This window comes from Nitratidesulfovibrio sp. HK-II, assembly GCF_003402415.2.
Taxonomy (GTDB): domain Bacteria; phylum Desulfobacterota; class Desulfovibrionia; order Desulfovibrionales; family Desulfovibrionaceae; genus Cupidesulfovibrio.
Window position 1 is genome coordinate 2,790,268 of the sequence record NZ_AP036014.1, and the last position, 115,343, is coordinate 2,905,610.

The following is a 115,343-nucleotide window of genomic DNA, read 5'->3' on the forward strand; positions in this document are numbered from 1 at the left end:
AAACGGCTCGCGCCACGGCCGGGCCAGGCGAGGCTGAGCCCGCGAGGCCCACCGACACGGGGGCGGACGGAGCCGAGACGCCGAGGCCCGCCGTCACAGGGGCCAACGGAACCGAGCCCGCGAACTCCACCGACACGGGTGCGAACGGGGCCGAGGCGCCGAGGCCCGCCGTCGTCTGGCAGGACGTGGCCACCCACTCGCGCGACGACCTGGGCCGCTTCCTCGCCCCCTACGAACTGCCCGACGACGTGACCGAAGCCTGCCTTGCCCCGCGCCGCTACCCCGAGGTCAGCGTGTTTCCTGCGGGCATCATGGTGCATCTGCCCACCCGCCACGCCTGGGAGGCCCAGCACGGGCGCTACCTGACGGTGCTCTGCCTGCCCGGTCGCATGATCACCCTGCACGACGAGGAAATTCCCCTGCTTGACCGGCTGGTGCAGATGATCCGCTCCGGCAACGCCCCGCTCCAGGCCAGCGTGCAGGCCCTGCTCATCTTTTTGCTGGATGCCTGCATCGACGCCAACGTGCACTTCTACATGGAGGCGCGCTCGCGCGTGGAACAACTGGCCGAGATGCTGGACGACACGCCCGACGCCGTCACCCCCGACGACATCCTGCCGCTGAAGCGCGCCATCACCCGGCTGTCCATCCAGTTCGAGGACCAGTTCTACTGCCTGGCCACCCTGCAAACCCTGCAGGCCACCGCCCTGCCCCTGACCAGCCAGCGCGAGGGGCTGCGCGACATCATGGACAACCAGAACCACCTTGCCCGCAGCCAGGCCCGGCTGGAAATGCGCCTGCGCGACCTGTACCAGTTCTGCCTGTTGGTGCTGCAACGCCGCACCGACCACCGCATCCGGGTGCTCACGGTGCTCACGGCGGTATGCATGCCGCTCACGGTCATCGCGGGCATCTACGGCATGAACTTCCGCCACATGCCGGAACTGGACTGGGACTACGGCTACTACGCGGCGCTGGCGGCCATGCTGGCCGTGGCCGTGGGCATGATGTGGTTCTTCCAAAAACGCGGCTGGTTCCGCTAGGTACGGTGTTTCGACAGATTGTTCACCCGACGCATCGTCGCAATGAAAAGGCCCCCGGCATTGCCGGGGGCCTTTTCATTGCGACGGTGCGGATGCGCTACCCCTGGGTAATCTCGATGCGTCGTGGCTTGGCGGCCTCGGCCTTGGGCAGGAACAGGTTCAGCACCCCATCCTTGAGCACGGCTCGGATGCGCTCCCTGTCCACCATGTCCGACAGGGTGAAGGTGCGCACGAACTCCACGGCGTCGAACTCGGCGTGCATGCGCCGGTCTTTGCCTGCCGGGGCGTAGCTGCTGCGCCCGGTGACGGTGACCTCGTTCTCCTCAAGGTCGATGGTCAGCCCCTCGGGCGGCACGCCGGGCAGATCCATCAGGATGTGGAAGCCGTCGGCCTGCTCGATGATGTCCGTGGCCGGGGAAACCCGCTCGATGCGCGCGGTTTCTCCCTGACGCGCCGAGGGGGACCTCCCGGCGCCGGTGGTCTCGACGTTGGCGTTACGTTCGGCGATGTCTACCGTATCGGGCGTATCGGGCATGTCGGTCATCATTGCACACCTCCTGCCGACGCTTCGACGGCGATCTTGCGCGGCTTCACGGCTTCGGCCTTGGGCAGGGTGACCCGCAGGATGCCGTTTTCGCTGCGGGCGGAAACACGGTCTCGATCCACGGGCACGTTCAGGCTCAGGATGCGCTGGAACGAGCCGGAAAGGCGCTCCTGCCGGAAGTACCTGCCCTCGGTTGCCTTGCGTTCGCCCTTGATGATCAGATTGCGGTCGGTAAGGGTCAGCTCCACGTCTCCGGGAGCGATACCGGGGACGCTGACATCCACGGTGTAGCCGTCATCGTTCTCGTGCACATTCAACAGCGGGTATGCAGTGCGCCGCGAACTGAACGAGTGCAACCGCGACATTTCGTCGAACATCCTCTCGAAACTTCTCGGCATGTCATACAGTGTGCTGAAGTCTATCACCATGATGGCACCTCCTTGATCTGGTACGGTCATGATTTTCCACTGCCGCAGTGCGGTTTTTCCAAAATGTGTCGGAATGGAACCGCACCCTTTCCGAAAAATAGCTAAATCGGTCTGCGGCGGTGTCAACACCCCAGGTGCGCACTTCGTGCCGCGTCATCTTCCGGGCTGCCCGCGCCCGGGGAAGAACACTCGCGAGGTGCGGCCCGGTGTCGGCAGCCCGCACCAGGCCTTGAAAAACGGCTTCCGACCGGACGGTTGACCCGGCTTCGTGCATCCTCTACATGGTGGGGCGCGCCCCCGCATCCCGCGGGGGTGCGGCGACGCAAGGAGCACCCCATGCGCATTTCGGTGGATGTGGAAGCTAACCTGCCGGACTCCCTGCGCGGGCCCGAAGGCGGCACCGGAGCCCAGGCCGCGCGCGAGGAACTGGGCGTCATCGCCGGGGCGGCACGCGGCCTTTCCGACGTGGTGCGCATCGAGCGCATCGTGGTGCCCGCCGACTTCGACGCGACGCTGGCCGCTCTGGCCCCCAACCGCCATGCGAGCCGCGCGTCATCCCCGGCCGCCACGCGCAAGCCGTCTTCCGCCGTTTCCGCCCCTTCTGCGATGACGGCCGCCGTCCCCGCCGAACGGGGCTGGGTGCTGCTGTTCCACCCCGGCATCTACGGGCCGGAACACGACGCCCACATGCGCTACGCCCTGTACTGGCGCGAACTGACCCGGCTGGTGAACCGGGGGCGGCTGCCCGTGCCCCTGCGCGACGCGCCGGGTTCCACCCCGCAGGGGCGGTATGCCGTGCTGCTTACCGCCGTCTCCCGCCTGTTCGGCGAATACGACGCCGCCCGCAAGGCGTGGGACTTTCGCGAAGCGCTGCTGCGCAAGGTACTGCGGCAGGAACTTTCCGAACGCGCCCGCACCGCCCTGCTGCACGCCTTTGCCGCCGATCTCGGCCATGCGACCTCGGCAGACGCGCGCACCTGGCTGCGCATGCTTGCCGACGACCACGCCCGCAGCGGCGACACGCCCACCTACCTGCGCGCGGTGCGCCCCCTGGTGATGCGCCTTTCCCTCGCCCTCTCGCACGCCTGGGCCACCCTGGACCATTTCCCCGACATGGCCGCACCCGGCGCGGAACTGCTGCACCGGGCCGATCTGCCCGCCGCAGCGCGCGACCTGCACGCCTTCTTCCGCAACCGCCACGTGGCCGGTTCGCCCGACATGGCCCCCGGCGTGGAACTGCTGGCCGCGCTGTGGGAAGGCTTCGGCCTGCGCCTGGCCGACGGCCCGGACGGCCTCACCGCGCTCAAGCCCGGCGACTGAAACGCCAGGAATCCCGCCCCGCAAGGGATTCGTGACCGCCGGACGCGGTCCGGCGCAGCGACGGAACGGGGCGGTTCGCACGAGACTGCCCGCGCCAGATCGCACGAACGCGCCCCCTGCCCTCCATCCCCCGCCAGCGCCCGAACTCCCGTTCCGTGGCGCGCATGCCCTTCCCCTTCGCCGCGCTAATACTTATAGTCCCGGCATTGCCCGGCCGCCCCGCCCTCTTGAGGCGTCTGGCCCGATTGGCCCCGCGCCGCGCCCCAGGTCCTGGCCGACACGGACCGGAAAGCCCCGGCACGGAGTCGCCCGGACCACCGCCCCTTCCGCATTGCACGGATTGCACGAACTGCACGGACCGCCCAGACGTCACGGACACGGGAACCCCATGCGCAAGAAGATCATCATCGGCCTCGCCATCACCCTCGCCGTGGCCCTTGCGGCGGCCTTTTTCCTGTCACGGCGCGAAGACCGCACCGAAATCACCCAAACGGCCACCCTCGGCCGGGCCACCGTGCGCAAGGTGCTGGACGCCACCGGCATCATCAAGCCCGAGGTCGGCGCCATCGTGAAGACCGGCACCCGGTTCACCGGCATCATCCGCACCATGCACGTCAAGGTGGGCGACAAGGTGAAGGCCGGGCAGATCATCGCCGAAATCGACGACCGCGAGCAGCGCGCCCAGCAGGAACAGGCGCAGGCCACCCTGCGCAAGGCCGAGGCCGAACGCGCCAAGGTGGAATCCTCGTACCCGTTGCAGATTCGCGAGGCCGAAGCGCAGGTGGCCGCCGCGCAGGCCGACTACGACTACGCCGCCCTGAACCTGAAGCGCCGCCGCACCCTGGTGGACCAGGACCTGGACGCCCGCAACACCCTGGACGAGGCCACACAACAGGCGGGAACCACCGCCAACACCCTGGCCGCGCGCAAGGCCACCCTGGACCGCCTGCAACGCGAATCCTCCCTGGCCATCAGAAGCGCCCGCGAGGCGGTGAACGAGGCCACGTCCGCGCTGGAGGCCACCAACGTGCGCCTTTCCTACTCGGTGATCCGCGCCCCGCTGGACGGCGTGGTCAGCGAGGTCACGGCGCAGGGCGGCGAAACCGTTGTGGCGGGCTTTCAGGTGGCCAACCTGATCACCGTGCTGGACCCCACCCGGCTGGAAATGTGGATCTACGTGGACGAAACCGACGTGGGCCAGGTGACCCCCGGCATGGCCGTGGAGTTCCGCGTGGATTCGCTGCCGGGCCGCACCTTCAGCGGCACGGTGAACCAGATCTACCCGCAGCCGGAAATCCGCGAGAACATCGTGTACTACCGGGCGCTGGTGCGCCTTACCCCGCAGACCTCCACCGACCTGCGGCCGGAAATGACCACCCAGTGTCGCATCGTGGTGCAGCAGAAGGACAACGTGCTGGCCGTGCCCAACGAGGCGCTGAAATGGGTGAGCGGCGAGCAGGTGGTGTTCGTGCAGGACGGCGCAGGCATCCGCAAGGTGCGCCCGCGCATCGGCCTGGCCGGGGCCGAGGCCAGCGAGGTGCTGGAAGGACTGGCCGAAGGCGACATGGTGGGCACCCGGGTTGTGCTGCCGCCCTCGCGCAGTGGTTCGCGGCCCGAGCAACCGGCCGCCGGACCGCCTGCCGGACGCCCGGCGCGGTAGGCGGGACGGTGCGACCATGACCACCAACTCCCTCGCCACGCCCGGAACTTCCGGTGCATCCGGCACATCAGGCACATCCGGCGTATCAGGCGCATCCGGAACGCCCGGCACCCTCGTGGAGCTTTCCGGCATCACCCGCAGTTTCCGACAGGGCGACCTGACCGTGGACGTGCTGCGCGGCGTCAGCTTTTCCATCGCCCATGGCGAGTTCGTGGCCATCCAGGGCGCGTCCGGCTCCGGCAAGTCCACGCTGCTGCACATCCTGGGCCTGCTGGACAGCCCCACTGCGGGCCGCTACGTGCTGGACGGGCACGACGTCTCGCACCTGGACGACGACGCCCGGTCCGAGGCGCGCAACCAGCTGACCGGCTTCGTGTTTCAGAACTTCTACCTCATCCCCTACGCCACCGCGCTGGACAACGTGCTGCTGCCCGGCCTGTACAGCCACAAGAACCTGCGCGCCCAGCGCAAGCGGGCGGAGGAGTTGCTGCACCGCGTGGGCCTTGGCGACCGCATGGACTTCGTGCCCGCGCGCCTTTCAGGCGGCCAGCAGCAGCGCGTGGCCCTTGCCCGCGCCCTGCTGAACGACCCGGCCCTGATTCTGGCCGACGAACCCACCGGCCAGCTCGATTCCACCACCAGCGCCGACATCCTCGACCTGCTCGCGGACATCAACCGCACCGGCAAGACCGTGGTGGTGGTTACCCACGACGCGGAAACCGCCGCCCGCGCGCGGCGGCGCATCGTCATCCGCGACGGGGTCATCGAAAGCGACGGCCTGCACGGCGACGGGGCCGCGTCGGCCTCCGGCGCGGCATCCGCCAGCGCGTCTTCCGACGGACCATCCGCAGGGCCGTCTTCAGGCACGTCCGGCCCCGGAGCCCCCGCATGACCTCCCCGGCTGCCACGGCATCCGGCCCCGCTCCCGGCGGCTTCGCCAGACTGGGCGGACGGGGCGGACGGGGCGGACTTGCCCGCCTGTACGGGCTGCTGCGCGAAGCCTGGCGCGCCGCCGTGCTGGGCCTGTCCGCGCTGCTGGCCTACCGGCTGCGCAGCTTCTTCGTCATCGCCGCCGTGTCGCTGGGCATCGCCTCGCTGACGGTCATCGTGGCCGCCGTGGACGGCGCGTCCAAGAAGGCCGACGAGATCGCCGACATGTTCGGGCCGGACGCCGTGCTGGTGTTCGGCGGCAACATCGTCAACCGCGCCGTGGGCGCGCGCACCCTCACCCTGACCTGGGAAGACGCGGCACGCATCCGCCAGTCGCTGCCGGGCGCGTACATCGTGCTGCCCATGCGTTCCAAGGGCAACGTGCGCCTGAAGCACGAAGCCAACAACTACGACGTATCCCTGGTGGGCGGCACCACCGAAAACTATGCAAAGGCCTGGAACTGGCCGCTGGTGGAAGGCCGCGACCTGACTGCGGAAGACGTGCAGCGCGGCGCGCGCGTGGCCCTGATGGGCGACAGACCCGCCCGCGAGCTGTTCGGCGACGCGAACCCCGTGGGGCGCACCTTTCTCATGTCCGGCGTGCCATTCACCGTGGTGGGGCTGTTGCAGTACCGGGGCATGTCCGGCGGCGGCAGCAGCGTGGACGACCGCGTCATCATTCCCATCACCACGCTGACCCAGCGCTTCAACATGGACCGCCGCTACTTCCGCGCCCTGCGCGTGAAGTTCGAGGACACGGCGGGCATGGACGCCCACGTGGAGGACCTGCGCAGCCTGCTGCGCCACCTGCACCGCCTTGCCCCGGAAGACCCGGACGACTTCACCGTGCTCACCGCGCGCGAGGTGCTGAAATTCCTGGCCGTGATCAAGGGCGGCCTGGTGCTGTTCCTGGGGGTGACGGCGGCCGCCGCCATGGTGGTGGGGGGCTTCGTGCTGGCCAACCTGTTCCTGCTCTCGGTCACAGAGCGGCGGGTGGAAATCGGGCTCAAGAAGGCCCTTGGCGCGCCGGGGCGGGCCATCCTGTTGCAGTTCCTCATGGAATCGCTGGCCCTGACCCTGTGCGGGGCCGTGGGCGGCGTGGTGCTGGGCGCGCTGATGGGCCAGGCGCTGGAACGGCTGGGGCTCATCGAGATGGTGCTGTCGGCCAAGGTGTTTCTGCTGGCCCTGGCCGCCGCCACGGCGGTGGGGCTGGTGTTCGGGCTGCGCCCGGCGCGGCAGGCCGCCGCGCTGGACCCCATCCAGGCCCTGCGCGGGGGTGAGTGATGCAGCGCCTGCGCATCGCCCTGCGTTCGCTGACCGCGCACCGCATGCGCACGGCGCTGGCCATGCTGGGGGTCTTTCTGGGCGCGCTGGCGCTCACGGCCGTGCTGCACATCTCGAAAGCCATGGTCAAGAAGGCCGACATCGAGACGCAGCGCCTTGGCCCCAACCTGTTGCAGGCCCTTTCCGGGCAGGCCAGCTTCCGGCGCGAAGGCTCCACCCGCGTCACCGGCATGACCACCACCTTCAGCCTGGAGGACGCGCGCGAAATCCTGGACAGCGTGCCCCAGGTGCGCCTGGGCGTGCCCTACGCCAGCGGGTCCATGCCGGTGCGCTACGGCCGGGTGAAGACGGGCAGCCAACTCATGGCCTCTCCCCCTGCCTACGCGCAGGTGCGGCTGCTCGAAACCGAGCACGGCCGCTTCTACAACGAGGAAGAGGAAGCCACCCAGGCCAAGGTCTGCGTGCTGGGCTACGCCATCGCCCAACGCCTGTTCGGCGACCCGGCCGAGGCCGTGGGCAAGCAGGTGTTCTTCTTTCGGGCCAACGTGCTGGTGGTGGGCGTGCTGCCCGAAAAAGGCCAGGACGTGACCGGGACGAACCTGGACGAGATGGTGTTCACCCCGCTGTCCACGTACATGCGCCGCTTTTCCAACCAGGACTGGATCAGCGGCGTGTTCATGAACCTGCACGGCCAGGAGGACGAGGACGCGGCCAAGGCCGCCGTCACCGACATCCTGCGCCGCCGCCACCACATGGGGCCCGCCCGCAAGGACGACTTTTCGGTGATCTCGGCGCGCGATTCGGCCAAGCTGCGCAATCAGGCGCTGGACCTGGTGTGGACGCTGGGGGTGTTGTCGTCGTCCATCTCGTTCGCGGTGGGGGCGCTGGGCATTCTGTCCATCATGATCCTGCTGGTGCGCGCCCGCAGGCTGGAGATCGGCATTCGCCGGGCCGTGGGGGCCAGCCGCACCGTGATCATCCGCCAGTTTCTGGCCGAGGCCGGGGTAATGGCCGGTGTGGGCGGCGCGGCCGGGGTGCTGGCCGCCGTGGGCATCGTTACCGTGGTGTACGCCGTGGGCGACTTTCCGTACCTGTACGACCCGCTGCTGATTGTCGGGGCCTGCGTGGCGTCCGTGCTGCTGGGGCTGATGGCCGGGGCGTACCCGGCGTGGCAGGCATCGCGGGTGGAGGTGCTGGAGGTGCTCAGGAATCCTGAGTGAGGATAAAAGGAGGGCGGGTGCCTTGTTGCAACCGGTTTCTACGAAGTCCGTTGTGCCTTTTTGACCACGCTCGATTTCGTTATGTCTCCGACGGGCAAGGGGCCGCTGAGCGGCGGCCCCTTGCCCGTCGGAGGCATAACGAAATCGGGCATTATCAACAGGGCAGAACTGTCTTCATAGAAGCCGTGCGCAACAAGGCACTACCCCATCCCCAACCCGCGCAGCTCCCTCCTCCCCCTACTCCTTGCCGTTCTTCCTCTCCCACCACGCCCGGTCCGGGCCCAGAAACCACCAGTCCGTGTGGTCGGTCTCGGCAATGGTCTGGGCAAGCTCGCGGCCTTCCTCGGTGCGCAGCCTCTCCAGCGCGCTCTCCATCCACTTGCCCGCGTACTTGTTGCCCAGGTCCAGTTCGCGCTTCAGGTTCAGGATCAGGTCCAGCTGGTCCGCGTCGTGGGCCAGTTGCGCTTCGGGCGTTTGCGAGGCTTCCAGGTCGTCCCAGAATTCCAGCATGTCCACTTCAAGGCCGGTGCCCTCGGCGGCGTGCACCACGGCATCGCGCGGCTTCGAGGTGTTGTAGATGCGATTCACGTAGTTGAAGTCGCCGATGCGCGCCTCGTGAAAGTCGTGGAACAGGCACAGCATGGCGGTACGGGAGGGGTCGGCCCCGGCCATGCGGGCCAGCACGTAGCCGATGATGGCGGTGCGAAAGGAGTGTTCGGCCACGTTCTCGTTGCCGGTGCCGAGGAACTGGTAGCCGGTGCGCGGCGTGAGGCGCAGCATGCCCGCCTCGTTCAAAAAATCGACAATGCGCTTCAGGCGGCCGCGCCCCTGAAGGTTCAACTGCGGATTGCAGGCGGTCATGACGAAGCTCCGGAAAAAATGACGTCGGCCGCCAGCGCCCGGCGACAGAATCACCGGATGCGCCGCGCGGCGCGCCCGTCCGGCATACGGCATTTCCCTGGCGCTGTCCAAACGGCCCGTCGCTCCGGGCCGGTGCCCCGCGGCCCGACACGTCTGGCCGCATCCTGACACATCTGGCCGCATCCCGCCGCAGCGGCCTGCAACCGACGCCGCCAGCCCGCCCTACGCAGTGCCCGTGCTGCCCCAGCGCCTGCCGCACAGCCGGAACAGCGCCAGCGCAAAGACCGCCCCCAGGGTATCGGCCAGCATGTCCTTCTGGGCGTCCCACACGTCGCCCTGACTGCCCAGAAAGGCGTGCCCGGCATCGCCGCCCTCGGCCTCCGCCACCAGCCATTCCAGGATCTCCCACCCGCAGGCCACCGCCATGATGGCGAACAGCCCGAACAGCAGCGAAACCACCGGCCCGGCCAGGCGGCGGCGCGTGAGCAGTTCCGCGAAGGCATAGGCGTAGAAGCCCACGCTGAAATGCCCCACCCTGTCGAAGTGGTTGCGCGAAAAACCGAAGGCGTCGGTAATGAAGCCAAAGGGCACCCGCGAGAAGGTGTAGTGCCCGCCCACGGTATGCCAGAACAGCCACACCGCCATGAGCAGGTAGGCCGCGTCGCTGAACCGGAAACGCCGCGCCGTGCCCGCCAGCAGCAGGAAGATGGCGACCACGGGCGTGCATTCCATGAACCACACCGTGCGGTCGTACGGGGCGATGCCCAGCAGGACGAAGACCGCCACGAACACGGCGGCCAGCACTTCCGGCAGGCGCGATGGGGCAACGGGCGTCACGGCGGAATGCGCGGCGGGCGTGGTCATGCGGGGCTCCTCTGCACTGCGGTTTATGACGGGATGCGCGCACGATGCCGCAAGCCGGACCCCGCTGTAAACAACCGCCTGGCGATGGGCGCAAAAAAACCGGGCCGCTTGCGCGGCCCGGTCGAGCGTGTCTCCGAGAGACCCCTCCACCTTGCGGTGTATTGCCTTAGCCGCCCAGCAACTGCATGGCCATACGCGGCAGGGAGTTGGCCTGCGAGAGCATGGCGACGGCGGCCTGGGTGAGGATCTGCTGACGGGTGAATTCCGTCATTTCGCTCGAAACGTCCACGTCCGAAATCCGCGATTCGGCGGACTGCAGGTTTTCCGCCTGGATCTGCAGGTTGCTGATGGTGTTTTCCAGACGGTTCTGGAGCGCACCAAGATTCGCGCGAATCTTGTCCTTCGAGATGATGGCGTTCTGGATGCCCTCAAGGGCTGCCTGCGCGGCGGACTGCGTGGAGATCGACTTGCCGGCGCCGTCGGCGGCGGAAGCGCCCACACCCAGGGCAGACGCCGTGGCGGTGCCGATACGGATGTAGTAGTAGTCTTCCGAGCAGTCGTTGGCGGTACCGAAGTGGACCTTCAGCTTGCCGGTGGACGTCAGGCCGGAGCCGTCGTGCGTCGCGCCGGACAGGTTGCCGTTGAGCAGGTGGATGCCGTTGAAGTCCGTCGAGTTGGCGATTCGGGTGATTTCCGAGGCCATGGCCTGGTATTCCGAATCGATGATGAGACGCTGGTCCGAGGTGTAGGTACCGGTGGCCGCCTGTTCGGCCAGTTCCTTCATGCGGATCAGCTTTTCATCGATGACGCCGAGCGCGCCGTCGGCGGTCTGGATCAGCGAAATGGCGTCGTTGGCGTTACGCACGCCCTGGTTCAGGGCGGCGATGTCCGAACGCATCAGTTCGCGAATGGCCAGGCCGGCTGCGTCGTCGGCGGCGGCGCCGACACGAAGGCCCGAAGACAACCGGCGTACGGACGTGGACAGGCTGCCGTACGACTGGCTGAGGTTACGGGCGGCATTCATTGCCATCAAGTTGTGATTAATTACGAGAGACATAATATTCCTCCATGAATATTGCGCCGTTCCGGGCGGGGCACCACGCCGATCGCGTCCATGCGATCATCCGCCGTTCATGACCCTCTTTTCGGCCTGCCCATGTGAAACTATAGGGGGTGCGCTTCACTTTTCTTTACGTTCGTCCGGCCAAACCGGACTGGCCCGGATTTCCGCGCCCCGCGCGCCCGCGCCCGGCCCGTGAGCCCGCCTGTCCTGTCGGGGGCATGCCTGTTCCGCCGCGCTCCCCCCGCATGTTTGCCATGCCCCCACGGCGGATGTAGACTGTCCCTCCGGCGCAACCCGCGCCGGGCCTTCACCGGGCGTCCCGCGCCGCCCCCTTCTCCCTCCCGCGCGCCTGCCCGCATCGCACACCGCAAGGAGCTTTTCATGAGCGTCCATCCGTCACCGGAACGCCCCGCCAGCACGCCAGACACCGCCCGCCCCCGCCGCCCGGTGACCACGCACGACGTGCGCGCCGCCAAGGGCGGGCGGCGCATCGCCATGCTTACCGCCTACGACGCCCCCACCGCCGCCCTGGTGGACGCCTGCGACATCGACATCATCCTGGTGGGCGATTCGCTGGGCATGGTCATGCTGGGCCGTGGCGACACCCTGTCCGTCACCGTGGACGAAATGGCGCACCATTGCCGCGCGGTGACCGGCAGCGTCACCCGTGCGCTGGTGGTGGCGGACATGCCCTTCCTGTCCTACGAAACAGGCCCGGCCGACGCCCTGCGCAATGCCGGACGGCTGTTCCGCGAGGGGGGCGTGCGCGCCGTGAAGCTGGAAGGCGCGGGGCCGTACCTGCCGCAAATCCGCGCCCTGGTGGACGCGGGCATTCCGGTGATGGGCCACATCGGCCTTACCCCGCAGCGGGTCGCCGAGCTTGGCGGGTTCAAGGTGCAGGGCAAGACCGCCGATGCGGCCCGCCGCCTGCTGGACGACGCCCTGGCCCTGGAGCGGGCGGGCTGTTTCTCGGTGGTGCTGGAATGCGTGCCCGCGCCCGTGGCCGCGCGCGTCACCGCCGCGCTGTCCATCCCCACCATAGGCATTGGCGCGGGGCCGGACTGCGACGGGCAGGTGCTGGTGCTGCACGACATGCTGGGCCTGCAAGACCGCATCGCGCCCCGCTTCGTGAAGCGCTACGCCAATCTCGCCGGGCAGGTGACGGCAGCCGTGACCGCCTACAAGCAGGAAGTGGAGAGCGGCGCGTTTCCCGGCCCGGAGCACGTTTTTGCCATGCCCGAGGACGAACTGCGACGGATGGACGCGGACGGGGAAGACGACACAAGGGAATGATCGGCGGACGGGCCGCCGGAAGGCGGAGCTAACCGTTAACCTCGATCAGGTGCAGGCAGCGCGGCTCCACCAGCAGCAGTCGGTCGTCGGAAAGGTGCTCCGGCGCGGTGACGAAGCCGCCCCGCTCGATGGAGTGGACGGCGTTGGGTTCGCGGCTGGAGTCATGCAGGAACAGCGTATCGCCCAGCAGAAGTCCGGCCGCCGTCCAGTGCGAGATCACCGGATCGCCCCGAAAGGGCAGATAACGGTGAAAGCGCAGCACGGCCGTCCGCCCCGCACCGCCGGACAGCCACCCGGCCAGCGCCTCCCACACCGCGCGGGCCGTGGGCTGCGGGGTGGCGTCCGGGGCGGGGTTGCCGCGCCCGGAACGGCGCTGCCCGTCCGAACTGTCGGGCCCCATCCTGCCCGTCACGCGCAGGGCCGGGGCGTCGGCAAAGGGGCGCGTCATGCGCAGGTCGGCCACGTCCCGGCTGGCGCGGTCCAGCACCGCCCGCACCAACGCGACGTGGTCGGTGGCGTTGTACAGCACGGCGCGCAACCCGTCCGCGTCGCGGGCAAGGTCCAGCAGCGCCTCGTTGAACAGCCGACGCGCCTGCCCGATGCCCAGCGGGTGGACGGAGCGCAGGGCATTGACCACGGCGTACACGGCGCAGAGCACGTCAAGCTGCCCCTGATGGAACGGTGCTTGCGCGGCGGCGGGACGGTCCCCGGCCCTGGGCGGCGTTTCGGGCATGTCGTCGGCATTCGGCGCAACCATGCGGCCCCCGGCATACGGCATTGATGTACGTTATGATTATGATGGTACGGTCGGGCATGGGCCCGACCCTGCTCTTGCCCGCAGCCACCGGCCCCGTCAAGCGGACGGATGCGGACCAACCGGCCGGCCAACTGGCCGGACAGACCGGGCAGCGCCAGCCCCCCCAAGGCAGACGTCGCACGGTACGGGTCTTGCTGTTCCCCGCCACCCAGACAAACCTGCCGGGGCCAACGGGGCACCGGCAGCCACGCGGCCTGCCCCAACTTGGCCGTATCGGCCGCCGTTTCCGCTGGACATCATGACGGGCTCCGTGTATACCCGCCTACACAACAATATTCGGATAACTTGATATGCAGATACTCACCGATCCCCGCACGTTGCAACAGACCTGCCTGCGCTGGCGGGCCGACGGCCAGCACACCGTGCTGGTGCCCACCATGGGCTACTACCATTCGGGCCACGAAAGCCTGATGTCGCACGCCCGTTCCGTGGGCGACAAGGTGGTGGTCAGCCTGTTCGTGAACCCCACGCAGTTCGGCCCCGGCGAAGACCTGGCCGCCTACCCCCGCGACCTCGAACGCGATGCCGCCATCGCCGAGGCCAACGGCGCGGACGTGCTGTTCACCCCGCAGCCCGCGGACATGTTTCCGGCGGGCCACGCCACGTGGGTCGAAGTGCCCTCGCTGGCGGGCACGCTGTGCGGCGTCACCCGCCCCACCCACTTCCGGGGGGTGTGCACGGTGGTCATGAAGCTGTTCCAGCTGGCCATGCCCCGCACCGCCGTGTTCGGCCAGAAGGACTGGCAGCAACTGGCCATCATCCGCCGCATGGCGCGCGACCTGAACGTGCCCGTCGAGGTGGTGGGCCGCCCCATCGTGCGCGAGGCCGACGGCCTGGCCATGAGTTCGCGCAACATCTATCTTTCTGCCGAGCAGCGCGCCCAGGCCCCCAACATCCACCACGGCCTGGCCCTTGGCCGGGCGCTGGTGCAGGGGGGCGAGCGCGACGCCGCCGCCGTGGCAGAAGGCATGCGCCGCTACTGGCGCGAAAACCTGCCCCTGGCGCAGGAGGACTACGTGTCCATCGTGCACCCGGAAACGCTGGAGCCGCTTACGCGCATCGCCGACGCGGCCCTGTGCGCCGTGGCCTTCCGCCTCGGCAAGGCCCGGCTTATCGACAATATGCTGCTGGCTGGCGAATAGCCCGCCCGCGCCCGACAAAAGCAACCGACGCACAGAACCGCGCCCGCGCCCGCAGCGCCCGGCATCCATCGCCGGGCAAAGACGCCGGGACCACGCGCGCATCACCAGGAGGACCGCATGATTCCCGGAAAAGGCCGCTACTTCTTCACGTCCGAGTCCGTCACCGAAGGGCACCCCGACAAGGTCGCCGACCAGATTTCCGACGCCGTGCTCGACGTGCTGCTGGCGCAGGACCCCATGTCCCGCGTGGCCTGCGAAACGCTGGTGACCACCGGCATGGCCTTCATCGCCGGTGAAATCCGCACCAAGGGTTTCGCCGACCTGCCCGAGGTGGTGCGCTCGACCATCCAGAACATCGGCTACAACAGCTCGGACATGGGCTTTGACTGGAAGACCTGCGCGGTCATTTCCTCCATCGACAAGCAGTCGGGCGACATCGCCCAGGGCGTGGACCGGGGCAACCCCGAAGACCAGGGCGCGGGCGACCAGGGCATGATGTTCGGCTTCGCCTGCGATGAAACCCCCACCCTCATGCCCGCCCCCATCTACTGGGCGCACCAGCTGTCGCAGCGCCTGACCAAGGTGCGCAAGGACGGCATCCTCGACTTCCTGCGGCCCGACGGCAAGACCCAGGTCTCGTTCGAGTACGTGGATGGCAAGCCCATGCACATCAACAACGTGGTCGTCTCGTCGCAGCATGCCGACAACGTGTCCAACGCCACCATCCGCGAAGGCATTATCGAGGAAGTGATCAAGAAGACGCTGCCCGAGGGCCTGATGGCCGACGACTGCGAAATCTTCATCAACACCACTGGCCGGTTCGTGGTCGGCGGCCCCATGGGCGACTGCGGCCTCACCGGCCGCAAGATCATCCAGGACACCTACGGCGGCGCGGGCCACCACGGCGGCGGCGCGTTCTCGGGCAAGGACGCCTCCAAGGTGGACCGCTCCGGCGCGTACATGGGCCGCTACATCGCCAAGAACGTGGTCAAGGCGGGCCTTGCCCCCAAGTGCGAAGTGCAGATCGCCTACTGCATCGGCGTGGCCGAGCCGGTTTCCGTGCTGGTGTCCTCGCTGGGCAGCAGCGAACTGTCGGACGAGGTGCTCACCCGCGCCGTGCGCGAAGTGTTCGACCTGCGCCCCTACCACATCATCAAGCGCCTTGACCTGAACCGCCCCATCTACAGCAAGACCACCTGCTACGGCCACTTCGGCCGCGAACTGCCCGAGTTCACCTGGGAGCAGTGCGACGCCGTGGCCGACCTGCGCACCGCCGCCAAGATCTAACGCGCCGCGCACGCCACAGAAACGACAAGGGCGGGGAGCATGCTCCCCGCCCTTTTGCGTGCGTGAATGTGGCGGCCCGCCGCCCCGGCAGGCGTGCCTGCCCTGCCGCTCCGGACGCTACCCCGCAAGGTCCGCCAGGTCCGCCTGCAGGCCCGACACCGAGGCGTCCAGGTCCACGTCGAAGCTGGCCCCGAATTCCTCGCCGTTGATCCAGGCCACCGTGTAGGCCACGTCCACCAGGTAGGCCAGCCGAAAGTTCTCGCCCCGCAGCAGCACGCCGCGCGCGCCGTGCGCGGGCATGGGGCCACCATCGTCCAGCAGCAGGCGCGAGCCGCCGGGGCTGATGTCGATGATCCGGGCGACGCGGTCCGCGCCGTCCATGTGCACACGGCAGGATTGGTTCAACCCATAGGCCTTCAGAAAAATGCGCGAGTGGCGTCTGCGTTCCATCATCTCCCCCCTTTCGCGTCGGCCGCCGCGAGGTCATCGCCGCCTTGCCGCGCAATGCGCGCGGCCATGCAAGCCCGACGCGGCCCGAACGTGCTGCCTGAATGCGCGCACCCGGACATCCGGGCGCACCGCTTCACGGAACGGCAGTAACGGTAGCATGCCCGCGAAAATATGGGAATACCGTTAGCCTGTGCGCGCGGAGCATCGCGCCCCTGCCGGATGCCACGCACGCACAGAAGCTTTGCGCGTCACGCCGTGGTGGACGCCTGGCGCGAACGCTCGATCAGCCCGCGCACCCGTCCGGTAAGGCCGGGCAGGTCGGGCTTGGAAATCTGGTCGTCCGCGCCAACGGCCGCACCCTTGTGGCGCAGCGCGTCGGTGATCAGAGAAGAGAACAGCACCACCGGCAGCCGTTGCAGCACGGGGTCATCCTTGATGCGGCGGGTCAGGTTGTGGCCGTCCATCTCGGGCATCTCGATGTCCGACACCACCAGGTCCACGTAGTCGTAGATGTGTTTGCGTTCTTCTTCCGCGCGCTTGCGCCAGCCGCACAGCACGTCCCACGCCTCGCGCCCGCTGCTGGTGCGGGTGACGCGAAAGCCCGCCTTTTCCAACGTGCTGCCGATCATGTTGCGGATGGCCGAGGAATCGTCGGCGATGAGCACATGCCAGTCTTCGGACAGGGTCACCGTCGGTTCCGTAACCTCCAGCGCCGCGCCCATGTCCGCCCGGGGATTCATGGAGGCCACGATCTTCTCCATGTCCAGCAGGAACACGATGCGGTCCTCGAAACGCACCACCCCGATGACCGACTGGCCGCTGTAGGTCTGCATGTGCGAGTCGGGGGCCTCCACCTGGCTCCAGCTCAGGCGGTGGATGCGGGTAACCCCGGAAACCAGGAACGCCGTGACCATGCCGCTGAACTCGGACACGATGACCTTCAGCGAATCGCTGGGCACCACCTGCTTGCCCAGCCACCCGCCCAGGTCCACCAGGGGCAGCACGCGACCGCGCAGGTTGAAGGTGCCCAGCGCCGCCGGGTGGTGCTTGCTGGGCACTCCCGTGACCGTGGGCCGCCGGATGATTTCCAGCACCTTGGCCACGTTCATGCCGTAATATCCCCGATACACCTTGCCGTCCGCCAGGGCTTCCTCGATGTAGAATTCGATGATTTCGAGCTCGTTGGTGCCCGATTCCAGCAGGATGTTGGTCTGGCTCATGTGCCCCCCTGAAAGGTCGTGACGTACGCCCCAGTATGCCATACGGCGTGCCGGGGGCAATTGTTTTTCCGCGTTGGGCGCAACAATATGGCCCTCCCTGCCGTGACACGACAGAGAGGGCGCGGTGAAAGGCAGCCGGCACGGGCCGGAAAGGGGATGACGGCGGCGATCACGCGCCCCGCACGCCCACCTTGCGCAGCACCTCTGGCGAGGCGTCAAAGGGATTCCCGGCCCGGCCGCACTGCGGCAGCGGGTGTTCCGGCAGGGCGGGCAGCCCGGCCAGGTGCGCGTTGTAGGCGTGCACCGCCAGCGGCTCCAGGGTCAGCACGTCCTCTGCGTTGTAGGCCAGCAGGGTTTCCAGGGCGCGCGCGTCGCCGCTGTTCTGCCAATGGCGCCACAGCAGCACGGCGGTGTAGCCGTCCACCCCGGTCAGCGCACCGCGGTCCAGCCCGAAGGCCCGCTCCACCCGTTTCAGCCCGCCGGAGTAGCCCAGCGGCTTCAGCACCCAGCGCAGATCCAGGTGGGCCATGTCCAGCTTCTGGCGAAAGGTCTGTTCGATGAACGGCGCGTCGAACCCGCGCCCGTTGAAGGTGACCAGCAGCTTGTAGGCCCGGATGTCGTCGGCGAAGTCGTCCAGGTTTTCGCCGTGCACGTAGGTACGCAACTCGCTCCCGTCCCACAGGGCGATGGTGGTGATGTGCGATTCCGGCCAGCCGAGACCGGTGGTTTCAATGTCCACGTAGGCCGCCTGATGGCGGAAGGCGGCGAACAGCCGCCACTGGTCCGCCGCGCCCAGACGCTGGCCGAACCACGCGGCGTCGCCCGCCGCGAGGCGGGCGTGCGAATCCGCCACGCCCGAGGAAAAGGTGCCCGCCTCGTACCGGCGACAGGGAATGTCGCCGCGCGCCGCTGCATCCTGCCAGGTAAGGCAGCCCCCGCGCCACAGGCGTTCCTCGAAGGCCGCGCCCACGCCGGGCAGATGGCGGAAGGTGGAGGTGATCATGGCTTGCCGCCCGAGCGGGGCTTGCCGCCCTTGCGGGACTTGGCGGCGACCGTCCGGGCGGCCTTTCCCGCGCCTCGCGCGCCCGCTGCGCCCGGCTTGCCCCGTGTTTTCGCGGCCGCGCCATCCTTCTGCCCCACCCCGTGACGCGGGCAGACCTCGATCATCTCGCATTCGCCACAGCGAGGGGCGCGGGCGTCGCACACGTGGCGGCCGAACCACACCAGCATGTGGTTCACGTCGCCCCAGGCATCCTGCGGAAAAAGGGCCATCAGGTCGCGCTCGATCTGCACCGGGTCCACGGATTCGGTAAAGCCCAGCCGGAACGCGATGCGCTTGACGTGGGTGTCCACCGCGATGCCCTCGTTGATGCCGTAGGCCCCCCACAGCACCACGTTGGCGGTCTTGCGGGCCACGCCCGGCAGTTGCACCAGCTCGGCCATGGTGCGCGGCACCTCGCCGCCGTGCACTTCGGCCACGCGGCGGGCAGCGCCCAGCAGGTTTGTGGCCTTGTTGCGGTAGAACCCGGTGGAGTGGATGACCTCCTCCAGCTCTTCCTGCGTGGCTCGGGCAAGCTCTGCCGGGCCGGGCCAGCGGCCGAACAGGCCGGGGGTCACCTGGTTCACGCGCACGTCGGTGCACTGGGCGGCCAGCACCGTGGCCACCAGCAGTTCCCAGGCGTTGCGGGCCACCAGGTGCGTTTCGCGGGTGGGGTAGCGCAGGCGCAGGAGTTCGAGCACCCTGGCCGCGCGGTCGGCGGTCTGCATGAAAGGCTCCGTGAAGGGATGTGCGCGCGGCGGACGATCAGCGAAAAAGACGGGCGGGGGAACGGAGACAGGGGGACAAGCCATGCAACGGCCCCGCCATTCGCGCGGCGGCCAGTATATGCCATGCCGGGCCGCGCCCGGCAACCACGCCGCGAAGGCCGGATGCGCGGGGGATACGCCGGGGAATGCGCGGGCAGCGCCGCTCCGGACACGCCCTGCCGCCTGCCGCGCCCGGCTTTCCGCGACATTCCCGTGCCGAAACCGTGCGCATCGCGTTGCCGTGCGGTGGCTTCTTCGCTATGCACATGGGCGGCGCGCCGCGTACGCCATCCCGCCCCGCGGGCACACGAACGCGGCGGGCACAACGCACCCCAGCGCAGGAGGTTTCCATGGCGGTCCTCGTGTACATGACGGCCCCGAACCCGGAAGAAGCCGAACGCATCGGCCGCGCCCTGGTGGAGCAACGGCTTGCCGCGTGCGTCAACGTGCTGGGGTCCATCCGCTCCATCTACCACTGGGCGGGCGACATCCAGACCGAAACCGAAACCGCCTTCATCGCCAAGACCACCGATGCCCTGGTGCCCGCCCTGACCGAGGCGGTGCTGCAACTGCACCCCTACGAGGTGCCCTGCGTGGTGGCCCTGCCCATCACCGGCGGCAGCGCGGCCTTTCTTGGCTGGATCGACGACGTAACCCGCAAGGAGCCCTAGCATGCCCATCTACGTTTCCGGGTCCATCGCCTACGACCGCATCATGAATTTTCCCGGCAAGTTCGCGGACCACATCCTGCCGGAAAAGATACACATCCTGAACGTGTGCTTTCTCATAGACCGGCTGGAGGAAAAGCGCGGCGGCACGGCGGGCAACATCGCCTACAGCCTGGCCCTGCTTGGCGAGAAGCCGCACATCCTGTGCTGCGTGGGCAAGGACTTCGACCGCTACGCCGAAGAACTGGACAAGCTGGACCTGCCGCAGGACGGCATCCGCAGGCTGGACGACCAGTTCACCGCCGGGGCCTACATCACCACCGACCAGAGCGACAACCAGATCACCGGCTTCAACCCTGCGGCCATGCGCTTTCCGTGCGAATACCCCTTCCCCGCGCTGAACGCGAAGGCCGACATCGCCATCGTCTCGCCCGGCAACGTGGACGACATGGTGGGCCTGCCGCGCATGTTCCGCGAGCGCGGGGTGCGCTACATCTTCGACCCCGGCCAGCAGATTCCCGCCCTGTCCGGCGACCAGTTGTACGAGGCCATCTGCGGCGCGCACATGCTGGTCACCAACGACTACGAACTGGAAATGATCATGAAGGCCACGGGCCGCACCAAGGCGGAACTGCTGGAACGCACCGGGTGGATCATCACCACCATGTCCGAGCACGGGTCGCGAATCGACAACGGCAGCCCGGTGCTGGTGCCCGCCGTGAAGGCCGACCGGGTACTGGACCCCACCGGCGCGGGCGACGCCTACCGGGCGGGGCTCATCAAGGGCCTGGTGGACGGCAAGGACGTGGCCGAGGCGGCCCGCATGGGCGCAACCTGCGCCAGCTTCTGCGTGGAGCACTACGGCACCCAGGAACACGCCTTCACGCCGGAGCAGTTCGCGGCGCGGCACGCGGCCGCGTTCGGCGGGTAGGGCCTGCACCACTATGGGTCTTTTGCCCTCTGCCGTCGTCAGCGCGTTTTTTTATTCCGGTCGAGTACCAGAAAAGTACGCGCTGCGGTCCTCATCCGTAAGGTTCGCTTTGCTCACCTAACGGCTGAGGCACTCCCTCCATAAAAAAGTGCGCTTCCTCGGCAGAGAACAAAATCCCTCATAGTGGCAACAGGCCCTAGCGTATTCCTACACGCTCGGCCCAACCGACAAAGCAAAGCGCCGCCGGATTCCCGAAGAAATCCGGCGGCGCTCCATTTGCGCAAAAGATGGGGCAAGGCCCGACAAGGTGGCGATGGCGCTACCCGAAAAGCTTCTCCGGCGGCCGTCTCTCCGGCACGACGTCATGGGGAATCTCGTCTTCGTTCCAGGCCTGCGAGACATACAACCCACAGAAGCAGGCTCCGAATTCCTTCACGTCGTCCTCGCGGTACACGCAGGGACAGACGATGTCGCGGTCCTTCTCGAATTCGCCAAGGGCCAGGCGGCAGGGGCAGGCCATGTAGCCGTAGCGCTGCCTGTTCACCAGCAGGCTTTCCAGCAGAGGCATGGTCATGTCCATGTCCTTGTTGAAGAAGTAGCCCTTGGGTTCCTGAATCTTGCGCAGCATGTCGTACAACGACTGGGCGGTGGCGGGTCCGCTCATAGATCCAGGGCCTCCTTGATGTCTTCCTTGTGAAAGCCCACGATGACGCGGCCATTGCCGCAAACCAGCGTGGGGAACGACAGCTTGGGGTTGTGGGCGCGGATTTCCTCCAGCACCGCCTTGCGCTCGTCGCCTTCCAACTGGTCCACGAACACGCACTTGTAGTCCACGCCATGTTCTTCGAGGTACTGCTTGGTGTTCTTGCAGTGTACGCAGGTGGACAGGGCGAACAGTTTCACTTCACCGGAATCGTCGGCCATGATGCATACCTCGCTCGGTCGTGTAGGACGTGTGATGTCGCGTGCCGTCGTCGCACCCTAGCAGCAGCGCCCCAGCCTGACAATCCGGCGGGCGTCCTTGACGTGCAGGAAGGGGCACGCGGGAAAGGGCGCGGGGCCACGCCGCGCCAGGCCCCGCCGGATACGCCAGCCGGTGCCTACCCGGCTGCCGCGCCGGGCCGCCCCGCCACCGCGTCGGCGATGAGCGAGGCCAGACGGCGCACCGTTCCGGCAAGGTCGGCATGTTCCTCGAGGGCTCCGTCCACGCGGATGCCGTAGCGCTCGTCCCGCAGGGGGCGTCGCCCCCCCTCGCGGCCCGCATGGTCCGCGTCGGGCCCTTCGCCCAGCAGCACGGTGAGCGCGTTGTGGGTGACCACGATGGTGCGCTCCCCGGCCTGCACGGTCAGGGTGTCGCCGTCGTCCTGCACGTCAAAGCGCTGGTCCTCCGGCAGTTCCTCGCGCATTTCGGCCAGGGCGGCCGCCACCGGGCGCAGCCGTTCGCGGGCCACGTCGCGCAACCGCTCGGCCATGCCCGTGGCGCTTTCGCCCACGGCCCGCCGCCGCGAAAGTTCCTCGCGCAGCACTTCGCGCGGGCTTTCCGGGCGGGTTCGCCACACGTAGCGCAACAGCAGGTAGAGCAGCAGGACGAACAGGCCGCCCAGAATCAAACCGCGTATCATGCTTCACTCCATGCCGCGAAAGGCGTGCCTTGCGCAAGTGCGCCCAAGCGGCGGACCGGGCCGCGACAGCCGGGCCTGTCCCGCACGTATCCGCCGATGCGGCGTGCCCTCCGGTACCCCGCCAGGCCACCGCCCATCCGCCCCCCGATGAAGGGGCACCCCCGCAAACCGTTGCGGGGCGCGGAACGCCAGGGCGACGGCCAGTTTGGCCTTGACATCTTTCTTAACGTCTTCCTATGACTTACGTAACTGGAAAGCCATCGGCAAGGCCCGGCGGCGCATCCGGCACAGTCACGATTCCCGCGCGGGACGGTTACGGACCGGTAACGCGCCTTCGCAAACCTCAACCCGCATCGCGCCGCCCTGAAACCGGACGATACGCCACACGACACGGGGGAATACGCCCTACAGCGCACAGCGCACCCGCCCAACTGCGGCAGGCACGACAGCCACGGCAAGGCACGGAGCACACGGGGCAACGCAACGCCCCAGGCAGCGGCGAAACCACCCGCCGCACCGCGCACCGCCAGACACATGCCGCACGAACGGCGCAGACGCACCACGCCACTGGGACGACGCCCCGCACGAGGAAGCACGCACGGAACACGGTTTTGTTGGCGGCATCACGCATTCATGGACACTGCGCCCTGCCCGGCAGGGATTTCATCTCCACAACCATCAGGAACAAGGGAGACGGATTATGTCCAAGGCGTTGGAGACCCAAAGAACCTATGCTCTTGTAGGAACCGGAGGTTGCGGTAAGACCTCGCTCGCCGAAATGCTGCTGTATCAGGCGGGCGTGGTCGGCCGCCTCGGCAAAATCGAGGAGGGCACCACCGCCCTCGACTTCGAGCCAGAGGAGACCAAGCGGCGCGGCTCCATCCAGCCCGCCCTGGCCACCTTGCAGCGCAACGGTTCCCGCCACTTCCTGCTGGACATTCCCGGCGACAACAACTTCATCGGCGACATCGGTTACCTGCTTTCGGGCGTCGATGCCGCCGTTTTCGTCATCGACGCGGTGGACGGGGTGCGCCCGCTCACCCGCAAGCTGTGGCAGTCGGTGCGGGCGGCCGGGTTGCCCGCCGCCGTGTTCATCAACAAGGTGGACCGCGACCGGGCCGACTTCGACATGGCGTTCTCCGGGCTTTCCGCCATCCTCGGCATGCGCCCGGTGCTGCTGTACATGCCCATCGGCCAGCAGGCGAGCTTCAAGGGCCTGGTGGACGTGCTGGCGGGCAAGGCCCTGTTCTTCGGCGACGACGGCAAGGTGACCGAGGGCGACATCCCCGCCGACATGGCCGACGCCGTGTCCGCCCTGCGCGAGACCACCATCGAGAACATCGCCGAATCAGACGAAACCCTGATGGAAAAATACCTCGAAGAGGGCGAGCTGACCCCCGAGGAAATGGCCATGGGCCTGCAAAAGGGCGTGCTGGCCGGGGATCTGGTGCCCGTGGTGGCCGGGGCGGCCATGGAAAACAAGGGCGGCGCGCAGTTGCTCGACACCATCGACCGTCTGTTGCCCTCGCCCCTGCAACGGCCCGCGTGGCTCGACGCCGACGGCAAGGAACGGGCCAGCAGCCCCGACGCCCCCGCCGCCTGTTTCGTGTTCAAGACCCTGGCAGACCCTTTCGCCGGGCAGCTCAGCCTTATCCGGGTGCTTTCGGGTACCGTCTCCACCGAATCCACCCTGAAGAACATGACCACCGGCGAGCCGGAACGCCTTGGCTCGCTGCTGTACCTTACCGGCAAGACCCAGGCCCCGTGCAAGGACGTGCTGGGTCCCGGCGCGGTGGTGGCCGTGGCCAAGCTGAAGGGCACCCGCACCGGCGACACCCTGTGCGACGAAAAGAACCCCTTCGTGCTGCCCAAACCCGCCACGCCGCCGCAACTGATCACCTACGCCCTCGCGCCCAAGGAAAAGGGCGACGAAGACAAGGTGTTCACCGCCGTGCACAAGCTGCTGGACGAGGACATCACCCTCAAGCTTGCCCGCGACGAGGAAACCAGCGACATCCTGCTTTCCGGCATGGGCCAGCTGCACATCGAACTTTCCGTTGAAAAGGCCAAGCGCCGCTACAAGACCGAAATCCTGCTCAAGACGCCCAAGGTGCCCTACCGTGAAACGGTGCGCGGCAAGGCGCAGGTGCAGGGGCGGCACAAGAAGCAGTCCGGCGGGCGCGGCCAGTTCGGCGACTGCTGGATAGAGATGGAAGGGCTGTCACGCGGCTCGGGCTACGTGTTCGAGGATGCGGTGGTGGGCGGCTCCATTCCCCGCCAGTACATCCCGGCCGTGGACAAGGGCGTGCAAGAGGCCGCCGCGCGCGGCTACCTTGCCGGGTGCCCGGTGGTGGACTTCAAGGTGAAGCTGTACGACGGCAGCTACCACACGGTGGACTCGTCGGAAATGGCGTTCAAGATCGCTGGGTCGCTGGCCTTCAAGAAGGCCATGGAACTGATGAAGCCCACCCTGCTCGAACCCATCGTGCTGCTGTCCGTATCCGTGCCCGACGAGTACATGGGCGACGTCATCGGCGATTTGTCGTCGCGGCGCGGCAAGGTGCTGGGGTCCGATTCGCAGGTGGGCATCACCGAAATCAAGGCCCACGTCCCCATGAGCGAAGTGCTGCGCTACGCGCCCGACCTGCGCTCCATGACAGGCGGGCAGGGCGTGTTCACCATGGAATTCGACCACTACGAGGAAGCGCCGCCGCCGGTGGCCGAAAAGGTCATCGCCGACTACAGGAAGGAGCGCGGCGAGGAGTAGCCGAATCCGGCGCTGCCGGTTGAGCGAAGACGAGTGCTGACGGTTGCGAACGACTGCGCCGCCCCCGGGGTTCCGGGGGCGGCGCTTGCGGTTTTGAAGTTGGCCGCGGCCCCTTCATCGTTTTGCATTCTGCATGCAAAATTGTTGACCGGCATCCTGCCACCGGCTAGGGTCGGCTCATGAAGCTTTCCCCCACCGTCCCTGACACCGCGCCCGACGACGGCAGCCTTGCCGCCATCCGGCACGAGAACCTCGACGAAAAGATTTACGAGCGCATCCGGGCCATGATCGCCGACGGCGTGCTGGCCCCCGGCCAGCGCGTGGCGCAGGAAGCGCTGGCCGGGCGGCTTGGCGTCAGCCGCACCCCGCTGGTCAACGCCCTGAAGCGGCTGGCGCAGGACGGGCTGCTGCGGGCCATTCCCCGTCGGGGGTTCCGGGTGCGCGAACTTTCCACGCTGGAACTGGTGCAGCTGTTCGAACTGCGCGCACGCCTGGAGCCGCTGGCGGCGGAACTGGCCGCCACGCGCATCACCCCGGACGAGGCGGAGCGCATGGCCGACGAATGGCGGGCCATGGCCAGCCTGCCGGACACGCCGGAGGCGCACCAGACCTACGTTGAGCGCGACCGGGCCTTTCACCGGCGGCTGGCTGAGCTTTCCGGCAACCCGTTCCTGCGCGCCGCCATGGACCCGGTGAACACGCTGGCTGCCGCCTACCTGCACGGCACCCCCCGCCCGTGGGAAGACACCGTGCCCGACCACCTCGCCGTCATCGAAGCGCTGCGCCGGGGCGACCCGGCGGCCAGCGGCGCGGCCATGCACCGCCACATCGCGCCATCGCTGGAGGCGTTGCGCCAGGCGCTGCAGCAGCCCGCGCCGCCCAGCGTTGACTGACATCCCCTCCGCCACCGCCCAACGCACCCCACAAGAGGAGCGCCCATGCCCAGATTCGCCGCCAACCTGACCATGCTGTTCACCGAACTGCCGTTCGTCGAACGCTTCGCCGCCGCTCGGTCGGCGGGCTTTGATGCGGTGGAATACCTGTTCCCCTATGCCCACGCCCCGGAAACCCTGGCCGCCCTGCTGCGCGACAACGGCCAAACCCAGGTGCTGTTCAACCTGCCCTCGGGCGACTGGGCCGCCGGTGAACGGGGCATAGCCGCCCTGCCGGGGCGCGAGGCGGAATTCCGCGCCGGGGTGGACCGCGCCGTCGGCTACGCCAAGGCCCTTGGCGTGCCCCGGCTGAACTGCCTTGCGGGCAAGGTGCCTAGCAACGACCCCACCGCCGCGCAGGCCGCGTGGGCCACGCTGGTCACCAACGTGCGCTTCGCGGCGGACCGGCTGGCCGAGGCCGGGCTGACCCTGCTGGTGGAATTCATCAACCGCAAGGACATTCCCGGCTTCTTCCTGCACTCCACCGCGCAGGTGCTGCGCCTGCTGGACGAGGTGGACCGCCCCAACGTGCTGCTGCAGTACGACGTCTACCATGCCCAGCGCGAGGAGGGCGAACTGACGGCCACCCTGCGCGCCCATCTGCCGCGCATCGGGCACATCCAGATCGCGGACACGCCGGGCCGCCACCAGCCCGGCACCGGCGAGATAAACTACCCCTTCCTGTTCGCCGAACTGGACCGGCTGGGCTACGCTGGGCACATAGGGCTGGAATACGTGCCCGCGCCCGACACCCTGGCCTCGCTGGAGTGGATGCGCCCCTACGCGCAACAGGCATGACCGCCAGCCCGCAACAGACCACCGCAAAGGAGCACGCCATGCAACGCATCGGATTCATTGGGCTCGGCATCATGGGCGCGCCCATGTGCCGCAACCTGCTCAAGGCCGGATTCTCCGTAACCGCATACACCCGCAACGGGGACAAGCTGCGGGCCATGGCCGCCGAAGGCGCGCAGGCTGCGGCAAGCCCCGCCGCCGTGGCCGCCGCCTCGGACATGGTCATCACCATGCTGCCCAACTCGCCCGAGGTGCGCGAGGTGGCCCTTGGCCCCGGCGGCATCGCGGAAGGCGCGGTCCCCGGTTGCATCGTGGCGGACATGAGCTCCATCGCCCCGCTGGCCAGCCGCGAGATCGCGGCGGAACTGGCCAAAAAGTCCATCCGGATGCTGGATGCCCCGGTGAGCGGCGGCGAGCCCAAAGCCATCGACGGCACCCTGTCCGTCATGGTGGGCGGCGCGCTGGCGGACTTTGACGCCTGCCTGCCGGTGTTCAAGGCCATGGCCGCCTCGGTGGTGCGCGTGGGCGAGGTGGGCGCGGGCAACGTGGCCAAGCTGGCCAACCAGATCGTGGTGGCGGGCAACATCGCGGCCATGGCCGAGGCGCTGGTGCTGGCCACCCGCGCCGGGGCGGACCCGGACCTGGTCTACCAGGCCATCCGGGGCGGCCTTGCGGGCAGCACCGTGCTGGACGCCAAGGCCCCGCTGGTCATGGACGGCAAGTTCACCCCCGGCTTCCGCATCCGGCTGCACGCCAAGGACCTGGGCAACGTACTGGAAACCTCGCACCAGTTGCACGCCCCCCTGCCGCTGACCGCGCAGTTGATGGAAGTGATGCAGGGCCTGATGGCCGACGGCCTGGGCGATGCCGACCACGGCGCGCTGATCCGCCACTGGGAAAAGCTGGCCGGGGTGGAGGTGCGCCGCAAGCCCGCATAGGACTGTCTCTAACTTGTCTTTTTGCCCATTGGCTTCGTCAAACTTCGCCTGCCATATCGGTCGAATACAACAAGAGTATACTCCCTCATGACAGGCTCGTTTTCCTTGCCAATGAACAAAAATCCCAAGTTACAGCCAGTCCTGCCACTGCGAACCGCGCCGCATCTGGAAATAGTTGTTCAATTGTTGAACATTTGCTGTTTACTACCGAGATGAAAATATCATGCCCCATACAGCCGCGCCGCCCCTCGAGGTGGCGCGGTCTTCGCGTTCCGCCGCGCCCGCTCCCGCCTGCCCCCAGTCCCACCCATTCCCCGACGCGTTGCGACGCCACCTCACATCCTTCGTTCCAGCCCACCCTCACGTAGCACGCACGTCCCTCCCCCGCGCCGAGACTGTTCAGCCGAACGGCACGGGCCGGTGCGCGCGCCGCATCCCCTTGTGAGGGCCGTCTTTTTGCGGTAGCAAGAAGAACTGACCCGTACCCCTCGCACCAGCACCAGACGCGCAACCAGAGTGGAGCCCCTCGCATGGCGGAACAGACCCCGCACCTGACCATTACCCCCCTCGGCGGCCTCGGAGAGATCGGCCTGAACTGCCAGATCTGGTCCACGCCCGATTCCATGGTCCTGGTGGACTGCGGCCTGATGTTCCCGGAAGACTACCACCTCGGCGTCGACGTGGTCATCCCGCGTTTCGATCACGTCTTGCAGAACCGCCACCGGGTGCGCGGCATCGTGCTCACCCACGCCCACGAGGACCACATCGGCGCGCTGCCGTGGCTGATGACCCACCTGAAGGCCCCCATCTACGGTTCGCGCTTCACCCTGGCCCTCGTCGAGCACAAACTGCGCGAGCACGGCCTTGCCGACCGCGTGGAACTGGTGCCCGTCTCGCCCGAAGCGCCCCTGGTGCTCGGCGACATGACATTCCGCTTTCTGCCCGTGTGCCATTCCATCATCGAAGGGTACGCCCTGGCCGTGGAAACCCCGGTGGGCCGGGTGGTGCACACCGGCGACTTCAAGATCGACCCCAACCCCCTGTCCGGCCCCGGCACAGACCTTGCCCTGTTCCGCGATTTCGCCGGCGAAGGGGGCGTGCGGCTCCTGCTGTCCGACTCCACCAACATCGAGCGCGACGGCCAATCGCTGGGCGAGCGCGAGATCATGGACACCTTCCGCCAGATATTCCAGGAGTCGGAAGGGCGCATCGTGGTCACGCTGTTCTCCAGCCACATCCAGCGCATCCAGGAAGTGTTCGACCTGGCCAGCGAATTCGGGCGCAAGGTGGTTGTCAGCGGCCGCAGCCTGATGAACAACATCGAGATCGCGCGCAACCTCGGCTTTCTGCGGGCCGAGGCGGGCATGATCCTGGACGCCGTGACCATGCCCCCCATGGCCGACCGCGACCTGGTGCTGCTGGTCACCGGCTCGCAGGGCGAACCGCTGTCCGCCCTGTCGCGCATCATCATGGGCGAGCACAAACAGCTTTCCATCCACCGGGGCGACACGATGATCATGTCCTCGCGCTTCATCCCCGGCAACGCGCGCGCCATCACCAAGCTCATCAACCAGCTCTACCGGCTTGGGGCGGAAGTTTACTACGACAAGGTGCGCTCCATCCACGCATCCGGCCACGCCCACCGCGACGAGCTGCGCGCCATGATCGAGGCGGTGCGGCCCCGCTATTTCGTGCCGGTGCACGGCGAATACCGCCACCTGGTCAAGCACTGTCGGCTGGCCCGTGAATGCGGCATACCGGAAGAACGCACCATCATCCTTGAAAACGGCGACCCCATCACCCTCACCGAAGAAGGCGTGCGCTTTGAAGAGCACGTGCCCGTGGAGTTCATCCTGGTGGACGGCAAGGGCGTGGGCGACGTTGGCCATTCCGTGCTCAAGGAACGGCACATCCTGGGCGGCGAAGGCATGGTCATCGTGGTGCTGGTGGTGGACGAGACGGGGTGGGAAGTGCTGCACGGCCCGGAAATGCTTTCCAAGGGCTTCGTGTTCGAGCAGCACTACAACCACGTGCTTGAAGACGCCAAGTGCATCGTGCTGGACATATTCGAGAACATCCCCCCCGGCGAGACCGAACGGCTGCAGGACCGCATCCGCTCGTCGCTGCGGCGTTTTTTCCGCAAGGTGCTGGAGCGGGACCCCATCGTGGTGCCCGTGGTGACCACCATCTGACCGTCCCCCGGCGGCACGGCCCACCGGCGCGAAACCCGGCGCGGCGTTCACGCACCGCCCCCTTCCGGGCCGGGCGGCAGCCCATTCCGGGCAAATGACGATGCAACGCGGCGGGCAGCGCCCGCCGAAGCGGAGCGGCGACATGCGCGTGGTACGGGTGCAATACAGGGGCAGCGTGTTCTTTGGCGCGTTGCAGGACGACGGCGTGGTGTGCCTGAACCACCAACTGGGGCTGAAAGACCCCATCCCCCTGGCGGAACTTTCCATCCTGCCGGTGGTGGCCCCCTCCAAGATCATCTGCGCGGGCATGAACTACCGCGACCACGCGGCGGAGATCGGCTTTCCCGTGCCGGACGAGCCGGTATTCTTCCTGAAGGCCCCCACCGCCGTCATCGGCAGCGGCCAGCCCATTCTGGTGCCGCAGGGCGTGGGCCGGGTGGACTACGAGGCCGAACTGGCGCTCGTCGTCGGGCGGCAGTGCCGCAACATTCCGCCGGATGCCGTGGCCGCGCACATCTTCGGCTACACCTGCGCCAACGACGTCACCGCCCGCGACCTGCAACGGCGCGACGGGCTGTTCGGCCGCTGCAAGGGCTTCGACACCTTCTGCCCCGTGGGGCCGTGGATAGAGACCGACCTGCCCGACACCGCCAACCTGGCCGTGCGCACCCTGGTCAACGGCGAGGTGCGCCAGCAGGGCAATACCGCCGACATGCTGTTCACCCCGCACGAGATGGTCAGCGCCATTTCGCGCGTGATGACCCTGCTGCCCGGCGACCTCATCCTTACCGGCACCCCCGTGGGCGTCGGCCCCATCGTGCCCGGCGACGAGGTGCGCGTGGAGGTGGAACGGGTGGGCCTGCTGATCAACCCGGTGCTGGCCGCGCCGGATGGGGATGAGCACGCCGAGGTGCCGTTGCAGTAAGGCGACCGGAGCATTCCGGGCGGCCTTCGCCCCCCCCCTGCCCCGGCCGCATGCCCGCCCTTCCCTGAGCGGCCCGTGCGCGGATTTCCGCCATCCGCTCCTTGGCCACTTGCCATCCCCGCCGATCTGGCGTATGCATTCCTGCCTTTTACACCAAGCACACTCCGGTTTCGGCCCGGGGTGCCCGCCACGCCACGTGCGGCGCGGGTTGAAGGGCCATGGCCGGTGTGGAAGAAAAAACCCGCAAGGAGTTCTGAAATGGCTTACGTTTCCATGAAGCAGATGTTGGAAACCGGCGTGCACTTCGGTCACCAGACCCGCCGCTGGAACCCCAAGATGCGCCCCTTCATCTTCGGCGCCCGCAACGGCATCCATATCATCGACCTGCAGCAGACCGTGAAGCTGTTCCGCACCGCCCATGACAAGGTCGTGGACGCCGTTGTCAACGGCGGCAAGGTGGTCTTCATCGGCACCAAGCGCCAGGCGCAGGAAGCCGTGGCCGTGGAAGCCGCCCGCGCCGGCCAGTTCTACGTGACCAACCGCTGGATGGGCGGCACGCTGACCAACTTCACCACCATCCAGAAGAGCATCGACCGCCTGAAGAAGCTCGAAGCCATGTTCGCCGACGGTACCGTGAACAAGTACCAGAAGAAGGAAATCCTTCGTCTGCAGCGCGAAATGGACAAGCTGCTGGCCACCCTGGGCGGCATCAAGGAAATGGACCGCCTGCCCCAGCTCGCCTTCATCGTGGACCCGCACCGCGAAGACATCGCCGTGAAGGAATGCCGCAAGCTCGGCATCCCCATCGTGGCGGTCACCGATACCAACTGCGACCCCGACCTGATCGATTTCGTCATTCCCGGCAACGATGACGCCATCCGCGCCATCAAGCTCTTCGTGGCCGCCATCGCCGACGCCTGCCTGGAAGGCGACGCCATGCGCAAGGAACGCAAGGGCAAGGACGCCGAGGAAGAGCTGAAGAAGGCCGCCGCGCCCAAGGCCGCGCCCGCTCCTGAAGCCGCCGCCGAAGCCGCTCCCGCCGCCGAAGCTGCCGCCGAGTAACCAGACCTCCACGACATCTCAGGGAGACCGCACAATGGCAATTACCGCCCAGATGGTTAAGGAACTGCGCGAAAAGACCGGCGCTGGCATGATGGACTGCAAGAAGGCGCTGGAAGAAAACGGCGGCAGCCTTGAAAAGGCCGTCGACTGGCTGCGCCAGAAGGGCCTTTCCAAGGCCGCCAAGAAGGCTGGCCGCGCCACCTCCGAAGGCGTCATCGGCAACTACATCCACTCCACCGGCAAGATCGCCGTTCTCGTGGAAGTGAAGTGCGAGACCGACTTCGTGGCCCGCAACGAGAAGTTCCAGGAATTCGCCAAGAACGTGGCCATGCAGATCGCGGCCAACAACCCCGCCGCCGTGGACGCCGAGTCCGTGGACCCCGCCATCATCGAGCGTGAGCGCGAGGTTTACCGCCAGAAGGCCCGTGAAGAAGGCAAGCCCGAGAACATCATCGAGAAGATCGTTGAAGGCGGCATCAAGAAGTTCTACAAGGAGATCTGCCTCCTGGAACAGCCGTACATCCGCGACGACAAGATGACCATCCGCGACCTGCTGAACGACGTCATCGCCACCCTGGGCGAAAACGTCACCATCGGCCGCTTCGTCCGCATGCAACTGGGCGCGGAAGAAGCCTAGCCGCAGGACGGAACGCCGCCATGCCGCACGGATGCAAAAGCGCCGCCGCAGGCATGGAGCAGACCGTGCACGCATACTGAATGAAAGGGGGGTCGCAAGACCCCCTTTTTCGCGGGCTGCCATTTGGGGTATGTTCCCCTGCGGCAGCCGCGCGGCCGGGTGATCCCCGGCCCGCGCGCCGCGCCCTTCCGGCGGCCCCGCCGCCCCAAGGCCCCCACGGGACGGGGTTTCGTCCCGCCCCCCCGGCGCGCCCCGCGCGCCCCACGAAAAGCCGGCCCCGCGCGCGGACGGTCACAGCGCCCGCCGCCCGGCCCCCGGAGAATGAACACCCATGCGCGACACCTTTCTCGTCTTCGGCCAGCCCCTCATCGAACAGGCGGAAATGGACGAAGTGCTCGACAGCATGAAGCGGGCGTGGATTGGCACCGGCCCCAAGGTGCACCAGTTCGAAAAGGATTTCGCCGCCTACAAGGGCATGCCCTACGCCGCCGCCGTCAACTCGTGCACGGCCGCGTTGCAGCTTTCCTGCCTCGCCCTCGACCTTGAACGGGGCGACGAGGTGATCACCACGGCCATGACCTTCTGCGCCTCGGTGAACGCCATCATCCACTCCGGGGCCACCCCGGTGCTGGCCGACGTGGACCCACTGACCCAGAACATCGACCCGGCCGACATCGAGCGCCGCATCACCCCGCGCACCAAGGCCCTGCTGGTGGTGCACTTCGCCGGGCGCGCCTGCGACATGGACCCCATCATGGACATCGCGCGGCGGCACAACCTGGCCGTCATCGAAGACTGCGCCCACGCCATCGAAACCACCTACAAGGGCAAGCAGGCGGGCGACATCGGCGACATCGGCTGCTTCAGCTTCTACGCCACCAAGAACGTGGTCACCGGCGAGGGCGGCATGATCCTCTCGCGCGACAAGGCCAAGATCGACCGCATGAAGATCATGGGCCTGCACGGCATGAGCGCCGACGCCTGGGCCCGCTTCTCCGATTCGGGCTACAAGCACTATTACGTCGTCGATCACGGCTTCAAGTACAACATGATGGACATGCAGGCGGCACTGGGCATCCACCAGCTGAAGCGGGTGGAAGAATACTGGAAGCGCCGCGAGGCCGTGTGGCAGCGCTACATGCAGGCCTTCGCCGACCTGCCCGTGGGCCTGCCCGCCGCGCCGGAACCGGACACCCGCCACGCCTACCACCTGTTCACCATCCGGGTGAACGAGGCGCGCTGCGGCGTCTCGCGCGACGCCATGCTGCCCATGATGACCGCCCGCAAGATCGGCGTGGGGGTGCACTACCTGGCCATTCCGGAGCACCCCTACTACCAGAAGAACTACGGCTGGAACCCCGACGACTACCCCAACGCGGTGGCCTACGGGCGCGAAACCATCTCGCTGCCGCTTTCGCCCAAGCTCACCGAGCAGGACGTGGACGACGTGATCGAGGCCGTGCGCGACATCGTCACCGGCAAGGGGTAACGCTGACGGTCAACTGTTTTTGTCAGCCTCCGGCGGGCAGGACGGCAGCCGTTAGACGAGCGCAACGCGCGAGTCTTACGGATGACGATCGCAGAGCGGGCAAAGCCCCCTGCACCCCCCTGAAGTGGAATATCCAAGGCGCTTTTCTCTGCCTTTCTTGCCTTCCGCTGTAGAAAAATTGCCTTTCTTCCTTACACCCCGCAGCGGTCTTCCGCTGCGGGTGGCTGGTGCGGGCAGGATGCAAGGAATTACGATTTTTTGTGGCCGGGCAAGGCGGCGCGCATTTTTCGAGCGGAACATACTTCAGTATTTGAGCATCGAAAAACGCGCGCCAACGCCGCCCGGCCCAAAAAGGCGGATTCTGAACGCAGCATGGCTGCGCTGACCTGAAAGACCGTTTGACCATCGCGCCGCAGGCCCCTCGCTTGCTTGCCCCCCCCCAACCTCAACCCCGCCGCCACCGGCAGGACAGCATGCCCCCCGCCATCACCGGCCTTGTGCTCACCTACAACGGCGAACGCCTGCTCGACAGGTGCCTCGCCTCGCTGTCCTTCTGCGACAAGGTCCTGGTGGTCGATTCCTTCAGCACCGACCGCACCGTGGACATGGCCCGCGCGGCCGGGGCAGAGGTGGTCCAGCGCAAGTGGGAAGGCCCCGGCCCGCAGTTCCGTCACGCCCTGTCCATCATCGACACCGAATGGGTGTTCAGCCTGGACCAGGACGAAATCTGCACCGCCGAACTGCGCGAAAGCGTGCTGGCCGCCGTGCGCGCGCAGGTGCGCGGGGGCGAGGGCAGCCACGCGCCCCACGCACGCCGGGCCGGCTACTGGGTGCCCCGCCGCTCGTGGTACTTCGACCGGTTCATGAAACACAGCGGCTGGTACCCGGACTACCTGCTGCGCCTGTTCCGCCCCGCGAAGATGGAAGTGCACGTCTCGGGCGCGCACTACTCGTTTCACCCCAAGGGCGAAACCGGCCGCCTGCGAGGCGACATCCTGCACTACCCCTACGACAGCTTTCGCCAGCACCTGGACAAGATCAACTCCTACGCCCAGCAGGGCGCGGACGACCTGCGCGCCAAGGGCCGCCAGGGCGGCGTGGCCGTGGCCACGGCCCACGGCCTTGCACGGTTCCTGAAGCTGTACGTGGTCAAGCTGGGCTTTCTGGACGGGCGCGCGGGCTTCATCAACGCGGCCCACGGGGCGTTCTACGCCTTTCTGAAGTACATCCGGGTGCGCGAAGGCGACTGGGGCGCGCCCTTCGACCATCACTAGACGCAGCAACGGCGGCGACGGCGGACGGGCACTGCGGCAGGCATGCCACCGCCCGGCGAACACACGCAATTTTACGACATCGCAACATACAACCACCATACCGAGGGACGGACATGAGCGAACTCCGCTACAAGCGCGTGCTGCTGAAACTCAGCGGCGAAGCCCTGGCGGGCGAAAACAAGTTCGGTATTGACCCCCAAACTGTTTCGAAGATATGCCAAGAAATCGCCGAGGTTGTAGACATGGGCCTGCAGGTGGCGCTTGTCATCGGCGGCGGCAACATCTTCCGCGGCCTCTCCTCGTCCGCCAAGGGCATGGACCGCTCATCGGCCGACTACATGGGCATGCTGGCCACGGTGCTCAACGCGCTGGCCGTGCAGGACGCCCTGGAAAAGATCGGCCACCCCACGCGGGTGCTTTCGGCCATCACCATGCAGGAAGTCTGTGAGCCGTACATCCGCCGCCGGGCCGACAGGCACCTGGAAAAGGGCCGCGTGGTCATCTGCGCGGCGGGCACCGGCAACCCTTACTTCACCACCGACACGGCGGCCGCGCTGCGCGGCATGGAACTGAAGTGCCAGGCCATCATCAAGGCCACCAAGGTCGACGGCGTCTACGACAAGGATCCCATGAAGCATGACGACGCCGTGATGTTCCGCAGCCTTGGCTATGTGGAAACGTTGCAGCGCAAGCTCGGCGTCATGGACTCCACGGCCATCACCCTGGCCATGGAGAACGATGTGCCCATCATCGTCTGCAACATGTTCAAGGGCAGCATCAAGCGCGTGGTCATGGGCGAAGACGTCGGAACCATCGTACACGGAGGCTAACCCCATGGATATGGATACCATTCTTCTCGACACCGAAGAGCGCATGGAAAAGGCCCTCGGCGCGCTGGACCGCGAATTCGCCAAGCTGCGCACCGGCCGCGCCTCAACCTCGCTGGTGGACAACATCAAGGTCGACTACTACGGCACGCCCACGCCCATCAGCCAGTTGGCGTCCGTCAGCGTGCCCGACAGCCGCACCCTGACCATCCAGCCGTGGGACCGTTCGGCCTTCCCGCTGGTGGAAAAGGCCATCATGAAGTCGGACCTGGGCCTGAACCCGGTCAACGACGGCAAGATCATCCGCATCTCCATCCCGCCGCTGACCGAGGAACGCCGCAAGGACCTCGTGAAGGTGGCCCGCAAGTACACCGAAGAGGCCAAGGTGGCCGTGCGCAACGTGCGCCGCGACGCCAACGACGCCCTGAAGAAGCTTGAGAAAGGCAAGGAGATTTCCGAGGACGACGTGCGCAAGTCCACCGACGACGTGCAGAAGCTGACCGACCGCTTCGTGGCCAAGTCGGACGAGAAGTGCACGGCCAAGGAAAAGGAAATCATGGAACTCTAGGCCGACACGGCCTTCTCTTGCATGGCCGGTCGCGCCCGCAGCAGTCCCGCCCCGCGCACGCGGATGGACGGACGGGCGGGCGGGACCGGCCATGGCGCATATGACGCGGGCATTGCCCCGCGTACCAGAGGCATACCGTGAACAACGCCCCCACGGCAGGCGACGCCCTGCCGCAAACGCTCGCGCCAGACGAGTTCGCGCCAGACACGCTCGCTCCGGAAACGCTGCCCCGCCACGTGGCCGTCATCATGGACGGCAACGGCCGCTGGGCCACGCAACGCGGACTTTCGCGCAGCGACGGGCACCGGGCGGGCACCGAGGCGGCCCGGGCCATCGTCACCGAATGCCGCACCCTCGGCATCCCCCACCTGACCATGTACACCTTCTCCAAGGAAAACTGGGGCCGCCCCGGTGCCGAGGTGAAGTTCCTGTTCGAACTGCTGGTGGATTTTTTGCGCGAGGAGTTGCCCAACCTCATCAAGCGCGACATCCGGCTTTCCGTGTTCGGCCAACTGGCCGACCTGCCCATGGCCGCGCGCAAGGCGCTGGAGCACGCCATTTCCCGCACCGCCGCCTGTTCCGCCATGCGCCTGAACCTGGCGCTCAACTACTCCGCGCGCGACGAAATCCTCATGGCCTGCCGCGCTCTGGCCGCCGAAGGCTTCGCGCCAGAGGCCATCACCGAGGAAGCCTTCGCCGCCCGGCTGTGGACCGCGGGCCAGCCCGACCCGGACCTGGTCATCCGCACCAGCGGCGAGCTGCGCATCAGCAATTTTCTGCTCTACCAGAGCGCCTACAGCGAATTCCACTTCACCGACACCCTCTGGCCAGACTTCACCCCCCAGCATTTCCGCGCCGCCCTGCGCGACTACGCCGGGCGGCAGCGCCGCTTCGGCAAAACGGAGGCAACCCCCGCGTGACCCCGGCATCCCCGCATTTCCAACGCGTCGTCACCGGCACGGCCCTGGCCGCCCTGCTCACCGTGGGGCTCGCCATCGGCGGCTGGGTGCTGCTGATCATGGTCGTGGCCGTGGCCAGCCTGGCCCTGCTGGAATTCTACACCATGTTCTGGCCGGGTAACGCCCGCCTGCCGCTGAAGGCCAGCGGCATGGCCCTGGGCGCGGCCGTGCTGGCCGCCGGGCACATGGACCGGCCCTGGATGGTGCTGGGCTGCGTGGCCGCCGCCTTTCTGGTGGGGGCGGTGGGCTTTCTGCTCACCTGGGGCGGCGGCGACGACGACTGCCGCTTCACCGAAGGCCAGGTGCTGGCCAGCGGCATCCTGTACGTGCCCGTGCTGTTGCTGCCCGCCCTGCACTTCAACCGTTGGGAACAGCTGGTGGTCGTGCTGGCCGCCGTCATTTCCGACACCGGCGCGTATTTCATCGGCACCTGGTTCGGCAAGGCCCGCATCTGGCCGCGCGTCAGCCCCAAGAAGAGCTGGGCCGGCAGCCTTGGCGGCCTTGCCCTGTGCGTGGCCGCCTGCACCGGCGTCGGCATGGCCGCCGGCACCGCCCCGTGGTGGGCCTTTGCCCTGCTGGGCGCACTGCTGAACGTGGCCTCGCAGCTCGGTGACTTCTTTGAATCCGCCCTCAAGCGCACCCTCGGCGTCAAGGACTCCGGCGCGCTGCTGCCCGGGCACGGCGGCCTGCTCGACCGCATCGACAGCCTGCTCTTCGTCGTGCCCGCCTATGCCGCCCTGGATTCGGTGTTTCCGTTCTTTTGACTCGCAAAAATCGGGGGAAGGGGGAAACCACTTTTCGCTCTGCGGTCGCCATCCGTAAGGCTCGGAGACTCGCCTAACGGCTGCCGCAAAAGTGGTTTCCCCCTTCCCCCGTACCCCCATCCCCCTTCCGCAAAACTTTTCAATATTGGGTTAACAATGCAACACCCAAATGAAACGTTTTGAAGGATGAGGAGGGGGTGCGGGGGAGGGGAAGGGAACTTTTGGAAAAGTTCCCTTCCCCTCCCCCGCAATATCCCCAATAATCAGCAAACAACTTGCCTTAAGCACACCCCATGCAACGACACGAGACACTCGACCTGGAAGATTTCGAAACCCTGCTGACCCGGGCGGCGACCATGATCGCGGACCGGGTGGAGCGCATTGGCCCGTGCGCCGAGGGGCCGGTGGTGCATCCGGCCACGTTCGACGAACTGGCGGCGCTGATTCCGTCCGACTGGCCGGAGGCGGGCGCGGGGGCGCACGCGGTGCTGGACGACGTGGCGCGGTGCATAGAGCCGTACGCCACGCGCATCGGGCACCCGCGCTTTCTGGCATGGATCACCACCAGCCCGGCCCCGGCGGGCACGCTGGGCGACATCGTGTGCTCGGGGCTGAACCAGGCGCCGCTGTCGTTCAAAGGCGGCCCGGCAGCCACGGTTCTGGAGCACGTGGTCATCGGCTGGCTGGCCCGGCTGTTCGGCCTGCCAGAAGCTGGCGATGGCACGGACCCTACTGACGGCGCGGGCGGCACCATCGTGTCCGGCGGCACGATGGCCAACCTGATGGGGCTTACCGTGGCGCGCCACGCGCACTTCCCGGAGGCGGCCACCAAGGGCCTTGCGGGCATCGGGCGCACGCCGGTGCTGTATGTTTCGGACCAGGGGCACATGTCCATCGAGCGCTCTGCGGTGCTGCTGGGCCTTGGCGCGGACAACGTGCGCGGGGTGCCCTCGGACGCGGCCAACCGCATGGACGTGGCGGCCCTGCGCGCGGCCATCGCGGAGGACAGGGCGGCTGGCTTGGCCCCGTTCTGCGTGGTGGCCCAGGCGGGTTCGGTGACCACCGGCGCGGTGGACCCACTGCCGGACATCGCCGATGTCTGCGCGTCCGAGGGGCTGTGGTTCCACGTGGATGCGGCCTACGGCGGCGCGGCCATGCTGACGGACGAGGGGGCCGCGCTGCTGGCGGGCATCGACCGGGCGGACTCCATCTGCGTGGACCCGCACAAATGGTTTTTCATTCCGCTGGAATGCGGGGTGACCCTGTTCCGCAGCAAGGCGCAACAGATCGCCACGTTCCGGGCGCGCGCGTCGTACCTGGGTGAAGAGAATCCGCACGACCTCAAGAACACCACGTTCATCTTAAGCCGCGCCAACCGCGCCCTGAAGGTGTGGTTCGCCTTCCGCACCTACGGGCGCGAACGGCTGCGGCGCATCGTGACGCGCAACATGGAACTGGCCCGCCAGTTCCGCGACCTGTGCGCGGCATCGCCGGAATGGCAGGTGCTGGCCCCGGTGCAACTGTCCATCGCCTGCGCGCGCTACGTGCCGCAGGGGGATGGCTGGACCGAGGAACAGGTGGACCGCCTGCAGGTGCGCCTGCTGGAACGGCTGGAAGCGTCCGGCGAAGGGTTCCTGACCCCGGCCATGGTGCGCGGCCGGGCCGGGGTGCGCCTGTGCGTGGCCAACCACCGCACGTCCGAGACCGACATCCGCCTGCTGTTCGATCTCATGACCTCCTTCGGCCGCGAGCTTGCGGCGCAGGGACCGCAGGCGTGACCACGGTGATGCGGGGCATGGGGACATAGGGACATGCGGACGAGGGGACGGGTGACAGCGTGACCACGGAAATCGGGGCAAGGGAAAGGACACGGGCATGATCCGCTACATTTCGCGCATGCCGGACCGGGCATGGGAAGACGCCACGCCGCGCGCGGTGGCCCTGCTGGGCAGCACCGGCTCCATCGGCGCTAGCGCGCTGAAGGTCATCGAGGCCCACCCCGGCCTGTTCCGGGTGGCGGCGCTGGCCGGGGCGCGCAACGTGCGCCTGCTGGCCGGACAGGCCACCCGCCACCGACCCGCGCACCTCGGCGTGCTGGACGAGGCAGGCGCGGCGCAGTTGCGCGGGCTGCTGCCCGCCGGGTACGCACCGGACATCCACGTGGGGCCGGAAGGGTACGCGGCGCTGGCCGCCCTGCCGGATGCCTCCACGGTGCTGTCCGCCCAGGTGGGCGCGGCGGGCCTGCGGGCCACCGTGGCCGCCGCGCGCGCGGGCAAGGTGATCTGCCTGGCCAACAAGGAATCACTGGTGCTGGCGGGCGCGCTCATCAGGCAAATTTGCGCGGAGACGGGCGCGGTGGTGCTGCCCGTGGATTCCGAGCACAACGCCGTGTTCCAGGCCCTGCGCGTGCACGATACCCTGCTGGACGGGGCACGCGCGCCCGATGCCGTGCGGCGGATCATCCTCACCGCCTCGGGCGGCCCCTTCCGGGGGCGCGACCGGGCCTTCCTGTCCACGGTCACCCGCGAACAAGCCCTGAACCACCCCAACTGGTCCATGGGCGCGAAAATAACCATCGATTCCGCCACGCTGATGAACAAGGGGCTGGAAGTCATCGAGGCTTATCACCTGTACGGCGTGGCCCCGGACGACATCGAGGTGGTGGTGCACCCCCAGTCCATCGTGCACTCGCTGGTGGAGTACGCGGACGGCTCGCAAATCGCCCACCTGGGCACGCCGGACATGCGCATCGCCATCGCCTACTGCATGGCCTGGCCGCGCTGCGTGGACACCGGGGTGGCCCCGCTGGACCTGGTGCGGGCGGGCAGCTTGACCTTCGAGGCTCCCGACTTATCCTCTTTCCCGTGCCTTGCTCTGGCGCAACGCGTGCTTGCGAGCGAGGCGCGCACTCCCGGCGGCGCTGGCCTGCCCGTGGTGCTCAACGCCGCCAACGAGGCGGCGGTGGACCTGTTCCTGCACGGCCGCATCGGGTTCATGGACATTCCCGCGCTCATCGAACGGGCGCTGGACGACCATGACGCCCGAATGACGAGCGCGGGCGCGGCCACCCCGACAGCGGCCCCGGCCCCCCCGGATGCTGTCACCGACGATTTCATCCTGATGCGCGACATCGACCACATAGAGGCGCTCGACGCCGCAACCCGCCGCCGCGTGGCCCACTGGGCAGGCGCGGCAGGCACGCAAGGAACGGGCAACGCATGAGCAGCTTCCTTTCGGTTCTCCTGGTCCTTGGCGGCCTGATATTCTTCCACGAACTCGGACACTTTCTGGTGGCCCGGCTGTTCGGCATCGGCGTGCAGACCTTTTCGCTGGGTTTCGGCCCGCGCCTGTTCGGCTGGCGCGGCAGCCAGACCGACTACCGCTTCTCGCTGGTGCCCCTGGGCGGCTACGTGTCGCTGGTGGGTGAAAGCGAGGACGCCGATCTGCCCGAAGGCTTCGAGAAACGACACAGCTTCACCCTGCGCCCGGCATGGCAGCGGCTGCTGGTCATCGCGGCCGGGCCGGTGTTCAACCTGCTGCTGGCGTGGTTCATCTACTGGGGCCTGTTCTGGGCCTACGGCCAGTTCCAGATGGCCCCGGAAGTGGGGCGGGTGCAGGCCGAAAGCCCTGCCGCCGTGGCGGGCGTGGCCCCCGGCGACCGCATCGTGTCCATAGACGGCAAACCCGTGCAGTGGTGGGACGAAGTGGCCGGGGCCATCGTGGCCAGCAACGGCCGCGAACTGACCCTGTCCATAGACCGCAACGGCACGGCCCTGTCGGTGCCCGTGAAGCCCGAGGTGCGCAGCCGCAAGACCATCTTCGGCGACGAGGAACGCACCTGGCTCATCGGCATCCAGGCTTCTGGCCGCACCGAGTCCGTGCCGCTGAACGGGGCATCGGCCCTGAAGGCCGGGCTGGAACAGACCTGGCGGATGATCGTCATCACCGGCCAGAGCGTGCAGAAGATCTTCGAGCGGGTGGTGCCGCTGGATTCCGTGGGCGGCCCCATCATGATCGCCCAGATGGTCAGCGAACAGTCGCGCCAGGGGCTGGACAGCGTGCTGGCGCTCACGGCGCTGATCAGCATCAACCTGGGCCTGCTGAACCTGCTGCCCGTGCCGGTGCTGGACGGCGGGCACATCATCTTCCTGGCCATGGAAATGGTCATGCGCCGCCCGGTCAACGCCCGCGTGCGCGACGTGACCACCCGCATCGGCCTGGCCTTCCTGCTGGCGCTGATGCTGCTGGCCACCTACAACGACATCGTGCGGAACCTGCAATGACAGCAGTGACGGCGGGGTGCGTCCGGGACAGCGGCGACGGGGCCAACGGGGCCAGCGACGAGGCCGGGGGTGACGGGGCCATCACCCTGGCCCTGAACGCCGCCGAATCGCGCGTGCAGGCAGCCGCCCTGCGCGGGGATGAAACCGTCTTCGCGCAGGAATGGCATGTGCCTTCGCAGGGCACGGAACTGCTGGCCCCCGCCCTGGCCGACGCCTTCACGCGGATGCGCCTTTCCCTGCGCGACGTGCGGCGCATCGCCTGCGTGCAGGGTCCCGGCAGCTTCACCGGGCTGCGCCTGGTGCTGTCCACGGCGGCGGGCATGGCCCGTGCGCTGGGGGCGCGGCAGGCCGGGCTTTCCTACACCCAACTGCTGGCCTGCGGCCCGCTGCTGCCGCGCGGCGCGGTGCTGTGGGTGCTCACCCACGCCCGGCGCGGCCTGGTGCACATGCAGGCCTTCCGCATGCCCGGCGAAACCGTGGAGGTTGCCGCCGTATCCAACGACGCCGCCCAGCCGTCCCCACGGCCCGCTCCCCTGCCCGAGCCCCTGACGCCGGTGGAGGCCGCCACGCTGAGCGCCGCCGTGGCCAGAATGGTGGCGGCCCGGTTCAATGATGACGCCGCCGTGACCAGAATGGCGGCGGCCCCGTCCGAGGAAGACGGTTCCGGCAGGGTCTTCCTGATGGGCAGCGGGGCCACCCGCAACCGGGCCGTCCTGGCCCCGGCCCTGGCGGAATTGCTGCCGCAGGCGTGCTTTCTGCCCGCCCGGTTCGACCACCCCGCCCCTGCCCTGCTGCTGCCCCTGGCCGCAGCGGCAGCCTATGGTCCCGACGACGTGCAGCCGCTGTACGTGCGGCCCTGCGACGCCGAGGAGAACCTGCCCGCCATGGCCGCCGCGCGCGGCATGGACCCGGAACAGGCCCGGCGCGAACTGGCCCGCCTGACCTCCTCCCCGCTCACCCCCGCATAGCCCCCCCAGCCCGACCAATCCGGCCAGTCCGCCCCATCCGAACAATCCGGCCAGTCCGCCCCATCCGAACAATCCGGCCAGTCCGCCCCATCCGAACAATCCGGCCAGTCCGGAAAGCCGGGGCTGCTGGAACAGCCCGTACCCGGCGTCCTTCCGCCAAGCCACCACGCTCTCCCGTCCCGGTCTGCCCTGGGCGCAGCCCCGCATCCGCGTCCCTAAAGCCTGTGGCTCCCCCGCCGATAAGGTTCACGAGGGGGCAGGCGGCCACGCGCTGGCACCGGCCTTGCAGCCCCACGGAGGGATAACTCCCATCGGGAAATTTCTTCCGACGAAGAGGTGCATCATGGTTGAACTGGCATCCGGCGGCGTATACTTTTCCGGGCTCGGCAACGGCACGGACTTCTCCAAGATCATCGACCAGTTGAAGTCCCTCGAAGAGATCCCGCAAAAGCGCCTTACCTTGTGGAAGGCCGACTGGCAGAAGCGCCAGGACGCCTTTGGCGAACTGCGGACGGAAATCGCCGCGCTCAAGGACAGCGTGGATTCCATGAACACCATGGAAAAATTCATGGTGAAGACAGCGACCAGTTCCAACGAGGCCGTGGCCAGCGCCACCACCACCTCCAGCGTCCTTGAAGGCAGCTACAAGATCGAGGTGGGACAGTTGGCCTCCAGTTCCATCTGGACCTACAACACCGCCTTCGCCGACAAGAAAACCACGGTCAACAGCTCCGGCAGCGACCAGCAGTTCGTCTACACATACATGGGCAAGACCCGCTCGATCACGGTGCCCAGCGGCACCACCATCGACGGGCTCAAGAACATGATCAATAACGACCCCCAGAACCCCGGGGTAAAGGCCATGCTGGTGCAGAACGGCACCGGCTACACATTCCAGTTCCGGGGCATGGACATGGGGTCCACCGCAACATTGTCAGTGGGTGCTGGCACCACCGTCACCGGCCTTCCCGCTACGCCCGCCAACTGGACCGTGCAGGCCAACCAGAACGCCCAGTACCGGGTCAACGGGTGGCCCTCCACCACCTGGCTGGAGTCGAACTCCAACACGCTGACCGGCGCTGTCGAGGGCATGAACATCACGCTACGGGACGTGGGCACCTCGCAGATTTCGGTGGTCACCGACATCGAGAAAATCAAGGAAAACATCGTCGGCTTCGTCGATGCCATGAACGCCGTGCGGTCCAAGATCAAGGAGCTGACTTCCGTCAACAGCTCCAAGGATGTGACCAGCCCGGACAAGGCGGCGTCGCTGTATTCCATGCAGAAGGGCTCCATCCTCACCGGCAACTACGGCGTGCAACTGCTCTCCACCCAGCTCAAGACGGCCACGGCGGACAAGGCCGCAGGCTTCGAATACCAGTACAAGGACGGCAACCTGCTGCGTGGTGACGTGTTTTCTTCGCTGTCGCATATCGGCATCATGACCATTGCCGAAACCAACAGTCCCAATTCGGGCCTTCTGGAAATCCGGGAGGAAGACCTGGGGGACGGTCTGCCATCTCTGGACAGGGCGCTACGCGAAAATCCCGAGGCCGTGGCCGAACTGTTCGCCGCCGACGGGCTGCCCGTGTCCGACTCTTCCGACTTCAGCTACTACTCGCACGTCAAGGGCGTGACCAAGGCGGGCACCTACGACGTGACCTACGACGTGGACGCCTCGGGCAACATCACCAACGCCTACGTGGGCGGGCAGCGCGCCAACGTGGACAACGTGAACAAGCAGATCACGGCCATGGAGGGCGACGCCCGGGGCCTTGCCCTGCAGATCGACAACCTTGCGGCGGGCAGCTACTCGAGCCGCATGCGCATCAAGGAAGGCAAGCTGAGCGGGCTCAGCGACCAACTCAAGGACATGATGAGCGAGGAAGGCGCGCTGAAGATCCTGGAAGACAACTACCAGGACATCATGGACGACATCCAGGACAAGATCGACAAGGAAGTGGACCGCGTCACCCAGTGGGAACAGCGAGAACGGCTGCGCTTCTCGCGGCTGGAGGCCACCCTGGCCCGCTACGACGCCCTCAACAAGTCGGTGGAAAGCCAGATCAAGTCGCTATCCTCGTCGTCCTCGTAACCTGAACGTTCCGGGCCGCCCGCCCCCCGGCGCACGGCCGCGCACCAGACCAACATCCCCCGCCGCTACGCGGGAAACGACCACAACCCGCGACACACTCACCGCATCACCACGCGGGCGCATACATCGGGAGAATGCAATGCAGAAGGCGGCCCAAGCCTATTTACAGACCCAGGTCACCACGACCACCCAGGGCGAACTGTTGCTCCTGCTGTATGACGGGGCCATCAAGTTCCTGACCCAGGCCAAGGACAAGATTGCCGAGCGCGACTACGCGGGCAAGGGCATTCTCATTTCCAAGGCCCTGGACATCGTCAACGAACTGGACGCCAGCCTGAACATGGAAAAGGGCGGCGAACTGGCGCAGAACCTGCACAAGCTGTACTTCTACTGCTCCACCCGCCTGCTCAACGCCAACCTCAAGATGGACGTCAGCTTCATCGACGAGGTGATCAAGATCCTGTCCGGCCTGCGCGGGGCCTACGGCCAGATCGTCAACACCCCAGAGGCCATGGCCATCGGGGCCAGCATGGCGGCCAACCGCGCGCCCGCCAACGCCGCGCCCTCGCGCGCGCCGCTGCCCCCGACGCAGATGCCGCCGCTGGGCAGGCCCGCGCAATTCGGCCGCGCCCATGCCCAGGCCTATGGGCAGCAGGCCCCGGCGGACGACGCCGCACGTCCCGAAGCGCAAGCCCCGCAGGTGCCCCCCGTGCATGCGGCCCAACCGGTGGCCCGGCAGGCAGGCCCGGTCGTCCCGCAGGGAACGCCCGCCGCGCCGCAGGCGACCGCGCCACAGAACATTTCCCAGGCCTCTCCGGCCAATGCGTCCAGCGTGCCCGGCGCACCCGGTGCACCCGACGCACCCGGCACGCCCAGCATGGAAGACCAGCCCGCCAAGGGATTCGCCCCCAGCAGGATGGCCGCGGCCAACCTGTACCGCAAGTTCGCGCAAAGCTGACGGTCCCGCACAACATTTCCGCAACGCGCCCCGCTCCCGTGACGCAACGGCGAGCGGGGCGCACCCTTCCCTTGCCCGCCCCGCTGGGCTAGAACACGGCCCATGGTCACCGCCGCATCCCACGCCCCCGCACCGGGCCATTCCGGCCCGCAGCCCGGCACGCGACGCCGGGTGTTGCACGTGGTGTCCTCGCTGGGGCTTGGCGGCACCGAAAAGGTCATGCACCTGCTGCTGGCCCGGCTGGACCCGGCCCGTTTCCACCGGGCCGTGTGGAGCCCGGAGGATGGCCCCCGCGCCGCGCCGCTGCGCGAGGCGGGCGTGACCACCTTTGTCGGCGGCGACCTGGGCGGCGTGGCCGCGCGCTTTTCCCCCCACATCGTGCACGTGCACCGCGCGGGCTGGCCGCAGCCCGAACTGCTGCGCCCGCTGCGCGCCGCCTTCCGCCTGGCGGCATCCGGCGATGCCGCCACCCTGGCCCGCCGCCTGCCCGCCATCGTGGAAACCAACGTGTTCGGGCGGCACGATCCGTCGCACTCCGGCACGCTCATCGACGTCACCCTGTTCGTGTCCCGCTTCTGCGCGGAACGCTTCGCCCGCGTGCAGGGCATCCCCGCCGTGCCGCCGCGCTGGCGGGTGCTGTACAACCCCGTGGACACCGCGCTGTTCGCCCGGCTTACCCCAAGCCCGGCCGAGCGCGACTACACCCGCCCCGTGCTGGGCCGCCTGTCCCGGCCGGACCCGGGCAAATGGTCGCCGCTGGCCCTGCACATCCTGCCCATCCTGCAACGCGAGCTGCCCCGCTTCCGCTACGACGTCATCGGGGCCATCCCCGAGGCGGAACGCTACGTGCGCGAACACGGCCTTGGCGACAACGTGCGCTTCCTGCCGCCGGTGCGCGAGGACGCGGAACTGGCCGCCTTCTTCAACGAACTGTCCCTGCTGGCCCACGCCAACGACACCGGCGAAAGCTTCGGCCTCGCCATCGCGGAAGCCATGGCCGCCGGGCTGCCCGTGGTCACCCACCCCTGCCCCGGCCTGCGCGACAATGCCCAACTGGAACTGGTGGAGCACGGCGTGACCGGGCTGGTGGCCGACACCGTGGAGGACTACGCCGGGGCGGTGCTGCACCTGTTGCGCCACCCGGAAACGGCCCGGCGCATGGGCGAGGCCGGACGACGCAAGGCCGCCGCGCTGTTCGACGCGGCCGCGCAGGCCCGCGCGCTGGAGATGCTGTACGACGAACTGTGCCCGCCGGAACTGGCGGCCGGGGAGGCCACATGAACGACGCGCCCAAAATGGCCGACCCCACGGCCGTGGCCGCCGACGCGCTGCTGGCCGCCTACACCCGCGCGGTGCTGGGATTCCGGCTGGGCGGCGCGGATGACGCCGCGCGGGCAGCGCCCGGCTGCGCCCCGTCCGGCCAGGCTGCCCCCAATCGGGCAGACCCCGATCAAACGGCCCCTGACCAGACAGCCGTCACCCAGGCCGTGGAAAAGGCCCTGCGCCTCGCCGCGCGCAGCGGGCGGCCCCATCTGGTGCTGCTGGGCACCGGCGACGGCCAGTTGCCGGACGCCCTGGCGGATGCGCTGGCGTCTGCCATCGCGGCGAACGCCGCATCCCCGCGCCTGACCCTGTGCGACCTTTCTCCGGACAACGTGCGCGCGGCGCTGGCCGCCGGACGGCTCACCGCCTTCACGCCCCCCGCCCTGCCGGACGCCACGACCCCCCGCCTGCTGGCGGACACCTCGCCGTGGGCGCTGTTGCTGCTGTTGCGCGCCACTGGCATCGCGCCGGAAAGCGCCACCCTGTTCCCCAACCCCTTCCTGCCCCCGGCAGAGGCCGAGGTCCTGCGCCGCTGGCGACGGCTGTTCGGCGCGTGCGCGCCGGTCGATCTGCCGCCCGTTACGCCGCCCTCCGCACCGGACCTCGGCGTGGGGGCCATCCTGCACCCGCAAGAGCCGGACCTGGCCGGGTTCTTCGCCCAGATTCCCGCATGGGTGCGCGAAGTGGCCGTGGTCTGGGACGGCGCGCCGCCCGGCTTCGACGCGGCCGCCCTGTGCCCCGTGCCGCTGCGCCAGACGGTGCGCCCGCTGGGGGGCGACTTCGCCGCCCAGCGCAACGCCATGCTCGGGCTGCTGTCCACCGGGTGGTGCCTGTACCTGGACGCCGACGAACGGCTTTCCGCCCGCACCTGGGCCTTGCTGCCCCGCCTGATGGCCGTGCCGGGAGCGGGGGCGTGGGTGTTTCCCCGCGCCACCGCCTATCCGGATGCGAACCACCTGCGCGTGGGCTACGGCCTGTGGCCCGACGTGCAGTTGCGGCTGTTCCGTCGCACGGAGGGCGTATGCTTTACTGGCGCGGTGCACGAACGGGTGGTGGGGGTGAACGGCCACACCTGCCTGCTGGCCGACGCCTGGATCGACCATTTGAGCTGGACGGCCAAGGACCGGGAAACGCTGGCCGAGCGGCTGCGGGTATTCGACGCGGCGGCCCAGGCCGGGGGAATGGACCACGACGCCGCCTGCCGCGCGCACCGGCTCAGCGCGGAGTATCCCGCGCTGCGACGCGACCTGTTCGCGGCGGCCGGGCTGGCCCCCGGCGCGCCGGAACCGGGCAGGCCGACGACGGACGACGGGCAGCGCTCCCCCCTGGCCCTGCGCCTGCCCCTGTCGCCCTGACCTTCGTCGTCCCCCGCCGCCACCCCACCCGACACGACGGCGACGCCCCGGAAACATCAGCGCCGCCCGGCGGCTCCGGGCCATCGGGCCACGTGGGCGCCTGCCGCGCTGGACCCTGCGCGGAACCGCCCCACCTTGATTTGCTCTGCCCGATGCCCTACACTGCGCATATGCAAGGAAGCAAAGGATTTCCCATGATTATACGCTGCCCGGAATGCCAGTTCGAACGGAGCATCGACAGCAGCAAGATTCCGCCCTCGGCCGCCATCGCCACCTGTCCCAAGTGCCGTCACCGGTTCCGTTTTCGCGATCTCGCGCCCGGCATGGCCGACGCCGCCGGGGGGGCTTCCGACGCGTCCGCCGCACCGGCTGCCTCGCGCGCCCACCCGGCCGTGGCCCATACACCGCCACTCCGCGGGCACGGACCAGACGGCCCGAGCGGACAGGCGACAATGCCGGAACAGGTTGATGCCATGCCCGGAGCGCCCTTCAACCAGCCAGGGGCGCAGGACGAGGATGACGATCTGCCCGCCACCTTCCGCCGCCCGTCATTCGAGAATTCTTCTGGCCAGAATTCTTCCGGCCAGAATCCAAACGGGCAGCATCCTTCCGGCCCGGCGGATTCCACAGCGCAGGCCCCCGACGCAGCCGCATTCGACGGCAATTACAACGGTGAGGACGACCACGTGGGCGAGCCGCGCCCCATATCCTCCGCCGACGCCGCGCCCTCACCCTCTGGCGGGTCCTCTACCCCCGATATGCCTGACGCGCCCCGTGCGCCCGTGGCCCAGCAGCCTTCACACGGCCACACCGATCTTTCCCGGCCCGGCGACGACCCGCTGCCCCCCGGTGCGGTGATTCCCGGACGCGGCTCCTCCCCGGCCCGGGACGATGACCAGAACGGCCAGCCCGGCCAACAAAACGGGCACGGCAACGAACCGCGCCGCCCAGGTTCGCCGCGCGACATCTGGGACGCCGTGGCCTCCGTGGGCGACCGCTGGCGCAAGCAGTCCGGGCGCGACCCCCGGCCGGGCGATGCCCGCGATGACGGCCCTCGTGACGGGCGCGACGGGCGCGACGGGCGCGAGGACGGCGTGTTCGCGACCCACGAACCTGGATCCGACCGCGACCAGCGCGACGCCCGACACCCCGGCGAGCGCGACGCCCCCCTGCCGCCGTGGGCGGCCTCGGCCCGCAACGAGGTGCCGTGGGAAAACCTGGACCGCCTGGGCTTCTTCCCCGGCCTGTACCAGACCATCCTGCGGGTCATGCTGGCCGCGCCGCGCTTCTTTTCCGGGGTGCGCTCCACGGGATCGCTGAAGCGGCCGGTGGCCTTCTACCTGCTGGTGGGCATCTTCCAGTCGCTGACGGAACGGCTGTGGTACCTCATGAGCATGCGCGCCTTCGGCGGCTTCATCGATGATCCGCAGTTGAAGGCCTGGATGGGCAGCGTCACCCACGACATGAGCCTGCCCATGACCCTGCTGCTCTCACCCTTCACCCTGCTGCTGCAACTGGCCGTGCTGGCGGGCCTGTACCACTTCATGATCCGGCTGGTGGAGCCGCGCGCGGCCGACCTGCCCACCACCGTGCGGGTCATCTCGTACAGCGCCGCGCCCACGGTGCTCAGCGTGGTGCCGCTGGTAGGACCGGTGGTGGGTTCGCTGTGGTTCGTGGTATGCACGTTCGTGGGCGTGAAATACGCGCACCGGCTGCCCTGGTCGCGCACGGCGCTGGCCATCGGGCCTCTGCTGGGGCTGGGTTTCGCGCTGACGGTGCAGCTGTTGCGCATGTTCATGTCCTCCGCGCCCATGTAGCCGCGCACAGGTTGCCGGGCCGCGCGGGCGGCCGGTCGGCCCGGCTCCATTCCCGCAAGAACGGGAACCGCCCGGCAACGGGCGTGACAGGCAAAGCCGCGCATCCCCCGGAGGGATGCCAAGAAGCCACCGGAACGGCGACCCAGGCAAGAGTCCGGGGAGGCGGCCATGTTCAGAAAACTGCGCGCCCTGTGGAACGAACTGCAAGAACGGCGCAGACACGCCCGTGAAATCGCGCCGCGCACCATCCGCGACCAGGCCGCCGAACTGCGCGAACTGGCGGAGATCGCCGAGCGGGTGTCGCCCGTGGACGCCGAGACGCTGGTGCGGCTGCGGCGCATCCGCCACGAAATGAACGACCTCATGGACCTTACCCGCCGCCCGGAATTCCACCGCATTCCCGCCCAGCGCAGGCTGGACCTGCACAACGGCATCCAGCGCACCCGCGAACAGATCCTGGAATCGGCCCAGGCCGCGCCCACGCCCACCCCGCGCCTGCAATAGGCAGGCGGGCCGGATACGGCAACGCCCGCTGCCCCGCTTCCCACTCGCCCCCGGCAGCCGTACGCCAACCGGCCCGGGAGCCTTCACATTCCCTGATATATCACGGCACCATTCTTGCTTCGGCATGGTCACCATCCGTCCGCGCGACGGCTTTCCGACATCACCGCCACGCGCCCGTCCGTCACGACGGCCACAGGCGCGCGGTCATTCCCGGAGCGTTGTCCATGTCCCTGATGTTCCGCCTGCCCACCTCGCCAGCCCGCGCCCGGCGGCTTGCCGCGCGCCTTGCCCTGCTCCTGCTGCTTGCCGCCCTGCTGCCCCTGGCCGCATCCTGTTCCGGGCCGCCCAAGGCCGGGGTGAACATCGACCTCGCCAGCCAGCCCACCTTCTACATGGACGACTGGGTGCGGCGCGGCAATCCGCAGGTCAGCGTGCGGCCGACAACCCCGCCCAACCGACCGCTGACCGCGCTGTTCGTGCCCTTCCGGGTCACGCAGCAGATGGACAAACCGAGCTACGTGGGGCTCGAGGTGTCTCGCCAGATCTGGCAGACGTGGCTGTCGGAAAAGGTCTTCCCGGTCATCGAGTTCGCGGAGACAGCCACCCCCTACCGCCGGGACGTGGCCATGCAGTTGGCCGCCCAGCGCGGGGCGCAACTGCTCATCGGCGGGTACGTCAGCCATTACGTCAACGGCGGCACCTCGGGCGATTCCAAGCTGTCGGTGTCCATGGAAATCTGGGACATGAACACCGGCCAGATGATCTGGGCCATGGGCCACGCCGGGGTCATGGAACACCAGTTCGCCAACGATTTCCTGCTGTTCTCCGCCAAGTCGCGCATGCCCAGCGACCCCATGTGGGCCATCATCCAGACCGTTTCGTGGGACATGGCGCAAGAGGTCAAACTGTGGATCAACCCGCCCGCGCCACGTGGGCTGTCAAAGGAACCGGCGTTCTAGGATTTTCCGGCCGGGTCGCCACGCGGCCCGGTCGCTCCTTTTCCGCGCCGTGGCCTCGGCGTGCGCCCCGGTTCCAGTGCCAGGCTCCACTGCCCCGGCTTCACCGCCCGGTTCCGGCCCCTTCACTCTTCCCCGCCGCCGTCCTGTTCCCTTCGCGCGCACCGCGCCCGCTTTGCCAAGCCCCGCGCCGGGTTGCCGCCATTCCCTTTGCTGCGCTCCGGTTTCAACTCCGCCGGGGCGGGTTGCTTTCCCTCCGCCACGATTTATGCTAGGGCGTGAGGACGTTTTTCCGGTGCCAGCCCGCCGCGCTACGCCCCGTGCCCCAAGGCCGGGGCCTCTCTTGTCAGCGCGCCCGGCGGCCAGCCAACAGGAGTGAGAATGATCGGCATCTCCAAGCTTTACTGTGGTCAGGTCGAGCCTTCGGACGCCCTTCGCTACGGGCGTCATTCGGGCCAGCTTCCCTCCCACCTGCTCCAGTTCTCCAAGGACAAGAAACCGGTTGTGGTCTGGAACATGACCCGCCGTTGCAATCTGAAGTGCGTGCACTGTTACGCCCAGGCCGTTGACCCCGAAGGCAAGGACGAAATCTCCACCGAACAGGGCAAGGCCATCATCGACGACCTGGCCGCCTACGGCGCGCCGGTCATGCTCTTTTCCGGCGGCGAGCCGCTGGTGCGCCAGGACCTGGTGGAACTGGCCAAGCACGCCACCACCAAGGGCATGCGCGCGGTCATCTCCACCAACGGCACCCTGATCACCAAGCAGAAGGCCCGCGAACTGAAGGAAGTGGGCCTGTCCTACGTGGGCATCTCGCTGGACGGCGGCGAGGAAGTGCACGACAAGTTCCGCGCCGTGCCCGGTTCCTACCGCCGCGCGCTGGAAGGCATCGAGAACTGCAAGGCCGAAGGGCTGAAGGTGGGGCTGCGCTTCACCATCAACAAGCGCAACCAGGGCGAGGTGCCCAAGCTCTTCCAACTGCTGCGTGACCTTGAAGTGCCGCGCATCTGCTTCTACCACCTGGTCTACTCCGGCCGGGGCTCCGAACTGATCAAGGAAGACCTGGACCACGCCGAAACCCGCGCCATGGTCGACCTGATCATGGACAAGACGCGCGAGCTGTTCGACGCCGGGCTGCCCAAGGAAGTGCTGACCGTGGACAACCACGCCGACGGCCCCTACGTGTGGATGCGCATGCTGAAGGAAGACCCCAAGCGCGCCGCCGAGGTGTTCGAGCTGCTCCAGTACAACGAGGGCAACAACTCCGGTCGCGGCATCGGCTGCATCTCGTGGGACGGCAAGGTGCATCCCGACCAGTTCTGGCGTCAGCACGTGGTGGGCAACGTTCTGGAACGTCCCTTCTCGCAGATCTGGGACGACCCGAACATCGAACTGCTGCACAAGCTGAAGGACAAGAAGCAGCACGTGGGCGGCCGCTGCGCCACCTGCCGCTTCCTGAACATCTGCGGCGGCAACTTCCGCGCCCGCGCCGAAGCCTACTACGGCGACATCTGGGCGCAGGACCCGGCCTGCTACCTGAGCGACGACGAAATCCGCGCGTAGGGGCACCCCGCGCCGGAGCCATACCCGCATGACGACGCCCGGACGGCCCATGGCCGTCCGGGCGCACGCTCCGCCGCCAAGGCCCCAGCCGGGCCGCATCGCCGCATCACTGCCGGGCGCGCCGCGCGAAGCGTTTCAACCCTGCCTATTCCAGGAGACGGCATGTCCGAATTCGGGGACTTCTTTCGGGGGCGCAGACTGCGCCGCACCGCCGCCCTGCGCGAAATCGTGCGCGAAACCGCGCTGCGCGCGGCCGACCTGATGATGGCCTACTTCGTGGTGGAAACCGACGACCCCACGTTCCGCAAGGAAATCGGGGCCATGCCCGGCCAGTACCAGCTTTCGCTGCAGGAACTGGAGAAACAGGTGGAAGCGGCCGTGGCCACGGGCCTGCGCAGCTGCATCCTGTTCGGCATCCCCAAGGAGAAGGACTATCGCGGCAGCGAGGCCTACAACAAGGACGGCGTGGTGCAGCAGGCCGTGCGCCTGCTGAAGAAGCGCTGGCCGAACCTTGTGGTGTGCACCGACGTGTGCCTGTGCGAATACACCGACCACGGCCACTGCGGCCTGGTGCGCCAGGGCGACACGTCGGGCGAGGTGCACAACGACCCCACCCTGTCGCTGCTGGCCAAGACCGCCGTGAGCCACGCCGAGGCCGGGGCCGACATCGTGGCCCCCTCGGACATGATGGACGGCCGGGTGCAGGCCATCCGCCGGGCACTGGACCAGAACGGGTACAGCCACATCCCGGTCATGTCGTATGCGGTGAAGTACGCATCAAGCTTCTACGGCCCGTTCCGCGAGGCGGCCGAATCCACCCCGCAGTTCGGCGACCGCAAGACCTACCAGATGGACCCCGCCAACCGGGTGGAGGCCATGCGCGAGGCGGCGGCCGACATCGCCGAGGGCGCGGACATGCTCATCGTAAAGCCCGCCGGGCCGTACCTGGACATCATCCGCGACGTGCGCGAGCGCTTCGACGTGCCCGTGGCCGCCTACCAGGTGAGCGGCGAATATTCCATGATCCGCGCGGCCGGGCTGAACGGCTGGATCAACGAGGACGCCGTGGTCATGGAATCGCTGCTGGGCATCAAGCGCGCCGGGGCCGGGCTGATCATCACCTACTTTACCGAAGACCTGCTGCGCAAAGGGCTGGTGAACTAGCATGAGCCATCCGCAACACCCCGGCGACGAACGCAAGGCCGGACACCCCGCCAGCATGGGCGGACATCCGGCCAGCCCGCAGGGCGGTCATCCGCACGGACACCCCGGTGGCCATCCTGGCGGCGGCCATCCCGGCGGGCATCCTGCTGGGCATCCCGCAAGCATGGGCGGCCACCCCACCGGCGTAGGCGCGCCGCAGATGCCGCGCACCCTGCCCGACGGCACCCCCACCTGCAAGCTCATCGCGTGGGAGGTGACCCGCTCGTGCAACCTGGCCTGCAAGCACTGCCGGGCCGAAGCGCACGAAGAACCCTACCCCGGCGAATTCTCCACAGCCGAGGCCAAGGCCCTCATCGACACCTTTCCGCAGGTGGGCAACCCCATCATCATCTTCACTGGGGGCGACCCCATGATGCGGCACGACGTGTACGAGCTTATCGCGTACGCCACCGGCCTTGGCCTGCGCTGCGTCATGTCGCCCAACGGCACCCTGATCACGCCGGAAACGGCCCGCAAGATGAAGGAAGCAGGCGTGCAGCGCTGCTCCATCTCCATCGACGGGCCGGACGCCGCCAGCCACGACGCCTTCCGGGGCGTGCCCGGCGCGTTCGACGCTTCCCTGCGGGGCATAGAGTACCTGAAGCAGGCGGGCATCGAATTCCAGATCAACACCACCGTCACCCGAGACAACCTCGGCAGCTTCAAGGACATCTTCACGCTGTGCGAGCGCATCGGCGCGGCGGCGTGGCACATCTTCCTGCTGGTGCCCACCGGGCGCGCGGCGGGCCTTGGCGACCAGGTCATCTCGGCCACGGAATACGAGGAAGTGCTGAACTGGTTCTACGACTTCCGCAAGACCACCTCCATGCACCTCAAGGCCACCTGCGCGCCGCACTACTACCGCATCATGCGCCAGCGGGCCAAGGAAGAGGGCCTGGCCGTGACGCCCGACACCTTCGGCATGGACGCCATGACGCGCGGGTGCCTTGGCGGCATCGGGTTCTGCTTCATCAGCCACGTGGGCCAGGTGCAGCCGTGCGGCTACCTGGAACTGGACTGCGGCAACGTGCGCGAAACGCCCTTTCCCGAAATCTGGCGCAACACGCACCACTTCAAGCAGTTCCGCGACCAGGAAGCTTACACCGGCAAGTGCGGCCCCTGCGAATACCACAAGGTGTGCGGCGGCTGCCGGGCGCGCGCCTACAACATGAGCGGCGACCACATGGCCGAGGAACCGCTGTGCTCGTACACCCCACGGCGCACCGGCGCGTGCCGCTGACGGAGGCCCCATGACCGCATCCCACGCCGCGACGGACTCCCTGGACCAGATCGACAAGCGCATCCTGGACGTGATCCAGTCGGACTTTCCGCTGGAATCGCGCCCCTACGCCGCCATCGGCGAAAAGTGCGACATAACGGAAGCGGAGGCGCTGGCCCGGGTGCGCGCCATGCGCGAGCGCAAGCTCATCCGCCGCATCGGGGCCAATTTCCAGTCGGCCAAGCTGGGCTTTCGCTCCACGCTGTGCGCGGCCAAGGTGCCGGACGAGGCCATGGACGAATTCGTGGCCGAGGTAAACCGCCACGTGGGCGTCACCCACAACTACCTGCGCAACCACGAATACAACATCTGGTTCACCTGCATCGGCCCTTCGTGGGACAGCGTGTGCGCCACCCTGGCCGAGATCACCGCGAAGACGGGCATCGCCATCCTGAACCTGCCCGCCACCAAGTTGTTCAAGATCAAGGTGGATTTCCAGATGGGTGACTAGCCCTCAGGAATACACCGCAGTTGCAGACAAAGGCCCCGGACGTGTCACTGGCATGTCCGGGGCTTTTTGCGTGCGTCCGGGCAAGGGGGGACTGGCCCACGACATTTATCCAAACACCTAAAGTCCAGCCGTCATTCCGCCGTCGCCCCAACGGCATGACGCGCCGCCCCGTCCGTGTTATGCACGAGCCATGACCATGCTCACCTTGCTCTCCGCCGTCGCCGCGCTCGTGGCCACCCTCTGCCTTGCCGCCATCACCCTGCTGCACGGGGCATGGGTTCTGGGCTCCACCCTGTGGCTCGACAGGATCATTCCCCGCACGCCCGATGCGGCAGGCGGCCGCCCCCTGTTCGCCCCCTCGCGCGGGCTCACCGGCGTGGTCACCCTGGCCTTCGCCCTGCTGGCGCTGCTGCCGGGCCTGACCCTGGGCTGGCTGCCCCTGCCGCCGCCCCGCATGGCCCCCACGCTGTGCCTGGGCGCGGCGTTCATCTTCGTGGTGCGGGCCATTGGCGACTTTCGGTACTGCGGCCTGTTCCGGCGCATCCGCTCCACCACCTTCGCCCATTGGGATGCCCGGCTGTACACACCGCTGTGCCTGCTGCTGGCCGCCTGCTACGGCCTGTTGGGCACCGCGCCCCGCTGACGGGCGTCGGCGGCCGCAGCCATCCCCTGCCACCTGCGGGCATCTGCGGGCGTCCATCGGCATCCTTCGCATTCCACGAATGTCCACGCCTTGCCCCTGCCCGCCCCCTACCCTATGAAAGGGACATGGGACGCACAGCGCATCGCACGAAACACGGCAAACGGGACACGCAAGCCCCCAAGGCAGACTCCCGCCGGGAACGCGGCAAGGGGGACGCATGCGGCGCGTCCCCAGCCGAGCGCATGGCCCATGCCACCTGCACCGGCGTGCGCCATGCCCCGCCGCGCCTGTCCCTGACCATTCCGCCGGAGCGCATCGACGCCGCCACGTGGGACCAGATCGAAAGCGCGCTGGCCCTGCCCTGCATGGTGCACCTGGCCGTCATGCCCGACGCCCACGCGGGCTACGACCTGTGCATCGGCGGGGTGGCCCTGCTGGACGGGCACATCAGCCCCAGCTTCGTGGGCTACGACATCGGCTGCGGCATGTGCCACGTGAACACCGGTCTGCCCGCAGACGAGGCGCTGCCCGACGAGGCGGCCCGCCGCCTGCTGTTCGACAGGCTGCGGCTGGCCATTCCCGTGGGCACCGCCACCCGCGCCGCCGGGGAATACGACCTGCCGCGCTTCACCAGCGCCAGCGGCGACGCGCAACTGACAGAAGCGGTGAACGCGCGCCAGTCCATCCAGCTGGGCACCCTGGGCGGGGGCAACCACTTCCTCGAAGTGGGGGTGAACAAACGTGGCGAGATCGGCATCACCGTGCATTCCGGCTCGCGCCGCTCCGGCTGGGACATCGCCGCATGGTACATGCGGCAGGGACGGCTGTTCCCTCTGGATTCGCGCCTTGGCCGCGCCTACCGGCAGGACATGGACTGGGCGCTGGACTACGCGCTGCTGAACCGCCGCCTGATGCTGGAACACGCCCTGCGCGCGCTGGCCGACGTGCACCGGCAACTGGCCCGGCCCACGCACAAGCCAGTCACCGGCACCGCCGCGCCCAAGGTGCGTACACGGCCCGCAGCCTCCCCGGCCTCCGCCCTCCCAACCTCTTCCCTATCTTCGCTTGTCCCCTCTGCTTCCCCGGCTCCATCCAGCCAGCCGCCCCTGTCCGTACAGGAAATTTCCCTGCTGCTGGGCCGCATGATCAACGAGAACCACAACCACGCCGTTGTCTGGAACCAGCCCGGCCCTTCCGGCGCGCCGCTGGTGCTGCACCGCAAGGGGGCCACCCCGGCCGACGCTGGCCAGCCCGGCATCATCCCCGCCAATCAGCGGGACGGGGTGTATATCACGGAAGGGCTTGGCAACGAGGAATACCTGTCCTCGGCCTCGCACGGGGCGGGCCGCCGCATGTCCCGCAACGAGGCGCAGCGCACCATTTTGCTGGAACGCTTCCAGTCGCAGATGCGCGGCGTCGTCTGCCGCTCCGACAAGGGGGTGCTGGACGAAGCCCCCGACGCCTACAAGCCCATCGCGGAAGTGCTGGCCGCGCAGGACGGCGTGCTGGTGCGGGTCATCGACCACTTCCGCCCGCTGGTGGTGCTGAAGGGGTGACAGGCAGCCGGTTGGGGATAGGCTTCAAGGTCGCCCCCTTGCTCACTCCCTTCGCTTATCGGCTCACTTTAGCCACCGGCGAAGGTGACAGGCTGTACACCTTCCTGCCCCCCCCCAACGCCCGAAGACAACGTGCCGCGCGTGGAAGCGTGTGACGCCGTGCCTTGTCGGCGGCACATGCGTCGCGACGGTGGCGCAGGTAATGGCACCCCCGCTCCGCCATGCCCGTGAGAGTATGGCGCACATCGCATTCCGCCGGGCAGATCACCCGAAGGCGCTTTGGCCGAGGGAAGCTGCCCGGCAGGGAATGTGGTGCAGGATACGTTGGGGGTCCAGGGGAGGCGAAGCCCCCCTGGAACGCGGGGATGCAAGGGGCCATCGTTCAATGGCCCCTTGCCCGCCGGAGGCATACGAAATCGAGAGTACCCAAGAAGGCATGACTGTCTCCGTAGAAGCCGCGCCCATCAAGGCACAACACCTCCCACCTCTTCCTCCCTTCCCCTTCCCTCCCTGCCCCAACAAAAAAGCGCCCGGCCATACCGACCGGGCGCTCTCTTCTCATAGCAAGCCGCGTAGCGACTCTACATCGCGTGGCGACTAGAAACCGAACCCGTCGTCGCTGGCGCCGGAAGCGCCAAAGCCGAAGGTATCGGGCACGCCGCCGCTGGTGTCTTCGGCGGGCGCATCGAAGTCGGCCATGGCGCCGCCCTCGGCGGCAGCCGCGCCAGCGGCGCCGGCGGCGGCCACGGGCAGGGCCTTCAGGGCGTCCTTGACGGCGCGGGAAACGATGTCCTTCACGCTGGACTCGATTTCCTTCTCGTCAATGGCCACCTTGCCGTTGAAGGGAGCCAGTTCCTTCTTCAGGTTGGCGATGTCGCCGTTCAGGCTCTGCACCTTCTGTTCGGACTGGCCAAGCTTCTTCTCGAGGTCGGCGGCCTGGCCCTTGAAGGGGGTCAGTTCCTTCACCTGGGCCTGCAAACCGGCCACGGTGTCTTCCAGGTCGGCCACGTTGGCCTTCAGGGCAGCGATCTTGTCCAGCACCACGCTGATGCCGGCCAGTTCGGCGGCGGAGATGGGCTGCAGGGACACGTTGTCGCCCAAGCGGCCACATTCCTTCTTCACCCAGTCGTCGTAGTTGCCTTCGGCTTCACCGCACTGCATGAACGCCGGGTTCTGGCTGTACAGCCAGCCCTTGGCCATGGGGGCCACGGCGGCTTCCTCTTCGGTGGCCAGGGCGCGCTGGGCCAGGTAGCCCAGCAGGTCGGACACGTCGGCACCGGCCTTCCCGGCGACCAGGCCGAGAACGGTTTCCATCTTGAACACTCTGCGACCTTCGTCAGACATTGCAGCCTCCTGATATCGGAAGAATGACTTCTCGGTTCGTTGTTCCGGCCGTGCGCGCACCTTCGCGCGCCGCCTTCTCTGCCGCTAGCGGCGGCCCATGGCGCGCACGTAGGTGAGCGCGGCGGTACGGTACACAAGGTGGCCGAGCTTCGACCACGGCAGGTAGGCGAACAGCATCCACACCGCCACAAGGTGCACGTAGTACACGCTGTAGGCGACAGGAGCGATGCCCGCGAGGCGGAACAGCTGGCTGAGCACGCCGGTGACGGCAACCACCCAGATGACGCCGAGCAGATACCAGTCGTAGTAGTTCGAACTGGTCTTCTTGGGATCAAGCGCCTTGCGGCGCACCGTAAGGATGGCCAGGCCCACCAGCAGCATCACCGCGCCGATGTTCGCCAGGATCTTGACCGGGAAGGTCAGCGGCATGGGCGTGTGGATCGCGATGGCCGGAATCACCTTGCCGCCCCAGTGCCCGACAGCCACCACACCGGTGACGAAGGCCAGGATGACGAAGGAGTACATGAGAACCATGTGGCCCACCTTGCGGTCGGACTTGTCCGCGCCGCAATCCTTGAACTTGGTGTGGGTCAGCACTTCCTCGAGGATCACGTCGACCAGGTGCAGCGTCCAGTGCTTGGTCTTGCCGAGCATCATGGTGCGGCCTTCAGGCTGGAACGACGCGATGAGGTTCTTGGTCCCCTTGAACAGGATGCCCACCGCCGTGAAGAAGGTAAGCATGAAGATGGGGTCGATGGTGAAGTCACCGGGGAACAGCTTGCCGAACACGATGTCGCCCTGGGGGAACAGCGAGCCGTTCACGCCGGCCATGATCATCCAGACCACCGCCCACAGGATGGCCGGAATGGCCACCAGGATGGGCAGGTACTGGGGAGAGGACAGCCACTTGCCAACCACGGTGGGCTGGGTGAGGCGCGCGTAGGTCATGTTGCGCAGCGCGGACAACAGGTCGCCCGGCTTCGCGCCGCGGGGGCACAGGTCGGAGCAGGTGCCGCAGTTGTGGCACAGCCAGATGTCCACGTCGGACAGCAGCTTGTCCTTCAGGCCCCACGAGGCCCAGACCATCTCCTTGCGGGGATAGGGGTTGTTCGTGGGGGAGATGGGGCAGGCCACGCTGCAAGTGGCGCACTGGTAGCACTTCTTGAGCGATTCGCCACCGACAGCCTGCAGTTCTTTGACGAACTCAAGATCGGGTTGAATCCTGACGGGTTGAGCCATGTTCCATCTCCTCCTAGTACCCCTTGAACGGGTTCGGACCCTTCTCAAGGATCATGTTCATGAAGTCCTCGATCACGCCGGGGAGCTTGTCGTACTCGTCAATGGCGACTTCGTACTGCTCCACGCGGTCCGGCTCCACGCCAAGGCGGTTCAGCGTCTCGGCAATGTTCTCCTTGCGGCGCTTGCAGATTTCCGAACCCTTGACGAAGTGGCACTGGTAGTCGTCGCCGTACTTGCAGCCCAGCATCATCACGCCGTCGATGCCCTTGGACATGGCGTCGGCAACCCAGATGGCGTTGACCGAGCCAAGGCAGCGCACGGGAATGATGCGCACGTACGGGCTCCAGTGCTTGCCGCGCAGCGCGGCCATGTCCAGCGCGGGGTAGGCGTCATTCTCGCAGGCCAGGATGACCACGCGGGGGCCGCCCTTCTTCATGTCCGGCGGCACGTTGATCTCGCGGATCATGGAGCCGATCTGGTCGATGTTGTAGTTGGCGAAGGAGATGACGCGCTCGGGGCAGGCGCCCATGCACGTGCCGCAGCGGCGGCAGCGGGCCGGGTTCGGCTTCGGCGTGCCCTTTTCATCGTCGTCCAGCGCGCCGAAGGGACATTCCTCGGTGCAGCGCTTGCACTGGGTGCAGCGGACGAAGTTGAACAGCGGGTACGACAGGTCGCCCGAGCGGGGGTGCACCGCAACGCCGCGGTTGGCGGATTCGATGCACTGGATGGCCTTCATGGTGGCGCCCACGGCGTCTTCCTCGGCGGCGTCCAGCATCATGGGCTGGCGCACGCAACCGGCGGCGTACACGCCCGTGCGGCGGGTTTCGTAGGGGAAGCAGATGTAGTTCGAGTCGGCGTAGCCTTCAAACAGTTCCAGGTCGGGGAAGGCCGGACCCTGGCGGTAGTCGAAGTTGACGATGGGATCCTTCGCGGTGGCGGGCACGATGCCGGTGGGCAGCACCACCATGTCCACGTTGATCTCGATGTCGTCGCCGATGAGGGTCTTGTCGCACAGCACGTTCAGGGTGCCGTCGGCGGCCTGGGTGACGGAGCGGATTTCCGCCTTGGACATCATGACGCCCAGACGGTCCTGCGCGGCCTTGTAGAACCGCTCGTGGATGCCCTGCACCACCATGCTGTCGTACAGGATGAAGGCCTGGCCGCCGTCGAAGGCGTCGCACACGTAGCCAGCCTGCTTCAGGGCCACAACGCTGCTGATGGCGTTGGAGATGGGCAGGTGGCGCACGCTTTCGTGGTCCTTCACCACCGGGGCGGCGGCTTCGCCTTCCGCCGGGGCGGGGGCTTCTGCCGGGGCTTCGGCGCACACTTCGGCGTAGGGGTCGGCCGGTTCGGCCAGCGCGGTGTTCAGGATGAAGGCCACGCGGCGGGCGGTGATGCCCCCGTTCTTGGCCAGCTTCTCGAACTCGGCGGCGGTCACCACGTTCTGCAGGCTGCCGTAGCCGAAGGGCTCGAGCACCTTGGTGTCCTGCGGCTGCCAGCCGGTTGCCAGCACTACCGCGCCCACCTTCACTTCCTGCTCGCCCGAGGCAAGCGCGATGGTGGCGGTGAAGTCGCCGGGCTGGCCGGAGAGCTTGGCCAGCTTGGCCTTGGTGTACACGGTGATGTTGGCGTCACCCTGCACGGCGGCGATCTTCTTTTCGATGCCGGTGTCATGCACGTCGGTGTAGGGGTGGCTGAGCGGCACGGTCTTCAGCAGGCCAAGGGCGCGGCCGCCGAGCACTTCGTCCTTTTCCACCAGCACCACTTCGTGGCCCGCCAGCGAGGCGTTGGTGGCCGCGGTAAGGCCGGTCCAGCCGCCGCCCAGCACCAGCACGCGGCGCACGCCCTCGGAGGGCGAACCGTCGGGCGCGGTGGTCTTCTGCAGGCGGACGACGCCCATGTTCACGTAGTCGGTCACCAGCGCTTCAAGCAGCTGTGGGGCCGCCTCGGGGTCGGGCAGCGAACCGTCGGGGTTCTTGTAGGAAAGCACGCCCTGCTCGCGCAGGTTCACGCGGTCGACCAGCACGCCCTCGAATTCGTAGAGGTCCCAGTCGACGCGGGGGGAAGCGCCGCACAGCAGCACGCCGTCCAGGCCTTCTTCCTCGATGTCGGCGATGATCTCGTCACGGGCCTTCTTGTCGGCAAGGACGGGAAAGACCTTGCAGACCGGCGTGAGATCGCCCCATTTGCCGCCCACAGTATCGGCAAGGGACTCAAGGTCGAGACCGCCGCCGATGCTCGACTGGTCGAAATAGACGCCAATTTTGGTGGCCATTCTGTATTACCTCCCTCTCACCGTTTGAATCGCCTTCAGGGCCGCGCTGGTGCCGGACTGGGCGGTACGCATCACGTCGAGCGGCTTCTGGGCGCACCCGGCGGCAAAGATGCCCTTTTCCTCGCCGCCGACGATGAAGCCTTCCTCGTCCACGGGCACGTCGAAGGGCAGCTTCTGGCCCGCGAGGCTGGGCTGCATGCCGGTGGCCAGCACGACGAGGTCGTAGCGGTGCTTGCGCTTTTCGCCCTTCACCGCGTCTTCCACCTCGACGATGACGTCGCCGGTGGCGGCGTCTTCCTCGACGCCCGCGACCTTGCCCTTGACCAGGGCGATCTTCTCGTCGGCCTTCACCTTGCGCAGGAACTTGTCATAGCGGCCCGGGGTGCGCAGGTCGATGTAGTACACCGTCACTTCCGCGTCGGGGAACTGCTCGCGCACGTACAGGGCCTGCTTGAGGGAGGCCATGCAGCAAATGTAGGAACAGTAGTTCAGGTGGTTCTGGTCGCGCGAGCCCGCACACTGCACGAAGGCCACCTTCTTGGGGGCCTTGCCGTCGGAGGGGCGCTTGATCTGCCCGGCGGTGGGGCCGCTGGCCGAGGCCAGGCGCTCGAGCTGCATGTTGGACACGCAGTTGGCGAACTTGCCCGCGCCAAGGTTGGACAGCCTGGTCACGTCGTAGGGCTTCCAGCCGGTGGCGATGACGACGCTGCCCACGTTCAGCTCGATGTCGCGCGGGGCTTCGTTCATGTCGCAGAACGCGCTCTTGCCGACCTTCAGTTCGTCGGCGCGGGAGAGCGCGGCCTTGTCGAGCACGAAGCGGCTGGGGAAGGCGAACGGCACGCTCATGTACAGCGGCTTGCGCTTTGCGAGGCCCAGTTCGAACTCGTTGTCCACGTCGCTTTCAAGGGAGGAGGCGAGCAGGGAAAGGTCGGCGCTGCTCGGCACGGTGCCGCGCGGCTCAATGTGCACCTTGACGGTGTAGTTGCCGGCTTCGCCGGACACGGCGGTCACTTCCGCCTGGGTGAAGAACTTGATGCGCGGGTTCTTCTTGATGCGCTGGAACTGGATTTCCAGGCCGCAGGAGGGAGGGCAAAGCTTGGGGAAATATTTGTTAAGCTGCGCAACCCGCCCGCCAAGAAACGGTGTTTTCTCGACGATGTACACTTCATAGCCGACTTCCGCGGCTTCAATGGCGGCCGTAAGTCCGCTGAAACCGCCTCCGACGACGAGTATGGAGTTCGACATTCTCGCTATCCTCCCTACAGTTTATCGGGCCTTCGTCAAAACGGCCTAAGCCCAGACAATAAGGCATGCTTACTGCCCCGGCTTAGGCCGTCCGGGTGAAAGGAGAAAGGGGCGGTTGCGGCTTGCCGCAACCGCCCCTGAAGCTCACCTATTCGGTGGGAATGATCTGGTAGTAGGGCTTCTTGAAGATCTTCGTTTCGCCCTTCTTGGGATCATGCTTCGAGTTCACGAAGCACTTCCACTTGGAGTCGTCGAGGCCCATGAAGTCGGCACGGTAGTAGAAGCCGGGGTAACGGGACTCTTCGCGGAAGCGGATGTGCTGCATGTGCAGGCGCACGGTCCACAGACGGTGGTAGTTTTCCCAGCAGCGCAGCAGTTCGTGCAGGTCGCGAGCGGCCAGCTTGAGGGAGTCTTCTTCCAGCATGTCCATGAGCGCGAAGCCAGTGTCGAGCGCCGCAGCGGAGGTGGTGTAGTAGGTACCGCAACCACCGCCGTATTCGTCGGTGCACTTCACGAGGCGCATCATGAAGTTCTTGGGGCTGATGTAGGTCGGGTTCACCACCGGGTCGGTGGAGGCGTCCTTGCCAGCCAGGTAGTTGAAGTAAGGACGGTAGATGAGCTGCTTCAGCTCTTCGGCCGTTTCCTTGATGGCGGGCTTGAAGCCCTTGTGGTCGATGCACCAGCGGACCATCTGCTTGCCGCAGATACGGCCTTCGGCGTGCGAACCGGAGGAGAACTTGTGGCCGGAAGCGCCGACGCCGTCAGCGCAGGTCCACAGGCCCATCACGGTGGTCATGCGGTTGTAGACCTTGCCGTTGTCCGCGCGCACCTTGTAGTCTTCGGGCACCCAGGCTTCGTCGGGACCGGACACCCAGATGCCGCAGCAGCCGGAGTGCGAGCCGAGCAGGTAAGGTTCGGTGGGCATGATTTCCGAGCCGCGTTCTTCGGGCTGGATGTTCATGCAGGCCCACAGGTTGGCCTGACCCACGCACATGTCGAGGAAGTCTTCCCAGGCTTCGGACTCGAGGTGCTTCTGCTGCTCGGGGGTCATGCTGGCGAAGGTGGTCTGCAGGGCGGTCTTGGTGTCCATGTAGATGGGACCGCGACCTTCGCGCATTTCGCGAAGCATCATGTGGTTACGCAGGCAGGTCGGGATGACGTGGCCCTTGGCGTAGCCGCGATCTTCGTAGGGCTTCAGCATCGCGCGGTTGGTGGCGCAGTAGTCTTCACCCTTGTAGTTGGTGGCCTTCGCCTTGAACAGCAGGAACCACGCGCCGACCGGGCCGTAACCGTCCTTGAAGCGGGCGGGCACGAAGCGGTTTTCCATCATGGTCATTTCGGCGCCGACCTGGGCACACATGGTGTAGGTCGAACCGGCGTTCCACACGGGGTACCAGGCGCGGCCCATGCCTTCACCAGTGGAGCGGGGCTTGTACACGTTCACCGCGCCGCCGCAGGCAACCATCATCGCGTTGGTGCGGAAGATGTGCACTTCGTTTTCGCGCAGGTTGAAGCCCACGGCGCCGGCGATGCGGTTTTCGGTGTTGGCGTCGAGCAGCAGCTTCACGATGAAGATGCGTTCCATGATGCGGGCTTCGCCAAGGGCGTTCTTCGCGGCTTCCGCCACGATGCACTTGTACGATTCGCCGTTGATCATGATCTGCCAGCGGCCGGAACGCACGGGGTCGTCGCCGTTGCGCAGCGACTTGCCGGCGGCCTTGGCCTGGGCGCCGTCGAGGTTGTGGCCGTGTTCGTCCTTGATCCAGCAGGGCAGGCCCCACTCTTCGAACAGGTGCACGGAGTCGTCAACGTGACGGCCAAGGTCGAAGATAAGGTCTTCGCGCACGAGGCCCATGAGGTCGGTGCGGACCATGCGCACGTAGTCGTCGGCGGGGTTCTTGCCGAGGTACGTGTTGATGGCCGACAGGCCCTGCGCCACGGCGCCGGAGCGCTCGAGGGTGGCCTTGTCCAGCAGCATGATCTTCAGGTCGGGGGCGTACTTGTCAGCCCAGCGCACGACTTCGAACGCGGTGCCGCAGGAGCCCATACCACCGCCGACGATGAGGATGTCGACGTCATGTTCCTTCACGATGGGATCGGCGATGGCCACACCCTTCGCCTGTTCCTTAACGGGAATCATCGGCATAGCTAAATCTCCTTATCGCAATGACTTGCGGTGGGTTCCGGACTAGCGGTTGCCGCCTTCGCAACCGGTTTCATACCAGCACTGGCTCAGATCAGAGTCAGAGATCGCGGCCTTTTCGCCAAGGGCAACCTTGGGAGCGATGAGGGCGGTCTCGGTGAACAGCAGTTCATTTTCGAGGTCGCCAGCTTCGGGCTTGCCGTCGAAGGGCTTGATCGAGCCTTCAGGGGTGGTACGAATGGGGAACTTGAAGCGCTTCACATTCCCGTTGCGGAACTTGACGGTCCACATGATGGAGTCGGCCGAGCGCAAGGGGATGCAGGTGCCGCCCATGGGCGCGAAGTCGGCGTAGGGGCGGGCCGTGATGGCGCCCTGGGGGCAGATCTTCACGCAGGAGTAGCATTCCCAGCAGGCTTCGGGCTCCTGGTTGTAGGCCTTCATGGCCTCGGGGTCGAGGATCATGAGGTCGTTGGGGCAGATGTACATGCAAGCGGTCTTTTCGCCACCCTTGCAGCCGTCACACTTGGACGGATCAACATAAGTCGGCATACCTTATCCTCCAACTCAGCGAATTAAGGGGTTATACCTTGTCAGCCTCAACCCATGCGGATCCCACCATCATGTCGATGGAGGCTGAAAAAGCAGGTTCGGGAGCCTGCCTTTTCGGACTGCATCGCCCTCTGCGGCCTGATCGTGTTGCTTGTGACCGATTTAACAATGTGGCCCGAGAGTGTCAAGCAACTTGTTCAAACCCTTCACAAGGATACGCCATCATACTGTTTTTCCGCGATTTATTTGAACATTCCGACATGTTGCCACCACAGGATGGGGGCCACCCCGCCGCACTGCCCCTTGCGGTGTATCGTGAAGCAGGCAGAGTTTCAAGACCGTCCGCCGCCGTTTTGCGGCCTTTTATCCCTTTTTTCACGAAAGACCACCCGGAACGGGTTTCCGGCGATGCAGGATCGCCCCGTTTCCGGACCGGCCTGCGTGCCTATGACTGTGCGAACAAGCAGTTACATATCCCGGCGTCATCCTGTCGGCGACCTTGTGACGGTATGCGCATGCCATCAAAACGTCACTGAACCGCCCCCCGTTTTCGCGCGGGGCGGAGCTGCGCCCACGCAACGAGTGGCAATGACAACATTTGCTCCGACATGGTGGGCATGTGCGCGCTGTCCCAAGCAGGTGACGCGGTACGGTTGCATCGCCGCCCATGTCCGGCCGCAGTTCGGAGAACGGCGCGGCGGCCCACATGTGCAGGGTGGACAGGGTGGACGGGGTGGCCCGCCGCGTCCCTCCCGCCCCCTCCCCGCCTTCGGGCGCGCCCGCCCCACGGCCTTGCCACTTGCCGAACCGCACGTTTCGGGCTAGGTGGTACGCCACATCACCATCCCAACACAGGTTCCCCAATGCACGACACCAACGATTCCCCGGCCGGCCGCCCGGAACGGGATGCCGAGAGCCGTTCCGAACGCGCCCCCCGTTCCGAACGCCCCGACCGCCCCGCACGCTCCGACCGCCCCGCGCGTACCGATAAAGACGGGCAGTTCGCCCGTTCCCCCCGTTCCGGACAGGGCCGCCCCCCGTCCGGCCAGTCGCTGGTCGAATCCATCATGGACATCGACAAGGACATCATCCGCCTGCTGGCCAAGCGCGCCCGCCTCTTCCAGAAGGTGCGCGGCAGCCGCCGCCCCGGCGTGTCCTCCGCCCCCGCGCGCGACACCGTGGCCGAAAAGCAGCTGCGCGAGGCGTGGGAAGCCGCCGCCGCGCGCGTCAGCCGCGACCCGCGCTTCGTGCGCCAGTTGTTCGCCCTGCTCCAGGAAGTGGAAATCCAGGAACGCAGCCCCGAAGGCGAAGTGCGCCCCAGCTTCAACCTGGCCCCGCCGCGCCGCCCCGTCTCCATCAATATATATGGCCCGCTGGCGTCGCGCCCCACCCGGCTGTGGGTGGCGCTTGCCGCCGCCGCCGGGGCGGAGGCCACCCTTGAAGGTGCCATGCTGGGCGACCACCTGATCGACGCCGTGAAGGCGCTGAACCAGGCGGGTGCGCATCTCTCGTGGGAAGGCGACGCCATCGTGCGCAGCAAGGGCGGCGACCCGCTGGACTTCACCGACAAGGTCATCTACGCGGGCGACGATTCCCTGAATTTCCACCTGCTGGCCGCGCTGTCCCTTGGCGCCGTCGGCAAGGTCAAGTTCACCGGCGGCCCGGCCCTGAAGATGGCCGACACCACCGCCCTGCGCCAGTTCCTGCCGCAGCTTGGCGCGCGCCTGGCCCCCGTGGTGCCCAAGTCGTCCGGCCTGCCGGTGCGCCTGGAATGTTCCGGCGTGCTGCCCGACGAGGTGCGCATTCCGGCCGAACTGCCCGCCGACGCGCTGACCGCGCTGCTGCTGGCCGCCCCGTTCTGGAACGCCGCCATCACCCTGCACTGCGCCGCCCACCCCTCGGCTGGTGACTGCATCGCGGAAGTGCTGCCGCTGCTGCGCGCCTGCAAGGCCGACGTCGCCACGCTGGGCGAAACCGGCGACGCCGCCCTGTCGGTGCGCGTCACTCCTGTTCCGGCCGCCAAGCTGCGCCTGCCCAAGGCTACGGCCATGGGCATCGACCCGCTGGTGGCCGCCGTGGTGCTGGCCATGCCCGCCTTCACCGGCGGCGAGGCCCGCCTTTCCGGCACGTGGGACGCCACGCAGCCCCACGCCGCCCAGGTGCTGGACCTGCTGCGTGCCTCCGGGCTCAACGTCACCGTCGACGCCAAGGGCGTGGCCGCCAAGCCGCTGACCAAGCCTTCGGTGCACGGCGCGCCCGCGCCCACCGCCCCGCTGGACGCATCCACCCTGCCCTTGGACTACGCCCCGCTGGCGCTGGCCCTTGCCGCCGCCACTGCGCGCGCGGCCAAGGTGGAAGCCGTGCCCGCCCCGCGCATGCCCGAAGGGCTGGACGCCGTGACGGTGGAAAGCTTTGTCGCGCAACTGGGCTTTTCGCTGGCCCCCATCGCGGAAGACGCGGAAAGCACGCAGGACCCGGGCCAGCCCATGCTGCGCGCCGTGGTGCCCGCCGGTTCCCGCGCCCCGGCCAACGGCGCGCCGTGGGCCAGCCCCACCGTGCACTGGACGTTCGGCCTGGCGCTGGGCGCGCTGCTGCGCCCCGGCTTGCACCTGTCCAACCCCGGCAACGTGACCGAGCTGATGCCGGGCTTCTGGGCGCTGTACAACGGCCTGCCCTCGCCCGAAAACGCCCCGCGCAAGCCCCAGGAGCAGAAGAATGAAGGCGCCAAGCCTGCTCGACGACGCATCATTGCCGAATAGCATCCCCGAGTTGGAGGCCCAGATGGCCCTGCTCGAAGAGGAACGCCGCGCCTGCGAGGCCGACGTGCGCCGCCTGTGCGAGACGGAGCGCCCCGACGAGGGCATCTGCTTCGCGCAGGAAATCCACCAGGCGCGCCAGCGCAAGCTGCAACTGGAAGTGCAGAAGGAGTTGCGGCGGGTGCGCATCAACCGCCTGCGGCTGGACGCGAATTCGGTTTTCTAGTTCATGACATGCCGGGGGAGGCCGACGCGCGTTGCGTCGCCTCCCCCGCGCCGTTTCCCGACCCTCCGCGCGCCACGCGCACGGAATCGCCCGCAGCATCGATCAACCGCCGAGGTCATCATCATGTCGCTCATCTCCCAGCAGATTTCCGGGTACCTTGAACGTTCGTCGTGGATTCGCAAGATGTTCGAGGCGGGCATAGCCCTCAAGCAGCAGTACGGCGAAGAGGCCGTGTGCGACTTCAGCCTGGGCAACCCCGACCTGCCCGCCCCGCCCGCCGTGGGCCAGGCCCTGCGCGAACTGGCCGACCACGCGGGCGAGCCCTTCGCCTTCGGGTACATGCCCAACGGCGGCTACCCATGGGCGCGCGCCAAGCTGGCCGCGCATCTTTCGCGGGAACAGGGCGTGGACCTGACCGCCGACGACGTGGTGCTCACCTGCGGCGCGGCGGGCGGGCTGAACGCCTTCCTGCGCGCGGTGCTGGAACCCGGCGACGAGGTGCTGTCCGTTGCGCCGTTTTTCGTGGAATACGGCTTCTACGTGGCCAACCACGGCGGCGCTTTCCGCACCGTGCCCTCGAAGCCCGACACCTTCGCGCTGGACGTGGCCGCCATAGAGGCCGCCATCGGGCCGAAGACGCGCGCGCTCATCGTCAATTCGCCCAACAACCCCACCGGGGTCATCTACAACCGGGCGGAACTGACCGAACTGGCGGCGGCGCTGGGCCGCGCATCGCAAAAGCACGGGCGGCCCATCTTCCTGATCTCGGACGAGCCGTACCGCTTCCTGTCCTACGACGGCGACGAGGTGCCCTCGCTGCTGCCCCTGTACCAGCACTCGGTGGTTATCAGCTCGTTCTCCAAGAACCTTTCGCTGGCGGGCGAGCGGCTGGGCTACATCGCCCTTTCGCCGCTGATGGAAGGCCGCGCCATACTGATGGGCGCGCTGCTGCTGACCAACCGCATCCTCGGCTTCGTGAACCCGCCCGCCGTGGGCCAGCACCTGATGGCGAAAGCGCTGGGCTCGCAGGTGGACGCGGGCATCTACGCCCGCCGCCGCGACCTCATGGCGCGCATCCTGCGCGACGCGGGGTACGAATTCCAGATGCCCGCCGGGGCGTTCTACTTCTTCCCCAAGGCCCCCGGCGGCGACGACGTGAAATTCGTCAACCGGCTGATGGAAGAGAAGGTGCTGGCCGTGCCCGGTTCCGGCTTCGGCGGTCCGGGGCATTTCCGGCTGACCTTCTGCGTGGGCGAGGATGTGATTGCGAGGTCGGAGGAAGGGTTCAGAAGGGCCATCAAGGGGTAGCGGCTGACGCCGCGAAGATTCAGATTCAGAGTAAGAGCAAGAAAAGAGAGGCCGTATCCTGATGGGTGCAGCCTCTCTTTATTGTTGTTGGCGGGTGGGGATGGGGGCGTGGTGCGCGGTTGCACCCGGCTTCTACGAAGACAGTTCTGCCCCTTTGCCCACGCTCGATTTCGTTATGACTCCGACGGGCAAGGGGCCATTGAACGATGGCCCCTTGCATCCCCGCGTTCCAGGGGGCTTCGCCTCCCCTGGACCCCCGGCACATCCTGCGCCGCATTCTTGCGCCGGGCAGCTTCCCTGCGGCGCTGGCGCGCCTCGGGCGATCTGCCCGGCTGAATGCGCATGCGCACGCAACTCCCGTTGCCACTACCGCACTAGGGCACCTTTACCTCCGCCCCCGTTGCGACGCATGTGCCGCCGCCAAAGCCCGGCGTCACACGCTTCTACGCACATCACGCCCGCCGTTGTCCGTCTGGCGCTACACCAAACGACAGATCAAGCTTCATTGGGGCGTTCATACCAACCTATCGTCGATGCGCATCCTGATCAGACACATACCGCCCGCTCAAAATTACTCGCACCGCACCCCTTCCCTTGTCCTCAAGCGCACCACAAACCAACCGACGGAACAGGTACAACTCACACTGTTGCCCAAGGCTGCGAGAGATTGGCGCACATCGCATTCCGCCGGGCAGATCACCCGAAGGCGCCTTGGCCGAGGGTAGCTGCCCGGCGAGGAATGCGGTGCAGGATGCCCGCTGATAAAGGCACCCTCGCTTGGCCGGGCCAGCGGGAGCACAGCGCGCATTGGCGTTCCCGGCGGCAGATCGCCCGAAGGCGCACAGCGCCGGAGGGAAGCTGCCGTCGAAGGAACGCCGCGCAGGATACGTCGGGGCTTCAGGGTGCAGCGCCCCCTGAAGCGCGGGGATGCAAGGGGCCATCGCTTAATGGCCCCTTGCCCGCCGGAGGCATAACGAAATCGAGCGTAATCAACCGCGCTCAACGGCCTTCGTAGAAACCGCATCCAATCGCGCACAACACTTCCCATTCCCCTTCCCCCCTGCCCCTTCCCCTCCCTTCCCACCACCCACATCCTTGACTTCCCCCCCAAACCCATGTACCGAACCTCCTCTTACGATATTTGCCGGACGGGGTATTCATGTTCGATAGTCTCTCGGACAGGCTGACAGGAGTTTTCCGGAAATTCAGCGGCACGGGCCGCCTCGACGAAGCCAACATCCAGGATGGCCTTCGCGAGGTGCGTCTGGCGCTGCTGGAAGCCGACGTCAACTTCAAGGTCGTCCGCGACTTCATCGAACGGGTGCGCGAACGCTGCCTTGGCCAGGACGTGCTGAAAAGCCTTACCCCTGCCCAGCAGGTGGTGAAGATCGTCCACGACGAACTGGTCGAACTGCTGGGCGGCGGCACAACCCAGCTCGACCTGCGCGGCAAGCAGCCCTACGTCATCATGATGGTGGGCCTGCAGGGCTCGGGCAAGACGACCTCGTCGGCCAAGCTCGCCAACCTGCTGCGCAAGCAGAAGATGCGCCCGTACCTGGCCCCCGCCGACGTGTACCGACCGGCGGCCATCGACCAGTTGCACACGCTGGCCAAGCAGCTCGACATCCCGGCCTATCCCTCGGCCCCCGGCATGAACCCGGTGGACATCGCCGCGGCCGCCGTGGAAGACGCGCGCGAAAAGCAGTGCAACGTGGTCATCGTGGACACCGCGGGCCGTCTGCACATCGACGAAACCCTGATGCAGGAGCTGGTCTCCATCAAGGGCCGCGTCGAGCCGCAAGAAATTCTGTTCGTGGCCGACGCCATGACCGGCCAGGACGCGGTGACGGTTGCCGAATCGTTCAACGCCGCGCTCGACATTTCCGGCGTCGTGCTCACCAAGATGGATGGCGACGCCCGCGGCGGCGCGGCCCTGTCCATCCGCTCGGTCACCGGCAAGCCGGTGAAATTCGTGGGCATGGGCGAGAAGCTCTCGGACATCGAGGTCTTCCACCCCGACCGCGTGGCGGGCCGCATTCTCGGCATGGGCGACGTGATGACGCTCATCGAGAAGGCGCAGTCCACCATCAAGGCCGAAGAAGCCGAGGAACTGGGCCGCAAGTTCCAGAAGGCGGAATTCGACCTGGAGGACTTCCGCACCCAGATGCGCCGACTGAAAAAACTCGGTTCGCTGGAAGGCATCCTGAAGCTGATTCCCGGCATGGGCGCGCTGCGCGAAAAGCTGGGCGAGATGAACGTGCCGGAAAAGGAAATGGGCCGGGTAGAGGCCATCATCAACTCCATGACCATGCAGGAGCGCCGCAACCCCAAGGTGCTCAACGGCAGCCGCCGTCAGCGCATCGCCATGGGTTCCGGCACCACCGTGCAGGACGTGAATCAGCTGATCAAGAATTTCGAGCAGATGCGCGAGATGATGAAAAAGGTCATGGGCGGGGGCAAACCCGCGCAGGCCGGAAAGATGCCGCGCATGCCCAAGCTGCCCGGAATGGGCGGCATGGGCGGCCTTGGGGGAATGGGTGGACTGGGCGGCATGGGCGGACTCGGCGGCATGCCGGGAATGCCGGGCATGCCCGGCGCTGAAGGCGGCGACGCCGCACCCGGCGGGCCGGGTTCCCTTTCCAAGACCGCGCTCAAGAAAAAGAAGCAGCTGCGCAAGCAGCAACGCAACAAGAGCAAGAAGCGCTGAGGACGAAAAGTTGCCGCGTGGGAATTCTCGCCCACTTGCGCTTTTCCCGAGATACCATACTATACACAGACTAGTTGGAGACCAAACCATGTCCGTGAAGCTGAGACTCGCCCGCATGGGCAACAAGAAGCGTGCCTTCTACCGGATCGTCGCCGTCAACAGCGCTGCTCGCCGCGACGGCCGTCCGCTGGAATTCCTGGGCTTCTACAACCCCATGGTGAACCCTGCTGAAGTGAAGATCGACACCGCAAAGGTGCAGAAGTGGCTGGACCAGGGCGCCGAGCCCACCGACACCGTCCGCGCCCTGCTCAAGAAGCAGGCCGGGTAGTTCGGCGCCGGTAACCCGGCACCCGTCACCGAGGCGCCTCGCCGGAAGCTGTAATCCTGCGGAACATCCTGTGGAGGTGGCCATGCTGAAGGAACTGGTCGAATACATCGCGAGATCCCTCGTCGACAAGCCGGAAGACGTGCATGTGACAGAGGTCGAGGGCGAACAGACGTCCGTTCTCGAATTGAAGGTAGCGAAGGAAGACCTCGGCAAGGTCATCGGCAAGCAGGGCCGCACGGCGCGCGCCATGCGCACCATACTGGGCGCGGCTTCCACCAAGGCGCGCAAGCGTTCCGTGCTCGAAATCCTCGAGTAGCCGCCTGCATCGGCGCGCCATGGTGCGCCGATGTGCTCCGTTGCGCAGCGGACACGCGACAGCAGCCTCCCATTGAAACGACTAGCCCGGACGCGCAAGCCGAAGGGCTCTTGTCGCTTGGGCGGCCGTAACCCGCGCGGGCCGCATCACCTGTCACCCCTCTCATCATGCACGGGTCCACATGAGCGACGACACCTACATCGAAATCGGCCTCGTCGGCAGGCCACACGGCCTGCGCGGCGAAGTGGGCGTGGATTTCTGGGCCGATTCGCCCGACCTTCTGCGCGGCACGCTGTGGCTGCGCCCCGGACGCGGCGCGCCCCGCCCCCACACGGTGGCGGCGGTGCGGCGGCACCAGGGCCGCCCGCTGGTGCTGTTCGAGGGCATCGCCGACCGCAGCGCGGCGGAAACGCTGCGCGGCATGCACGTGCTGGTGCCCAAGGACCGCCTGCCCGCCCCCGACGAGGACGAGGTGTACCTGCACGAGCTGCTCGGTCTGCGTGTGGTGCTGCACGACACGGACGCACCGCTCGGCACCCTCGACGACGTGCAGATGCCCGGCGGCCAGGAGGTGTGGTCCATCCGCACCCCGGACGGCAAGGAAGTGCTGCTGCCCGCCGTGGAAGAATTCGTGGCGTCCATCGACCTGGACGCGGGCGAGGTGCGCATCACCCCGCCGCCGGGGCTGATCGAACTGTACCTTGAGGCTCCGACCAAGTCGGCGGCTGGCGAATCCGAAGAGCCCGCGGAACCGCGCGCCGACGGGTAGCCCTTGCCCCTTGGTTCCGGAGGCCAACGCTCTCGCGGCCTCACCGACCCCAACGGCCCGGCACATCGTCGCCCGCCCTTCTTCATACGCCATCGGCCTGCGCGCCGCACACCCTTTCACCCAGCCGGTCGCGGCGCGCCGCCATGCACTTCACCCTCGTCACCCTGTTCCCGGAATTCTTCGACTCGCCCCTGTCCGCCGGGCTCATGGCCAAGGCGCGCGAGTCGGGCACCGTGAACTTTTCGTTCCGCAACCCGCGCGACGCCACCACCGACCGCCACCGCACCGTGGACGACCGCCCCTACGGCGGCGGCCCCGGCATGGTCATGCTGCCGGAACCGCTGGCCGCCACCCTGCGCGCAGCCCAGGAACAGGCACCCCTTGGCCGCATCCTGATGATGGCCCCGCGCGGCCGCCGCTTCACCCAGCAGATGGCCCGCGAACTGGCGCGCGAAGAGCGCGTGACCATCCTGTGCGGCCGCTACGAGGGGTTCGACGCCCGCATCGAGGAACTGTTCGCCATCGAGCCGGTGTGCGTGGGCGACTTTGTGCTCAACGGCGGCGAGACGGCGGCGCTGAACGTCATCGAGGCCGTGGCGCGCCTGGTGCCCGGCTTCATGGGCAAGGAGGAGTCGGGCGAGGACGAGAGCTTTTCCGACGGGCTGCTGGAATACCCCCACTACACCCGGCCGGAAGTGTTCGAGGGCCTGCCCGTGCCCGAGGTGCTGCGCTCGGGCGACCACGGACGCATCGCCGCGTGGCGGCGCGAACAGTCGCTGGCGGCCACCCTGCGCCTGCGGCCCGAGCTTCTGCCGGATGCCCCGCTGACCGAAACCGACATGTCCTTCCTGCGCCGCCAGGCGGCGGAGACGGTGGAACGGCCCGGCCGCAACCTGCATTGCGCACTGGTGCACTACCCCGTCCTGAACAAGGAAAAAAAATCGGTGGCGGTGTCTTTGACAAACCTCGACATACACGATATAGGCCGCTGTTCCTGCACGTATGGTCTCGGCGGGTATTACATCGTAACCCCCATCGAAGATCAACGGCGACTGCTCGACGGCATTCTCCGGCACTGGACGGAGGGTCCGGGCCTTGCGGCAAACCCCGACAGGGGCGAGGCGCTGGGGCTGGTGCGCGGCGTCGATACGGTGCAGGACGCGGTGGACGACATCACCCGCCGCACGGGCCAGCGCCCCCTGGTTATCGCAACCAGCGCGCGCGGCGCGGGCGACATGACCATGGGTCAGGTGCGATCGGCCCTCGCGCAACGCCCGGTGCTGCTGCTTTTCGGCACGGGGCACGGCCTGTCGCCACATCTCGTGGCGGCGTGCGACGGCACCATGCGGCCCGTCCGCTGGATGGACGGGTACAACCACCTTTCGGTGCGTACCGCCGCCGCCATCATCATGGACAGGATTCTCGGCGACTGCTATTAGGCGGAACCGACGAACCCACGATAGCGAAAAACTCCGGTCCAAGGGAGACACGAGCATGAATATCATCAAGAAAATCGAAGGCGAACACCTGCGTTTCGACCTGCCCAAGTTCAAGTCGGGCGACAACGTGAAGGTGCACCTGCGCATCGTGGAAGGCGAAAAGGAACGCATCCAGGTGTTCCAGGGCAACGTCATCCGCATCCACCGCGGCACCACCGGCGGCACGTTCACCGTGCGCAAGGTGTCCGACGGCGTGGGCGTGGAACGCGTGTTCCCCCTGCACTCCCCCTTCATCGACCGCGTCGAGCTGGTGACCGAAGGCCGCGTCCGCCGCAGCCGCCTGTACTACCTGCGCGACCTGAAGGGTAAGGCTGCCCGCATCAAGCCCAAGAACCGCTTCTAGGCCAGACCGCTTCATGCGAGGGGGGTCCGGCATGCCGGTCCCCCCTTTTTTCGTTGGCGCGGCGGAACTCCCCGCCGCCCTCACTGCCTCGTATTCGGCCCGTTCCACCTGTACCGCATCCGCAGGAGGCCGCATGTCACCGCCCGCCCGCCGCGCCAGCGCCCCCCGCGCGCGCACTTCGCGCGGGGCGTCCGGCATGCGCCAGACCCTGCTGGCGGATGTGGCGCCGGTGCACCCCGCCGTCCCCTACATAGGGATCGACGAGGCCGGGCGCGGCTGCCTTGCCGGACCGGTGGTGGCCGCCGCCGTCATCCTGCCCCCCCACGCCGACGCGGCCGCCCTGGCCGCCCTGCTGCCCGCCCTTGCCGGGCTGACCGATTCCAAAAAGCTCACCGCCGCGAAACGCGAGGCCCTGGCCCCGCGCATCCGCGAACATGCCGTGGCCTGGGGCCTGGGCGTGGTCTGGCCGCGCGACATAGAGCGCATCAACATCTTGCAGGCCACCTTCCACGCCATGTGGCGCGCCGTGCGCGCCCTTCGACCCGGCGGGGCCGCCGCCGGTTTCGACCTGGCGCAGCGGCCGTTGCTCCCGCTGATCATTGACGGCGACAAGACCATCCCCGCCGCAGTGTTCGCGGGGCAGGCCCCATGCCCTGCCCGTGCAGCTCCCCCGGCCCCCGCGTGCCCCGCGCCCGCGCAACGCGCCGTGATCGGCGGCGACGCGCTGATCCCTGCCGTGTCCGCCGCGTCCATCCTTGCAAAGACATTCCGCGACCGGCTCATGGTCGCCCTGGACCAGCGCTTTCCCGGCTACGGCCTTGCCCTGCACAAGGGCTACGGCACGGCGGAGCACATGGCTGCCATCGCCGATCTTGGTCCCTGCCCGCAGCACCGGGCCACCTTTCGCGGGGTGCGCCCGGAAGCCGGGCAAACCCAGGGATCGCTGCTATGACCCCGCCCCCGTCCCGTTCCGTCCCGGCTGCGCCATCCGCCACCGCCACTGCCGCCGACAATGCAGCCATTGGCGCTCGGGGCGAGGAGGCGGCGGCCCGCCTGCTGGCCGAACGCGGCCTGCGGGTGCTGGCCCGCAACTGGCGGCACGGCGGCCTTGAACTGGACATCGTCTGCGACGACCGGGGCACGTTGGTCTTCGTGGAAGTGAAGACCCGCGCCGCCAACGGCCCCGCCCGGCCCGACGAGGCGCTGACCCCGGCCAAGCGCGGCAAGCTGGTGCGCGCCGCCCGGCAGTATCTGGCCGCCCACGACGCCTGGGACAAGGCGTGCCGTTTCGACCTCGTGTGCGTGGTGCACGACGGGGCAACCCTGACGCTGGAGCACTACCCCCATGCCTTCGACCTCACCGCGTCTCTGGGTGGTGGCGACCCCGCTTGGCAACCCTGGTGACCTTTCCCCCCGCGCCCGCGAAGTGCTGACCGAAGCCGCGCTGGTGCTGGCCGAGGACACCCGGCGCGCCGGGCAGCTGTTTGCCCGGTGCGGCATGACCGCCCAGCGATTCATGAGCTTTCACGACCACAACGAGGAAGAGCGCCTGCCGCGCATCCTCGACGAACTGCGCGCCGGGGCGCGCATCGCCCTCATTTCCGACGCGGGCATGCCGCTCATGGCCGACCCCGGCTTCCGGCTGGTGCGCGCCTGCCGGGCAGAGGGCATCGACGTTTCCGTGCTGCCCGGCCCCTCGGCCCCGGTCACGGCGCTGGCGGGCAGCGGCATCGCCCCGCAGCCGTTCACCTTTCTGGGCTTTCCGCCGCGCAAGCGGTCGGACGTGGAAAAACTGTTCTCGGAATACGCCGCCGTGCGCACCACCCTGGTCTTTTTCGAACGCAAGGACAGGCTGGCCGATACGCTGGACGCCGCCTACGCCGCGCTGGGTCCGCGCGAGTGCTGTATCGCGCGGGAATTGACCAAGCCCCACGAGGAGTTTATCCTTCTACGGTTGGAAAACAGGGCGCAGCTGAACCGCGAATTGCTTGGAGAAATCACGGTAGTCATTGGTCCGCCGGAATCCGTGACCGCCACCCCGCGCGACGAGGTGCTGGCCCTGCTGGCAGCCGAGGCGAAAGCCGCCCCCGGCGAGAAGCCGCGCGAACTGGCCCGGCGTGCCCACGAGGCCACCCGGGGCTGGACGGTGAAGGACATCTACAAGCTGCTGCAAGACGCACGCTGACGCCCGCACGCGGCCCCGGCCTTTGACAGCGCACACCGGCCCCGAACACGACACGCGACAACCCGACAACGCGACTGCGCCACTGCGCGACAGCGGCCTTGCCACGGTGCCCCATGCCCACGCCCGCATCCGCCATGCCCGACGCCAAGACACTGCTGCTGTGCTTTCTGCGGTCGTATCTCATCGGCGCGGCGTTCAACACGCGGGGGCACCAGAACATCGGCATCGTGTTCGCCATGGAGCCGGGCCTTGCCGCCATCTACCCGGACCCGCGCGCCCGGCGCGAGGCGCGCAAGCGCTACCTGCGGCACTTCAACACCCACCCGTTCTGGGCGCCGCTGCTGGTGGGCACGTTCCTTTCGCTGGAGGCGCGCATCGCGCGCGGCACCTTTCCGGCGGACGTGCTGCGCGGCCTGAAGGACACCACCGTGTACACCCTGTCGGCCATCGGCGATTCGGTGTTCGGCGGCAGCATGCTGGTGTTCTGGTCGCTGACCACCTGCGCGCTGGTGGTTTCCGGCAACAACGGCGCGGCGTTTTTATGGAGCCTGATGCTGTTCGTCTCGCTGCAGGTATTCAAGCTGTTCACCTTCGCGGCGGGCCTGCGCGAAGGGCTGAAGGTGCTGCAACGGCTGAAGCAGTGGGACCTCATCAACTGGGGCGAAAAGCTGAAGCTGTGCAACGCCGTGGTGCTGGCGGGCCTGTTGTGGCTGATATGGCCGCACCACCAGCACGCGCCGCGCTGGACGCTGTCCGCGCTGCTGCTTCTGCTGGCCTCGTGGCTGGTCAGCCGTTTTCATGTTTCGCGCATCTTTCTGGTTGTCTGCGCCACTGCGGCGGCCTTCGCGCTGCCCTGGGCCGACGACTGGATGCCGTTGCCCTGGGGCTTCTAGCCCGCCACCTGCATCACGAACCATAGCTACGCCATAGCCGACAGGATACACGACGTGCTGGAACCCATCGAAGAGACGCAGGAAGGACTTACCGTGACGGTGTGCGTGGCCAACGACCAGGGCCTGCACGCCAGACCGGCCGCCCGCCTGGCCCAGGAGGCGCAGAAGTTCGGCGCGGAAATCTTTCTTGCCATGGACGGCATGGAAGTGGACGCCAAGAGCATTCTGGACATCCTGTCCCTGGCCGCCGCCAAGGGCACGTGCCTTACCCTGCGCGGCGTGGGCGCCGACGCGCGCCACGCGCTGGAGCACCTTTCCGCCTTGTTCCGCAACCGCTTTCGAGAGGAGTAGCCGGTGGCGCGCGAGATTCTGCAGGGCATAGCCGTTTCGGCGGGCGTTTCCATCGGCAAGGCGTTCTTCACCAACCGCCGCCGCAGAAGCGTCTCGTTCGAGATCATCCCGCCCGGCGCGGCCGATTCGGAAGTGGCCCGCCTGGAGCAGGCCGCTGCGGACGTGCGCGACGACCTGGCCCGCGCCCGCGACAACGTGCCCGCCGAACTGCGCGACCACGCCGCGATCATCAATTCGCACATGATGATCTGCCAGGACCCCAAGCTCATCCGCGCCGCCTCGCAACGCATCCGCGACCACCACATCTGCGCAGAATGGGCGCTGGACCAGGCCGTGGAAGCCATCGCCGCCGCCTTCTCGGCCATCGAAGACCCGTACATCCGCGAGCGCGTGCAGGACGTGCGCGCCGTGGCCGAACGCATCCAGGGCCGCCTGGTTGGCCGGCACAGCGAACCCCTGCGCACCCCGGACGAGCGCATCGTGCTCATGGCGCACGACCTGACCCCGGCCGACGCCATGGGCCTGCCCACGGTCAAGATCATGTCCTTCGCCACGGCCGAAGGCGGCAAGACCTCGCACACCGGCATCCTGGCGCGCAGCCTGCAAATCCCCGCCGTGGTCGGCGTCTCGGCGCTGGAAGAATCCGTGACCGACGGCGACCTGGTCATCGTGGACGCCCTGCGCGGCCTCATCGTGGTGGACCCGGACGAAGGCGAACTGGCCGACTACACCGACCTCAAGTACCAGTTCGAGAACTATCAGAAATCCATCCGCCGCCAGTCCACCCTGCCCGCGGAAACCCTGGACGGTTACCGCATCGACGTGCAGGCCAACATCGAACTGGTGGAAGAGGTGCCCCAGGTGCTGGACGGCGGCGGCGACGGCGTGGGCCTGTACCGCACCGAATACGCCTTCCTGAACCGCCGCACCTCGCCCACGGAAGAAGAGCTGTACGAAGAGTATTCCCAACTGGCCAGCCTGCTTTCGCCCCGGCGGGTGGTGTTCCGCACGCTGGACGTGGGCGCGGACAAGATGCTGTCCGAGCAGAGCCAGTTGGAAGAGCCCAACCCGGCCCTGGGGTTGCGGGCCATCCGCTTCTGCCTGCGCCATCAGGACGTGTTCCGGCGGCAATTGCGGGCCATCCTGCGGGCCAGCGCGCACGGCACCGCGTCGCTGCTGTTCCCCATGATCTCGGGCCTGCACGAACTGCGGCAGGCCAAGCACATCCTGAACGAGGTGCGCGCCGAACTGGACGCGGCGGGCCAGCCCTACGACCCGGACATGCCCGTGGGCATCATGGTGGAGCTGCCATCCGCCGTGCTGATTTCCGAGGCGCTGGCGCAGGAAGTGGACTTCTTCAGCATCGGCACCAACGACCTGATCCAGTATTCGCTGGGCATCGACCGGGGCAACAAGCACGTCTCGTACCTGTACCAGCCGCTGCACCCGGCCATCGTGCGGTCCATCAAGTACGTGGTCGATTCGGCCCACCGCATGGGCATATCGGTATGCGTGTGCGGCGAGGTGGCGTCCGACCCGTACTGCCTGCCCATCCTGCTGGGCATGCAGATCGACGCCATATCCATCGCCCCGCAGGCCATACCGGGCATCAAGCACATCCTGCGGCGCACCAACATGGAAGAGTGCAAGGAACTGCTGCGCGACGTGTTGAGCGCGTCAACCGTGTCGACCATCAACCGCATGGTGAAGGAAACGATCTACAATCGGTTCCCGGAAGAACTGACGTTCTTCTCGTCCATGCTGGACCAGGATGATTAGGGGCTGACGCCTTTCTCGCGGAGCGGGGCCGGATGGCGCGTAGCTCCAATGCGCACGCACCTACGAAGACACGCCAGCCCGGTAGACCACGCCCGATTTCGTTATGCCTCCGGCGGGCAAGGGGCCATTGAACGATGGCCCCTTGCATCCCCGCGTTTCAGGGGGCGCTGCCCCCTGAACCCCCGACGTTTCCTGCGCCGCATTCTTACGCCGGGCAGCTTCCCTGCGGCGCTGGCGCGCCTCGGGCGATCTGCCCGCCTGAATGCGTATGCGCGCAATGCTCTCGGTATCCCGGCATAGCTCCAGTGCCTTTATCTCCACTCTTCCTGCACCGCATTCCTTTCGCCGCCAGCTTCCCTACGGCGCAAAGCGCCTCCGGGTGATCTGGCGACGGGAATGCGATGTGCGCGAATCTCCCGCAGCCTTGACCTGCAGGGTACGTTGTGCTGCGCTTGCGAGTACGGGGGGGACGAAGGACGAATGGTTTGAAGTCATCAGTATGTGACCAAGAAAAAATGCGTGCCGGTGCTTGGTTGATATGAACACGCCATGGGGCTTGGTCTGCCGCTTGGAGTGAACGCCAGTAAAGACGGCAACGTGATGTGCGTAGAAGCTTGTGACGGCGGGCTTTGGCGGCGGCACATGCGTCGCAACGGGGGCATGGGTAAAGGCACCCTCGCGTGGTAGTGGCTACGGGAGCCTTGCGCGCATTGGCGTCACCGGCGGCAGATCGCCCGAAGGCGCCCCAGCGCCGAAGGGAAGCTGCCGCCGAAGGGACGCCGCGCAGGAAACGCTGGGGGTCCAGGACTTCAGCCGTTAGACGAGCGCAAAGCGCGAGTCTTACGGATGAAGATAGCAGAGCTGTGGCGAAGCCCCCCTGGAGCGCGGGGTTGCAAGGGGCCGCCGCTCAGCGGCCCCTTGCCCGCCGGAGGCATAACGAAATCGGGCGTATTCAGCAGGGCAGAACTGTCTTCGTAGAGGCCGCGCCCAGCGGGACTACGCGTCATCCTGCCCGTCGGAGACATAACGAAATCGAGCGTGTCCAACAGGGCAGGACTGACTTCGTAGAAGCCGGGTGCAATCGCGCACGACCTCGCCTTGTCTCTCCCTTCAGCGTAGCGCCCGCCCCCAACCCTTGCCATTCCCGCCGATTTCTGGTCTTGAAACCCCTTGCGCGCCATGTCACCGCACGGCAGGTGGCACACCCCCTCTCCACCCTTCCGCCACCGCCCGCCGGGGCTTCCCCCCATTTGCGCGCCACCAACCGTACGAACATTCCCCAAACATATGAGCAAGAAACCCTCTCCCGCCCTTATCGCCCAAAACAAAAAAGCCCGGCACCTCTACGAACTCGACGATTTCATGGAGGCGGGCCTTGTGCTGACCGGCTCGGAGGTCAAAAGCCTGCGCGCGGGCCACGTGAACTTCCGCGACAGCTACGTGGACTTCCGCAACGGCGAGGCGTTCCTGGTCGGCCTGCACATCGCCCCGTACGACAACGCGGGCTACGCCCAGCACGATCCCGACCGCGACCGCAAGCTGCTGCTGCACGCCAAGCAGATCAACACGCTGGCCCTGCGCGTGGCGCAAAAAGGCCTGACCGTGGTGCCGGTGAACCTGCACTTCAGCAAGGGCCGGGTGAAGGTGGAAATCGCCGTGGGTCGCGGCAAGAAGCTGCACGACCAGCGCGAGGACCTCAAGAAGCGCGCCGCCGACCGGGACACGGAGCGCGAACTGGCCCGGTTCTAGCCTGTCTCTGCAAACCGTCCGTTTTTTGGCGTTGGCGGCGCAGAACATCGCCCGCCAGCGCCAGAAATTCCGGTTTGCACCTGCACCGACGCTCTAAAATCAATCCCTCCCCTCGGCCACTTCCCAGCCAATCCCCAACCGCATCACCGCCGGGTATCCCCGTGTCCACCCAAGCCCCCCACCTTACCGCCGCGCAGGAACGCTCACTGCGGGACATCTTTCCCGGCGATTCGCTGCTGCTCGCGCCGGAACAGACCCTTATCTTCGCCACCGACGCGGGCCGCCGCATGGGCACGCCGCTGGCCGTGGTGCGCCCCAGGACAGAGGCGCAGGTGGTGGAACTGCTGCGCCTGGCGCAGCTGGAACACCTGCCCATCTACGCGCGGGGCCGCGCCTCCAACCAGGTGGGCGCGTGCGTGCCCGCCAAGCCCGGCATCGTGGTATCCCTGCTGCACATGAACCGCATCCTCGACATCGCGGACGACGACTTCGTGGCCGAGGTGGAACCGGGCGTGGTCACGGCAGACCTGCAACGCGCCGTGGAGGCGCGCGGCCTGTTCTACCCGCCGGACCCGGCCAGCATCGACATTTCCACCATCGGCGGCAACGTGGCCACCTGCGCGGGCGGCATGCGCGCCCTGAAGTACGGCGTCACCCGCGAATACGTGCTGGGCCTCACGGCGGTGCTGCCCGGCGGCAAGGTGCTGCGCACCGGCGGGCGCTGCCACAAGAACGTGGTGGGCCTGGACCTGACGCGCCTGTTCGTCGGGTCGGAAGGCACGCTGGGCATCGTCACCCGCATCGCGCTGAAGCTCCTGCCCCTGCCGCAGGCCACGGCCACCCTGCTGGCCGGGTTCGGCTCCATGGAGGCGGCCATGCACGGGGTGCGGCGCATCTTCCGCGCAGGCATCCTGCCGGTGGCGCTGGAATTTCTGAGCCCGGAAGTGCTGGACTGCGTGGCCCGCCGCCAGACGCCCCCGTGGCCCGACAACGTGCGCGGCGCGCTGCTGATCCGCCTGGACGGAAGCCGCGAATCGCTGCCGCTGGAAATCCGGCGCATGCACGACGCCCTGCACGTAACGGATGGAGCCCCCGGCAACGAACCGCCGGTGTGGTCCGCCCACGGCGTGGGCCACGCCGAAGAAGAACCCCTGTGGGCCATGCGGCGCGGCATCAGTCCGTCCACGTATCTGGTGCGGCCCAACAAGATCGGCGAGGACGTGGCCGTGCCGCGCGGCCGCCTGCTGGACGCGCTGACCGGCATCCGGGCCATCGCCGACGCGCATGACCTGCCCATCCTCACCTACGGACACGTGGGCGACGGCAACATCCACGTGAACATCATGTACGACGGGGCCGACCCTTCGGAAACCACCCGCGCCGACGCCGCCACGGTGGAAGTGATGCGCCTTGTCCGCTCCATGGATGGCACCCTTTCCGGCGAGCACGGCGTGGGCATGGCCAAGAAGGAATTCCTGCACCTGCAACTTTCGCCCCTGGAAACCGAACTGATGCGCCAGGTGAAGCATTCCTTCGACCCGCTGGGGATCATGAACCCGGACAAAGCATACTGACGCGGCAACCATCATGAGCACGGACACCACCCCCAAATCCACCGACTCGACGGACGACGCCAAGGGCGACACCGCCTCGCAGCCGCGCGCCTGCCTGCTGTGCGGCCAATGCACCGCCGTGTGCCCCGCCTTTCTCACCACCGGCCGCGAGGAACTTTCACCCCGCGCCAAGCACCTGGTGTTCGCCGCCCTGCGAGACGAGCCGGGCCGCCTTGGCCTGAAGCCCGCGCGCGAACTGGCCGACCGCTGCCTGTCCTGCGGGCGCTGCGCCGCCGTCTGTCCGCAGGGGCTGTCGGTGCCGCAGGCGCTGGCCGCCCTGCGCGCCAGGCACCCCAACTGGCAGCAGTGGCTGTGGAAACAATGGATAGAACACGGCCGCCTGCTGTGGCCCGCGTTGGCCCAAATGACCCGCGTGGTCCCCGGCGCGGTGGTGCCGGAAGGCGTGCAGCACATGCTGCGCTCCGCCGCCGCCATGCTGCCCCCGCCGCCGCCGGCCCCGTGGATAGTGGCGGATGATGAGCACGGCCGGGCGACACCAGACACCCTGCGCGACGGTTCTGATGCAACGCAAACCGCAACGCGCGGCGATGCCGCCCGCCCCCCGGCCATGCTCTTTGCCGGGTGCACCGCCCGGCGCATCCGCCCCCGCTGGCAGGACACGGCCCGCGCCCTGCTGCGCTGGATGGGGCACCCCGCGCCCGCCCAGGGGAACGAGAACGACTTCACCTGCTGCGGCTCCACGCTCGAGCACGCGGGCATCCCCGATGCCGCCGCCTCGGCCCGCGCCCGCAACCTGGACGCCTGGCGCGCCGCTGGCCGCCCGTTGCTGGTCACCTTTTGCGCCACCTGCCACCACGGCCTTGCCGAATACCCCGGCCACGCCGACCTCGACTGGCAGGACGGCGAGCGCGAGGCATGGGCCGCCGCCCTGCGCCCCCTCTCCACCCTGTGGGGCGACGCTACATTCCGCGTCACCGCCGAGGCCCCGGCCCAGCCGGAAGCCAGCGCCCCAGCGCCCGTGCGCTACCACCAGCCCTGCCACCGCAAGGGCACGGACCCGGATGCCGTATGGCTGCGCGCCCTGCTCGGCAGCCGCATGCGCGCCCCCGGCGGGGTGAACTGCTGCGGCATGGGCGGCGTGCTGCAACTGGCCGCGCCCGACCTTTCTCACACCGTGGCCGACGCCTGCTGGAACGGGCTGCTGCCGGAACGCGCCAACGCCACGGCCGACACGCAAGCACCCGCCGGGGCACCCGCCACGGCCGACACACCCGCCGGCGCTCCCGCCACACCCACCGTTTCCACAGACATCACCGTGCTCACGGGGTGCAGCGGCTGCACCCTGCAACTGGCGGCCACGGCCCCGGCGGGCGTGCGGGTGTTCCACTGGCTGGACGTGGTGGGCCTGCCCCAAAGCTGACGCAGGACTGGCGCGGGGCTGGCGCATACGCGCTCCCTCCATCTTCACGGGCGGCGGACCGGGCAGGATGCTCCGAATCCGCCGCCCTTTCGTCCTCCTCCGGCACCCGCCTGCCCCCTCCCCCCCGTGGCCCCTTGCGGGCCATTCTCCGCAGGCACGTTCCTACGTTACGTTCCCCTGTCATTACGGCGCAATGCAGGCAAATTCAGGAAGCGCGCATTGCCAACCGCAGGTATTTGACTTATTTGAAATGGGTTCGGCCAGCCGCCGCGCAGCGCAAGTTTTTCGTTCCGCAGTCCGCCGCGCCGCCAGCGCCCCGCGCGCTTTCGCAGATGCGGCCGAACCGCCCGGCGCCCATGGACGGCGCGCAGCCCCGCCCTCCGGCATCCATCCGGAACGGCTGCGGAAGCAACGCGCAACGCCACACATGCGGTCCGCCCGGCAGTCGGCCCAGCGGCCATCGCCAGCCCCGCCCCGCGCGGGGCCTTATGCGCGGCAACCGGTCATCGCCGCCCCGCGTTCCCATGCCTGCATCTTTCGGGAGAAAGAATGTTCGATACCCTGTTCAAAAGCATCTTCGGTTCTTCCAACGACCGCTACATCAAGCGTTGCCGTGCCCGCGTCGGGGGCATCAACGCCTTGGAACCGCAGATGCAGGCCCTTGCCGACGACGATTTTCCGGCGCGCATTGCCGAATACCGCGAACAGGCCCAGAATGGCCGCAGCCTGGACGACCTGCTGCCCGAAGTCTTCGCGCTCACGCGCGAGGCGGGCAAGCGCGCCCTGAACATGCGCCACTTCGACGTGCAGTTGGTGGGCGGCATGGTGCTGCACGAAGGCCGCATCGCCGAAATGAAGACCGGTGAAGGCAAGACCCTCGTGGCCACCCTGCCCGTGGTGCTGAACGCCATCTCCGGCCTTGGCGTGCATGTCGTCACCGTCAACGACTACCTGGCCAAGCGCGACGCCGCGTGGATGGGCCGCCTGTACAACTTCCTGGGGCTGTCCGTGGGCGTCATCGTGCACGGGCTGTCCGACGAAGAGCGCAAGGCCGCCTACGGCGCTGACATCACCTACGGCACCAACAACGAATTCGGTTTCGACTACCTGCGCGACAACATGAAGTTCTACCCGCACCAGTTGGTGCAGCGTGAACACAATTTCGCCATCGTGGACGAAGTGGACTCCATCCTCATCGACGAGGCCCGCACGCCGCTGATCATCTCCGGCCCGTCGGAGGATTCCACCGGCCTCTACCGCCGAGTGGACGACATCATCCCCAGACTTTCGGCCGAAACCCACTTTTCCGTGGACGAAAAGGCCCGCACCGCCACCCTCACCGACGAGGGCGTGGCCAAGTGCGAAGAGTTGCTGGGCATCGACAACCTGTTCGACCCCGGCAACATCACCTTCCAGCACCACGTGTTGCAGGCGCTGAAGGCGCACCACGTGTTCCGGCGCGATGTGGACTACATCGTCACGCCCGAGGAACAGGTGGTCATCGTCGACGAATTCACCGGCCGGCTCATGCCGGGCCGCCGCTTCAGCGACGGGTTGCACCAGGCGCTGGAAGCCAAGGAAAAGGTGAAAGTGGAGGCGGAAAACCAGACCCTGGCCTCCATCACCTTCCAGAACTACTTCCGCATGTACAAGAAGCTGGCGGGCATGACCGGCACGGCGGACACCGAAGCCGTGGAATTCCAGCAGATCTACGGGTTGCAGGTCATCACCATCCCCACCAACAAGCCCATGGTCCGCAAGGACTACCCGGATTCCATCTACCGCACCCGACGCGAGAAATTCGAGGCCATCGTGGCCGCCATAGGCGAGCTGCACAAGAGCGGCCAGCCGGTGCTGGTGGGCACCATTTCCATCGAGACCTCGGAACTGCTTTCGGCCATGCTCAAGAAGACGGGCGTGCCGCACAACGTGCTGAACGCCAAGCACCACGAGCAGGAAGCCGAAATCGTGGCCCAGGCGGGCCAGCGCGGCAAGGTCACCATCGCCACCAACATGGCCGGGCGCGGCACGGACATCGTGCTGGGTGAAGGCGTGCGCGAAAGCGGCGGCCTGCACATCCTGGGCACAGAACGCCACGAAAGCCGCCGCATCGACAACCAGTTGCGCGGCCGTTCGGGCCGCCAGGGCGACCCCGGCTCGTCGCGCTTCTACCTTTCGCTCGAAGACGACCTGATGCGCCTCTTCGGGTCCGACCGCATCTCCGGCCTGATGCAGAAGCTGGGCATGGAAGAAGGCGAACCCATCGAGAACCGCATGGTCAGCCGCGCCATCGAAAACGCCCAGAAGCGCGTGGAAGGCCACAACTTCGAAATCCGCAAGACCCTGCTGGACTACGACAACGTCATGAACCAGCAGCGCGAGGTCATCTACACCTTGCGCCGCGAGACCATGATGGAGGCGGACCTTGAAGAGACCGCCGTCGAATTCATGGACGACCTGTTCGACGAAATCTACGGCGACGCGGAGCAGGGCAAGGGCAGCGAGGGCGACGACGCCAAGGCCTACGCCCTGGCCCGCCTGCGCGACGTGTTCAACATCACCCGCGTGCTGCCCCTGACGGATGGCAACCTGCCCGACCGCGAAACCGCGCGCGGCGCGGTGCTGTCCATCCTGGAAGATCTGAAGCGCGACACCGGCGAGGTGTACCGCGACATCGTGCGCTTCTTCCTGCTGGAAGAAGTGGACCGCTGCTGGAAGGAACACCTGCTGAACATGGACCACCTGCGCGACGGCATCGGCCTGCGCGGGTACGGCCAGCGCGACCCCAAGCAGGAATACAAGCGCGAGGGCTTCTCGCTGTTCCAGGACATGCTGTTCCGCGTGCGCGAAAACCTGTTCCGCGCCCTGACCCGGCTGCGCATCCAGCGCGAGGAACAGGCGCCGCCGGAAGAACTGAAGCAGGAATTCAAGCACAAGGAAGAGCCCAAGAGCCTCAACTATTCCGGCGCGCAGAAGGAAACCCCGTCCGCCGCGCCCGAGCGACGAGCCGAGCCCAAGGTTGGCCGCAACGACCCGTGCCCCTGCGGCAGCGGCCAGAAATACAAGAAGTGCTGCGGCGCTTAGCGCGCCGTACGGCACTGTCGCACACACAGGGGCGGCGCGGGAGTTCTCGCGCCGCCCTTCACTTTTCCGGGACTTGCCCGTAATACGCACGACGTGCACCGCTGCATGCGCACGGCGCGCCGCCACTGGCGCCAGCGGACACCCCACGCACCCGACAACCGGCCCACCGGGCCGAACACGGAGCCAGCATGGCCAGCAACGACACCACGGCCGCCACCCCGGCCACCAATGGAGAAGCCCCCGCCATCTGCGCGGCCCCCAAGGGTTTCCGCTTCGCCACCACCGGCGCGGGGTTCCGAAAGTCGGGACGCGACGACCTGGCCCTGGTGGTCAGCGACACACCCGCCGTGGCCGCCGCCGTGTTCACCAAGAACCTGTTCCAGGCCGCGCCCGTGCTGGTGGCGCGCGACACCCTGGCGCATGCGCCGCAGGCCCGCGCCGTGCTGATCAATTCCGGTCAGGCCAACGCCTGCACCGGCGACGAGGGCCTTGCCAACTGCCGCGCCACGCTGGAAATGGTGGCCGCCGCCACCGGCCTTGCACCGCAGGACATCCTGCCCGCGTCCACGGGCGTCATCGGCGCACAACTGCTGCTGGACAAGTGGTCCGCCGCCGTGCCCGCCCTGGCGGCGGACCTTGGCAAGAAGGGGCCGGAAGACTTCGCCAGGGCCATCATGACCACCGACGCCTTTCCCAAGTACGCCTCGCGCGAGGTGGAGCTTTCCGGCGGCACGGTGACCCTGGTGGGCATGGCCAAGGGCGCGGGCATGATCTGCCCGAACATGGCCACCATGCTGGCCACCGTGCTGTGCGACGCCGACGTGGAACCCGCCGCCTGGCAGGCCCTGTTTCGCGACGCGGTGGACGCCACCTTCAACCGCGTGACCGTGGACGGCGATACCTCTACCAACGACACCGTGTTCGGCCTGGCCAACGGTGCGTCCGGCGTTGCCGCGCGCGGGGCCGACCTGGCCGTGCTGGGCGCGGCGCTTACCGGCGTGCTGGGCGACGTGGCCTACATGCTGGTGAAGGACGGCGAGGGGGCCACCAAGGTCATCCACATCAACGTGGCGGGCGCGCGCGACGACGCCGACGCGGAACTGGCCGCGCGCACCGTGGGCCATTCGCAACTGGTGAAAACGGCCATGTACGGCCGCGACGCCAACTGGGGCCGCATCGTGGCGGCGCTGGGCCGCAGCGGGGCCACCTTCAACCCGGCGGCGGTCATCGTATCGCTGTGCGGGGTGGAACTGTTCCGGGGCGGGCAACCCACGAACCTCGATTTCGACGCACTGCTCAAGGAACCCCTGGCCGGGCGCGACATCGTAGTCAACATCATGCTGGGCAACGGATCGGGCAGCTACCGCCTGCTGGCGTCGGACCTGACGCACGACTACGTGAGCTGCAACGCCGATTACCGCAGCTAGCGGCTGCCCCGGATTGCGCTCCCCCTGTTGGTGGGGTTGGGCGGGACGGGGGCGGGCGAACCGTTGGCTGACGCAGCTACCCTGCGACAGACGTGCACGCGGCGGGCATCCCGCACTCAATGGGGACGGGCCCTGTCCGGGCAGGAAATCCGCCCACAAAACGGTTCCATCCGCCGGATGCCCCCCACATGCTTGACAGCGCGCCCGCCTAACGGGTACACACGCTTTCTCGCGTGCGGCTTGCCCACGCGACAACGGAGAGGTGGCCGAGCGGCCGAAGGCGCTCCCCTGCTAAGGGAGTATACGGGCAAAACCTGTATCGAGAGTTCAAATCTCTCCCTCTCCGCCAGTGAAAGTCAACCATCTAGAATGGTTGCAATATCCCGACGGCGGGGGCTTCAGGTCCTTGTGGATACACCACACGGATACAAACTGGAGCCTCCGCCGTGTCGCTTTTCCAGTCCTCCCCCTGTACCCGCGCGATGTTTGACACGGTGGCGCACCCCGCTTGGCACTAAAAGTCCCGACGAGATTTGCTCGCCGGGACTTTGCGTTATACTCTGGGGGCAGTTCGTCGCGGTGGGCCACCGCGATGCGGTAGCATTCCGGAGATGGCTCGATGCCGAAAAATCACCTCCCGGTGGCCATGCAGGTCACTCCGGGCACGGCAGTGTCAGGTGAATACCATCTCTGCATACTCTGTACAATTTAACTCACCGGCGCGGAAATATGGGTGTATTCTTTACGACCATCACTTGGCTTGGATCACTGTATCTGCTTTTGCCACTTTCCGTGTTGTTTTGCTTTTTGCTGCTCTGGGCAGGCAAATCTGGGCATGTGATTCTGATTGCATTGGACGTGTCTGTCACCATCCTCTCAGTTCATGTGGCGAAACTGGCATTTCGTCGACCGCGCCCCTCCACAACAACAGAGCTCCTGGTGGCCATGCCCTCCGACTGGTCATTTCCGAGCGCTCACACAGCCCAAGTCACTGCCTTTTTCATGTCTATCACGTTGATCACATTTCAGACTCTGCCACCAGCCTTGGCAAATCCTGTTGCCGTATTAAGCATTTTTATTGTCTGCGCTGTCGGATATTCACGTATTTACCTGAAGCTACACTATGTTTCAGATGTATTAGCAGGAATGTTTTTGGCAGCTTTCATTGTATCTGCGGTACATCTAATCATTCCATCCATCCCATGGGGCATGAATAAATAATTTTCAATCACAAAAAATTGTATCATGAAATGGAAAGATTTTCAAAAATGGAGCCCTCCGTGCGAAACAAATTTCTCGGACAAGGAGAATACGGCTATCACCCAATCCGGAAGATCAAGGTATGCCTTTCCGGCCTACACTATGCCATCCGTTACGATTTCAGCGTTGCCTACAAGGTCTATCTTTCCCTATTAATGGTCTTGGTCTGCTTTTTTTTCCGCCAATGGGTCGATTTTTTTCTCATCATGGCGGCCACCAGCCTCGTGCTCATTGCTGAAATGTTCAACAGCGCCATAGAGGCCCTGTGTGATTTCATAGAAACAAACGAGAATCACAAGATAAAAGTGATCAAAGACATATCTGCAGCGGCCACAGGCATCGCCATTCTTCTCTGGGTTGTCGTGCTAGCCGTTGAAATTACGAATTTCTGGAATATATTCCATAGCTAGACAGGATTGATCTGCCGCCCGCTCAAGCCTGATGACAGCCCACCTCCTGACCATGCCCCGTCATGAAGCACGCCAAACCTCGCAGGAGATGCTTACGATGCAATATAACGCAATAAAGCCGGACAGCATTATGTGGCACTCCCTATCAGCCCAGGACGTAGTGGCCGAGTTGGAGACAAGCCTTAACGGTTTGAGCGACCGTGAAGCAGCAGAGCGACTTCAAAAGCATGGCTCCAACACGCTTCTGCGCAAGGGACGCGACAGCCCCTGGCTGATTTTCTGGCGTCAAATAAACAACCCGATTGGCTGGCTCTTGATCGCAGCTGGGGCCTTGGCTGTCGGATTGCAAAAGATTACGGACTCAATGGTGGTTTTCGGCGCGGTAATCGTTAACGCCATCATCGGATTCATACAGGAATATCGCGCAAGCAAAACCATTGAGGCGCTTGCCTCCATGGTGCCGGAATTTGCAACAACGCTCCGGAACGGAGAGTCCATTGCGGTTTCCGCTGAAAGTCTGGTCCCAGGTGACCTTGTGATCTTGCAGAGTGGCGACAAGGTTCCCGCAGATCTGCGGCTGATCAGGGTCAAAAACCTTCTGGTTGAAGAAGCCGCCCTCACCGGCGAATCACTGCCCGTGGCAAAACGAAGCGACGCCGTTGCCCAGGATTCACCCCTTGGCGACAGAATCGGCATGGCCTACAGCGGAACGCTTGTTCTACAGGGCACGGCCACCGGCGTGGTGGTCGCAACCGGCGGCGTGACAGAGCTGGGCCGCATCAATACCCTGCTCAACCAGACCGGACAGATGGAGACTCCGCTGACACGCCAGCTGGCCAAGGTCAGCAATGGCATTACCGTCGCCATAATCGTAGTGGTGGCTGCCCTCATCAGTTTCGGCATCTGGGTCAAGGATGCCCCTCTCGGTGATTCCCTCATGGTGGCGGTTTCTCTCGCGGTGGCGGCAATCCCCGAAGGTTTGCCAGCTGTAATCACCATCTGCCTCGCCATAGGCGTCCGGCGCATGGCCGAAAGACATGCGATCATCCGACACCTCCCGGCGGTTGAAACACTTGGCTCCACCACGGTCATCTGCTCTGACAAAACCGGCACACTGACCCGCAACGAGATGACTGTGCAAGTGGCATGGCTGGGCGGGCAGGAATACCGGGTTTCCGGCATCGGCTATGCCCCGAACGGGGAAATCGAACGCGATGGTGCCCGCCTGAACGAACTCCCGGCGCCCTTGCATGATCTGCTCACCATAGCCGTCCTCTGCAATGATGCCGTAGTGCGCCTTGAACAAAACATCTGGACCATCACCGGCGACCCTACCGAGGCCGCGCTGGTTGTTGCCGCAGAAAAAGCAAACCTTTCGAGCCAAGAGCTTCGCAGCCACCATGCCCGCCTGGACGTCATCCCGTTCGAGTCGGACAGCAAATTCATGGCCACCCTGAACACGATTGACGGGGAAACCCATATCCTCCTGAAGGGGGCTCCGGAAACCGTCCTTGAACGCTGCACCCTGACGGGGGCGGAATTGCGACGAATCAATGAGGCCGTGGCCACCTATGGCCGCCAGGGAATGCGGGTCATCGCATTTGCACACAAGAAGGGCGTCACTGCGCAGCAGATCGAACCAGAGTCCGTCCGAACGGGTTTGCAGTTTGCAGGCTTGCTCTGCATGATCGACCTTCCCCGGACCGAGGCGATGGATGCCATCAGGGTATGCCAACAAGCCGGCATTACCGTCAAAATGATCACTGGCGATCACCCTGTGACCGCCGAGGCTATCGGGCGGCAACTCGGCCTTCTGCCGCAAGGGCAGCACGCGATGTCGGGCCGTGACCTGGATGGGCTTTCCGAGAAACAGATGCAGGACGCGGCGATGAGCACGAATGTCTTTGCAAGGTTGGCCCCCGAGCACAAGCTCCAGCTTGTCGAGGCACTGCAGGCACAGCGCCATGTCATTGCCATGACTGGTGACGGTGTCAATGATGCACCGGCCCTCAAGCGCGCCGACATCGGCATAGCCATGGGCATAACCGGCACGACGGTATCGAAAGAAGCGGCCAAGGTCGTACTCATGGACGACAACTTCGCATCCATCACCGCAGCGGTGGAGGAAGGACGCCGGGTCTATGACAATCTCATAAAATCCCTGGCCTTTATGCTGCCCACCAATCTCGGCCTGGCCTGCACCCTGTCGGTTGCCATGTTTTTCTTCCCGACAGTTCAGATCGCTGGCGTCAATGAACTTCTTTTGGCCATGTCCCCCAGCCAAACCCTGTGGATAAATCTGGTGGCAAGTGTCACCCTGTCCATCCCCCTGGCCTTTGAAGTGCTTGAGCCAAATGCGATGCGGCGACGTCCGCGCTCTCCCGAGGCGCCGGTGTTCTCGGGCTTCATTGTAACCCGCCTGGTTATTGTCGGAGCCCTCATGGCGGCAGGTGCATGCGGACTGTTCCTCTGGGAGTATTATCGCATTATAGGCCAAGAGCCCGTGACAAGCGCCAAGCATGCCCTGGCCCTTGCCGAAGCGCAGACACTCTGCGTGACAAGCATTACCTTCACCCAGATTTTTTACCTGCTCAACTGTCGCTCTCTGAACGCTTCGCTCTTTACCCAAGGTTTTTTCAGCAATCCAACAATATTCATCGGCATCGGAGCGCTGCTCGTGCTCCAGACATGTTTCATTTATCTGCCACCGCTGCAAACGCTTTTCAACTCCGCGCCGATTGATGGCCGGGGATGGCTGTTTGCCATGGCGGTAGGAGCAACGGTGCTCCCCGTAATATCCTTCGACAAGTGGGTCAGAAATCGCAGGCGTGCAGACGCGAACACACCGGCAGAAAAGGCAAGATAGACGGATCCATCAAGAACAACCTGCTCTCAGGCGGGATCTACAACGACGTTCTATGATTCGTGGCAAAGGAAGTGTCAGAAGCGTCGGGCCTGCCCCCCCCCCAGAGCCTCCTGGCCGAGCCGAATGCCGATGCGCGAACAACTCCGCGCTACAGCGTCATTAGCGAAGAATCCAAGTGCGGCAGCCCCACTCGCCTCATCAGCAACGAATCCGGCCGACACGCCCTCATCCTCCGTTCCCGCCGGGCCGAAGCCCTGCACATCAAGACGGGGGCAACCTCGGGCGCCCTGGCGTTCCTCCTCATGGACGGCATGCACATCGCGTGGTGAAGAGAAGTTTTCCACCGCTCATAAATCAACCCTATCGCGGCCTTGCAAACAAATAACAACTCTAATATATGAGCATAAGAGAACTTCACCACACGAGAAGCAGCATGTCACACATCGCACGCCTGACAATTCTGATCGCAATCTACATACTCTCAACCACAAATCCGTGCCTAGCCATTTCAAAAGATCTTGTCATATATTATATTGAATACCCCCCGTACTATTACACAGAAAACGACACGCCCAAGGGAATAATTATCGACATCACAAAGAAAATACTCGAAGAATCTAAAATTGCATATACGCTCAATCAACTCCCATCCAAGAGAGTCCTTGCTGAAGTCAAGAGCAGCCAGAATGCTGCCTCCATCGGCTGGTTTCGTACACGCGAGAGGGAGAAGGACTACATATTCTCAAATCCCATCTATACAAACAAACCGCTTCACCTTCTCATTCGAACAGATCGTGCAGAAGAATTTTTATCATTCAAAACACTTGAGAGCATATTGACAAGCAACAAGTTCAGAATAGGTGAAATCTCCGGACATTCAGAAGGCGCATTCTGCGACAGCCTGTTCAGAAAATACCCGTCTAGCGTTCATTTCATCGCTGGAGACCAATCCCAACTTCTTAAAATGCTTCGCGCAAGAAGAATTGACGCTATTCTGATTGCCCCTGAAGAGGAGTCTTCTCTCGAGAAAGAAGCAGGCATCCCACACGATGAATTGGCCATAATCCAACTTGAAGATATACCATGCGGCAACAATCGCCACATGATCTTCAACAAAAACGCGGACCCTAATATTATCGAACGAATCAACACCGCCATAGATTCAATCAAAACGGATCACTAAACAACACACCACGGGTACACCACCCTGTTACAAACGCTCCCAAGACCATTCGATAGACATTAAAAAATAATTTATTTCGGTAATATACGCATAAGAACTGACAATTATCTCCCTCTCCGCCAGACGACAACGGGCCACGGCGCAAACCGCGACCTTTCTACACTCAACAATGCAATTTTACAGCATATTCCTCACAAACGCTCCAGATGTCCCCCTGCCGGGAAATGAGTCCCCAGCTTTCCCGGTGCCGTTCAGGCGCAGCGGAACGCACCAGAACACCAAGCCCACCGGTAACCGGGCGGCAATGGAGCACATTTCCGTTCAACATTTCCCTGCCCGACATCCCCGTAGCCGCCTTAAGCAACACAAAGAGATTTCCCGCCCCGCAAATACAGTATAACATGGCGGTGTTACTGATTACATGCCGGATTCTTTCCGAATCTCTACGGCAGGCGAGGACACCGCATGACCACCCCCCACGATTTTCCCTGGCCCCTTCCCCCCACGGAACTGCGCTTCATGGGAGAAGACGACGACCGTTTCATCTCCATTGGCGACCTGTGCGTGCGCATGCTGCGGGAAGCCATGCCTGTTTCCGCGCTGGGCATGGTCCTTGACATCGGCTGCGGCTACGGCCGCCTCGCGCACGCATTGCTTCGCGACAAGGGATTCACGGGCAGGTATTACGGCCTGGACATCCTGCCGCAACAGATCGCGTGGTGCCAGGAACACCTTGGACAAGACGGCCGTGCACACTTCCGGCATCTTGACCTGCATAACGCACGCTACAATCCGGCGGGAAAATACACCGTCAAAGACCTCGACTTCTCGGCCATGCCCCGCATGGATGCCGTGACTTTCTACAGCGTGTTCACGCATATGTACGAAGCGGATATCCGCGCATACCTTCAGCTTGCCGCCCCGCTGCTAAGGCCTGGCGGAAGCCTGCTGTGCACCGCGTTCCTGCTCAACGAATCCAGCGACGAAGGAGAGCGGACGGGAACAACCCGCTACCCCATGCCGCACCGGCTGAACGCGCATGCCCGATACTTCAACGCCGAGGATCCGCTGCACGCCATCGGCTATGCCGAGTCCGCCTTTCTCGGGTTGATCGGCGAGTGTGGGTTGCGCGTGGACAAGGTGGTGCCCGGCAGCTGGTGCGGCAGACCGGTAGACGGCCCCTTCGACCCCTATCAGGACATGATCATCGCACGCCGGAAGGACTGACACCCGCCGCCCCCCGGCAGGGCCAAGACGTGGCACGGCTAAACAGATCAACGCCCCTGGCGGGCATCCGCCAGGGGCGCTTCCGCACGCGCCGCGCCATGCCGGGTTGCCCCTCGCGCATCCAGCGCGGGATGCTAGCCCCGTTTCACCAGGCCCACCAGGAACAGCAGCACGATGGCTCCCACCACCGCGGTGACCAGCGACCCCATCATGCCGCCGCCGTGCACGCCCACCATGCGGAACAGAAATCCGCCCAGCACCGCGCCCACCACGCCCACGGCCATGTTGCCCAGAAAGCCGAATCCGCGCCCCTGCATCAGTTTTGCGGCCAGCCAACCGGCCAGCGCGCCCAGCAGAAGAAACCAGATGATGCTCATGAGTGCATCCTCCCTTCATGTTTGGCGGAAGCGCGGCAGCACACCCGCCGGTATTCCGGCCCCATGGTACCCGCAGGGCCGGAAAATGTCTGCCCCCTGCATAAACCCGCAAGCCTTCCGCACCCGGCAGGAGCATGCAGAGCGGGCGCGACGCCTGCCCCCCCACGTTTACCGTGCCCTGCCGGATTCACGCCACGGCCCGGCCCCACGGCACGCCGTCCCGTCGCGGGCATTCCCCCTTCTTGCCCGGTTGCCCGCGCCGCGCGCCGGGGTGTATGCTGCGGGCAGCGCCACGCCGCCCGCCCAGCGCGGCGTGGCGGCCATCCCTCAACCATTCTCCCCGGAGGCTCCCATGCGCAACATCGTCTTCGCCTTCGCCCTGCTGCTGGCGCTGGGCGTATCCACCAACGCCCATGCCCTGCTCGGCCTGTTCGAGAACAACTACCGCGTGGTGTTCGACGCCGTGCCCGACATCAAGGACGACAGGATATACCTTGGCGAGGCGGTGATGGGCGACATCACCAAGCGCGAACTCAAGGGCAGCAACGTGGTGCTCACCGTGGACGTGAAGAAGGAATTCCTGGGCAACATGGTGGACACCACCGTGTTCGTGGCCGAAGGCGGCCGCCTGAAGCACGCCACCCTCGGGCCGTCGGCCGCGCCGCTGAAGGAGGGGGCCAACGTGCTCGGCTTCACCGACGCGCTGCACCTCAACCTGTTCAAGGCCAAGGCGGCCATGAACGACCTTGGCCACTACCTGCGCAAGAAGGCCGACGAACTGGCCAAGTAGCGGTGGACCCGCCCGCTGAAACGGCGGGCGCAGGACCGGACGAACGCACACGGCCCGGCAGGGCGGGATTTGTCCCGTACCCTGCCGGGCCAGTTCATGCGAAAGAAAGACTGGTGGAAGCTGGACGCGCTGAACAGTGCCGGAACTGACCGGTGCGTCAGGGGGTGACCGGTGCGTCAGGGGGTGACCGGTGCGTCAGGGGGTGACCGGTGCGTCAGGACTCAAGAGAGCGGCACGGCATCTTTCACAACGTCCGTCCGCGCCAGTCCGCATATCGGGCTACTCCAAGCGGCCGAGCATGATGGAGGTCACCAGCCGGTGGCGCGAAGCCCCGCCCCGCCACCAGTAGGCCACGGGGCGACCTGCCGCGTCGGTGGCCAGGCCGATGACCCCGGCGCCCACGCCGCCAATGCCCGGCTCGCGCGTATCACTGGGCAGCGCGGCAAGCCATGCGGCGCTGCCCCGTTCGATGCCGGGGGCGATGGCCGGTGACGCCTCCACCTCCAGCGGCTGGGGCTGACCCAGGGCAGCGCCGGGCACGGGTTCCAGCGTCGCTTCACTACCCAGTTGCGGGGGCCGCGCGGCCTCCGGTTCGGGGCTGCCCGCCTCGCGCATGGCCGCAAGGTCGCCGTGCGGACTCAGGGTACAGTCGGCCACGGGCAGCAGCACTTCGCCAGGCCGGGCCGGGTTCAGGCGCGGGCTGGCCAGCGCCACCATGACGTGCCCGGTGGCGGAACTGGCGCTGCGCTCGGCGGGCCGCAGCCACGCCACCACGTCGCCGGGGCGCAGCTCCGACACCCGCTCCAGCCGCAGCCAGCCGGTGCCGTCGCCCTGGGGCCCGGCACGCAGGATGCTGCGGTGAAAATCCTCTGCCCGTGGGCGGTAGTGCTTGCCGCTGCGGTCCACGGTGGCCAGCGTTTCGGGGCTCACCTCGTACAGCAGCAGCGCAAGAAAGCCGGAACAGTTCAGCGCGAACCGGCCCGCCTCCTCGTCCACCACGTAGCTGCCGGTGTAACGGGTTTCGCGCACCTGCGAGAGCACGCGCACGGCCTTGGCATACAGCGCCCCGGCCCCTTCGGTGGCGGGCTGGTCGCCAAAATTCGGCATATGGCCGATGATGCGGCCGGATGGCGCGGGGGCGGGAGAAACGGAGCCGGGGGATTCGGGGGCGGGCATGATGTCGGAAGGGGCAGTTGCCGCCTGTGGCGCGGCCTCTACGGCCGCAACGGCGGACGCGGTGGGCAGGCCCGCCAGCAGACAGACCAGCAGCAGGGATACCGTCATGCACACGTTGGGGCCGGAATGCTCCGGCCTGCGCGGCACCGGCATGGCTCGTGCCGCCGCCCGTCTCTCCCCGTCAGTGCACATCGCCCGGTCCTCCCTGCATCCCGCCGTGCATTCCGTCCCGTTCCATGCCGCGCGGCACGCCCGCACGGGCGGCGGGGCGCGCTACGCCAGACCCGGCTACAGGCCCAGCATACCGTAAATGGCGTCCATGTCCACGGCCCCGCGTACGGCGTCGGCCAGCCGGTCCAGCGCCGGGTCGAGCGAATAGGGGGCCACCACGCCGCCCAGCGGGGTCAGCCCCCGGCGTGTGCGCAGCCCGTCCAGAAAATGCCTGCGAAAGCCGTCCGCGTCGAACACGCCGTGCAGCGAGGTGCCCCACACTCGCTCCCGCGTCCCGGTTTCCACGCCGCCCCCGATGGCCCAGCCCAACGGGCCGCCATCCTCGCGCAGCAGGAAGGCGCGCGCCCCGTCCCCGCAGCCCGCACCATTCGGGCCGCCGCCACCGCGCCCCTCGGCCACGGTCATGCCGTGGCGAATCTCGTACCCCGCCACGGGCAGCCCGCTTGCCGGATGCACCCCGCCGGTGCGGCGCAGGGTCTTTTCCGCCGCCAGTTCGGTGCGCACGGGCAGCAGCCCCAGCCCCGCCTCGCACCCGCCGCCTTCCAGCCCCAGCGGGTCGGCCACGGACAGGCCCAGCATCTGCAACCCCGCGCAGATGCCCGCCACCACCGGCCCGTCCGGGTCGCGCGCCAGGCGCGCCAGCGCCTCGGCCATGCCGGAGGCGCGCAACGCCCGCAGGTCGCCGGTGGTATTCTTGCTGCCGGGCAGAATCACCGCGTCGGGCATCCTGCCGCCCGGTCCCCCCGATGGGGCCGCCAGTTCCGCCGGGGTGCGGGCCACGCGCAGCCGCACGTCCGGCTCGCCGCGCAGGGCGTCCACATCGGTGAAGTTGCTGATGTGCGGCAGGTCCACCAGCACGATGTCCAGAGCGTCGCCGCCTTCAACGGTCGTGCCGTCGCGCGGGTCTCGCAGACCGGGCAGCCCTTCCTTGAAGGTCACGGAATCCTCTTCCGGCAGGCCCAGGTCGCGCAGGTACGGCACCACGCCCAGCACGGGGCGGCCGGTGCGTTCCTTCATGAAATCCAGCGCCGGGTCCAGCAGGCTGGCGTCGCCCCGGAACTTGTTCAGCAGGTAGCCCGCCACCAGCTCGCGCTCCCAGCCGTCCAGCAGTTCCATGGTGCCCACCAGCGCGGCGAACACACCGCCCCGGTCGATGTCGCCCACCAGCAGCACCCGCGCCCCGGCGTGCCGGGCCATGGCCATGTTCACGATGTCGTGGGCCTTCAGGTTGATTTCCGCCGGGCTGCCCGCCCCTTCGATGACCATCACGTCGTGCTCCGCCGCCAGGCTGTCGTAGGCGGCAAAGGCCGCGTCGCGCGCCTGCGGCTTGTAGTCCACGTACTGGCGCACCCGCATGACGCCCACCGGGCGGCCCATGACGATGACCTGCGAGCCCACGTCGGAGCAGGGCTTCAGCAGCACCGGGTTCATGCGCACGTCCGGTTCGAGGCGGCAGGCCGCCGCCTGCACGGCCTGGGCGCGGCCCATCTCCAGCCCGTCGGGCGTGACGCAGGAATTGAGCGCCATGTTCTGCGCCTTGAACGGGGCCACGCGCAGGCCGTCCTGCAAAAAGATGCGGCAGAACGCGGCGGCGAGGATGCTCTTGCCCGCGTTGGAACAGGTGCCCTGCACCATCAGCGCGGGCGTGCGGGAGACGGGCTTTCCGGGGGCGGGCTTACGGGAGAAGGGCGTGGACGTCGCGGATGTCATGGGCCTTGGTCTAGCGCGAATCGGGCCGGTCCGCCACCCGGCGTCCCCTGCACAGCGGGCGCGCCCGGCCCTGCCCGCGCCCACTTCCGAACGGCCCGCCCCGGCGCGCCAACGCGCCGCGCCCGCCGACCTGCGCCACAAATCTCTCATGCGCCTTGCCCCAACATCCCCGGTGGGTTATCTTACAGGAAGGCTCGGGTGCCTTTCCTGCGCGGCCATCCTGCGCCGCCGTCCGGCAGCCTCTGCCGCCATGCGGCACGGCCCTTTCGCGCGGCGCCCGCCCGGCCAGCGTCAGCAATGATCTTCGGCAACCCCAACCGGGAGAACCGCCATGAACAAAACGCTGAAACTCGTGGCCGCCGCCATCGGCGCACTGGTCATCGTTGCCGCGGCGGCCGTCGCCATCGTGGTGGCGACCATCGACCCCAACGACTACAAGGGGCGCATCGCCGACGCCGCGCGCTCGGCCACCGGACGTGAGCTGGTGTTCGACGGCGACCTCTCTCTGTCCTTTTTCCCCTGGCTGGGCATAGCCTTTGGCCCCATGCACCTCGGCAACCCGCCGGACTTTCCCAAGGCGGCGTCCCCCGACGACGACGTGTTCCTGCGCCTGAAGGGCGGCGGGCTGCGCGTGGCCTTCATGCCCCTGCTCTCCAAGCGGGTGGAGGTGGCGGAGCTGATCCTGGACGGGCTGCACCTGAACCTGGTGCGCACCGCCGAAGGCAAGACCAACTGGGACTTCGCCAAGCCGGGCGCGGCCCCCGCGCCGTCCGCCCAGGCGTCTGCTCCGTCTGCCCCGTCTGGGAAGGACGCTGGCGGCTCAGGCGGCGGCTCGCCGCTGGCCGTGGCCGTGGACACCCTGTCCGTGAACGGGGCCACCCTGTCCTTCCGCGACATGGCCACCGGGCAGCAGTTCCGTGCCCGCGACCTGAACGTGGCCGTCAACGGCCTGGCCCCCGGTGGCGACCCCGCCGACATCAGGATGAACGTGGCCATGTCCGGCCAGAAGCCGGACATCGAGGCCGACCTTTCCGTCACCGCCAAGGTGCAGTCCGACCTGGGCGGCTCGGTGCTGGAGGTCAAGGGCCTGACCGTGACCCTCACCCCCAAGGGCGGCGTGCTGCCCGCCGGGCTCGGCAAGGTGGAACTGGCGGGCGACATGACCCTGCACACCGGGCCGCAGCGGCTGGACATCGCCAGCCTGTCGCTGTCCACGCCCACCCTGCGCCTTGGCGGCAAGGGCGCGGCCGCGCTGGCGGCCCCGTCGTTCGAGGGCGTGCTGACCCTGGCCGGGTCGCCCCGCAAGGCGCTGGAAGCACTGGGCAACCCGGTGCGCACGGCAGACCCCAAGGCGCTCGACGCGCTGGACCTGAAGCTGGACGTGCAGGCCGCGCCCGCCAAGGTGGACGTGCGCTCCATCACCGGCAAGCTGGACGATACCGCCATTCAGGGCAAGGCGTCGGCCGTGCCCGGCCAGGTGCAGGTGATCCGCGCGGAACTGGCGCTGGACGCCATCGACGTGGACCGCTACCTGCCGCCGGAAGGCGAAAAGGGCAAGGCGGCGGACAAGGGCGCAGCGCCCGCAGCCAAGGACGGCAAGGCGGCCCCGCAGGGCGGCACGGCCGAGGCCAAGAAGGCCCTGCGCAACTTCGACGTGGACGTCACCTTCAAGGCGGGCAGGCTGGTGGCCTCCAAGGTGCCCATGACCAACGTGCTGGTGCGCCTGGTGGCCGACAAGGGCCTAGTGCGCGTCAACCCGCTGAAGCTGAATCTGGGCGGCGGCTCGGTGGATGGAGACATCACCGCCGACACCCGCGCCGAGGCCACGAAGTCGCGCATCGTCTCCACCGTGAAGGGGGTGGAGGTGGGCGAACTGCAACAGGCGGCGCTGGGCAAGCGGCACGTCTCGGCCCGCACCGACGTGAAGACCGACCTCTCCGCCACCGGCGACGACTGGAACGCCGCCAAGCACTCCCTGGCGGGCACGGCCTCTCTTGCCATGACCCAGGGCACCATCCACGGCTTCCAGATCATCCCCGAAGGCATCAAGGGAGCGGAATCCAAGCGGGCCGGGGCGTCCGGCCAGAAGTTCGACAGTCTTACCGCCTCCATCCGCGCCGACAAGGGCGTGGTGAGCAACAAGGACCTCAAGTTCGTCTCGCCGGGCATCGGGGCCACGGGCGCGGGCACGGCCGACCTTGGCCGCAATGTTGTGGACTACGCCGCCACCCTCGACGTCACCGGACTGCCCAAGATACCCATCAAGATCAGCGGTTCACTGGATTCGCCCAGCTACGGGGTGGACCCGGCCAAGATGCTGATGAACACCCTTGAAGGCGCGGGCAACGTCATCCAGGCCCCGGCGGAAAAGGGCGGCGAGGCGGTGAAGGGCATCGGCGGGGCCATCAAGGGCCTCTTGCCGGGCCAGAAGCAGTAACGGAAGGAACCCCGCCCGGAATGCGCCCCCTCCTCCGGGGGGAGAAGCGCGCGTTCCGGGCGGGCATTGTTCGCGTTTGGGGCGGGGTGGGGCCGGTACCGACGCGGCGCGCATCGGCAGCTTGCCGGTACGCGCCGGATGTGGGCCAGCTTGGCACCGGACGCCTGCCCGCCCCAGCGCACCATCCCCCGACCCGAGACCACGGAGCCTCCATGAGCGAACATATCGCCGCCGCCTCGCTGCTGGGCAAGGCGGCCCCGGACTTCAGGCTGGCGGACGCCTCCGGCGCGCCGCGCTGCCTTGCCGACTTTGCCGGACGCTGGCTGGTGCTCTACTTCTACCCCAAGGCCAGCACCCCCGGCTGCACGCGCGAGGCGCGCGACTTCACCTGCATGCTGCCGGACTTCACGGCGGCGGGCGCGTCCGTGGCTGGTGTAAGCCCGGATTCTCCGAAAGCCATCGGCAACTTCACGCTGAAGCAGGACCTGGGCGTTGCGCTGCTGAGCGACCCGGACCGCAGCGTGGCCAAGGCTTACGGGGCGTTCGGCACGAAGATGATGTACGGCAAGGCGGTGACCGGCATCGTGCGCTCCACCTTTCTCATCGGGCCGGACGGCACGGTGCGGGCGGTATGGTCGCCGGTGAAGGTGGACGGCCACGCCCAGGCCGTTCTGGACGAACTGCGCGGGCTGGCTGCCGGGTAGTCCGGCTGGATATCCGCGCGCACTGTGAACGGTTCGTAAACGCCCAGCAGCGCCAGTCGCGACCAATTGCGACCAGTCGCGCCAACGCAAACAAGGAAAGGCGGCGTTCCGTGGTGCATCCACGGAACGCCGCCCTTTCATGTCGGTCGCATCAGGCGGCAATGTCCGGGCGGCGTTGTCGCCACCCGGAAAGGCCGTCCGTTACATTTCCACCTGCTGAATGCCGTCCAGCCGCCACATCTCGCTGCCCGAGCGCACGAAGTGCCACACCTCGCGCACCTGGCTGGGGGCGTCGGCCTGGGCGTCCTCGCGCATCAGCACGTCGAAGAACACCGTGGCCACGGTGCGGTCCTTCTCTTCGGTCACCGAAACCACGCTGGCGTTGCAGTACAGGATCTCGGTGCGCGAGGGGCCGGGGTCGTCCTGGGCCTGCTGGGTGATTTCCTTCAGTATCTCCGGGGTGGTGAACTGGGCGATGTCGTCCATGTCGCGCCGATCCCACGAGGACTGCAGGCGGGTGTAGGCCATCTTGGCCCCGCGCAGGAAATCCTCGGTATCGAAACCTTCCGGAATGCCGGGACCTGCGGGCTGCGCGTATTCCGGCGCGGCCGCCGGGGCTGCCCGCAGGGCGTCCCAGCCCGCGCCGGAGCCGGTCTGTGCGCCGGGGTCCGCGTCGCGCCGCATGCCCCTGTCCTGGCCGGGGCCGGAAGCCGGGGCGGGCGTGGGAGCGCCGCGCCGCGCCGCGAAGAACTTCAACGCCATGAAGACCACCAGCGCGATGAGCAGCATGTCCATCATGCCCACGCCGCCGAAGCCGCCGCCGAACAGCAGCGAACCGATCAGGCTGCCCGCCAGCAGGCCGCCCAGCATGCCGCCGAACCCGCCGAAACGGGAGCGCGGGGCCTGCTGCGGCGCGGCTGTGCCGGGCTGCTGGGTCTGCGTCTGCTGCCGGTTGAGGGTGGTCCCGGAAGGGGACGAAGGCGAGGGCTGGGGTGCGGGAACGCTGCGCTGGTACGTGGGACTGCCGCCGAACGATTTGCCCCCGCCAAGGCGCTTGGCGTCGGCGAGGTCGGTCATGCTCATGGAAAGAGCCACGGCGACGGCCAGGCAACAGGCAAAAATCCGGGTACGGGTCATGGGTACTCCCGAAGGTTGCGTGTGGATGGTCGAAGTCGGGGTAGTACTGGCGGGCAGTGCCCACCGGCATACCGCATCTGTTGCGGCCCGGAACCTGCCGGGCCGTTGCAACGACGTGGGTGTCGGTGCGGCGTCGGTCCACCGTGGAAAGGCGGAATGCGACGGGTCCGGCGCGCTCGAAGGCACGAGGCGCGCCGGGCAGATACAGAAGAGGGAATAACCACAGCACGACCGGAGGATTCCCAATCAGGATTTTCGTTCGTTGGCGAGGAAAACCAGCCTGCCATGAGGAAATATACTCTTATGGTATTTGACCGACATGGAAGGCGCAGTTTAACGACGCCAACGGGCGAAAGGACGATTGGGGATCAACGGATGACGCCAAGCCCCTTAAGCATCTGCACGAAAAGCTGGCGGTCGATGGGCTTGGGCACGTACGACGTTGCCCCGCCCTTGTAATAAGCCTCCACCACGTTGCGCGGGTCGTCGAGGGCGGTGGTCATGACAACGGGCACCTCGTCGGCCGGGGCGACGCCCTGCTCGCGTTCAAGGGCGCGCATGCGCCGCAGGGCCTCCTGACCGTCCATTTCGGGCAGCATGATGTCCAGGCAGACAAGGTCGTACGGCTGCCCCGCGCCCAACGCCGCCGCGAAGGCTTCCACGGCCTCCACGCCGCTGACGGCGATGTCGCAGGCCCCGTAAGGGGCAAGGATGGTTTGCAGGAACTTGCGGCTGGTGAAATCGTCCTCGACGATGAGCACGCGCATGAAATGCCTCCGAACCGGTTCTGACGCCCGGCCGACGTGCCGTGAGGCCGCGCCGTTGGCGTTCTGGCAATCATAAGGCTTCGTCCGTGGAATGCAAGCCGTCATGCGGCTCCCCGTCACGCCCTGGCCGCCACCCAGCCCCTGCCACGCCCATGCCGCGCGCCTGGCTACGCGGTGCACACTGCACGGCCCCCATGGCCCGGTACGCGCTTTCCGCGCACCGCCCCTTTCCCGCATAGTGCGGAAACGCCCGGCCCCGGGCGAAGCCGGAACCGGGCGCGTACGTTCATCGTGCCGGGCGGGTTTTCCCGCCGCGTGCTACTTGACGGGCTTGAAGGCGTCGAAGCGGGTCCACAGCACCGCGCCGATCTCCACGTCCTTCATCTTGCCGTCGGGCCCCTTGACCTGCTCGGAAGCGGTGGTCAGCGCGGCGAAGCCCCACCAGCCCGCCTGCGGGCAGGCCACGGTGAACACGCCGTTGGCATCGGTCTTGACCACCTGGGTCACGTGGTACTCGGTGGGGGCGGCGTACTTGCCCTGGGCGTTGTAATACTCCACTTCCACGTCCACGCCGGGCGCGGGCTTGCCGTCCAGCATGGCCACGCCGCTGAAAACGCCGCCCGCGTAGTTGCCGAAGGGCCGGGTAAGGGGAATGATCTCGAACTTCAGCCCCGCCGGGGTGTCCCAGCCATCCTCGTTGCCGAAGGCGGGCACCACCACCTTGGTCAGGTGCTGGATGTAGCAGTCTTCCTCCGGCTCCCAGTACAGCTTGGGCTCCATGGTGAACATGTACACGCCGGGCCTGGGGAAGGTGAAGTCGGTCTTCCACGCCGCCTTGCCCATGACCTTGGTTTCCTTCAGCGCGGCCAGCAGGTCGGTGCGTTCGGCCTTGTCGCCATCCACCCGCACCACGCCGAAGGCCTGGGGCCGCTCAAGATCCATCCCCTTCATCTCGAAGGGATGCGAGAACGACAGGGTGACCGAGGTGGCGCGCTTGGCGGCCGTGGCCACCGGGGCGTCGGGGATGATCATGCCGAAATGGGCAAGGGCCGGGGCCGCCGTGACGAGCACCAGCGCCAGCGCGCCGACAAGCCTGCGAAGCTGCATGGGACACTCCTTTCGTGTTGATATGCGTACAAGGATACGAAGCATGAAATATGAGATGCTTCGTTACACGAAACCATGCGTCGTGTCACCATCAAAGGCGCACCAGGGCCGACGGTGCAGACCGCCTGGCCCGCTCCACCGGCCCTGCGCGGATGATGCGGATGCGGATGGGGACCGGATGCGCCGGGGAATCCGGCAAAGCCGCCGTTCACCCGCACCTCCTGTGCGTTGGCCCAGCCGCCTTCCGGCCCGGCCAGAAAGGACACCACGGCGGCGATCTCTTCCGGCGTGCCCAGCCGCTCCAGCGGGGCCGACTTGCCGATGGCGGCGACCTGCTCTTCCGTCTTGCCGTTCTGGAACAGGTCTATGCCACAGGGCCGGGGGCCACGGCGTTGACCGTGATGCGCCGCCCGCGATCACGCGGCGCGCGGACGGGAGCGAAGAAGGTAATGACGTTGCAAGAACATCCGGCGAAGGGAACGTGGGCGGCACGGGCGCATCGCCACGGCAACCTGGGCGCGTTGGAACATGGCCGGGAGAGTTGCCGAAAACCTCCGGGGAAGAACCGCTACGGGGCTAGGGACGCCGGTCGGGGTGGGCCGGGGTGCGCGCCGCCACGGCGCAATCCACCGCCGCCGCGCCCGCCCGCAACAGGCATTCCACGGCGCGGCTCAACGTGGTGCCGGTGGTGCAGATGTCGTCCACCAGCAGGATGCGCTTGCCGCGCACGTCGGGATGCGCGGTGAACGCGCCGCGCAGGTTGCGCCGCCGCTCCTGGCGCGAAAGCCCGGTCTGCGGCCGGGTGGGGGTAATGCGTTCGAGCCAGCCGGGTTGCAGGGGCGCGCCCAGCGCGGCGGCGGGCAGGCGCGCCAGTTCCAGGCACTGGTTGCACCCCCTGCGGCGCAACCGTTCCGGATGCAGCGGCACGGGCACCACCCCGTCGGGCCGGGGCAGGTCGGCGCAGGCCGTGGCCAGCAGCCCGCCCAGCAGCCGCGCGGCGGCATGGTCCTCCGAAAACTTCACCCGCAACACCAGTTGGCGCAACGCCCCCTCGTACAGGCCATGCATGCGGAACCCCTGCCACGGCGGGGGCTCGGCAAGGCAGCGGCCGCAGGGCGTGTCCGGCAGGGTGGGCAGGGCCTGCGGCGCGCCGCAACGCGGGCAAACGCCGCCTCGGCGCGGGGCCAGAGCCACGGCGCAGGCCGGGCACAGCACGGGGGAATGGGGGGACAGTGAACCGCCGCCGGGCGCGGCCACGGCGGCAGGGTCGCACGGCCTGCCGCATGCGGCGCATCGCACCTCGGTCAGGCCGCAGGCGCTCGCCCACGCCGCGAGGCGGGCCAGAACCCGACTCGCCATGCCCGCGCGGCCGGGGCCAGCCGAACCTGTTCGGGTGGTCGGGCCTGTTTGGACTGTCGAGGCGGTCGGGTCGGCCTGGCCGGTCGGGCCGGTCGGGCAGGTCGGGCAGGTCGGGCCGGTCGGGCCGGTCGGGCTGGTCGGGCCGCGCGCCACGCCCGTTCCGGCTACTGGTTCACGGCCACGGCGTGGCCGTCGAACATGGTGCGGGCGGCGTTGCCGCCGTATTCCAGCACCCGGGCGCTGGTGGCCGGGTCGTTGGCGATGTCGTCGGGGCCGTCGTAGCCCGCAAGCAGCAGCGGATCGGCCAAGGTGATGTTGAACGCCGCCAGGAAATAGCGCAGCGTCAGCAGGCTGCCGTCGAAAATGCGCTCGCCCTTCTTGCGACCGGCCACCAGGGCCACCCAGGCAGTGCGGCGCGGCAGGGACAGCAGGCGTTCGTCGCCCGCCTCGCGGCGCAGCCAGTAGGACTGGCCCCGGTCGATGAACGCCTTGAACATGGCGGGCAGGTGATAGAAGAACACCGGCGCGGCGAAAAACAGCGCGGGCGCCTCGAACAGCATGGAGAACAGCGGCGCGCTGCGGTCGGTGCCCTCCAGGAAGCACCAGCCATGGGGGTCGTGCTGGCACCGGTAACAGGACACGCAGGGACGCACCTCGTACTGGCGCATCAGCGTGACCTCGATGTTGCCGCCCGCCTCGGCGAAACCGCGCGCGAACAAGGCGGCCAGCCTGTCGCTGTTGCCGTTCGCCCTCGGGCTGCATGAAAATGCCCTGGCCGGTGTGGTGGTTGCTCTCATGGCTACTCCTTGCCGCGCCCCCCGGTGTGGTGCCCCCCACCGGCTCCTTCAGGCCCGCCGGGTTCGGCAGGTCCGCCAGGTTCCTCAGGCTCTTCCAACCGCGGGGCCCCGTGGTCCGGTGCACCGCGCCAGAAGCGGATTTCCGCGTGGTCCTCGTGCCGGGTCGTCTCGGCCCGCCAGCCGGAAACCGTATGCAGCGCGCCCAGCGCCGCCTGAACGGACCCGTGGCCGACCTGAAACACCAGAACCGCGTCCGGCTTGAAACGGAGGTACCAACCTACCTCCATGCCCACCCCTCAGCAGGTGGCGCGCAGATCCACGCACAGCGGTTCCCGCATGTCCATATGCTCCGATATAACAGCCCGTGCGTAAACGCTACAGGGAAAACTCCGTGAAGTACGGGTTGTTCAATTTTTCCGCGCCCACGGTGGTTTCCGGCCCGTGCCCGGGGTAGACCACGGTGTCGTCGGGCAGGGTGAATATCTTTTCCACCACCGAGCGGCGCAGGGCGTCCAGGTCGCCGCCGGGAAAGTCCGTGCGCCCGATGGACCGGTGGAACAGCAGATCGCCCACGATCACCGCGCCCGCCTGCGGAAAATGAAACGACAGGCTGCCCGGCGTGTGGCCCGGCGTGGCCAGCACGCGACAGGCGATGTCGCCAAGGGCAAGCTCGCCCTCTTCCAGCGGCTGGTAGCTGAACGGGGCCACGCGCGGAAAGCCGAAGGCCCCGCCCCGGCCCAGTTCCGTCTCCATCAGGAAGGCGTCGGCCGGGCCCGCCAGCACCGGCGCGCCGGAGGCCTCGGCCAGGGCGGCAGCCCCGTAGATGTGATCGAAATGCAGATGGGTGATCAGGATGTGCGTGAGCTTCAGCCCGTTCTTCTCGGCGTACTGCAGCATGGGCTTCGGCGCGCCGCCCGGGTCCACTGCCACGGCGGCCCCGTCCATGTGCACGAGATAGCCGTTGGTTTCCAAAGGTCCCATGGGAAAAGTGGAAATACGCGGAATCACAAGGCCTCCAGCAGCAGGTTTTCAAGAGGAACGCGGTCGGACGAGCCGCGCTGGGCGGGGCGGCCCGCCGCGATGAGCGCCATGAATTCGTAGCGCCCGGCGGGCAGCGCCAGGGCCTGCTCCACCTGCAGCGCCTGGTTGACGATTTCGCCCAGCCACACCGCGCCAAGGCCCAGCGCGTGGGCGGCCAGCAGCAGGTTCTGGATGCACGCGCCCGCGCCCTGGTGGTCCTTCATGGGGTGGTAGCAGGCTTCGCGGTCAAGAAACACGGCCACCAGCACTCCGGCGTCGCGCACGATGCGCGCGTACTTGGTGCAGCCCGCCAGCGCCTCCTGCCGGGGGTCGCCGCGCCGCACCGCCAGGAAGCGCCACGGCTGGTTGTTCAGCCCGCTGGGAGCCCAGCGGGCCGCGTCCAGCATGGCCACGATCTCGTCGCGGGTCACCGGGTCGTCGGTAAAACGGCGGATGCTGCGCCGTTCGTGCAGGGCATCAAGCACCGCGCGGGCCTCGGCGGAAATATGGGGTTCCGTCATGGATATCTCGGCGTCGCTTTTGAAGACACAGGGGGAACGCTGCCGGACGGCACGCGGAGGAGGCGCGCGGCGGCGGACGCGGCATGGTCCGTGCCGAGCATCACCGCGCTGGCAGGCCAGTCTGCCCGGATAAGGCGAACAGGGCGAACAGGTCGGCCAGTTCAAACAGAGTGGCCAACCCGGACGGTGCGGACAGATCGGACGGTTCGCAGCATAGCCCAAGCCATCGCGCGGTTCAACCGCTCCCGTGGGCTGCGGATTTCAGACAGCCGCAGACCGGCTGGCAGCCGCCCGCCACCCGGCCTTCGCCTTGAAGGAGACGTTTCTGCACGCCCTCGGGCCGCCCCCTCCACCCCAGGCCTTGCACCACGCTCGCGCTTGGCTGCACGCCTTTCCAACGGTGCGGAAAGACGGTATAAGCCATGTCCATGAAGCAGCCCACAGCCCCCCGCTCCGCCGAGTCCGGAGTTTCCGCACAGCCCGCCGTCCCGGCCGCCGACGCCTGCCGCCCCGCACGGCCCGAACGGCACGTCAGCCTCACCCGGCGCGACCTGATCGCCTTCGAACACCGCCTGCGCGACGCCATGGCCCGCGTGCTGTCCTTCAAGGCCTACAGCCTCTATTTTCCCCGCGCCGCCAGCGGGCCGGAACCGCTGTGGCTGCCGCAGGAACGCAAGCTGCTGGTGCCCCTGGTGCACCAGGGCGAACAGCTTGGCGTGTTCGTGGCGCGTGGCGTCGCCGCGCGCACGGCGCGTGCGCTTTCGCCCGTGCTGCCGGGCGTGGCCGCGCTGTGCCTGGAAAACCTGCAACTGTACAAGGCCAGCCTGACCGACCCGGTCACCGGCCTGGCCACGCGGCAGCATTTGCTGGACGCCATCGCGCGCGAGGTGGACTGCATTCGCGACTGTTTCTCCACCGCCTCGGAAGGCAAGTGCGACCTGGCCGCCGGGCACCGGGCCAGCATGGGCGTCATCGCCGTGCGCCTGGGCAGCCTGCGCGAGGTGGCGCGCGATCACGGCTACGTCTTCGCCGACCGACTCATCGCCGCGCTGGCCGAGGAACTGCGCAACGCCGCGCCGGAACAGGCCCTGGCCGCGCGCACCGGCGATTTCGAATTCGCCCTGTTCGTGCCTGCGGGCACGTCGGGCGGCTGCCGCAAGCTGGCCGTGGAAATGGTGCGCCGCCTGCGCGGGGTGACCATCACCTGCGGGCTCACCGA

101 protein-coding genes and 1 tRNA gene (2 of these 102 only partly in view) are annotated in these 115,343 nt (G+C 67.1%); 72 read left to right on the forward strand and 30 right to left on the reverse strand.

From position 1 onward, the window contains the following. Positions 1-1,043, forward strand: partial view of a magnesium transporter CorA family protein gene (locus tag RVX_RS11635; protein WP_116305987.1) — the 3' portion only. The gene continues 142 nt to the left of window position 1, outside the view; 1,043 of the gene's 1,185 nt are visible here — the last part of the coding sequence; its start codon lies beyond the left edge, outside the window; the stop codon is at positions 1,041-1,043. A 97-nt stretch (positions 1,044-1,140) separates the two neighbouring features. On the opposite strand, the gene RVX_RS11640 is transcribed toward RVX_RS11635, so the two are convergent. Together RVX_RS11640 and RVX_RS11645 are read right to left on the reverse strand one after the other, a co-directional pair. Further along, complete coding sequence (locus RVX_RS11640; protein WP_116306572.1) at positions 1,141-1,578, reverse strand: Hsp20/alpha crystallin family protein; 438 nt, start codon at positions 1,576-1,578, stop codon at positions 1,141-1,143. A gap of 8 nt (positions 1,579-1,586) precedes the next feature. Continuing rightward, positions 1,587-2,015, reverse strand: coding sequence for an Hsp20/alpha crystallin family protein (locus RVX_RS11645; RefSeq protein ID WP_116305988.1), 429 nt, complete (start codon positions 2,013-2,015; stop codon positions 1,587-1,589). Positions 2,016-2,351: 336 nt separating this feature from the next. Here RVX_RS11645 and RVX_RS11650 point away from each other — a divergent pair, with 336 nt between their 5' ends. The 5 genes from RVX_RS11650 (at position 2,352) to RVX_RS11670 (ending at position 8,429) form a co-directional block, all read left to right on the forward strand. Next, the gene (locus RVX_RS11650) at positions 2,352-3,335 is read left to right on the forward strand and encodes a hypothetical protein (protein WP_116305989.1); all 984 of its coding nucleotides are present in this window, start codon (positions 2,352-2,354) and stop codon (positions 3,333-3,335) included. Positions 3,336-3,723: 388 nt separating this feature from the next. After that, positions 3,724-4,995, forward strand: coding sequence for an efflux RND transporter periplasmic adaptor subunit (locus RVX_RS11655; protein ID WP_116305990.1), 1,272 nt, complete (start codon positions 3,724-3,726; stop codon positions 4,993-4,995). A gap of 16 nt (positions 4,996-5,011) precedes the next feature. After that, positions 5,012-5,887, forward strand: a complete 876-nt coding sequence (locus RVX_RS11660; protein WP_116305991.1) for an ABC transporter ATP-binding protein — start codon at positions 5,012-5,014, stop codon at positions 5,885-5,887. Next, a complete protein-coding gene (locus tag RVX_RS11665) occupies positions 5,884-7,209 on the forward strand; it encodes an ABC transporter permease (protein ID WP_116305992.1) in 1,326 nt (441 codons plus the stop codon). The genes RVX_RS11660 and RVX_RS11665 overlap by 4 nt, the downstream gene beginning before the upstream one ends. After that, a complete protein-coding gene (locus tag RVX_RS11670; protein ID WP_116305993.1) occupies positions 7,209-8,429 on the forward strand; it encodes an ABC transporter permease in 1,221 nt (406 codons plus the stop codon). Before RVX_RS11665 ends, RVX_RS11670 begins: the two co-directional genes overlap by 1 nt. Positions 8,430-8,666: 237 nt before the next feature. On the opposite strand, the gene RVX_RS11675 is transcribed toward RVX_RS11670, so the two are convergent. The 3 genes from RVX_RS11675 to RVX_RS11685 form a co-directional block, all read right to left on the reverse strand. Then, on the reverse strand, positions 8,667-9,290 hold the full coding sequence (locus tag RVX_RS11675; protein WP_007527270.1) for an HD domain-containing protein: 624 nt from the start codon (positions 9,288-9,290) through the stop codon (positions 8,667-8,669). A gap of 222 nt (positions 9,291-9,512) precedes the next feature. Next, positions 9,513-10,154 (reverse strand): DUF2238 domain-containing protein, encoded by a 642-nt coding sequence (locus RVX_RS11680; RefSeq protein WP_116305994.1) that lies wholly within the window; start codon positions 10,152-10,154, stop codon positions 9,513-9,515. 166 nt (positions 10,155-10,320) lie between these two features. Beyond that, the gene (locus RVX_RS11685) at positions 10,321-11,211 is read right to left on the reverse strand and encodes a flagellin (RefSeq protein WP_116305995.1); all 891 of its coding nucleotides are present in this window, start codon (positions 11,209-11,211) and stop codon (positions 10,321-10,323) included. Between the two features lie 387 nt (positions 11,212-11,598). On the opposite strand from RVX_RS11685, the gene panB reads away from it, so the two are divergent. Continuing rightward, positions 11,599-12,510: a 3-methyl-2-oxobutanoate hydroxymethyltransferase gene (panB, locus tag RVX_RS11690; RefSeq protein ID WP_116305996.1), complete on the forward strand. Its 912-nt coding sequence runs from the start codon at positions 11,599-11,601 to the stop codon at positions 12,508-12,510. A 28-nt stretch (positions 12,511-12,538) separates the two neighbouring features. Here panB and RVX_RS11695 read toward each other — a convergent pair whose 3' ends face one another. After that, positions 12,539-13,267, reverse strand: a complete 729-nt coding sequence (locus RVX_RS11695) for a hypothetical protein (protein WP_230404586.1) — start codon at positions 13,265-13,267, stop codon at positions 12,539-12,541. A 350-nt stretch (positions 13,268-13,617) separates the two neighbouring features. Here RVX_RS11695 and panC point away from each other — a divergent pair, with 350 nt between their 5' ends. Continuing rightward, positions 13,618-14,469, forward strand: a complete 852-nt coding sequence (panC, locus tag RVX_RS11700; protein ID WP_116305998.1) for a pantoate--beta-alanine ligase — start codon at positions 13,618-13,620, stop codon at positions 14,467-14,469. A 117-nt stretch (positions 14,470-14,586) separates the two neighbouring features. Then, positions 14,587-15,756 carry a methionine adenosyltransferase gene (metK, locus tag RVX_RS11705; RefSeq protein ID WP_116305999.1) on the forward strand — a complete coding sequence of 390 codons (1,170 nt, stop codon included), beginning with the start codon at positions 14,587-14,589 and terminating at the stop codon, positions 15,754-15,756. A gap of 117 nt (positions 15,757-15,873) precedes the next feature. Here metK and RVX_RS11710 read toward each other — a convergent pair whose 3' ends face one another. The 4 genes from RVX_RS11710 to nth all read right to left on the reverse strand — a co-directional run bounded on the left by RVX_RS11710 (position 15,874) and on the right by nth (position 19,193). Further along, positions 15,874-16,209, reverse strand: a complete 336-nt coding sequence (locus tag RVX_RS11710; protein ID WP_116306000.1) for a PilZ domain-containing protein — start codon at positions 16,207-16,209, stop codon at positions 15,874-15,876. Between the two features lie 245 nt (positions 16,210-16,454). Next, complete coding sequence (locus RVX_RS11715; protein WP_116306001.1) at positions 16,455-17,426, reverse strand: chemotaxis protein; 972 nt, start codon at positions 17,424-17,426, stop codon at positions 16,455-16,457. A gap of 169 nt (positions 17,427-17,595) precedes the next feature. Further along, positions 17,596-18,429: a ribonuclease H-like domain-containing protein gene (locus RVX_RS11720; RefSeq protein WP_116306002.1), complete on the reverse strand. Its 834-nt coding sequence runs from the start codon at positions 18,427-18,429 to the stop codon at positions 17,596-17,598. Next, complete coding sequence (gene nth / locus RVX_RS11725; RefSeq protein WP_116306003.1) at positions 18,426-19,193, reverse strand: endonuclease III; 768 nt, start codon at positions 19,191-19,193, stop codon at positions 18,426-18,428. Before nth ends, RVX_RS11720 begins: the two co-directional genes overlap by 4 nt. 389 nt (positions 19,194-19,582) lie before the next feature. Between nth and cutA the strand changes: the two genes are divergently transcribed. Continuing rightward, the gene (gene cutA / locus RVX_RS11730) at positions 19,583-19,903 is read left to right on the forward strand and encodes a divalent-cation tolerance protein CutA (RefSeq protein ID WP_116306004.1); all 321 of its coding nucleotides are present in this window, start codon (positions 19,583-19,585) and stop codon (positions 19,901-19,903) included. A gap of 1 nt (position 19,904) precedes the next feature. After that, the gene (locus RVX_RS11735; RefSeq protein WP_116306005.1) at positions 19,905-20,831 is read left to right on the forward strand and encodes a carbohydrate kinase family protein; all 927 of its coding nucleotides are present in this window, start codon (positions 19,905-19,907) and stop codon (positions 20,829-20,831) included. 319 nt (positions 20,832-21,150) lie between these two features. Here RVX_RS11735 and RVX_RS11740 read toward each other — a convergent pair whose 3' ends face one another. The 3 genes from RVX_RS11740 to RVX_RS11750 all read right to left on the reverse strand — a co-directional run bounded on the left by RVX_RS11740 (position 21,151) and on the right by RVX_RS11750 (position 22,453). Continuing rightward, complete coding sequence (locus tag RVX_RS11740; RefSeq protein ID WP_116306006.1) at positions 21,151-21,495, reverse strand: ferredoxin-thioredoxin reductase catalytic domain-containing protein; 345 nt, start codon at positions 21,493-21,495, stop codon at positions 21,151-21,153. After that, positions 21,492-21,755, reverse strand: a complete 264-nt coding sequence (locus RVX_RS11745) for a glutaredoxin family protein (protein WP_116306007.1) — start codon at positions 21,753-21,755, stop codon at positions 21,492-21,494. Before RVX_RS11745 ends, RVX_RS11740 begins: the two co-directional genes overlap by 4 nt. Before the next feature lie 176 nt (positions 21,756-21,931). Next, positions 21,932-22,453 carry a hypothetical protein gene (locus RVX_RS11750; protein WP_116306008.1) on the reverse strand — a complete coding sequence of 174 codons (522 nt, stop codon included), beginning with the start codon at positions 22,451-22,453 and terminating at the stop codon, positions 21,932-21,934. 700 nt (positions 22,454-23,153) lie between these two features. Between RVX_RS11750 and RVX_RS11755 the strand changes: the two genes are divergently transcribed. The 31 genes from RVX_RS11755 (at position 23,154) to RVX_RS11905 (ending at position 59,536) form a co-directional block, all read left to right on the forward strand. Further along, positions 23,154-25,220 (forward strand): elongation factor G, encoded by a 2,067-nt coding sequence (locus RVX_RS11755; protein WP_116306009.1) that lies wholly within the window; start codon positions 23,154-23,156, stop codon positions 25,218-25,220. Positions 25,221-25,399: 179 nt separating this feature from the next. Then, positions 25,400-26,113: a GntR family transcriptional regulator gene (locus RVX_RS11760; RefSeq protein WP_116306010.1), complete on the forward strand. Its 714-nt coding sequence runs from the start codon at positions 25,400-25,402 to the stop codon at positions 26,111-26,113. Positions 26,114-26,158: 45 nt separating this feature from the next. Continuing rightward, positions 26,159-26,950, forward strand: coding sequence for a hydroxypyruvate isomerase (hyi, locus tag RVX_RS11765; RefSeq protein ID WP_116306011.1), 792 nt, complete (start codon positions 26,159-26,161; stop codon positions 26,948-26,950). A gap of 38 nt (positions 26,951-26,988) precedes the next feature. Beyond that, a complete protein-coding gene (garR, locus tag RVX_RS11770) occupies positions 26,989-27,885 on the forward strand; it encodes a 2-hydroxy-3-oxopropionate reductase (RefSeq protein ID WP_230404589.1) in 897 nt (298 codons plus the stop codon). Positions 27,886-28,415: 530 nt separating this feature from the next. Continuing rightward, positions 28,416-30,077 carry a ribonuclease J gene (locus RVX_RS11775; protein ID WP_116306013.1) on the forward strand — a complete coding sequence of 554 codons (1,662 nt, stop codon included), beginning with the start codon at positions 28,416-28,418 and terminating at the stop codon, positions 30,075-30,077. Between the two features lie 142 nt (positions 30,078-30,219). Next, the gene (locus tag RVX_RS11780; RefSeq protein ID WP_116306014.1) at positions 30,220-31,002 is read left to right on the forward strand and encodes a fumarylacetoacetate hydrolase family protein; all 783 of its coding nucleotides are present in this window, start codon (positions 30,220-30,222) and stop codon (positions 31,000-31,002) included. Positions 31,003-31,260: 258 nt separating this feature from the next. After that, the gene (rpsB, locus tag RVX_RS11785) at positions 31,261-32,064 is read left to right on the forward strand and encodes a 30S ribosomal protein S2 (protein WP_007527205.1); all 804 of its coding nucleotides are present in this window, start codon (positions 31,261-31,263) and stop codon (positions 32,062-32,064) included. Positions 32,065-32,098: 34 nt separating this feature from the next. Next, positions 32,099-32,701 (forward strand): translation elongation factor Ts, encoded by a 603-nt coding sequence (tsf, locus tag RVX_RS11790; protein WP_015946543.1) that lies wholly within the window; start codon positions 32,099-32,101, stop codon positions 32,699-32,701. A gap of 331 nt (positions 32,702-33,032) precedes the next feature. Further along, positions 33,033-34,190, forward strand: a complete 1,158-nt coding sequence (locus RVX_RS11795) for a DegT/DnrJ/EryC1/StrS family aminotransferase (protein ID WP_116306015.1) — start codon at positions 33,033-33,035, stop codon at positions 34,188-34,190. A gap of 473 nt (positions 34,191-34,663) precedes the next feature. Then, a complete protein-coding gene (locus tag RVX_RS11800; RefSeq protein ID WP_116306016.1) occupies positions 34,664-35,464 on the forward strand; it encodes a glycosyltransferase family 2 protein in 801 nt (266 codons plus the stop codon). Positions 35,465-35,577: 113 nt separating this feature from the next. Next, positions 35,578-36,294, forward strand: a complete 717-nt coding sequence (gene pyrH / locus RVX_RS11805; protein WP_007527197.1) for a UMP kinase — start codon at positions 35,578-35,580, stop codon at positions 36,292-36,294. Between the two features lie 4 nt (positions 36,295-36,298). Further along, positions 36,299-36,859, forward strand: a complete 561-nt coding sequence (frr, locus tag RVX_RS11810; protein ID WP_116306017.1) for a ribosome recycling factor — start codon at positions 36,299-36,301, stop codon at positions 36,857-36,859. 137 nt (positions 36,860-36,996) lie between these two features. Next, positions 36,997-37,779, forward strand: a complete 783-nt coding sequence (gene uppS, locus RVX_RS11815) for a polyprenyl diphosphate synthase (RefSeq protein ID WP_172596566.1) — start codon at positions 36,997-36,999, stop codon at positions 37,777-37,779. Further along, on the forward strand, positions 37,776-38,582 hold the full coding sequence (locus RVX_RS11820; RefSeq protein ID WP_116306018.1) for a phosphatidate cytidylyltransferase: 807 nt from the start codon (positions 37,776-37,778) through the stop codon (positions 38,580-38,582). The genes uppS and RVX_RS11820 overlap by 4 nt, the downstream gene beginning before the upstream one ends. A 293-nt stretch (positions 38,583-38,875) precedes the next feature. Next, on the forward strand, positions 38,876-40,360 hold the full coding sequence (locus tag RVX_RS11825; protein ID WP_116306019.1) for a pyridoxal phosphate-dependent decarboxylase family protein: 1,485 nt from the start codon (positions 38,876-38,878) through the stop codon (positions 40,358-40,360). Between the two features lie 97 nt (positions 40,361-40,457). After that, a complete protein-coding gene (gene dxr, locus RVX_RS11830) occupies positions 40,458-41,804 on the forward strand; it encodes a 1-deoxy-D-xylulose-5-phosphate reductoisomerase (RefSeq protein WP_116306020.1) in 1,347 nt (448 codons plus the stop codon). Continuing rightward, a complete protein-coding gene (gene rseP, locus RVX_RS11835) occupies positions 41,801-42,865 on the forward strand; it encodes an RIP metalloprotease RseP (RefSeq protein ID WP_116306021.1) in 1,065 nt (354 codons plus the stop codon). The genes dxr and rseP overlap by 4 nt, the downstream gene beginning before the upstream one ends. After that, complete coding sequence (gene tsaB / locus RVX_RS11840; protein ID WP_230404595.1) at positions 42,862-43,833, forward strand: tRNA (adenosine(37)-N6)-threonylcarbamoyltransferase complex dimerization subunit type 1 TsaB; 972 nt, start codon at positions 42,862-42,864, stop codon at positions 43,831-43,833. Before rseP ends, tsaB begins: the two co-directional genes overlap by 4 nt. A 343-nt stretch (positions 43,834-44,176) precedes the next feature. Continuing rightward, positions 44,177-45,928 carry a flagellar filament capping protein FliD gene (gene fliD / locus RVX_RS11845; protein WP_116306022.1) on the forward strand — a complete coding sequence of 584 codons (1,752 nt, stop codon included), beginning with the start codon at positions 44,177-44,179 and terminating at the stop codon, positions 45,926-45,928. A 139-nt stretch (positions 45,929-46,067) separates the two neighbouring features. Continuing rightward, positions 46,068-46,886 carry a flagellar export chaperone FliS gene (fliS, locus tag RVX_RS11850; protein ID WP_116306023.1) on the forward strand — a complete coding sequence of 273 codons (819 nt, stop codon included), beginning with the start codon at positions 46,068-46,070 and terminating at the stop codon, positions 46,884-46,886. A 102-nt stretch (positions 46,887-46,988) separates the two neighbouring features. Continuing rightward, positions 46,989-48,167 carry a glycosyltransferase family 4 protein gene (locus RVX_RS11855; RefSeq protein WP_116306024.1) on the forward strand — a complete coding sequence of 393 codons (1,179 nt, stop codon included), beginning with the start codon at positions 46,989-46,991 and terminating at the stop codon, positions 48,165-48,167. Then, on the forward strand, positions 48,164-49,564 hold the full coding sequence (locus tag RVX_RS11860) for a hypothetical protein (RefSeq protein ID WP_116306025.1): 1,401 nt from the start codon (positions 48,164-48,166) through the stop codon (positions 49,562-49,564). The genes RVX_RS11855 and RVX_RS11860 overlap by 4 nt, the downstream gene beginning before the upstream one ends. A 194-nt stretch (positions 49,565-49,758) precedes the next feature. Beyond that, on the forward strand, positions 49,759-51,381 hold the full coding sequence (locus tag RVX_RS11865; RefSeq protein WP_116306026.1) for a YIP1 family protein: 1,623 nt from the start codon (positions 49,759-49,761) through the stop codon (positions 51,379-51,381). A 168-nt stretch (positions 51,382-51,549) separates the two neighbouring features. Further along, positions 51,550-51,885, forward strand: coding sequence for a hypothetical protein (locus tag RVX_RS11870; protein WP_116306027.1), 336 nt, complete (start codon positions 51,550-51,552; stop codon positions 51,883-51,885). Between the two features lie 224 nt (positions 51,886-52,109). Then, positions 52,110-52,844, forward strand: a complete 735-nt coding sequence (locus RVX_RS11875) for a hypothetical protein (protein WP_116306028.1) — start codon at positions 52,110-52,112, stop codon at positions 52,842-52,844. A 378-nt stretch (positions 52,845-53,222) separates the two neighbouring features. Further along, on the forward strand, positions 53,223-54,404 hold the full coding sequence (ahbC, locus tag RVX_RS11880) for a 12,18-didecarboxysiroheme deacetylase (RefSeq protein ID WP_043609964.1): 1,182 nt from the start codon (positions 53,223-53,225) through the stop codon (positions 54,402-54,404). Between the two features lie 162 nt (positions 54,405-54,566). Continuing rightward, the gene (gene hemB, locus RVX_RS11885; protein WP_116306029.1) at positions 54,567-55,568 is read left to right on the forward strand and encodes a porphobilinogen synthase; all 1,002 of its coding nucleotides are present in this window, start codon (positions 54,567-54,569) and stop codon (positions 55,566-55,568) included. 1 nt (position 55,569) lies between these two features. Continuing rightward, a complete protein-coding gene (gene ahbD / locus RVX_RS11890) occupies positions 55,570-56,847 on the forward strand; it encodes a heme b synthase (protein WP_172596567.1) in 1,278 nt (425 codons plus the stop codon). Positions 56,848-56,857: 10 nt separating this feature from the next. After that, the gene (gene ahbA, locus RVX_RS11895; protein ID WP_116306031.1) at positions 56,858-57,337 is read left to right on the forward strand and encodes a siroheme decarboxylase subunit alpha; all 480 of its coding nucleotides are present in this window, start codon (positions 56,858-56,860) and stop codon (positions 57,335-57,337) included. 196 nt (positions 57,338-57,533) lie between these two features. Then, on the forward strand, positions 57,534-57,980 hold the full coding sequence (locus tag RVX_RS11900; RefSeq protein WP_230404596.1) for a DUF3995 domain-containing protein: 447 nt from the start codon (positions 57,534-57,536) through the stop codon (positions 57,978-57,980). A gap of 125 nt (positions 57,981-58,105) precedes the next feature. Then, positions 58,106-59,536 carry an RtcB family protein gene (locus RVX_RS11905; RefSeq protein ID WP_116306033.1) on the forward strand — a complete coding sequence of 477 codons (1,431 nt, stop codon included), beginning with the start codon at positions 58,106-58,108 and terminating at the stop codon, positions 59,534-59,536. 597 nt (positions 59,537-60,133) lie between these two features. Here RVX_RS11905 and RVX_RS11910 read toward each other — a convergent pair. From RVX_RS11910 to aprB, 6 genes are all read right to left on the reverse strand, one after another. Further along, a complete protein-coding gene (locus tag RVX_RS11910) occupies positions 60,134-60,880 on the reverse strand; it encodes a hypothetical protein (protein WP_116306034.1) in 747 nt (248 codons plus the stop codon). Between the two features lie 84 nt (positions 60,881-60,964). Beyond that, positions 60,965-62,119, reverse strand: a complete 1,155-nt coding sequence (gene qmoC, locus RVX_RS11915) for a quinone-interacting membrane-bound oxidoreductase complex subunit QmoC (RefSeq protein WP_116306035.1) — start codon at positions 62,117-62,119, stop codon at positions 60,965-60,967. Positions 62,120-62,132: 13 nt separating this feature from the next. Continuing rightward, the gene (locus RVX_RS11920) at positions 62,133-64,394 is read right to left on the reverse strand and encodes a hydrogenase iron-sulfur subunit (RefSeq protein WP_116306036.1); all 2,262 of its coding nucleotides are present in this window, start codon (positions 64,392-64,394) and stop codon (positions 62,133-62,135) included. 6 nt (positions 64,395-64,400) lie between these two features. After that, positions 64,401-65,639, reverse strand: coding sequence for a CoB--CoM heterodisulfide reductase iron-sulfur subunit A family protein (locus RVX_RS11925; protein WP_116306037.1), 1,239 nt, complete (start codon positions 65,637-65,639; stop codon positions 64,401-64,403). Between the two features lie 148 nt (positions 65,640-65,787). After that, positions 65,788-67,785, reverse strand: a complete 1,998-nt coding sequence (aprA, locus tag RVX_RS11930) for an adenylyl-sulfate reductase subunit alpha (protein WP_116306038.1) — start codon at positions 67,783-67,785, stop codon at positions 65,788-65,790. 42 nt (positions 67,786-67,827) lie between these two features. Next, complete coding sequence (aprB, locus tag RVX_RS11935; RefSeq protein WP_116306039.1) at positions 67,828-68,331, reverse strand: adenylyl-sulfate reductase subunit beta; 504 nt, start codon at positions 68,329-68,331, stop codon at positions 67,828-67,830. Positions 68,332-69,194: 863 nt separating this feature from the next. Here aprB and RVX_RS11940 point away from each other — a divergent pair. From RVX_RS11940 to RVX_RS12065, 26 genes are all read left to right on the forward strand, one after another. Then, on the forward strand, positions 69,195-71,090 hold the full coding sequence (locus RVX_RS11940) for a chorismate mutase (RefSeq protein ID WP_116306040.1): 1,896 nt from the start codon (positions 69,195-69,197) through the stop codon (positions 71,088-71,090). After that, positions 71,047-71,313, forward strand: coding sequence for a hypothetical protein (locus tag RVX_RS11945; RefSeq protein ID WP_116306041.1), 267 nt, complete (start codon positions 71,047-71,049; stop codon positions 71,311-71,313). Before RVX_RS11940 ends, RVX_RS11945 begins: the two co-directional genes overlap by 44 nt. Positions 71,314-71,436: 123 nt before the next feature. Beyond that, positions 71,437-72,621: a pyridoxal phosphate-dependent aminotransferase gene (locus RVX_RS11950; protein WP_116306042.1), complete on the forward strand. Its 1,185-nt coding sequence runs from the start codon at positions 71,437-71,439 to the stop codon at positions 72,619-72,621. Positions 72,622-73,780: 1,159 nt separating this feature from the next. Then, positions 73,781-75,328 (forward strand): signal recognition particle protein, encoded by a 1,548-nt coding sequence (gene ffh / locus RVX_RS11955; protein WP_116306043.1) that lies wholly within the window; start codon positions 73,781-73,783, stop codon positions 75,326-75,328. 88 nt (positions 75,329-75,416) lie between these two features. Beyond that, a complete protein-coding gene (gene rpsP, locus RVX_RS11960) occupies positions 75,417-75,656 on the forward strand; it encodes a 30S ribosomal protein S16 (RefSeq protein WP_035068560.1) in 240 nt (79 codons plus the stop codon). Between the two features lie 82 nt (positions 75,657-75,738). Further along, on the forward strand, positions 75,739-75,972 hold the full coding sequence (locus tag RVX_RS11965) for a KH domain-containing protein (protein ID WP_007527145.1): 234 nt from the start codon (positions 75,739-75,741) through the stop codon (positions 75,970-75,972). A gap of 181 nt (positions 75,973-76,153) precedes the next feature. Then, positions 76,154-76,741 (forward strand): ribosome maturation factor RimM, encoded by a 588-nt coding sequence (gene rimM / locus RVX_RS11970; protein ID WP_116306044.1) that lies wholly within the window; start codon positions 76,154-76,156, stop codon positions 76,739-76,741. 143 nt (positions 76,742-76,884) lie between these two features. Further along, positions 76,885-78,180: a tRNA (guanosine(37)-N1)-methyltransferase TrmD gene (gene trmD, locus RVX_RS11975; RefSeq protein ID WP_116306045.1), complete on the forward strand. Its 1,296-nt coding sequence runs from the start codon at positions 76,885-76,887 to the stop codon at positions 78,178-78,180. 55 nt (positions 78,181-78,235) lie between these two features. Further along, entirely contained in the window at positions 78,236-78,583 is a 348-nt protein-coding gene (rplS, locus tag RVX_RS11980; protein ID WP_116306046.1) for a 50S ribosomal protein L19, read from the forward strand. Between the two features lie 196 nt (positions 78,584-78,779). Beyond that, a complete protein-coding gene (locus RVX_RS11985) occupies positions 78,780-79,535 on the forward strand; it encodes a ribonuclease HII (protein ID WP_116306578.1) in 756 nt (251 codons plus the stop codon). Next, entirely contained in the window at positions 79,532-79,987 is a 456-nt protein-coding gene (locus tag RVX_RS11990) for a YraN family protein (RefSeq protein WP_116306047.1), read from the forward strand. Before RVX_RS11985 ends, RVX_RS11990 begins: the two co-directional genes overlap by 4 nt. Continuing rightward, on the forward strand, positions 79,929-80,768 hold the full coding sequence (gene rsmI, locus RVX_RS11995; RefSeq protein WP_116306048.1) for a 16S rRNA (cytidine(1402)-2'-O)-methyltransferase: 840 nt from the start codon (positions 79,929-79,931) through the stop codon (positions 80,766-80,768). Before RVX_RS11990 ends, rsmI begins: the two co-directional genes overlap by 59 nt. Positions 80,769-80,881: 113 nt before the next feature. Beyond that, positions 80,882-81,661: a PTS system mannose/fructose/sorbose family transporter subunit IID gene (locus tag RVX_RS12000; protein ID WP_116306049.1), complete on the forward strand. Its 780-nt coding sequence runs from the start codon at positions 80,882-80,884 to the stop codon at positions 81,659-81,661. 54 nt (positions 81,662-81,715) lie between these two features. Next, positions 81,716-82,012 carry an HPr family phosphocarrier protein gene (locus RVX_RS12005; RefSeq protein ID WP_116306050.1) on the forward strand — a complete coding sequence of 99 codons (297 nt, stop codon included), beginning with the start codon at positions 81,716-81,718 and terminating at the stop codon, positions 82,010-82,012. Positions 82,013-82,015: 3 nt separating this feature from the next. Then, positions 82,016-83,791 carry a phosphoenolpyruvate--protein phosphotransferase gene (gene ptsP / locus RVX_RS12010; RefSeq protein WP_116306051.1) on the forward strand — a complete coding sequence of 592 codons (1,776 nt, stop codon included), beginning with the start codon at positions 82,016-82,018 and terminating at the stop codon, positions 83,789-83,791. A 1,287-nt stretch (positions 83,792-85,078) separates the two neighbouring features. Then, complete coding sequence (gene smpB, locus RVX_RS12015) at positions 85,079-85,540, forward strand: SsrA-binding protein SmpB (protein WP_007527135.1); 462 nt, start codon at positions 85,079-85,081, stop codon at positions 85,538-85,540. 161 nt (positions 85,541-85,701) lie between these two features. After that, positions 85,702-87,114, forward strand: a complete 1,413-nt coding sequence (locus RVX_RS12020; RefSeq protein ID WP_116306052.1) for an FAD-binding oxidoreductase — start codon at positions 85,702-85,704, stop codon at positions 87,112-87,114. Between the two features lie 13 nt (positions 87,115-87,127). Continuing rightward, positions 87,128-88,534 (forward strand): (Fe-S)-binding protein, encoded by a 1,407-nt coding sequence (locus tag RVX_RS12025; RefSeq protein ID WP_116306053.1) that lies wholly within the window; start codon positions 87,128-87,130, stop codon positions 88,532-88,534. A gap of 549 nt (positions 88,535-89,083) precedes the next feature. Then, the gene (gene secA / locus RVX_RS12030) at positions 89,084-91,618 is read left to right on the forward strand and encodes a preprotein translocase subunit SecA (protein ID WP_116306054.1); all 2,535 of its coding nucleotides are present in this window, start codon (positions 89,084-89,086) and stop codon (positions 91,616-91,618) included. A gap of 245 nt (positions 91,619-91,863) precedes the next feature. Then, positions 91,864-93,045 (forward strand): bifunctional glutamate N-acetyltransferase/amino-acid acetyltransferase ArgJ, encoded by a 1,182-nt coding sequence (argJ, locus tag RVX_RS12035; protein ID WP_172596603.1) that lies wholly within the window; start codon positions 91,864-91,866, stop codon positions 93,043-93,045. 256 nt (positions 93,046-93,301) lie between these two features. Beyond that, a tRNA-Ser gene (locus RVX_RS12040) sits at positions 93,302-93,394 on the forward strand. Positions 93,395-93,774: 380 nt separating this feature from the next. Beyond that, positions 93,775-94,266: a phosphatase PAP2 family protein gene (locus RVX_RS12045; RefSeq protein WP_116306056.1), complete on the forward strand. Its 492-nt coding sequence runs from the start codon at positions 93,775-93,777 to the stop codon at positions 94,264-94,266. Between the two features lie 59 nt (positions 94,267-94,325). Continuing rightward, positions 94,326-94,715 carry a diacylglycerol kinase gene (locus RVX_RS12050; protein ID WP_116306580.1) on the forward strand — a complete coding sequence of 130 codons (390 nt, stop codon included), beginning with the start codon at positions 94,326-94,328 and terminating at the stop codon, positions 94,713-94,715. 97 nt (positions 94,716-94,812) lie between these two features. Then, a complete protein-coding gene (locus RVX_RS12055; protein WP_216362347.1) occupies positions 94,813-97,581 on the forward strand; it encodes a cation-transporting P-type ATPase in 2,769 nt (922 codons plus the stop codon). 433 nt (positions 97,582-98,014) lie between these two features. Further along, positions 98,015-98,764 carry a substrate-binding periplasmic protein gene (locus RVX_RS12060; protein ID WP_172596568.1) on the forward strand — a complete coding sequence of 250 codons (750 nt, stop codon included), beginning with the start codon at positions 98,015-98,017 and terminating at the stop codon, positions 98,762-98,764. Between the two features lie 465 nt (positions 98,765-99,229). Further along, positions 99,230-99,991: a class I SAM-dependent methyltransferase gene (locus tag RVX_RS12065; RefSeq protein ID WP_116306059.1), complete on the forward strand. Its 762-nt coding sequence runs from the start codon at positions 99,230-99,232 to the stop codon at positions 99,989-99,991. A 134-nt stretch (positions 99,992-100,125) separates the two neighbouring features. Here the strand turns inward: RVX_RS12065 and RVX_RS12070 are convergent, their stop codons facing one another. Continuing rightward, positions 100,126-100,368 (reverse strand): GlsB/YeaQ/YmgE family stress response membrane protein, encoded by a 243-nt coding sequence (locus tag RVX_RS12070; RefSeq protein WP_116306060.1) that lies wholly within the window; start codon positions 100,366-100,368, stop codon positions 100,126-100,128. Between the two features lie 352 nt (positions 100,369-100,720). On the opposite strand from RVX_RS12070, the gene RVX_RS12075 reads away from it, so the two are divergent. Next, positions 100,721-101,158 carry a hypothetical protein gene (locus RVX_RS12075; protein ID WP_116306061.1) on the forward strand — a complete coding sequence of 146 codons (438 nt, stop codon included), beginning with the start codon at positions 100,721-100,723 and terminating at the stop codon, positions 101,156-101,158. A gap of 279 nt (positions 101,159-101,437) precedes the next feature. Here RVX_RS12075 and RVX_RS12080 read toward each other — a convergent pair whose 3' ends face one another. Both RVX_RS12080 and RVX_RS12085 read right to left on the reverse strand, forming a co-directional pair. Further along, positions 101,438-102,526: a hypothetical protein gene (locus tag RVX_RS12080; RefSeq protein WP_230404597.1), complete on the reverse strand. Its 1,089-nt coding sequence runs from the start codon at positions 102,524-102,526 to the stop codon at positions 101,438-101,440. A gap of 96 nt (positions 102,527-102,622) precedes the next feature. Beyond that, entirely contained in the window at positions 102,623-104,275 is a 1,653-nt protein-coding gene (locus RVX_RS12085; RefSeq protein WP_172596569.1) for a cobyric acid synthase, read from the reverse strand. A 331-nt stretch (positions 104,276-104,606) separates the two neighbouring features. Here RVX_RS12085 and RVX_RS12090 point away from each other — a divergent pair, with 331 nt between their 5' ends. Together RVX_RS12090 and RVX_RS12095 are read left to right on the forward strand one after the other, a co-directional pair. Further along, entirely contained in the window at positions 104,607-106,712 is a 2,106-nt protein-coding gene (locus RVX_RS12090) for an AsmA family protein (protein WP_116306063.1), read from the forward strand. Positions 106,713-106,924: 212 nt separating this feature from the next. Then, complete coding sequence (locus tag RVX_RS12095) at positions 106,925-107,416, forward strand: peroxiredoxin (RefSeq protein ID WP_116306064.1); 492 nt, start codon at positions 106,925-106,927, stop codon at positions 107,414-107,416. A 201-nt stretch (positions 107,417-107,617) separates the two neighbouring features. Here the strand turns inward: RVX_RS12095 and RVX_RS12100 are convergent, their stop codons facing one another. From RVX_RS12100 to RVX_RS12135, 8 genes are all read right to left on the reverse strand, one after another. Then, positions 107,618-108,553 carry a Tim44 domain-containing protein gene (locus RVX_RS12100; protein WP_116306065.1) on the reverse strand — a complete coding sequence of 312 codons (936 nt, stop codon included), beginning with the start codon at positions 108,551-108,553 and terminating at the stop codon, positions 107,618-107,620. 368 nt (positions 108,554-108,921) lie between these two features. Further along, complete coding sequence (locus tag RVX_RS12105) at positions 108,922-109,320, reverse strand: response regulator (RefSeq protein ID WP_116306066.1); 399 nt, start codon at positions 109,318-109,320, stop codon at positions 108,922-108,924. A gap of 318 nt (positions 109,321-109,638) precedes the next feature. After that, a complete protein-coding gene (locus tag RVX_RS12110) occupies positions 109,639-110,427 on the reverse strand; it encodes a DUF4198 domain-containing protein (protein WP_116306067.1) in 789 nt (262 codons plus the stop codon). Continuing rightward, a complete protein-coding gene (locus tag RVX_RS12115; protein WP_371682109.1) occupies positions 110,349-110,795 on the reverse strand; it encodes an SDR family oxidoreductase in 447 nt (148 codons plus the stop codon). The genes RVX_RS12110 and RVX_RS12115 overlap by 79 nt, the downstream gene beginning before the upstream one ends. A 208-nt stretch (positions 110,796-111,003) precedes the next feature. Beyond that, the gene (locus RVX_RS12120) at positions 111,004-111,786 is read right to left on the reverse strand and encodes a ComF family protein (RefSeq protein ID WP_230404670.1); all 783 of its coding nucleotides are present in this window, start codon (positions 111,784-111,786) and stop codon (positions 111,004-111,006) included. 164 nt (positions 111,787-111,950) lie between these two features. Then, entirely contained in the window at positions 111,951-112,583 is a 633-nt protein-coding gene (locus RVX_RS12125; protein WP_116306069.1) for a flavodoxin family protein, read from the reverse strand. Positions 112,584-112,958: 375 nt separating this feature from the next. Further along, on the reverse strand, positions 112,959-113,564 hold the full coding sequence (locus tag RVX_RS12130; protein ID WP_172596570.1) for an MBL fold metallo-hydrolase: 606 nt from the start codon (positions 113,562-113,564) through the stop codon (positions 112,959-112,961). 23 nt (positions 113,565-113,587) lie between these two features. Then, entirely contained in the window at positions 113,588-114,124 is a 537-nt protein-coding gene (locus RVX_RS12135) for a nitroreductase family protein (protein WP_116306071.1), read from the reverse strand. A 422-nt stretch (positions 114,125-114,546) separates the two neighbouring features. Between RVX_RS12135 and RVX_RS12140 the strand changes: the two genes are divergently transcribed. Next, positions 114,547-115,343, forward strand: the beginning of a protein-coding gene (locus RVX_RS12140) for a tetratricopeptide repeat protein (RefSeq protein WP_116306072.1). Its footprint extends 1,732 nt past the window's final position; only the first 797 of its 2,529 coding nucleotides appear in the window; its start codon is at positions 114,547-114,549; its stop codon lies off the right edge, out of view.

Excerpts from the sequence above, each read along its gene's own strand:
- RVX_RS11640 (WP_116306572.1), bottom strand. The coding sequence starts at position 1,578 with ATGCCCGATACGCCCGATACGGTAGACATCGCCGAACGTAACGCCAAC.
- RVX_RS11645 (WP_116305988.1), bottom strand. The coding sequence starts at position 2,015 with ATGGTGATAGACTTCAGCACACTGTATGACATGCCGAGAAGTTTCGAG.
- RVX_RS11650 (WP_116305989.1), top strand. The coding sequence starts at position 2,352 with ATGCGCATTTCGGTGGATGTGGAAGCTAACCTGCCGGACTCCCTGCGC.
- RVX_RS11655 (WP_116305990.1), top strand. The coding sequence starts at position 3,724 with ATGCGCAAGAAGATCATCATCGGCCTCGCCATCACCCTCGCCGTGGCC.
- RVX_RS11660 (WP_116305991.1), top strand. The coding sequence starts at position 5,012 with ATGACCACCAACTCCCTCGCCACGCCCGGAACTTCCGGTGCATCCGGC.
- RVX_RS11665 (WP_116305992.1), top strand. The coding sequence starts at position 5,884 with ATGACCTCCCCGGCTGCCACGGCATCCGGCCCCGCTCCCGGCGGCTTC.
- RVX_RS11670 (WP_116305993.1), top strand. The coding sequence starts at position 7,209 with ATGCAGCGCCTGCGCATCGCCCTGCGTTCGCTGACCGCGCACCGCATG.
- RVX_RS11675 (WP_007527270.1), bottom strand. The coding sequence starts at position 9,290 with ATGACCGCCTGCAATCCGCAGTTGAACCTTCAGGGGCGCGGCCGCCTG.
- RVX_RS11680 (WP_116305994.1), bottom strand. The coding sequence starts at position 10,154 with ATGACCACGCCCGCCGCGCATTCCGCCGTGACGCCCGTTGCCCCATCG.
- RVX_RS11685 (WP_116305995.1), bottom strand. The coding sequence starts at position 11,211 with ATGTCTCTCGTAATTAATCACAACTTGATGGCAATGAATGCCGCCCGT.
- panB (WP_116305996.1), top strand. The coding sequence starts at position 11,599 with ATGAGCGTCCATCCGTCACCGGAACGCCCCGCCAGCACGCCAGACACC.
- RVX_RS11695 (WP_230404586.1), bottom strand. The coding sequence starts at position 13,267 with ATGGTTGCGCCGAATGCCGACGACATGCCCGAAACGCCGCCCAGGGCC.
- panC (WP_116305998.1), top strand. The coding sequence starts at position 13,618 with ATGCAGATACTCACCGATCCCCGCACGTTGCAACAGACCTGCCTGCGC.
- metK (WP_116305999.1), top strand. The coding sequence starts at position 14,587 with ATGATTCCCGGAAAAGGCCGCTACTTCTTCACGTCCGAGTCCGTCACC.
- RVX_RS11710 (WP_116306000.1), bottom strand. The coding sequence starts at position 16,209 with ATGATGGAACGCAGACGCCACTCGCGCATTTTTCTGAAGGCCTATGGG.
- RVX_RS11715 (WP_116306001.1), bottom strand. The coding sequence starts at position 17,426 with ATGAGCCAGACCAACATCCTGCTGGAATCGGGCACCAACGAGCTCGAA.
- RVX_RS11720 (WP_116306002.1), bottom strand. The coding sequence starts at position 18,429 with ATGATCACCTCCACCTTCCGCCATCTGCCCGGCGTGGGCGCGGCCTTC.
- nth (WP_116306003.1), bottom strand. The coding sequence starts at position 19,193 with ATGCAGACCGCCGACCGCGCGGCCAGGGTGCTCGAACTCCTGCGCCTG.
- cutA (WP_116306004.1), top strand. The coding sequence starts at position 19,583 with ATGGCGGTCCTCGTGTACATGACGGCCCCGAACCCGGAAGAAGCCGAA.
- RVX_RS11735 (WP_116306005.1), top strand. The coding sequence starts at position 19,905 with ATGCCCATCTACGTTTCCGGGTCCATCGCCTACGACCGCATCATGAAT.
- RVX_RS11740 (WP_116306006.1), bottom strand. The coding sequence starts at position 21,495 with ATGAGCGGACCCGCCACCGCCCAGTCGTTGTACGACATGCTGCGCAAG.
- RVX_RS11745 (WP_116306007.1), bottom strand. The coding sequence starts at position 21,755 with ATGGCCGACGATTCCGGTGAAGTGAAACTGTTCGCCCTGTCCACCTGC.
- RVX_RS11750 (WP_116306008.1), bottom strand. The coding sequence starts at position 22,453 with ATGATACGCGGTTTGATTCTGGGCGGCCTGTTCGTCCTGCTGCTCTAC.
- RVX_RS11755 (WP_116306009.1), top strand. The coding sequence starts at position 23,154 with ATGTCCAAGGCGTTGGAGACCCAAAGAACCTATGCTCTTGTAGGAACC.
- RVX_RS11760 (WP_116306010.1), top strand. The coding sequence starts at position 25,400 with ATGAAGCTTTCCCCCACCGTCCCTGACACCGCGCCCGACGACGGCAGC.
- hyi (WP_116306011.1), top strand. The coding sequence starts at position 26,159 with ATGCCCAGATTCGCCGCCAACCTGACCATGCTGTTCACCGAACTGCCG.
- garR (WP_230404589.1), top strand. The coding sequence starts at position 26,989 with ATGCAACGCATCGGATTCATTGGGCTCGGCATCATGGGCGCGCCCATG.
- RVX_RS11775 (WP_116306013.1), top strand. The coding sequence starts at position 28,416 with ATGGCGGAACAGACCCCGCACCTGACCATTACCCCCCTCGGCGGCCTC.
- RVX_RS11780 (WP_116306014.1), top strand. The coding sequence starts at position 30,220 with ATGCGCGTGGTACGGGTGCAATACAGGGGCAGCGTGTTCTTTGGCGCG.
- rpsB (WP_007527205.1), top strand. The coding sequence starts at position 31,261 with ATGGCTTACGTTTCCATGAAGCAGATGTTGGAAACCGGCGTGCACTTC.
- tsf (WP_015946543.1), top strand. The coding sequence starts at position 32,099 with ATGGCAATTACCGCCCAGATGGTTAAGGAACTGCGCGAAAAGACCGGC.
- RVX_RS11795 (WP_116306015.1), top strand. The coding sequence starts at position 33,033 with ATGCGCGACACCTTTCTCGTCTTCGGCCAGCCCCTCATCGAACAGGCG.
- RVX_RS11800 (WP_116306016.1), top strand. The coding sequence starts at position 34,664 with ATGCCCCCCGCCATCACCGGCCTTGTGCTCACCTACAACGGCGAACGC.
- pyrH (WP_007527197.1), top strand. The coding sequence starts at position 35,578 with ATGAGCGAACTCCGCTACAAGCGCGTGCTGCTGAAACTCAGCGGCGAA.
- frr (WP_116306017.1), top strand. The coding sequence starts at position 36,299 with ATGGATATGGATACCATTCTTCTCGACACCGAAGAGCGCATGGAAAAG.
- RVX_RS11825 (WP_116306019.1), top strand. The coding sequence starts at position 38,876 with ATGCAACGACACGAGACACTCGACCTGGAAGATTTCGAAACCCTGCTG.
- dxr (WP_116306020.1), top strand. The coding sequence starts at position 40,458 with ATGATCCGCTACATTTCGCGCATGCCGGACCGGGCATGGGAAGACGCC.
- rseP (WP_116306021.1), top strand. The coding sequence starts at position 41,801 with ATGAGCAGCTTCCTTTCGGTTCTCCTGGTCCTTGGCGGCCTGATATTC.
- tsaB (WP_230404595.1), top strand. The coding sequence starts at position 42,862 with ATGACAGCAGTGACGGCGGGGTGCGTCCGGGACAGCGGCGACGGGGCC.
- fliD (WP_116306022.1), top strand. The coding sequence starts at position 44,177 with ATGGTTGAACTGGCATCCGGCGGCGTATACTTTTCCGGGCTCGGCAAC.
- fliS (WP_116306023.1), top strand. The coding sequence starts at position 46,068 with ATGCAGAAGGCGGCCCAAGCCTATTTACAGACCCAGGTCACCACGACC.
- RVX_RS11855 (WP_116306024.1), top strand. The coding sequence starts at position 46,989 with ATGGTCACCGCCGCATCCCACGCCCCCGCACCGGGCCATTCCGGCCCG.
- RVX_RS11860 (WP_116306025.1), top strand. The coding sequence starts at position 48,164 with ATGAACGACGCGCCCAAAATGGCCGACCCCACGGCCGTGGCCGCCGAC.
- RVX_RS11865 (WP_116306026.1), top strand. The coding sequence starts at position 49,759 with ATGATTATACGCTGCCCGGAATGCCAGTTCGAACGGAGCATCGACAGC.
- RVX_RS11870 (WP_116306027.1), top strand. The coding sequence starts at position 51,550 with ATGTTCAGAAAACTGCGCGCCCTGTGGAACGAACTGCAAGAACGGCGC.
- RVX_RS11875 (WP_116306028.1), top strand. The coding sequence starts at position 52,110 with ATGTCCCTGATGTTCCGCCTGCCCACCTCGCCAGCCCGCGCCCGGCGG.
- ahbC (WP_043609964.1), top strand. The coding sequence starts at position 53,223 with ATGATCGGCATCTCCAAGCTTTACTGTGGTCAGGTCGAGCCTTCGGAC.
- hemB (WP_116306029.1), top strand. The coding sequence starts at position 54,567 with ATGTCCGAATTCGGGGACTTCTTTCGGGGGCGCAGACTGCGCCGCACC.
- ahbD (WP_172596567.1), top strand. The coding sequence starts at position 55,570 with ATGAGCCATCCGCAACACCCCGGCGACGAACGCAAGGCCGGACACCCC.
- ahbA (WP_116306031.1), top strand. The coding sequence starts at position 56,858 with ATGACCGCATCCCACGCCGCGACGGACTCCCTGGACCAGATCGACAAG.
- RVX_RS11900 (WP_230404596.1), top strand. The coding sequence starts at position 57,534 with ATGCTCACCTTGCTCTCCGCCGTCGCCGCGCTCGTGGCCACCCTCTGC.
- RVX_RS11905 (WP_116306033.1), top strand. The coding sequence starts at position 58,106 with ATGGGACGCACAGCGCATCGCACGAAACACGGCAAACGGGACACGCAA.
- RVX_RS11910 (WP_116306034.1), bottom strand. The coding sequence starts at position 60,880 with ATGTCTGACGAAGGTCGCAGAGTGTTCAAGATGGAAACCGTTCTCGGC.
- qmoC (WP_116306035.1), bottom strand. The coding sequence starts at position 62,119 with ATGGCTCAACCCGTCAGGATTCAACCCGATCTTGAGTTCGTCAAAGAA.
- RVX_RS11920 (WP_116306036.1), bottom strand. The coding sequence starts at position 64,394 with ATGGCCACCAAAATTGGCGTCTATTTCGACCAGTCGAGCATCGGCGGC.
- RVX_RS11925 (WP_116306037.1), bottom strand. The coding sequence starts at position 65,639 with ATGTCGAACTCCATACTCGTCGTCGGAGGCGGTTTCAGCGGACTTACG.
- aprA (WP_116306038.1), bottom strand. The coding sequence starts at position 67,785 with ATGCCGATGATTCCCGTTAAGGAACAGGCGAAGGGTGTGGCCATCGCC.
- aprB (WP_116306039.1), bottom strand. The coding sequence starts at position 68,331 with ATGCCGACTTATGTTGATCCGTCCAAGTGTGACGGCTGCAAGGGTGGC.
- RVX_RS11940 (WP_116306040.1), top strand. The coding sequence starts at position 69,195 with ATGCACGACACCAACGATTCCCCGGCCGGCCGCCCGGAACGGGATGCC.
- RVX_RS11945 (WP_116306041.1), top strand. The coding sequence starts at position 71,047 with ATGAAGGCGCCAAGCCTGCTCGACGACGCATCATTGCCGAATAGCATC.
- RVX_RS11950 (WP_116306042.1), top strand. The coding sequence starts at position 71,437 with ATGTCGCTCATCTCCCAGCAGATTTCCGGGTACCTTGAACGTTCGTCG.
- ffh (WP_116306043.1), top strand. The coding sequence starts at position 73,781 with ATGTTCGATAGTCTCTCGGACAGGCTGACAGGAGTTTTCCGGAAATTC.
- rpsP (WP_035068560.1), top strand. The coding sequence starts at position 75,417 with ATGTCCGTGAAGCTGAGACTCGCCCGCATGGGCAACAAGAAGCGTGCC.
- RVX_RS11965 (WP_007527145.1), top strand. The coding sequence starts at position 75,739 with ATGCTGAAGGAACTGGTCGAATACATCGCGAGATCCCTCGTCGACAAG.
- rimM (WP_116306044.1), top strand. The coding sequence starts at position 76,154 with ATGAGCGACGACACCTACATCGAAATCGGCCTCGTCGGCAGGCCACAC.
- trmD (WP_116306045.1), top strand. The coding sequence starts at position 76,885 with ATGCACTTCACCCTCGTCACCCTGTTCCCGGAATTCTTCGACTCGCCC.
- rplS (WP_116306046.1), top strand. The coding sequence starts at position 78,236 with ATGAATATCATCAAGAAAATCGAAGGCGAACACCTGCGTTTCGACCTG.
- RVX_RS11985 (WP_116306578.1), top strand. The coding sequence starts at position 78,780 with ATGCGCCAGACCCTGCTGGCGGATGTGGCGCCGGTGCACCCCGCCGTC.
- RVX_RS11990 (WP_116306047.1), top strand. The coding sequence starts at position 79,532 with ATGACCCCGCCCCCGTCCCGTTCCGTCCCGGCTGCGCCATCCGCCACC.
- rsmI (WP_116306048.1), top strand. The coding sequence starts at position 79,929 with ATGCCTTCGACCTCACCGCGTCTCTGGGTGGTGGCGACCCCGCTTGGC.
- RVX_RS12000 (WP_116306049.1), top strand. The coding sequence starts at position 80,882 with ATGCCCACGCCCGCATCCGCCATGCCCGACGCCAAGACACTGCTGCTG.
- smpB (WP_007527135.1), top strand. The coding sequence starts at position 85,079 with ATGAGCAAGAAACCCTCTCCCGCCCTTATCGCCCAAAACAAAAAAGCC.
- RVX_RS12025 (WP_116306053.1), top strand. The coding sequence starts at position 87,128 with ATGAGCACGGACACCACCCCCAAATCCACCGACTCGACGGACGACGCC.
- secA (WP_116306054.1), top strand. The coding sequence starts at position 89,084 with ATGTTCGATACCCTGTTCAAAAGCATCTTCGGTTCTTCCAACGACCGC.
- RVX_RS12045 (WP_116306056.1), top strand. The coding sequence starts at position 93,775 with ATGGGTGTATTCTTTACGACCATCACTTGGCTTGGATCACTGTATCTG.
- RVX_RS12055 (WP_216362347.1), top strand. The coding sequence starts at position 94,813 with ATGCAATATAACGCAATAAAGCCGGACAGCATTATGTGGCACTCCCTA.
- RVX_RS12060 (WP_172596568.1), top strand. The coding sequence starts at position 98,015 with ATGTCACACATCGCACGCCTGACAATTCTGATCGCAATCTACATACTC.
- RVX_RS12065 (WP_116306059.1), top strand. The coding sequence starts at position 99,230 with ATGACCACCCCCCACGATTTTCCCTGGCCCCTTCCCCCCACGGAACTG.
- RVX_RS12070 (WP_116306060.1), bottom strand. The coding sequence starts at position 100,368 with ATGAGCATCATCTGGTTTCTTCTGCTGGGCGCGCTGGCCGGTTGGCTG.
- RVX_RS12075 (WP_116306061.1), top strand. The coding sequence starts at position 100,721 with ATGCGCAACATCGTCTTCGCCTTCGCCCTGCTGCTGGCGCTGGGCGTA.
- RVX_RS12080 (WP_230404597.1), bottom strand. The coding sequence starts at position 102,526 with ATGTGCACTGACGGGGAGAGACGGGCGGCGGCACGAGCCATGCCGGTG.
- RVX_RS12085 (WP_172596569.1), bottom strand. The coding sequence starts at position 104,275 with ATGACATCCGCGACGTCCACGCCCTTCTCCCGTAAGCCCGCCCCCGGA.
- RVX_RS12090 (WP_116306063.1), top strand. The coding sequence starts at position 104,607 with ATGAACAAAACGCTGAAACTCGTGGCCGCCGCCATCGGCGCACTGGTC.
- RVX_RS12095 (WP_116306064.1), top strand. The coding sequence starts at position 106,925 with ATGAGCGAACATATCGCCGCCGCCTCGCTGCTGGGCAAGGCGGCCCCG.
- RVX_RS12100 (WP_116306065.1), bottom strand. The coding sequence starts at position 108,553 with ATGACCCGTACCCGGATTTTTGCCTGTTGCCTGGCCGTCGCCGTGGCT.
- RVX_RS12105 (WP_116306066.1), bottom strand. The coding sequence starts at position 109,320 with ATGCGCGTGCTCATCGTCGAGGACGATTTCACCAGCCGCAAGTTCCTG.
- RVX_RS12110 (WP_116306067.1), bottom strand. The coding sequence starts at position 110,427 with ATGCAGCTTCGCAGGCTTGTCGGCGCGCTGGCGCTGGTGCTCGTCACG.
- RVX_RS12120 (WP_230404670.1), bottom strand. The coding sequence starts at position 111,786 with ATGGCGAGTCGGGTTCTGGCCCGCCTCGCGGCGTGGGCGAGCGCCTGC.
- RVX_RS12125 (WP_116306069.1), bottom strand. The coding sequence starts at position 112,583 with ATGAGAGCAACCACCACACCGGCCAGGGCATTTTCATGCAGCCCGAGG.
- RVX_RS12130 (WP_172596570.1), bottom strand. The coding sequence starts at position 113,564 with ATGGGACCTTTGGAAACCAACGGCTATCTCGTGCACATGGACGGGGCC.
- RVX_RS12135 (WP_116306071.1), bottom strand. The coding sequence starts at position 114,124 with ATGACGGAACCCCATATTTCCGCCGAGGCCCGCGCGGTGCTTGATGCC.